This is a genomic window from Streptomyces sp. NPDC059248, assembly GCF_042753905.1.
Classification (GTDB): Bacteria; Actinomycetota; Actinomycetes; order Streptomycetales; family Streptomycetaceae; genus Streptomyces.
Genome location: NZ_JBHYZV010000031.1, coordinates 1 through 84,272 on the forward strand (window position 1 = coordinate 1; position 84,272 = coordinate 84,272).

At 72.5% G+C, this 84,272-nt stretch carries 80 protein-coding genes; 45 read left to right on the top strand and 35 right to left on the bottom strand.

The genetic code is table 11. The features are described 5' to 3' along the window. The first annotated feature begins 199 nt into the window (after positions 1-199). The 5 genes from pnuC to ACFXG1_RS15615 all read left to right on the top strand — a co-directional run bounded on the left by pnuC (position 200) and on the right by ACFXG1_RS15615 (position 4,726). A complete protein-coding gene (gene pnuC / locus ACFXG1_RS15595) occupies positions 200-856 on the top strand; it encodes a nicotinamide riboside transporter PnuC (protein ID WP_384714586.1) in 657 nt (218 codons plus the stop codon). Further along, on the top strand, positions 853-1,989 hold the full coding sequence (locus ACFXG1_RS15600; protein WP_384742872.1) for an AAA family ATPase: 1,137 nt from the start codon (positions 853-855) through the stop codon (positions 1,987-1,989). Before pnuC ends, ACFXG1_RS15600 begins: the two co-directional genes overlap by 4 nt. After that, positions 1,989-2,843, top strand: a complete 855-nt coding sequence (locus tag ACFXG1_RS15605; protein WP_384714592.1) for an NUDIX domain-containing protein — start codon at positions 1,989-1,991, stop codon at positions 2,841-2,843. The genes ACFXG1_RS15600 and ACFXG1_RS15605 overlap by 1 nt, the downstream gene beginning before the upstream one ends. Continuing rightward, positions 2,840-3,898: an ADP-ribosylglycohydrolase family protein gene (locus ACFXG1_RS15610; protein WP_384714595.1), complete on the top strand. Its 1,059-nt coding sequence runs from the start codon at positions 2,840-2,842 to the stop codon at positions 3,896-3,898. The genes ACFXG1_RS15605 and ACFXG1_RS15610 overlap by 4 nt, the downstream gene beginning before the upstream one ends. 63 nt (positions 3,899-3,961) lie before the next feature. After that, complete coding sequence (locus tag ACFXG1_RS15615) at positions 3,962-4,726, top strand: DNA polymerase beta superfamily protein (RefSeq protein WP_384724445.1); 765 nt, start codon at positions 3,962-3,964, stop codon at positions 4,724-4,726. On the opposite strand, the gene ACFXG1_RS15620 is transcribed toward ACFXG1_RS15615, so the two are convergent. Together ACFXG1_RS15620 and ACFXG1_RS15625 are read right to left on the bottom strand one after the other, a co-directional pair. Continuing rightward, positions 4,673-5,407 carry a DNA polymerase beta superfamily protein gene (locus ACFXG1_RS15620; RefSeq protein WP_384742875.1) on the bottom strand — a complete coding sequence of 245 codons (735 nt, stop codon included), beginning with the start codon at positions 5,405-5,407 and terminating at the stop codon, positions 4,673-4,675. The genes ACFXG1_RS15615 and ACFXG1_RS15620 overlap by 54 nt on opposite strands. Positions 5,408-5,482: 75 nt before the next feature. Continuing rightward, the gene (locus tag ACFXG1_RS15625; protein WP_384742878.1) at positions 5,483-5,965 is read right to left on the bottom strand and encodes a Rieske (2Fe-2S) protein; all 483 of its coding nucleotides are present in this window, start codon (positions 5,963-5,965) and stop codon (positions 5,483-5,485) included. Between the two features lie 264 nt (positions 5,966-6,229). Between ACFXG1_RS15625 and ACFXG1_RS15630 the strand changes: the two genes are divergently transcribed. From ACFXG1_RS15630 to der, 5 genes are all read left to right on the top strand, one after another. Continuing rightward, on the top strand, positions 6,230-6,397 hold the full coding sequence (locus ACFXG1_RS15630; RefSeq protein WP_384719214.1) for a hypothetical protein: 168 nt from the start codon (positions 6,230-6,232) through the stop codon (positions 6,395-6,397). Next, entirely contained in the window at positions 6,394-7,479 is a 1,086-nt protein-coding gene (locus ACFXG1_RS15635) for a prephenate dehydrogenase (protein WP_384719216.1), read from the top strand. The genes ACFXG1_RS15630 and ACFXG1_RS15635 overlap by 4 nt, the downstream gene beginning before the upstream one ends. A gap of 198 nt (positions 7,480-7,677) precedes the next feature. Continuing rightward, the gene (cmk, locus tag ACFXG1_RS15640) at positions 7,678-8,367 is read left to right on the top strand and encodes a (d)CMP kinase (protein ID WP_384742883.1); all 690 of its coding nucleotides are present in this window, start codon (positions 7,678-7,680) and stop codon (positions 8,365-8,367) included. A gap of 53 nt (positions 8,368-8,420) precedes the next feature. Next, complete coding sequence (locus ACFXG1_RS15645) at positions 8,421-9,014, top strand: lysophospholipid acyltransferase family protein (protein ID WP_384719222.1); 594 nt, start codon at positions 8,421-8,423, stop codon at positions 9,012-9,014. Positions 9,015-9,078: 64 nt separating this feature from the next. Continuing rightward, the gene (der, locus tag ACFXG1_RS15650; RefSeq protein ID WP_384719220.1) at positions 9,079-10,527 is read left to right on the top strand and encodes a ribosome biogenesis GTPase Der; all 1,449 of its coding nucleotides are present in this window, start codon (positions 9,079-9,081) and stop codon (positions 10,525-10,527) included. Positions 10,528-10,622: 95 nt separating this feature from the next. Here der and ACFXG1_RS15655 read toward each other — a convergent pair whose 3' ends face one another. Both ACFXG1_RS15655 and ACFXG1_RS15660 read right to left on the bottom strand, forming a co-directional pair. Beyond that, positions 10,623-10,877, bottom strand: a complete 255-nt coding sequence (locus tag ACFXG1_RS15655) for a hypothetical protein (RefSeq protein WP_384742887.1) — start codon at positions 10,875-10,877, stop codon at positions 10,623-10,625. A 170-nt stretch (positions 10,878-11,047) separates the two neighbouring features. Continuing rightward, complete coding sequence (locus ACFXG1_RS15660; protein ID WP_384722139.1) at positions 11,048-11,833, bottom strand: hypothetical protein; 786 nt, start codon at positions 11,831-11,833, stop codon at positions 11,048-11,050. A 216-nt stretch (positions 11,834-12,049) separates the two neighbouring features. Between ACFXG1_RS15660 and ACFXG1_RS15665 the strand changes: the two genes are divergently transcribed. The 3 genes from ACFXG1_RS15665 to ACFXG1_RS15675 all read left to right on the top strand — a co-directional run bounded on the left by ACFXG1_RS15665 (position 12,050) and on the right by ACFXG1_RS15675 (position 14,963). Then, positions 12,050-13,339, top strand: coding sequence for a glycosyltransferase (locus ACFXG1_RS15665; RefSeq protein ID WP_384742889.1), 1,290 nt, complete (start codon positions 12,050-12,052; stop codon positions 13,337-13,339). 56 nt (positions 13,340-13,395) lie between these two features. Continuing rightward, on the top strand, positions 13,396-14,352 hold the full coding sequence (locus tag ACFXG1_RS15670) for a helix-turn-helix transcriptional regulator (protein ID WP_384723705.1): 957 nt from the start codon (positions 13,396-13,398) through the stop codon (positions 14,350-14,352). 395 nt (positions 14,353-14,747) lie between these two features. After that, complete coding sequence (locus ACFXG1_RS15675) at positions 14,748-14,963, top strand: I78 family peptidase inhibitor (RefSeq protein ID WP_384723702.1); 216 nt, start codon at positions 14,748-14,750, stop codon at positions 14,961-14,963. Positions 14,964-15,066: 103 nt separating this feature from the next. Here ACFXG1_RS15675 and ACFXG1_RS15680 read toward each other — a convergent pair whose 3' ends face one another. Next, a complete protein-coding gene (locus tag ACFXG1_RS15680) occupies positions 15,067-16,098 on the bottom strand; it encodes a phosphatase PAP2 family protein (RefSeq protein WP_384742893.1) in 1,032 nt (343 codons plus the stop codon). 474 nt (positions 16,099-16,572) lie between these two features. On the opposite strand from ACFXG1_RS15680, the gene ACFXG1_RS15685 reads away from it, so the two are divergent. Both ACFXG1_RS15685 and ACFXG1_RS15690 read left to right on the top strand, forming a co-directional pair. Beyond that, positions 16,573-18,222, top strand: a complete 1,650-nt coding sequence (locus ACFXG1_RS15685) for an MFS transporter (protein WP_384742896.1) — start codon at positions 16,573-16,575, stop codon at positions 18,220-18,222. 139 nt (positions 18,223-18,361) lie between these two features. Next, on the top strand, positions 18,362-19,546 hold the full coding sequence (locus tag ACFXG1_RS15690) for an acyl-CoA dehydrogenase family protein (protein WP_384713247.1): 1,185 nt from the start codon (positions 18,362-18,364) through the stop codon (positions 19,544-19,546). A 54-nt stretch (positions 19,547-19,600) separates the two neighbouring features. On the opposite strand, the gene ACFXG1_RS15695 is transcribed toward ACFXG1_RS15690, so the two are convergent. Beyond that, on the bottom strand, positions 19,601-20,050 hold the full coding sequence (locus tag ACFXG1_RS15695) for a cell division protein SepF (RefSeq protein ID WP_384742899.1): 450 nt from the start codon (positions 20,048-20,050) through the stop codon (positions 19,601-19,603). 306 nt (positions 20,051-20,356) lie between these two features. Here ACFXG1_RS15695 and ACFXG1_RS15700 point away from each other — a divergent pair, with 306 nt between their 5' ends. From ACFXG1_RS15700 to ACFXG1_RS15710, 3 genes are all read left to right on the top strand, one after another. Then, entirely contained in the window at positions 20,357-21,553 is a 1,197-nt protein-coding gene (locus ACFXG1_RS15700) for a DUF5685 family protein (protein ID WP_384742902.1), read from the top strand. A gap of 280 nt (positions 21,554-21,833) precedes the next feature. Then, positions 21,834-22,655: a DUF1684 domain-containing protein gene (locus tag ACFXG1_RS15705; protein ID WP_384742905.1), complete on the top strand. Its 822-nt coding sequence runs from the start codon at positions 21,834-21,836 to the stop codon at positions 22,653-22,655. A gap of 203 nt (positions 22,656-22,858) precedes the next feature. After that, complete coding sequence (locus ACFXG1_RS15710) at positions 22,859-23,335, top strand: hypothetical protein (protein ID WP_384715504.1); 477 nt, start codon at positions 22,859-22,861, stop codon at positions 23,333-23,335. 45 nt (positions 23,336-23,380) lie between these two features. On the opposite strand, the gene ACFXG1_RS15715 is transcribed toward ACFXG1_RS15710, so the two are convergent. Next, entirely contained in the window at positions 23,381-24,328 is a 948-nt protein-coding gene (locus ACFXG1_RS15715; protein WP_384715501.1) for a DUF4231 domain-containing protein, read from the bottom strand. Between the two features lie 241 nt (positions 24,329-24,569). Here ACFXG1_RS15715 and ACFXG1_RS15720 point away from each other — a divergent pair, with 241 nt between their 5' ends. From ACFXG1_RS15720 to fxsT, 5 genes are all read left to right on the top strand, one after another. Beyond that, complete coding sequence (locus ACFXG1_RS15720) at positions 24,570-24,710, top strand: hypothetical protein (RefSeq protein ID WP_384715498.1); 141 nt, start codon at positions 24,570-24,572, stop codon at positions 24,708-24,710. 56 nt (positions 24,711-24,766) lie between these two features. Further along, positions 24,767-27,091 (top strand): radical SAM/SPASM protein FxsBH, inactivated beta-hydroxylase extension form, encoded by a 2,325-nt coding sequence (gene fxsBH, locus ACFXG1_RS15725; protein ID WP_384742910.1) that lies wholly within the window; start codon positions 24,767-24,769, stop codon positions 27,089-27,091. Continuing rightward, positions 27,084-27,848 (top strand): aminoglycoside N(3)-acetyltransferase, encoded by a 765-nt coding sequence (locus ACFXG1_RS15730; protein WP_384715490.1) that lies wholly within the window; start codon positions 27,084-27,086, stop codon positions 27,846-27,848. The genes fxsBH and ACFXG1_RS15730 overlap by 8 nt, the downstream gene beginning before the upstream one ends. Positions 27,849-28,003: 155 nt before the next feature. Further along, positions 28,004-29,341: a TIR-like protein FxsC gene (locus tag ACFXG1_RS15735; RefSeq protein WP_384742913.1), complete on the top strand. Its 1,338-nt coding sequence runs from the start codon at positions 28,004-28,006 to the stop codon at positions 29,339-29,341. Continuing rightward, entirely contained in the window at positions 29,325-33,266 is a 3,942-nt protein-coding gene (gene fxsT, locus ACFXG1_RS15740; RefSeq protein ID WP_384742916.1) for an FxSxx-COOH system tetratricopeptide repeat protein, read from the top strand. Before ACFXG1_RS15735 ends, fxsT begins: the two co-directional genes overlap by 17 nt. A gap of 69 nt (positions 33,267-33,335) precedes the next feature. Here fxsT and ACFXG1_RS15745 read toward each other — a convergent pair whose 3' ends face one another. Together ACFXG1_RS15745 and ACFXG1_RS15750 are read right to left on the bottom strand one after the other, a co-directional pair. Continuing rightward, the gene (locus ACFXG1_RS15745; RefSeq protein ID WP_384716137.1) at positions 33,336-34,205 is read right to left on the bottom strand and encodes an alpha/beta fold hydrolase; all 870 of its coding nucleotides are present in this window, start codon (positions 34,203-34,205) and stop codon (positions 33,336-33,338) included. 172 nt (positions 34,206-34,377) lie between these two features. Then, on the bottom strand, positions 34,378-35,496 hold the full coding sequence (locus tag ACFXG1_RS15750; protein ID WP_384716140.1) for a DUF3533 domain-containing protein: 1,119 nt from the start codon (positions 35,494-35,496) through the stop codon (positions 34,378-34,380). 294 nt (positions 35,497-35,790) lie between these two features. Between ACFXG1_RS15750 and ACFXG1_RS15755 the strand changes: the two genes are divergently transcribed. Then, positions 35,791-36,669, top strand: a complete 879-nt coding sequence (locus tag ACFXG1_RS15755) for an esterase/lipase family protein (protein WP_384716142.1) — start codon at positions 35,791-35,793, stop codon at positions 36,667-36,669. A gap of 65 nt (positions 36,670-36,734) precedes the next feature. Here the strand turns inward: ACFXG1_RS15755 and ACFXG1_RS15760 are convergent, their stop codons facing one another. Beyond that, positions 36,735-37,694 (bottom strand): lytic polysaccharide monooxygenase, encoded by a 960-nt coding sequence (locus ACFXG1_RS15760; RefSeq protein ID WP_384716145.1) that lies wholly within the window; start codon positions 37,692-37,694, stop codon positions 36,735-36,737. A gap of 285 nt (positions 37,695-37,979) precedes the next feature. Between ACFXG1_RS15760 and ACFXG1_RS15765 the strand changes: the two genes are divergently transcribed. Next, complete coding sequence (locus ACFXG1_RS15765; RefSeq protein WP_384716147.1) at positions 37,980-38,441, top strand: pyridoxamine 5'-phosphate oxidase family protein; 462 nt, start codon at positions 37,980-37,982, stop codon at positions 38,439-38,441. A 143-nt stretch (positions 38,442-38,584) separates the two neighbouring features. On the opposite strand, the gene ACFXG1_RS15770 is transcribed toward ACFXG1_RS15765, so the two are convergent. Continuing rightward, positions 38,585-39,274 carry a response regulator gene (locus ACFXG1_RS15770; protein WP_384742972.1) on the bottom strand — a complete coding sequence of 230 codons (690 nt, stop codon included), beginning with the start codon at positions 39,272-39,274 and terminating at the stop codon, positions 38,585-38,587. 127 nt (positions 39,275-39,401) lie between these two features. Between ACFXG1_RS15770 and ACFXG1_RS15775 the strand changes: the two genes are divergently transcribed. The 4 genes from ACFXG1_RS15775 to ACFXG1_RS15790 are packed head-to-tail and all read left to right on the top strand — an operon-like array spanning position 39,402 to position 42,951. Further along, entirely contained in the window at positions 39,402-40,385 is a 984-nt protein-coding gene (locus tag ACFXG1_RS15775) for a Bug family tripartite tricarboxylate transporter substrate binding protein (RefSeq protein ID WP_384713822.1), read from the top strand. Further along, positions 40,382-40,945: a tripartite tricarboxylate transporter TctB family protein gene (locus tag ACFXG1_RS15780; protein WP_384713819.1), complete on the top strand. Its 564-nt coding sequence runs from the start codon at positions 40,382-40,384 to the stop codon at positions 40,943-40,945. The genes ACFXG1_RS15775 and ACFXG1_RS15780 overlap by 4 nt, the downstream gene beginning before the upstream one ends. Before the next feature lie 4 nt (positions 40,946-40,949). Then, a complete protein-coding gene (locus ACFXG1_RS15785) occupies positions 40,950-42,446 on the top strand; it encodes a tripartite tricarboxylate transporter permease (RefSeq protein ID WP_384713816.1) in 1,497 nt (498 codons plus the stop codon). A gap of 19 nt (positions 42,447-42,465) precedes the next feature. Continuing rightward, a complete protein-coding gene (locus ACFXG1_RS15790) occupies positions 42,466-42,951 on the top strand; it encodes a GNAT family N-acetyltransferase (RefSeq protein WP_384713813.1) in 486 nt (161 codons plus the stop codon). On the opposite strand, the gene ACFXG1_RS15795 is transcribed toward ACFXG1_RS15790, so the two are convergent. Beyond that, a complete protein-coding gene (locus ACFXG1_RS15795; RefSeq protein ID WP_384713811.1) occupies positions 42,948-43,670 on the bottom strand; it encodes an NAD(P)-dependent oxidoreductase in 723 nt (240 codons plus the stop codon). The genes ACFXG1_RS15790 and ACFXG1_RS15795 overlap by 4 nt on opposite strands. 106 nt (positions 43,671-43,776) lie before the next feature. Here ACFXG1_RS15795 and ACFXG1_RS15800 point away from each other — a divergent pair, with 106 nt between their 5' ends. Beyond that, a complete protein-coding gene (locus ACFXG1_RS15800; RefSeq protein ID WP_384713808.1) occupies positions 43,777-44,445 on the top strand; it encodes a TetR/AcrR family transcriptional regulator in 669 nt (222 codons plus the stop codon). A gap of 150 nt (positions 44,446-44,595) precedes the next feature. Here the strand turns inward: ACFXG1_RS15800 and ACFXG1_RS15805 are convergent, their stop codons facing one another. Continuing rightward, positions 44,596-45,108 (bottom strand): DUF402 domain-containing protein, encoded by a 513-nt coding sequence (locus tag ACFXG1_RS15805; protein ID WP_384713805.1) that lies wholly within the window; start codon positions 45,106-45,108, stop codon positions 44,596-44,598. A gap of 54 nt (positions 45,109-45,162) precedes the next feature. Between ACFXG1_RS15805 and ACFXG1_RS15810 the strand changes: the two genes are divergently transcribed. Beyond that, entirely contained in the window at positions 45,163-45,543 is a 381-nt protein-coding gene (locus ACFXG1_RS15810) for a GntR family transcriptional regulator (protein ID WP_384713802.1), read from the top strand. Positions 45,544-45,597: 54 nt separating this feature from the next. Here the strand turns inward: ACFXG1_RS15810 and ACFXG1_RS15815 are convergent, their stop codons facing one another. From ACFXG1_RS15815 to ACFXG1_RS15835, 5 genes are all read right to left on the bottom strand, one after another. After that, on the bottom strand, positions 45,598-46,740 hold the full coding sequence (locus ACFXG1_RS15815) for a DUF5925 domain-containing protein (protein WP_384713799.1): 1,143 nt from the start codon (positions 46,738-46,740) through the stop codon (positions 45,598-45,600). Between the two features lie 98 nt (positions 46,741-46,838). After that, positions 46,839-47,651 (bottom strand): polysaccharide deacetylase family protein, encoded by an 813-nt coding sequence (locus tag ACFXG1_RS15820; protein ID WP_384713796.1) that lies wholly within the window; start codon positions 47,649-47,651, stop codon positions 46,839-46,841. Beyond that, positions 47,648-48,649, bottom strand: a complete 1,002-nt coding sequence (locus ACFXG1_RS15825; protein WP_384742975.1) for a glycosyltransferase family 2 protein — start codon at positions 48,647-48,649, stop codon at positions 47,648-47,650. The genes ACFXG1_RS15820 and ACFXG1_RS15825 overlap by 4 nt, the downstream gene beginning before the upstream one ends. Positions 48,650-48,825: 176 nt before the next feature. Then, positions 48,826-49,731: a glycosyltransferase family 2 protein gene (locus ACFXG1_RS15830; protein ID WP_384721717.1), complete on the bottom strand. Its 906-nt coding sequence runs from the start codon at positions 49,729-49,731 to the stop codon at positions 48,826-48,828. Positions 49,732-50,178: 447 nt separating this feature from the next. Next, the gene (locus tag ACFXG1_RS15835) at positions 50,179-50,589 is read right to left on the bottom strand and encodes a hypothetical protein (RefSeq protein ID WP_384721720.1); all 411 of its coding nucleotides are present in this window, start codon (positions 50,587-50,589) and stop codon (positions 50,179-50,181) included. A 166-nt stretch (positions 50,590-50,755) separates the two neighbouring features. Between ACFXG1_RS15835 and ACFXG1_RS15840 the strand changes: the two genes are divergently transcribed. Further along, positions 50,756-51,565 (top strand): SGNH/GDSL hydrolase family protein, encoded by an 810-nt coding sequence (locus ACFXG1_RS15840; RefSeq protein WP_384721723.1) that lies wholly within the window; start codon positions 50,756-50,758, stop codon positions 51,563-51,565. A gap of 96 nt (positions 51,566-51,661) precedes the next feature. Here the strand turns inward: ACFXG1_RS15840 and ACFXG1_RS15845 are convergent, their stop codons facing one another. After that, positions 51,662-53,332 (bottom strand): serine/threonine-protein kinase, encoded by a 1,671-nt coding sequence (locus ACFXG1_RS15845; protein ID WP_384742929.1) that lies wholly within the window; start codon positions 53,330-53,332, stop codon positions 51,662-51,664. 443 nt (positions 53,333-53,775) lie between these two features. On the opposite strand from ACFXG1_RS15845, the gene ACFXG1_RS15850 reads away from it, so the two are divergent. Next, entirely contained in the window at positions 53,776-54,042 is a 267-nt protein-coding gene (locus ACFXG1_RS15850; protein ID WP_384720750.1) for a hypothetical protein, read from the top strand. A 286-nt stretch (positions 54,043-54,328) separates the two neighbouring features. On the opposite strand, the gene ACFXG1_RS15855 is transcribed toward ACFXG1_RS15850, so the two are convergent. The 3 genes from ACFXG1_RS15855 to hmgA form a co-directional block, all read right to left on the bottom strand. Then, a complete protein-coding gene (locus ACFXG1_RS15855; protein ID WP_384742933.1) occupies positions 54,329-55,519 on the bottom strand; it encodes a type ISP restriction/modification enzyme in 1,191 nt (396 codons plus the stop codon). 72 nt (positions 55,520-55,591) lie between these two features. Beyond that, the gene (locus ACFXG1_RS15860) at positions 55,592-56,344 is read right to left on the bottom strand and encodes a GntR family transcriptional regulator (RefSeq protein WP_384742936.1); all 753 of its coding nucleotides are present in this window, start codon (positions 56,342-56,344) and stop codon (positions 55,592-55,594) included. 48 nt (positions 56,345-56,392) lie between these two features. Then, on the bottom strand, positions 56,393-57,838 hold the full coding sequence (gene hmgA / locus ACFXG1_RS15865; RefSeq protein ID WP_384742939.1) for a homogentisate 1,2-dioxygenase: 1,446 nt from the start codon (positions 57,836-57,838) through the stop codon (positions 56,393-56,395). A 143-nt stretch (positions 57,839-57,981) separates the two neighbouring features. On the opposite strand from hmgA, the gene ACFXG1_RS15870 reads away from it, so the two are divergent. The 3 genes from ACFXG1_RS15870 to ACFXG1_RS15880 all read left to right on the top strand — a co-directional run bounded on the left by ACFXG1_RS15870 (position 57,982) and on the right by ACFXG1_RS15880 (position 62,068). Continuing rightward, positions 57,982-58,599, top strand: coding sequence for a TetR family transcriptional regulator (locus tag ACFXG1_RS15870; RefSeq protein WP_384720047.1), 618 nt, complete (start codon positions 57,982-57,984; stop codon positions 58,597-58,599). Between the two features lie 294 nt (positions 58,600-58,893). Beyond that, positions 58,894-60,393: a CitMHS family transporter gene (locus ACFXG1_RS15875; RefSeq protein WP_384720043.1), complete on the top strand. Its 1,500-nt coding sequence runs from the start codon at positions 58,894-58,896 to the stop codon at positions 60,391-60,393. Positions 60,394-60,655: 262 nt separating this feature from the next. Then, positions 60,656-62,068, top strand: coding sequence for an ABC transporter ATP-binding protein (locus ACFXG1_RS15880; protein ID WP_384742943.1), 1,413 nt, complete (start codon positions 60,656-60,658; stop codon positions 62,066-62,068). Positions 62,069-62,134: 66 nt separating this feature from the next. Here ACFXG1_RS15880 and ACFXG1_RS15885 read toward each other — a convergent pair whose 3' ends face one another. Further along, positions 62,135-62,779, bottom strand: coding sequence for a TetR/AcrR family transcriptional regulator (locus ACFXG1_RS15885; RefSeq protein ID WP_384722934.1), 645 nt, complete (start codon positions 62,777-62,779; stop codon positions 62,135-62,137). 82 nt (positions 62,780-62,861) lie between these two features. Between ACFXG1_RS15885 and ACFXG1_RS15890 the strand changes: the two genes are divergently transcribed. Then, positions 62,862-64,013: an acyl-CoA dehydrogenase family protein gene (locus ACFXG1_RS15890; RefSeq protein WP_384742948.1), complete on the top strand. Its 1,152-nt coding sequence runs from the start codon at positions 62,862-62,864 to the stop codon at positions 64,011-64,013. Positions 64,014-64,263: 250 nt separating this feature from the next. Continuing rightward, positions 64,264-64,908, top strand: a complete 645-nt coding sequence (locus ACFXG1_RS15895; RefSeq protein ID WP_384742950.1) for a TetR/AcrR family transcriptional regulator — start codon at positions 64,264-64,266, stop codon at positions 64,906-64,908. Between the two features lie 28 nt (positions 64,909-64,936). Here the strand turns inward: ACFXG1_RS15895 and ACFXG1_RS15900 are convergent, their stop codons facing one another. Continuing rightward, positions 64,937-65,398 (bottom strand): MaoC family dehydratase, encoded by a 462-nt coding sequence (locus ACFXG1_RS15900; protein ID WP_384723229.1) that lies wholly within the window; start codon positions 65,396-65,398, stop codon positions 64,937-64,939. A gap of 202 nt (positions 65,399-65,600) precedes the next feature. Between ACFXG1_RS15900 and soxR the strand changes: the two genes are divergently transcribed. Then, complete coding sequence (soxR, locus tag ACFXG1_RS15905) at positions 65,601-66,161, top strand: redox-sensitive transcriptional activator SoxR (protein ID WP_384723226.1); 561 nt, start codon at positions 65,601-65,603, stop codon at positions 66,159-66,161. A gap of 283 nt (positions 66,162-66,444) precedes the next feature. Here the strand turns inward: soxR and ACFXG1_RS15910 are convergent, their stop codons facing one another. The 4 genes from ACFXG1_RS15910 to ACFXG1_RS15925 all read right to left on the bottom strand — a co-directional run bounded on the left by ACFXG1_RS15910 (position 66,445) and on the right by ACFXG1_RS15925 (position 71,783). Next, positions 66,445-67,059 carry a hypothetical protein gene (locus ACFXG1_RS15910; protein WP_384742978.1) on the bottom strand — a complete coding sequence of 205 codons (615 nt, stop codon included), beginning with the start codon at positions 67,057-67,059 and terminating at the stop codon, positions 66,445-66,447. Positions 67,060-67,364: 305 nt separating this feature from the next. Beyond that, on the bottom strand, positions 67,365-68,768 hold the full coding sequence (locus ACFXG1_RS15915) for a serine-threonine protein kinase (protein ID WP_384712148.1): 1,404 nt from the start codon (positions 68,766-68,768) through the stop codon (positions 67,365-67,367). A gap of 109 nt (positions 68,769-68,877) precedes the next feature. Beyond that, positions 68,878-70,212 (bottom strand): erythromycin esterase family protein, encoded by a 1,335-nt coding sequence (locus tag ACFXG1_RS15920; RefSeq protein WP_384712151.1) that lies wholly within the window; start codon positions 70,210-70,212, stop codon positions 68,878-68,880. Between the two features lie 290 nt (positions 70,213-70,502). Next, entirely contained in the window at positions 70,503-71,783 is a 1,281-nt protein-coding gene (locus tag ACFXG1_RS15925) for an exo-beta-N-acetylmuramidase NamZ domain-containing protein (RefSeq protein ID WP_384712155.1), read from the bottom strand. Positions 71,784-71,951: 168 nt separating this feature from the next. Between ACFXG1_RS15925 and ACFXG1_RS15930 the strand changes: the two genes are divergently transcribed. Genes ACFXG1_RS15930 through ACFXG1_RS15940 form a run of 3 tightly spaced genes read left to right on the top strand, consistent with a single transcriptional unit; the run spans position 71,952 to position 73,500 of the window. Next, a complete protein-coding gene (locus ACFXG1_RS15930) occupies positions 71,952-72,716 on the top strand; it encodes an SDR family oxidoreductase (RefSeq protein WP_384712157.1) in 765 nt (254 codons plus the stop codon). Then, positions 72,713-72,901 (top strand): hypothetical protein, encoded by a 189-nt coding sequence (locus ACFXG1_RS15935; RefSeq protein WP_384712160.1) that lies wholly within the window; start codon positions 72,713-72,715, stop codon positions 72,899-72,901. The genes ACFXG1_RS15930 and ACFXG1_RS15935 overlap by 4 nt, the downstream gene beginning before the upstream one ends. A gap of 5 nt (positions 72,902-72,906) precedes the next feature. Next, positions 72,907-73,500, top strand: a complete 594-nt coding sequence (locus tag ACFXG1_RS15940; RefSeq protein ID WP_384712163.1) for a TetR/AcrR family transcriptional regulator — start codon at positions 72,907-72,909, stop codon at positions 73,498-73,500. Between the two features lie 47 nt (positions 73,501-73,547). On the opposite strand, the gene ACFXG1_RS15945 is transcribed toward ACFXG1_RS15940, so the two are convergent. From ACFXG1_RS15945 to ACFXG1_RS15965, 5 genes are all read right to left on the bottom strand, one after another. Continuing rightward, a complete protein-coding gene (locus ACFXG1_RS15945) occupies positions 73,548-74,762 on the bottom strand; it encodes an acyl-CoA dehydrogenase family protein (protein ID WP_384742956.1) in 1,215 nt (404 codons plus the stop codon). Between the two features lie 5 nt (positions 74,763-74,767). Then, positions 74,768-75,790: a phosphotransferase family protein gene (locus ACFXG1_RS15950; RefSeq protein ID WP_384712173.1), complete on the bottom strand. Its 1,023-nt coding sequence runs from the start codon at positions 75,788-75,790 to the stop codon at positions 74,768-74,770. Between the two features lie 389 nt (positions 75,791-76,179). After that, positions 76,180-76,527: a DUF202 domain-containing protein gene (locus ACFXG1_RS15955; protein WP_384712176.1), complete on the bottom strand. Its 348-nt coding sequence runs from the start codon at positions 76,525-76,527 to the stop codon at positions 76,180-76,182. Continuing rightward, entirely contained in the window at positions 76,524-76,922 is a 399-nt protein-coding gene (locus tag ACFXG1_RS15960) for a YidH family protein (RefSeq protein ID WP_384712179.1), read from the bottom strand. Before ACFXG1_RS15960 ends, ACFXG1_RS15955 begins: the two co-directional genes overlap by 4 nt. An 84-nt stretch (positions 76,923-77,006) precedes the next feature. Beyond that, positions 77,007-77,558 (bottom strand): NUDIX hydrolase, encoded by a 552-nt coding sequence (locus tag ACFXG1_RS15965; protein WP_384712182.1) that lies wholly within the window; start codon positions 77,556-77,558, stop codon positions 77,007-77,009. Between the two features lie 134 nt (positions 77,559-77,692). Here ACFXG1_RS15965 and ACFXG1_RS15970 point away from each other — a divergent pair, with 134 nt between their 5' ends. Then, entirely contained in the window at positions 77,693-79,354 is a 1,662-nt protein-coding gene (locus tag ACFXG1_RS15970; protein WP_384742961.1) for an FAD-binding dehydrogenase, read from the top strand. A gap of 118 nt (positions 79,355-79,472) precedes the next feature. On the opposite strand, the gene ACFXG1_RS15975 is transcribed toward ACFXG1_RS15970, so the two are convergent. Continuing rightward, positions 79,473-80,867, bottom strand: coding sequence for a GntP family permease (locus tag ACFXG1_RS15975; RefSeq protein ID WP_384718790.1), 1,395 nt, complete (start codon positions 80,865-80,867; stop codon positions 79,473-79,475). Positions 80,868-80,972: 105 nt separating this feature from the next. Continuing rightward, on the bottom strand, positions 80,973-81,506 hold the full coding sequence (locus ACFXG1_RS15980) for a gluconokinase (protein ID WP_384718788.1): 534 nt from the start codon (positions 81,504-81,506) through the stop codon (positions 80,973-80,975). 146 nt (positions 81,507-81,652) lie between these two features. Between ACFXG1_RS15980 and ACFXG1_RS15985 the strand changes: the two genes are divergently transcribed. Then, a complete protein-coding gene (locus ACFXG1_RS15985; protein WP_384742965.1) occupies positions 81,653-82,393 on the top strand; it encodes a FadR/GntR family transcriptional regulator in 741 nt (246 codons plus the stop codon). Positions 82,394-82,771: 378 nt separating this feature from the next. Next, complete coding sequence (locus ACFXG1_RS15990; RefSeq protein WP_384742968.1) at positions 82,772-84,238, top strand: amino acid permease; 1,467 nt, start codon at positions 82,772-82,774, stop codon at positions 84,236-84,238. The last annotated feature ends 34 nt before the right edge of the window (positions 84,239-84,272 follow it).

The window sequence follows — 84,272 nt, forward strand, 5'->3', positions numbered from 1 at the left end:
CATTTGTTTATACGAGCCTGGGCTCACCATCCGGGTGGTCGGCTTGCTGTTTAACGTGGTCGGTCTGTTGGGCCGGCCCGACGGATCCGGGGTGCGAGGCCCCGCGGCGCGTATGCGCCGCGGGCCCTCCCTTTTTGCCTTGTGCCGCCCCGCGCCCCCGGTTTATAGTCATGATGACTATTAAAGGAAGGGGGCGAGTGTGGAGCTCGCGGACATTCTCGAACCCTTGCAGCGGCCGCTGTTCACCCTGCTCGGCACACCCGTCAGCTGGACCGAGGTCCTGGGCTTCGGCAGCGGCGCGCTCTGCGTCTGGCTGGTCACCCGCCAGCACCTCGCCAACTGGCCCGTCGGCATCGCCAACAACCTCTTCTTCGTCCTGCTCTTCACCCAGGCCGGGCTCTACGCCGACGCCGGTCTCCAGATCGTCTTCATCGCGCTCGCCGCCTACGGCTGGTGGTCCTGGACCCACGGAGGCGGACCGGGCACCCGGGGACCCCTCGACGTACGCCGCACCGGCCGCGCCGAATGGGCCCTGCTGCTGGCGGCGGGCGCGGCGGGGACGATCCTGATCACGCTGCTCCTCACCCGCCACACCGACTCCACCGTCCCCTTCTGGGACGCGCTGACCACGTCCCTGTCGCTGATGGCGACCTACGGGCAGTGCCGGAAGCGCCTGGAGTCCTGGTGGCTGTGGATCGCCGCCGACGTGGTCTACATCCCCCTCTACGCGCACAAGGGGCTCTATCTGACCTCCGTGCTGTACGCGGGATTCCTGCTGCTCTGTCTGTCCGGACTGCGGAACTGGTCGCGCGCGCTCACCGCGCCCCGCCCGCGGCCCGTGGAGGTGATCGTATGAGGCGCTACCGGCACGGACTGGTCCTCGGCAAGTTCTATCCACCGCACGCCGGGCACCACCATCTCGTCGCGACCGCCGCCGACCGCTGCGATCTGCTGACCGTCCTGGTCTGCGCCGCCACGGTCGAGTCCGTCCCGCTCGCCGACCGGGTGGCCTGGCTGCGCGAGATCCACCAGGACCCCGGGATCCGGGTCGTCGGCACCGTCGACGACATCCCCATGGACGTCCGGGACCCGGCGATCTGGGACGCCCATATGGCCGTCTTCCGCGCCGCCGTCCCCGAACCGGTCGACGCCGTCTTCACCTCGGAGGCGTACGGCGGCGAACTCGCCCGCCGCTTCGGCGCCGAACCCGTCTGCGTCGACCCCGCCCGCAGCCTCTTCCCGGTCTCCGGGACCGCGGTACGCGCCGACCCGGTCGCCCACTGGGACTTCCTGCGGCCCCCGGTGCGCGCCGCGCTCACCCGCCGGGTCGTCGTCGTGGGCGCCGAGTCCACCGGCACCACCACCCTCGCCCGCGACCTCGCCGACCACTACCGGGCCCGCGGCGGCGTCTGGGGCCGCACCCGCTGGGTCCCGGAGTACGGCCGGGAGTTCAGCGAGCGGAAGCTGGCCCGGCTGCGGGCGGCCCGGCCCGGCGCCGACTGGTCCGACGTCGTCTTCGGCTCCGACGAGTTCCCGGTGATCGCCCGCCGCCAGGCCGAACGGGAGACGGAGGCCGCCCGGCTCACCTCACCCGTGCTCTTCTGCGACACCGACGCCTTCGCCACCACCGTCTGGCACGAGCGCTACATCGGCGGCCCGAACGCCGCCGTCGCCGAGATCGCCGCCCGCACCCGCCGGCAGCATCTGTGGCTGCTCACCGACCACACCGGCGTTCCGTTCGAGGACGACGGACTGCGCGACGGCGAGGAGCTGCGCCCCTGGATGACCGGCCGCTTCGCCGCGGAACTCGCCCGTACCGGACGGCGTACGGTACGCGTCACCGGCCCCCGGGACCGCCGGCTCACCACCGCCGTCGCCGCCGTCGACGAACTGCTCGTCGAGGGATGGGACTTCGCCGACCCGCTGGTCGTGCCCGGCGGCGGTGCCGGTGCCGCCGTCCCCGTACCCGACCTCACGGAGCACCGCTGATGCGACCCGACGCCCCCGGCCGCGGACCCGGTCCCGAATCCGGTCGCGAGCCGGGCCCCGAGCCCCGTTCCGGCACCGGCCCCCGCGCCGGCGCCGGCGCCGAGACGGTCCCGGGTTACGACCCGCACGCCTTCCCGCCCTTCGGCGTCACCGTCGACCTGGCCGTCTTCACCGTCCGCGACGCCCGGCTGAACGTCCTGCTCGTGGAGCGCGGAGAGGCGCCCTACCGCGGCTCCTGGGCCCTGCCCGGCGGTTTCGTCCGGCCCGACGAGTCCGCCGGACAGGCCGCCCGGCGGGAGCTGGCCGAGGAGACCGGGCTCTCCCGCGACACCGTCCACGACCTCCACCTCGAACAACTGCGGACCTACACCGACCCGGGCCGCGACCCGAGGATGCGGGTGGTCTCGATCGCGTACGCCGCACTCCTGCCCGACCTGCCCGAACCGCGCGGCGGCGGGGACGCCGCCCACGCCCGCTGGACCGCCTGCGCCGACGTCGGCGCGGGCGTAGGCGCCGCGGCGCCCGGCGGCCTCGCCTTCGACCACGACCGCATCCTCGCCGACGCCTACGACCGGATCTGCGCCAAGCTCGAATACACCGGCCTGGCCACCGGGTTCTGTCCACCCGAGTTCACCCTCGGGGAGCTCCAGCGGATCTACGAGACCGTCTGGGGCGTCCCCCTCGACCGGCCCAACTTCCGGCGCAAGGTCCTCGCCACCCCCGGCTTCGTCGAGCCGGTCGAGGGCCCGCCGCGCCGTACCGGCGGCCGGGGCAAACCCGCCGCCCTCTACCGGGCGGGCACCGCCGCGACCCTGCATCCGCCCCTCCTGCGCCCGGAAGGACGCCAGCCATGACCGTGACCGGCAGCACCACCACCGGAACGACCAAGCCCTTCGGGACCGCCACCAAGCGGGCCGCCACGGGGTCCCTGATCGGACTCGCCCTCGGGGACGCCCTCGGCTTCCCGACCGAGTTCAACGACGTACCGCAGATCCTCGCCAAGTGCGGCCCCTGGCGCGAGATGCGGCTGCCCCGCCCCGCGTACATCACCGACGACACCCAGATGACCCTCGCCGTCGCCCGGGCCGTACGCGCCGCCATGGACCGGGGCGTCCTCGACGCCGGCCGGCTCGTACCGCTCCTGCGGGCCGAGTTCACCGCCTGGTACCACTCGCCGGAGAACAACCGCGCCCCCGGCACCACCTGCCTCGACGCCTGCCGCCGCCTCGACGACCCCGGGCTGCCCTGGCAGCGCGCCGGAGTCGTCGGCTCCAAGGGCTGCGGGGCCAATATGCGGGTCGCGCCCGTCGGACTCGTCCCCGGCCTCAGCGCGACGCAGCGCGCGGGCACAGCCCAGCTCCAGGCCGCGCTCACCCACGCCCACCCCACCGCCCTGGCCGCCGCCGACCTGACCGCCCACGCCGTCCATCTGCTGGCCCGCGGCGCCGAACCCATGGGCCTGGTCGGCCTGCTGCGCTCGTACGCCTTCGAGAACCGGTCCCGCTACCACGACCGCTGGCTCGGCGATCTGTGGACCCGCGCCGGCGACCCCACGCCCCAGGCGTACATCGCCCGCGGCTGGGACGAGTGCCAGGACGCGCTGCGCCGGCTCGCCGAGGCCCTGCCCGGCGCCGACCCCGAGTGCGACCCGTGCCTGACCACCGGGGACGGCTGGATCGCCGAGGAGGCCCTCACCACCGCCCTCCAGTGCTTTCTGCTCTTTCCCGAACAGCCCCTCACCGCCCTGCGCCGCGCCGCCTGCACCCGGGGCGACTCCGACTCGATCGCGGCGCTCGCCGGCGCCTTCGCCGGTGCCCATCTGGGCGCCGCCGCCTGGCCCAGCCGCTGGGCCGACGACGTCGAGCACCGCGGCGACCTGATGACCCTCGGCGCCCTCTGGGACGCCTGACCCGGCGTCATGAACCGGCCCCCGGTGCCCGGCACCGGGGGCACCACCTGCCATCCTCGGCCCGTGGATCTCACAACACTCGACGGACTCGACCTCGCCTCCGTGGTGGCCGACCAGCCCGACCCGCTGATCTTCGCCACCGTCTCCGGCGCCCATCTGTACGGCTTTCCGTCCCGCGACTCGGACGTGGATCTGCGCGGGGCGCATCTGCTGCCGGTTGCGGAGCTGATCGGGCTCGGCGCCCCCGAGGAGACCCGGAGCCGGATCTGGGACCGGGACGGGGTCGAGACCGACCTGGTCACCCACGACCTGCGGAAGTTCGTCCGGCTGCTGCTCCGCCCCAACGGCTACGTCCAGGAACAGCTGCTCTCCCCGCTGGTCGTCCACACCACCGACGTCCACGCCGAGCTGACCGCCCTCGCGCCCGGCGCGCTGACCGGCCGGCACGCCCACCACTACCGGGGCTTCGCGAAGACCCAGTGGGCGCTCTACGAGAAGTCCGGCGAGCTGAAGCCGCTGCTGTACACCTTCCGCGCCCTGCTCACCGGCATCCATCTCATGCGCAGCGGCCGGGTGCTGGCCTCCCTGCCGCTGCTGCTGGACGAGATATCGGACCCCGTCCCCGCCTATCTGCCCGAACTGATCGCCGCCAAGGCGGAGGCCGAGCACGGGACGGGCGCCGGAATCGTCCCCGCGTCGGCCGCCGGGGACGTCGCCGCGCTCCACGCGGTCCTCGACCGCGCGCAGGGCGACACGGATCTGCCGGCCGAGCCGTCAGTCCACGACGCCCTCGGGGACCTGGTGGTACGGGTCCGGCTGGCGCGCTGACGCCCGGCGCGTCCGGACCAGGAAGTCCGTCACCCGGGCCCGGTCCGGCTCGTCGGGCAGCGGCGAACCGGGCAGCGCCGCGTCCGCCTCGTCGGCGAGCCGGGCCGCCCATGCCTCGATCCGGCGCGGATCCGTCTCCCCGCGCCGGACCGCGAGCAGCGCCTCCCGCTCGGCGCCGACGTCGAGCACCAGCTCACCCGTCCGCAGCAGATCGCGGCAGCACAGCAGCAGCCGCAGCAGATGCGCCAGCGGTTTCCAGCGCGGCTCCCGGCCTGCCCGCTGATCCGCCGTGAGCCGCTTGTACTGGCCCTCGGCGTAGCGGACGAAGGTGCGGTGGACCTCCCGGGAGAGGAACGCGTCGCGCAGCGCCACCAGCTCCCGGCCGGTGTCGTCGATCCGCTCCACCAGCGGGGAGTGCAGCACCTCCAGGATGTTCGGATTGGCCCGGAGACCCAGCAGGCAGAAACGCTCCAGCTCCCAGGAGAACTGCTCCGGCAGCGGCCCGTCCACATGCGTCGGCGGCTTGTCGAACCGCCAGAACAGGGGGGTGGGGGCGAGGAAGACGCCCCGCCGGTCCGTATCGCTCTCCCCGGTCGCCAGACCGAAGGCCCTCGACCCCATGACACAGGAGTAGACGGTGTGGTCGTTGACCAGCTGTTCGGGTGTCGGGCCGTTCGCCATGCGGGTCAGGCTACGAGGTCGGGCCGTGACGGCTCTCAGGGGATCAGGCTCTCCGGCTCTCCGGCTCTCCGGAGATCAGGGGAGCAGTACCGCGTCCGCGGTGACCGTGATCGGGGCGGGCGGCAGCGGCCGGGTCGCGGGCCCCTTGGCCACCGAGCCGTCCGCGATCCGGAACCGGCTGTCGTGGCAGGGGCAGTCGATCGTGCCGTCGGCGACCTTGTCCACCAGACAGCCCTGGTGCGGACAGACCGCCGAGTACGCCTTGAACTGCCCGGCCGTCGGCTGCACGACGACCACCTTCTCGGGCTTGAACACCGTCCCGCCGCCGACCGGGACGGCGGAGCGCTTCGCCAGCTCCCGGCCCATCGAGGCGCTCGGGGACGCGCCCGTGGCCGGGGCGCCGGGGGAGGCGGCGTCCGCCTGGGTGCTGGGCTCGGGCGTCGCCGGGTGCTCGGCCGTTCCGCCGCCCCCGTCGCCGTCGCCGTCCGTACAGCCGGTGGCCAGGGCCGCCGCCCCCGCCGCCCCTGCCGCCAGCACTGTCCGCCGCGTTGCGTCCATCGCCGTACTCCCTCGGTCGTGCGGTACCCGTGCGGCGTGCATTGTGCCACCGCGCCAGCCGCCGCCACGGCATCCCGCGCGCGTCCGGCCCGGTGGCCTTCGCCCGTGGCGTCCTCGCGCCGTCGCCCGCGCCGTCCGTGCCGCCGTACCCGCCGGGCGGAATAGGCTGTCCCCCAGGGAACCTGAGGGAACCCGAGGAATCTGGAGTCGGGAGCCGAGGTGGCGGTACGAGCGGTCCACGGGGCCGTGCGGCGGGAGCGGTCCATGGAGTACGCGGAGTATGCCGCGCCCCTGGACGAGCGGCTCGGCACCGCCTCGGGGCGCGAAGCGCTCACCCCCGGCGACCGGACCGGCGTCCGGTCCACCGCCACCCCCGATCCGCGCGCGGCCCACCCGGCCGCCGCCGCCCTGCGCAAGGACATCGCCCAGTGAGAACCGCCGCCGTCATCGGAACCGGACTGATCGGCACCTCCGCCGCCCTCGCCCTCACGGGCCGGGGGATCGGCGTCCACCTCGTCGACCACGACGCCGAACGGGTCCGTACCGCCGCCGCGCTCGGCGCCGGCACCGATGCGCCCCCCGATGGCCCCGTCGACCTGGCGATCGTCGCCGTACCGCCCGCCCTGGTGGCCGGGGTGCTCGCCGACGCCATGAAGGGCGGACTGGCCCGCGGCTACCTGGACGTCGCCAGCGTCAAGGGCGGCCCCCGCCGCGAACTGGAGGCCCTCGGCCTCGACCTCTCCGCCTACATCGGTACGCATCCGATGGCGGGCAAGGAGCGCTCCGGCCCGCTGGCCGCCAGCGCCGACCTCTTCGAGGGCCGCCCCTGGGTGCTCACGCCCACCCCGGCGACCGATACCGAGGTCCTCAACCTCGCCCTCGAACTCGTCGCCCTCTGCCGTGCCGTCCCCGTCGTGATGGACGCCGACGCCCACGACCGGGCCGTCGCCCTGGTCTCCCACACCCCGCAGCTGATCTCCTCGATGGTCGCCGCCCGGCTCCGGGAGGCCGACGAGACCGCCGTACGGCTCTGCGGACAGGGCATCCGAGACGTCACCCGGATCGCCGCGTCCGACCCCCGGATGTGGGTCGACATCCTCTCCGCCAATCCCGGCCCGGTCGCCGAGGTGCTCGCCGGGGTCGCCGCCGACCTCGACGAGACGGTCCGGGCGCTGCGGGCCCTGGAGTCCGCCGACGCGACCGAGCGGGCCGGTGGGGTCGCCGGTATCGAGGGCGTCCTGCGGCGCGGCAACGCGGGCCGGGCCCGGGTCCCGGGCAAGCACGGCGCCGCCCCGGCGGCGTACGAGATCGTCGCGGTCCTCATCAGCGACCGGCCGGGCGAGCTGGCGCGGATCTTCGCGGACGCGGGCCGGGCCGGGGTGAACGTCGAGGACGTCCGGATCGAGCACGCCACGGGCCAGCAGGCGGGTCTGGTCCAGCTGATGGTGGAGCCCGCGGCGGCCACCGTCCTCGCCGCGTCCCTGCGGGAACGCGGCTGGTCGATCCGGCAGTAGGGGAGCGGGCGGACCGCGCGCGGCGGACGGGACGGTGCCCGCCCGGTCCGTTTTCCCGAGGCCCGGCGCACGGTTCACGGGCAGGCCCCGGCAGTCGGTAACCTTGTCCGGGGTCCCGAGAACCCCGGGAGCGCTCGAAAGACCGAGGTCCGCCGCCTCCCGCTCCCCAGAAACCCCGAAAGAAACCCCGAAGGAAAGGTGTCCGACACCGTGGAACCCGCCGTGATCGTTGCCATCGACGGCCCCGCCGGCACCGGCAAGTCGAGCACCTCCAAGGCGGTCGCCGCCGCCCTGGGGCTGAGCTACCTCGACACCGGTGCGCAGTACCGGGCGATCACCTGGTGGATGATCTCCAACGGTGTGGACACCGCGGAGCCCGCGGCGATCGCCGAGGCCGCCGGGAAGGCCGTGATCGTCTCCGGCACCGACCCGGCCGCGCCGACGATCACCGTCGACGGTGCGGACGTCTCCGCCGCGATCCGGACCCAGGAGGTGTCCTCCCACGTCAGCGCCGTGAGCGCGGTGCCGGAGGTCCGGACCCTGATCACCGCCCTCCAGCGGACCATCGCCGCCGACGCGGCGGCCGGGATCGTCGTCGAGGGCCGGGACATCGGGACCACCGTCCTCCCGGACGCCCATCTCAAGATCTTCCTCACCGCCTCGCCGGAGGCCCGCGCCGCCCGCCGCTCCGCCGAGATCGCGGGCTCCGACGTGGAGGCCACCCGGCGGGCGCTGGTCCGGCGGGACGCGGCCGACTCCGGCCGGGCGACGTCCCCGCTGGCGAAGGCGGACGACGCGGTCGAGGTCGACACCACCGAGCTGACCCTCCAGCAGGTCGTCGAGCGGGTGACCGCCCTCGTCGAGGAGCGCCGGGCGGCGGCGCGGTGACCGGCCCCTCCGCCTCGGGCGCGGCCGTCGGCCGCCGTATCGGCATCGGCCTGATGTACGGATTCTGGAAGCCGCGGGTGCTCGGCGCCTGGCGGATGCCGTCCGCCGGACCCGTGATCCTCGCCGTGAACCACTCCCACGCCATCGACGGCCCCATGCTGATGGGGACCGCGCCCCGGCCGGTGCACTTCCTGATCAAGAAGGAGGCGTTCATCGGCCCGCTCGATCCCTTCCTGCTCGGTATCGGCCAGCTCAAGGTCGACCGGTCGGGTACCGACCGCGCCGCCGTCACCGACGCGCTCGGCGTCCTGGAGCGCGGGGACGTCCTCGGGATCTTCCCCGAGGGCACCCGGGGCGAGGGCGACTTCGCGTCGCTCCGCGCCGGTCTCGCCTACTTCGCGGTCCGGTCGGGCGCCCCGGTCGTCCCCGTCGCGGTACTGGGCAGCACCGAACGGCGCAGCCGGGTGATCGGCGCCGTACCGCCGCTGCGCGGCCGGGTGGACGTCGTCTTCGGCGACCCGTTCGACGCGGGCGACGGGTCGGGCCGCCGCACCCGTACGGCGCTGGACGAGGCCACGGTACGCATCCAGGAGCGGCTCACCGGCCATCTGGAAAACGCCAGGCGCCTGACCGGGCGCTCCGGGTAAGACTTGACCATACGGACCACCCGCACCGGGCCCGGTCCGGTCGACACACGAGGAAACGGACTTCATGAACGACCAGCACGACCACGGAGCACTCGGCGACGCCGAGTACGCGGAGTTCATGGAGCTTGCCGCGGTAGAGGGCTTCGACGCCGAGGAGGTGGAGGACGCCATCGACGAGGCCGGACACGGCCCGCTGCCCGTCCTCGCCGTCGTCGGCCGCCCCAATGTCGGCAAATCGACCCTGGTGAACCGGATCATCGGCCGCCGTGAGGCCGTCGTCGAGGACCGGCCCGGTGTCACCCGGGACCGGGTCACCTACGAGGCCGAGTGGGCGGGCCGCCGCTTCAAGGTCGTCGACACCGGCGGCTGGGAGCAGGACGTCCTCGGTATCGACGCCTCCGTCGCCGCCCAGGCCGAGTTCGCCATCGAGGCCGCCGACGCCGTCGTCTTCGTCGTGGACGCCGTCGTCGGCGCCACCGACACCGACGAGGCCGTCGTCAAGCTGCTCCGCCGGGCCGGGAAGCCGGTGGTGCTCTGCGCCAACAAGGTCGACGGCCCCAGCGCCGAGGCGGACGCGGCCGCGCTGTGGTCGCTGGGCCTCGGCGAGCCGCACCCCATCTCCGCGCTCCACGGCCGCGGCACCGGCGACATGCTCGACGCCGTCCTGGAGGCGCTGCCCGAGGCCCCGGCGCAGACCTTCGGCAGCACGGTCGGCGGACCCCGCAGGATCGCCCTCATCGGCCGCCCCAATGTCGGCAAGTCGTCCCTGCTGAACAAGGTGGCGGGCGAGGAGCGGGTGGTCGTCGACTCCCTCGCGGGCACCACCCGCGACCCGGTCGACGAGCTGATCGAGCTCGGCGGCGTGACATGGAAGTTCGTCGACACCGCCGGAATCCGCCGCCGGGTGCACCTCCAGGAAGGCGCGGACTACTACGCGTCCCTGCGCACCGCCGCCGCCGTGGAGAAGGCGGAGGTCGCCGTGGTGCTGATCGACGCCAGCGACTCCATCAGCGTCCAGGACCAGCGGATCATCACCATGGCCGTCGAGGCCGGCCGGGCGATGGTGATCGCGTACAACAAGTGGGACACCCTCGACGAGGAGCGCCGCTACTACCTGGAGCGGGAGATCGACACCGAGCTGGCCCAGATCGCCTGGGCCCCCCGGGTCAATGTCTCCGCCCGTACCGGCCGCCACATGGAGAAGCTGGTCCCGGCGATCGAGACCGCCCTCGCCGGCTGGGAGACCCGGGTCCCCACCGGACGGCTCAACGCCTTCCTCGGCGAGATCGTCTCCGCCCATCCGCACCCCATCCGGGGCGGCAAGCAGCCCAGGATCCTCTTCGGCACCCAGGCGGGCACCAAGCCGCCGCGGTTCGTCCTCTTCTCCTCCGGCTTCCTGGAGCACGGCTACCGCCGCTTCGTGGAGCGCAGGCTGCGGGAGGAGTTCGGCTTCGAAGGGACGCCGCTGCACATCTCGGTCCGGGTCCGCGAGAAGCGCGGCCGGAAGAAGTAGCGCCCGCGGGCCGGCGCGGGACGATTGCGACGAGGGGGCGGCGTACCGGACCGGTACGCCGCCCCCTCGTCGTGCCACCCGACCCCGGCTGTGGGTCAGTGGCTGCGGCGGGGCGCCGGGGGGAGTGCCGGATAGTGCCGTACGGGATACGGCTGCCAGCCCGCGCCCGCGTACGGGAGCCGGCCCCCGCCCCGGCCCGTGGCCTGGGTGGAGAAGGCGAGGAAGCCGAGGTGCTCCTCGCCCGACCGGTCCCCGGGCAGCGCCCGGAACGACCGGCGGTACTCGGCGTACAGCGCGTCGTAGATGGGCGTCTGGGAGAAGTCCGCCGATGCCTCACGCGCGGGGCGCATGCCGGGGATCGGAGTCGGATACGGCTGGCGGATGGGGTCGTAGGTCTGCACGTACCTGCAACGACCCACGCCCCCGCCCGTCACTCCCGGAGCGGAGGGTCCACCCGGACCGCGGCCCTCCCGGGGCGCTTCCCCGCCGCCGCGTCACCCGTACGCGTCATCCGTACGTGTCACGTCCCCGCCAGCGGCATCGCGGCGGCGACCAGCCGCCCGCCCGCCGCGGCCTTCTCCAGGGCGTCCCTCAGCAGGTCCTCGCGCGGCTGCTGCCCGATCGAGCCGACGGGCGCGCAGAACACCAGCACCGTGTGGGACTTGTTGACCGCGGTACGCCAGCCCTCCGTGACCTGGAGCGGCTGGTGGGCCTTCCACCAGGCGACCGCGCCCGGCTGGAGGATCGCGTGCAGCTGCCCCACGGCGAGCAGGACCGACCAGCCGTCGAGGGTGCCGGGGAGCTGGTTGACGTCGTGGACCGGGGAGAAGCCCTGCTCGATCAGGAGGGGCAGGAACTCGTCCCCGCTCACGCCCGGGGTGCCGGGGCGGGCGATGGGCGCGGTCGGCTCCACCACCAGGGCGGGGTGCAGATCCCCGTCCACCAGGATGAGACCGCTGGTGACGCCGAGCACCGCCTGTCCGGGCGCGGTGTCGAGCGACGTGGGATCGGTGGTCATGGGCACAGGGGGCTCCTCGGTACCGGTGATGGATTCCGCGACTCCCCGGAGGTGGTCCTCGGCGAGCCGGACGACCTGCGAGGGGACGCAGGTCGCATGGGCGAAGGCGAGGACGGCCGTCTCCTCGCCGACGAACAGCACAGTGCTGGTCCGCTCCTGCTCGGGGTTGCCCGGGGTGCGGCAGGAGGTACAGGCGTAGACGGCCGGAGTCTCGGAATCACCGGCGACCAGCCGGTCGGCTTCCTCGTTTCCGAGCTCTGCGCGTACGGCCGCGCTGACATCGAGCATGCGGGGCACGGATGGCTCCTCGTACGTGATGGTGCTTTTTCGATGCGTGTTCGCACCGGGCCGGGAGGCTCCCCGGCTCACACTGGTTCAACGGGCGACCCATGCCGGGGTCACGCGCGGCCGGAACCCGGTCGGGAGGGGAGCCCCGCGGCAAGTAGAGTCGGGGCCCGACCACTTGGCGGTACAGACGTGCGAAAACGAGAGACGCCGACACGTATGCGCATTTCGTTCCTGCTCCACAACGCGTACGGCATCGGAGGAACGATCCGTACGACCTTCACCCTCGCGGAGGCACTCGCACAGCGGCACGAGGTCGAGATCGTCTCGGTCTTCCGGCACCGCGAGACGCCCTACATGGGGGCGCCGGCGGGCGTCGCCCTGCGCGCCCTGGTGGATCTGCGCAAGGACAGTCCCCGGTACGCGGGCGACCACCCCGACCACGCCCGCCCCGCCCGGGTCTTTCCGCGCGGCGACGGACGGCACCGCCAGTACAGCAGGCTCACCGACGAACTGATCGGGGCCCATCTCCGGTCGCTCGACGCCGATGTGGTCGTCGGCACCAGGCCCGGGCTCAATGTGCACATCGCCCGGCAGGCCCGCGCCGGCACCGTCCGCGTCGGCCAGGAACACCTGACCCTCGACGGCCACGGCTACCGGCTCCGCCGCGCGCTCGGCTACCGCTACGGGCGGCTGGACGCCATCACCACCGTCACCGAGGCCGACGCCCGCGCCTACCGGACCCGGCTCCGGCTGCCCGGGGTCCGGGTCGACGCCGTGCCCAACGGCGTGCCCGAGCCGTCCGTCCCCCCGGCCGACGGCAGCGGCAAGATCGTCGTCGCAGCCGGCCGGCTGACCCGCGTCAAGCGGTACGACGTCCTGGTCGACGCGTTCGCCAAGGTCGTCGCCGAACGCCCCGACTGGCGCTTGCGGATCTACGGCAGCGGGGACGCCACCGGCGACGAGAACGCCGCCCTGACCGCCCTGATCGACCGCAACGGTCTGCGCGAGCACGTCTCCCTGATGGGCAATGTCCACCCGCTCGACCCGGAGTGGGTGAAGGGCTCCGTCGCGGCCGTCACCTCCACCAAGGAGTCCTTCGGGATGACGATCGTGGAGGCCATGCGCTGCGGCCTCCCGGTGGTCTCCACCGACTGCCCGCACGGGCCCCGCGAGATCATCGAGGACGGGGTGGACGGCCGGCTGGTGCCGGTCGGCGACGTGGACGCGGTCGCGGCCGCCCTGCTGGAACTCATCGGCGACGACGACCGCCGCCGCCGCGCCGGGGCCGCCGCCCGCGCCTCCTCCGCACGGTTCGACGCCCTGGCGATCGCCTCACGCCACGAGGCCGTCTTCACCGAGCTGATCGCCCGCGGCCGGGCCGCCCGGGGCCCGGTACGCGCCGTACGCGAGCCGGTACGCCGGCTCGCGTGCGTCCTGTGGGCCGCCGTACACGATCTGCGGTCCCTGACCGCGGCGGTCCTCCGACGGGTCCGCAGACCCCGCTGACCCACCTCCGGGGATCGCGGACCGTAACGGTCCGCGATCCTTGGCAGACTGCCCGCATGTTGGAGACCTCCGCACGGCTGCTGCGCCTGCTCTCACTGCTCCAGGCCCACCGCGAGTGGACCGGGCCCGAACTCGCCCGCCGGCTGAACGTCACCGCGCGGACCGTCCGCCGCGACGTGCACCGGCTGCGCGAGCTGGGCTATCCCGTCGACGCCGGCCCCGGCACCGGCGGCGGCTACCGGCTGGGCGCGGGCGCCGAGCTGCCACCGCTGCTCCTCGACGACGACGAGGCGGTGGCGGTGGCCGTCGGGCTGCGCACCGCGGCCGGTCAGGGCATCGAGGGCATCGCGGACAGCTCCGTACGCGCGCTGGCCAAACTGGAGCAGGTCCTGCCGTCCCGGCTGCGGCGCCGGGTCGGCGCCCTGAACGCCTTCACGGTGCCGCTGCTGCGCACCCCCGCCGCCCGGCTCGACGCCTCCGTCCTCACCACGATCGCCAACGCGTGCCGGGACGCCGAGCGGCTGCGTTTCGCCTACGAGGACCACAACGGCGCCACCACCCGGCGGACCGTGGAGCCCCACCGGCTGGTCTGCACCGAACGCCGGTGGTACCTCGTCGCCTGGGACGTCGACCGGGCCGACTGGCGCACCTTCCGGGCCGACCGGATCCGGCCCACCCCGCCCCACGGCCCCCGCTTCACCCCCCGCCCCCCGCCCGCCGACGACCTGGCCGCCTATGTGTCCCGGGGGGTGTCGACCGGGGCGTACGCGACCCAGGCGGTGATCCGGCTCCATGTCCCCGCCGCACGGGCGAACGAGATGCTCACCCCGGCGGACGGGACCGTGGAGCCGATCGACGACGGGCACTGTCTGCTGCGGTCCGGGGCGGCAGGCCCGGAGGTGATGGTGATCCACGTGATGCTGATGGGTGTCGACTTCGACATCGTCGAGCCGGTCGAGCTGATCGAGCACATCAGGGTCGTACGGGACCGCTTCACCCGGGCCGTCGGCTGACCCGGGCGGCACCCCGGGCACCGGTCCGGGCGGCCATCGGGACCGGCGCCGGACCACTCCGTACGGCCCTCCGTACATCCCTCCGTACGGCGGCCGTCAATTCGCCCCCGGCGGCGCCCCGGGAATTGGATGCCGGAATTCTCCGTGATCGACCACTCCTGCGGAATTACCGAGCCGTAGGCCGTCGAACGCGACGTTCGACAAGTCCCGGTATCCGCTCGAACGCCCGTCGCGGGGCGGTGCCGGGGGAGTCGGCCGGGAGCTCCCGGGAAGCGGTCGGCGCGACGCGGCTAACCGGGTGCGGAAGGAGCCCGGGAACGCGGCGCGGAACCGCCGGTGATACGGGGCGGGGCCCGGGGTTTCGTCACCGTCCGCTGCCGCCTACGGTGGGGTGCATGGCACCTCAACCGAATCCGTCCGGGGAACCGGACGACGCCACGGGAGCATATGTCGGGCTCGGCGCCGACGCCGCCGAGCGACGGGCGCGGACCCGCGGCTGGACGACCGTACGGACCCTGCCACCGGGCGCGATCATCACCCTGGAGTATCTGCGCGGCCGGATCAACTTCGAGGTCGAACACGACACCGTGATCCGCTGCTGGCGCGGCTGACCGCGCACCGCGCCGTACCGCCGTATCCACGGATCCATGGGAAACGGGGCGGGTGCCCGGCCGATGGCCGGCCCCCGCCCCGGGTCGTGGGAGAGCGGCCCGCTCAGCCGCCGGTCATCGTGCGGGAGCCCCGGGAACCCGACGGGTGTCCGCCGCCCGACGGGGTGACCCGTTCCCGTCCGCCCGGCCGTCCGGCCCCGGCGTGGGTGCCCCCCGCCGTGCCGGACGCCGATCCCGACCCCGCCCGGGGGCGGGGCGGGGACGTGGGCGCGGGCAGGGTGGCCCCCAGCCGCACCATGGAACCGCGGCTCTCGGACGGCACGCCCCGCACCCCCGCCTCACCGGGCAGCGCGTGACCGGGCCGGGGTCCGCCCGCGGCCACCGGCAGCGACGGCAGGGACCTGTTCCGGGCCCGCCAGCGGTCGCGGCGCTCCAGGATCCGGCTCTCGGCGCGGGCGATCAGCGGCTCGCACCAGGGCAGGGCGAGCAGGATCAGCAGCCCGGCCGCCCAGCCGAGGAGGACGTCGCTCAGCCAGTGCGTACCGAGATAGACGGTGGTGAGTCCGACGCCCAGGGACACCGTCGCGGAGAGCGCGGACAGATGGCGCCGGGTGCGCGGAGTGGTGGCCATATAGGCGAGAATTCCCCAGGTCACCACCGCGTTGGCGGTATGTCCGGAAGGGAATATATCCCCGCCCGCGAACATCTCGGCGGAGCCGATCTGTGTCGCGTAGTGGGGGCCGAGCCGGCCCAGACCCAGTTTGACGGACCCGACCGTCACATTGAGCAGCAGCAGGGCGACGCCGAGCGCCAGTATCGGCCGCAGGGTGTGCATGCGCCAGGAACGCCAGCCGAGCCAGGCCGCGACCATCACGGCCGTGGGGCCGCGCTGGCCCAGGACGACGAAGTAGTCGAGCAGGGCGTGCAGCTCCGGCCACTGCTGATAGGGCCGGAACAGCATCACCTTCCAGTCGACGAGCACGAGCCAGGTGGACGCCCATACGGCGACCACGATGGCCACGTAGAACACGGCCGTCCCGCCGAAGAGGGCGAGACGGGTGCGGCTCATCCGCGGGATCTCTATCTTCGGCGGTTCCGGCTCCCGGTCCAGTCGGGCGAAGAGGTCGGTACGCACCCAATCGACGTTACAGGGAGTGAGTGCGCGAACCGGCCGATCCGGCCGCTTCGTGATGACCATGTGATGTGGAGTATGTCTCCTGACGCGGAATTTAAGACGGCCATTCGGGAAATCCCGGAGCAGCCGTGTCGTAATGACGGGAGAGCGCCTGCCGTTTAGTCGCGGTACGGCCCCGGCTTTGCCGGGCCGTACCGGATGGAAAACCCTTTCGGCGCCGGTCCGGGACGCCCCAATTGCCGCTCATCGCATGGCCGTATGAATTTTTTCTCATACGGGAACCAAGGGCCGGGGTGGCGCACGCCACACTCCGTCCCGCCGTGCGGTGAGAGCTGGACCACTCCCGGGGGCCCGGGACTCGCGTACGCTTGCGGCTCACTCGTACACCGATGCCGGAACGCCGCTGGGATCGTCCCCGTCCCTCCTGTCGGCCGGGTCCGCCGGGTGCGAGGGGAACCACTGGAGGTAACAGGCATGGCAGGGACGACCGGTGCCGTGGCGCGGCCGCGCGCCGCGGACGGCGGAGCCAACCGCTGGGTCGTCCTCCTCGTCCTCTGCGTCAGTCTGCTGCTGGTCGCCCTGGACGCCACCGTGCTCCATGTCGCCGTCCCCGCCGTCACCGAGGACCTGCGGCCCGGCGGGGTCGAACTGCTGTGGATCGTCGACGCCTACCCGCTGGTCTGCGCCGCCCTGTTGATCCTCTTCGGCACCCTCGGCGACCGGGTCGGCCGGCGCCGGGTCCTGCTGTACGGCTACGGGATCTTCGGCGCGGCCTCCGCGCTGGCCGCGTTCGCGGACTCCGCCGAAGTGCTGATCGCCGCCCGGGCCCTGCTCGGCGTCGGCGGCGCGATGATCATGCCCGCCACCCTTTCGATCCTCCGCTCCGTCTTTCCGGACCGCCGGGAGCGGGCCACCGCCATCGGCATCTGGACGGCGGTTGCCGCGGTGGGCGCCGCCACCGGACCGGTACTCGGCGGCTTCCTCGTCGAGCACTTCTGGTGGGGTTCGGTCTTCCTGATCAACATCCCGCTGATGGCGGTGATCCTCCCGCTGGGCGCCCGGCTGCTGCCGGAGTCCCGGGGCGGACTCGACGGGCCGTGGGACGTGTGGGGCGCGCTGATGGCCGCGGCCGGCGTGCTCGGTCTGGTCCTCGGCGTCAAGCGGCTCGGGGCGGGCGACGGGATCCTCGACATCGCCACCGCCGTACCGCTGCTGGCGGGTGTGGTCCTGCCGGTGCTCTTCGTCCGTCGGCAGCGCCGCAGGACCCATCCGCTGATCGACGTACGGATGTTCGCCGCCGCCGCGTTCTCCACCTCCGTCGGCTGCATCGTGCTGTGCATGCTGGCCCTGGTCGGGCTCCAGCTGATCGCCGTCCAGTACCTCCAACTCGTCCTCGGGCTGAGCCCGATGGAGACCGGGCTGCGGCTGCTGCCGCTGACCTTCGCCGCGATGGCCGCCGGCGCCACCGGCTCGTACACCCTGCGCCGGATCGGCCCCCGGCGGATGGCGGGCGGCGGATTCACGCTGACCGCGGGCTCGGTCCTGCTGCTCACGGCGATGGGCTCGTACGACCGGCCCCTGCTGCTGACCACCGGCTTCGTCCTGCTCGGTTTCGGACTCCAGACGACGCTGTTCGCGGCGTACGAATCGATGCTGAGCGAGGCACCGCAGGAGTACGCGGGCGGGGCGGCGGCGATCGGGGAGACCTCGTACCAGCTGGGTGCCGGAATGGGCATCGCCGTCCTGGGCAGTGTGATGAACGCCGCCTACGCCCCCGGTCTCACGGCGCTGCCCGGGGTGCCCCGGGACGCGAGCGCCGCCGCCGCGCACTCCCTCGGTGAGGCGTACCAGGTGGCGGAGGACCTCGGCGGGGCCGCCGGTGCCGTGCTGCGGATCGCGGCCCGGGACTCCTTCGTCCACGGCCTCCGGGTGACGCTGCTGGTCAGCGCGGCGCTGCTGATGGCCGGCGCGGTGGCGGCGCTCCGGCTGCCGAGGACCATGGGGACCGACGAGGCGGCGGGGCCCGGCTGTGTCCCGGGCGCCCGGGTGCCGGGCCACCGCACGACCCCGGCGCCCGTACCGCCCGCCCGGGGCCATGGGCACGAGGTGGCCCGGCCGTCGTAGGTCCCGCGCCGGTTCCGGCGGGTGGCGCGGTTCTCACTCCAACGGGGCGGCGCCTCGGCGACTACCGCTGCTAGTTTCCCGGTGGCGGCCGCCACCGGGCGGCCGTGCCGACGAGAGCCGGAGGTCCGCCGCCGTGACCGTGCCCGTGAAGCCCCCGCCCTTCGACCCGGACGACCCGCTCGGCCTCGACGATCTGCTCACGGACGAGGAGCGCGCCGTCCGGAGCGCGATGCGCGCCTGGGCCGCGGACCGGGTGCTGCCGCACATCGCCGAGTGGTACGAGTCGGGAGAGCTGCCGGACATCCGCGGGCTGGCCCGTGAGCTGGGGGCGCTCGGGGCCCTCGGAATGACCCTGACCGGGTACGGCTGCGCGGGCGCGACCGCCGTGCAGTACGGGCTCGCCTGTCTCGAACTGGAAGCCGCCGACTCCGGTATCCGCTCCCTCGTCTCCGTCCAGGGATCGCTCGCCATGTACGCGATCCACCGCTACGGCTCCGACGAGCAGCGGGAGCGCTGGCTGCCGGGGATGGCCGCGGGCGAGACCATCGGCTGCTTCGGGCTCACCGAGCCGGACCACGGCTCCGATCCGGCCGGGATGCGGACCCGGGCCCGGCGGGACGGCTCGGACTGGGTGCTCGACGGCCGCAAGGCGTGGATCACCAACGGCTCGGTCGCCGGGGTCGCCGTCGTGTGGGCCGGGACCGACGAAGGGGTGCGGGGCTTTCTCGTACCGGCCGGGACCCCCGGTTTCGACGCCCCCGAGATCCGCCACAAGTGGTCTCTGCGGGCCAGCGTCACCAGTGAGCTGGTCCTGGACTCGGTCCGGCTGCCCGCGGACGCCGTCCTGCCCGGGGTCACCGGTCTGCGCGGACCGCTGAGCTGCCTCAACCACGCCCGTTACGGCATCGTCTGGGGCGCGATGGGCGCGGCGCGGGCCAGCTTCACCGCGGCGCTCGCGTACGCCGGGACGCGCGAGCAGTTCGGCCGGCCCATCGGCGGCTTCCAGCTGACCCAGGCCAAACTCGCCGATATGGCGGTGGAACTGCACAAGGGGATCCTGCTCGCCCACCATCTGGGGCGCCGGATGGACGCCGGGACGCTCCGCCCCGAGCAGGTCAGCTTCGGGAAGCTCAACAATGTGCGCGAGGCCATCGCGATCTGCCGCACCGCCCGGACGATCCTGGGCGCGAACGGGATCTCGTTGGAGTACCCCGTGATGCGGCACGCGACCAATCTGGAGTCCGTACTCACCTACGAGGGCACCGTGGAGATGCACCAGCTGGTACTGGGCAAGGCGCTCACCGGTCAGGACGCCTTCCGCTGACCGGGCGGGAGGAGCGGGGGCGACGGGCGCGGCCGGTGGCCGGGCGCCCGTCGCTCAGCTCTGGTTGAAGAATCCGTCCCGGGACTGACCGGGACCCTCGCCGTTGACGATCTGGGTGTCGGCGGGGCTCAACAGGAAGACACGCGTGGCGACCCGGTCGATGGAGCCGCGCAGCCCGAACGTCAGCCCGGCCGCGAAGTCCACCACCCGTTTGGCGTCGGCGGGCTCCAGCGCCGTCAGATTGACGATCACCGGCACCCCCTCGCGGAACAGTTCGCCGATTCCCCTGGCGTCCCGGAAGCAGGTGGGGGAGACCGTCGCGATCCGGCGGGCGTCCTCCTGGGCGGGAGAAGCGGAGGGGGCCGCGGCCCGGACGTCGGTGACCCAGGGGTCGCCGTGTTCGGCGCCCTCTGCGTACTCGCCGTCGTAGCCGTCGGCGTAGTAGCGGTCGTCGCTGTCCTCGACGAGCCCAAGCCAGGCACTCGCCTTGCGCACAGATCCCATCGACGCCTCCTTTCTCCGTGGTCCGCCGTCCGGCGGTCTCTTGTCTTCCCTGTCCCTATGGTCGTCCATCATGCGGATCGCGTGCCACGTGGATAGCCGACGTGCAGGGTATTCGTGACGCTACTGGTGCAGAACTTGTGGCGGTTCGTCAGCTTCCTTCCCGAATAAAGCGGATTATCTGCCCAGACGATGAAAGTCGAGCCGGACGGGTGACGGCGGAGCTCCGCAACAGACGTACAGATGTGCGGTTACGATGCCGCGAACGTGCGGCGCGAGCCGCTGAACAGCTGTACGGGGGAGAGTGTCGTGTTCGGAATCGTGAGGCCCTGCGCCCATCGGCTGACCGAGGGTCTCAGAACCGACTGGATGGCGCACCTGTGCGGACTCTGCCTGGCGCTGCGCGCGGACCACGGCCAGTTCGCCCGGGTGGTGACCAACTACGACGGCCTGGTCGTCTCGGTCCTGACGGAGGCTCAGTCCGAACGGCTCCCCGAGTCCCGGCGCACCGCGGGGCCCTGCCCGCTGCGCGGGATGCGGACCGCGCCCGTCGCCCGCGGCGAGGGCGCGCGGCTCGCCGCCGCGGTCTCCCTGGTACTGGCGTCGGCGAAGGTACGCGACCATGTGGCCGACCGGGACGGCGTCCTGGCCCGCCGTCCGCTGGCCGCCGCGGCCCGCCGGGTGGCATCGGGCTGGGACCGCGCGGGCGCCCGTACCGGGGCCGACCTGGGCTTCGACACCGCGGTCCTGCTCGACGCGGTCGACCGGCAGTCCGGCATCGAGGCGCTGGCCGGGCCCGGTACATCCCTGCTGACGGTCACCGAACCCACCGAGACCGCCACGGCGGCGGCCTTCGCCCATACCGCCGTCCTCGCCCGGCGTCCCGGCAATGTCGCGCCCCTGGCCGAGGCGGGACGTCTCTTCGGGCGCCTCGCCCATCTGCTGGACGCCGTCGAGGACCAGGCGGCCGACGCGGCCACCGGCGCCTGGAACCCGCTCACCGGGACCGGCACCTCGCGCGCGGAGGCCCGCCGGCTCGCCGACGACGCGGTCCACGGCGTACGGCTCGCGCTGCGCGACGCCGAGTTCACCGACGACCGGCTCGTCCACGTCCTCCTCACCCATGAACTGCGCCGGGCCGTGGACCGGGCGTTCGGCCCCCACGAGGGCCGCGTCTCGGCGGCCGGGGCCGGCCAGGGCGGCGGGAATCCGTACGCCGGGGGCAACCCCTACGGCGCCGGAGGCACGGGCGCACCGGGCTCGGGCCCCGGCGGGGACGGCGGCGGCGGCTCGGGCTCCCGAGGGGGCGGCCCGTCCGACCCGGGCGACGCGCCCCGCCCCCGCGGCCTGCTCGCCGGCTGCGCCGCGGCCCTCTGGGTCGGCTGCACCTGCCAGCCGTGCTGCCGCAGCCGCTGGGAGGGCCCCTGGTCCCGCAAGCGCCGCCGGGGCGCGAAGGGGGAGGGCGGCGACTGCCTGGAGTGCTGCTGCCCCTGCGACGGCTGCTGACCCGCTCCGCGGTGGTTCGGGGGGCGGGCACCCGTCGCCCCGCGAGCGCCGGGCCCTCGACGCGAGAACCCGCCCGGCCGGGAGAGGTCGTTCGTCGGCCCCGCGCCGCCGGTGGCTTGTCGCGCAGTTCCCCGCGCCCCTGGATACCCGATGTCCCGTCCTGCGGTAGGTGGAGGTTTTTGGGGGCGCGGGGAACTGCGCGAACAGCCACAGATGGCGCGCGGTCGGCATACGGCCTGTTGTGGCCGGGCGCTCTCCTCCTGTGGAAGGGTGAGGCGTCATGGACGCAGAGCTGCAGCCCCCCGTGGACGACGCCGTCAGGCACTGGCGGGCTTGGCACGAGCGGCGGGTCGCGGTGGTCACGGGGCCGTACGGGCCGCTCGCTCTCACCGGGACGTACTGGCTCGACGACCATCCCGACGGCCGGATCCCCGGCCTGCCGGGGCGCTGGACCGGCGACGGGGACGCGGTCCTGCTCACGGCCGCGCCGGAGGACCGGCTCACCCTCGACGGCGCGCCGTTCACCGGCCGGACACGGCTGACCGCCGATCACGGGCCCGTCGACGACGCCCGGGTCGGGTACGGCGGGCGGCGCCTCGTGGTGCTGGCCAGGGAAGGGCTGTGGGCCGTACGCGACTTCGACCCCGACGCGCCCGCGCGCCGAGCCTTCGCGGGGATCGAGGCCACCCCCTACGACCCCCGCTGGGTGCTGCCGGGCCGCTTCCGTCCGTATCCCGAGCGGACCGGTGTACGTGTGGAGAACGCCGACGGCCGGGAGCGCGGGCTCGGGCTCGACGGCGAGATCGTCTTCGGACTCGACGGTACGGAACACACCCTGCGCGCCGCCGTCGAGGCCGACGGCTCCCTGTGGGCAGTGTTCGGCGACACCACGGGCGACCCCACCGGCGGGGGGACCAGCTACCCCTTCCGCTTTCTGCGCCCGCGCCCACCCGCGGCGGACGGCTCCGTGACCGTCGACCTCAACCGGGCACTGCTGCCGCCGTGCGCCTTCGCCGACCACTTCATCTGCCCCCTTCCGCCCCCGGGCAACACCCTTCCGGTGGCGATCGCGGCGGGGGAGCGGAGAGTCTGCGGACGCTGAGGCCGCGCCGAGGCCGCGTGCCGGGGGTCAAACCCGGCCCCCGGGGGCGCCCGAGGCGTTCCAACCCCTACTCTTCGCGCCGCGGCTCAACCGGCGGTACCGTGCGCCCGTCCTCCCTACGGACGCGGTGTCCACGGCACACCGTGTTCTGGGACGATGGCGGAGCGGGCGGGAACACGCGGGACACGGGGGGTCGCACGGCAGTGAAGCGGATCGGAATCACCGGCCACCGGATCATCCCCCCGGAGGGCCACGCCGACATCAGGGCGGCCATGCTGGCGGCGCTGCGAGGTCACGACGGGAGCCTGGAGGCGTTCTCCAGCCTGGCGATCGGCGCGGACCAGTTGTTCGCCGATCTCGCCCTGGAGTGCGGCGCGACCCTGACGGTGGTGGTCCCCAGCGATGACTACGAAGACGGCTTCAGCCCGGGTGAGCTGGTCAGTTACCGGGACTACCGGCGACGGGCCACCCGTGAGGTACGGCTCGGCTTCCGGCACTCCACCGACGAGGCGTACTACGCGGCCGGGGCCTATATCGCCGACAACTGCGACCGGCTGCTGGCCGTCTGGGACGGGGGCCCGTCCCGAGGCCTCGGGGGCACGGCCGACATCGTGCACTACGCCCGTGATCTGGGGAAGCCCGTCACCGTCATCTGGCGGGACGGCATGCGCCGCCCCTGACGCCCGCCGCCCCCGACCCCCGCCGGCCCTGCCGCCCGCCGGAGGTCAACTGCGTTGCCGCACCAGCCAGTCCGTGTGCTGCGGGGACACGATGCGCTCGGTCTCGTACACCGCCGACGGCCACTGCGCCTCCGTCACCGAGGTCTCCATCGCCGAGTGCATCGCCGCCAGATCCTCCTCGACGAGGGAGTGCGCGGCGATCAGCGGCCTGCGGCGGCGGATCTCGCTCCACGCCAGACATCCCGCGGCCGCCGCCGAGAGCGCCCCCAGCACATCGAGGGACTCGGCTACCGAGAAGGTGTGCAGCAGCGAAAGGGTGAGGGCGAACAGGGTGAGGATCCCGATCGTCGCCGACCACACCAGAGTCGCCCGGCGGGAGGTCTCCGCACTGCGGTGGTACCAGTTCCGCTGTTCGATGAGCCGGTCGCGGATGTAGGTCTCCTTGCGCGGCCCGAACGGCCGTTCCCGCAGCCGTCGCATCGGCGTGGTGATCAGCCCGCCCGCCAACACCTCGGGATTGCTCTTCCGGGGATCGGGCCAGCCGACTTTCGTCAGCTCCCGGAGCCCGTCCTCGAGACGCGTGACGAATAACGCGTCGGCGTCGGCGGCACTCTCGTCAAAAGGTGCTCCGTGCACGGAATAGCGCCAGCACATCGATTTGATGTACTCGGCGGCCGAGCGGTTCAGTTGCCAGTGCGACTTCGCCCGGCTGCGGGACGCGCGGGCTCCGACCACGAGCACCCCGGCGTACGCCAACACGCTCAGCGCGCCGCCCAGTTGGAACGTGCCTCCGAGCTTCCACACGGGCAGCGCCGCGGCCACCGCTCCCGCCACCAGCAGGAGGAGTTGACGCCGGGTATGGCTCACCGCCTCGCGCTGCCGGCGGATGGCCAGGGCGTCCGTGTGATGGAAGAGCGCAGGTAGATCGGTATTTCGGAAGACTGTGTCATGTGGACCGTGTGAGCCGTGCGGCGGGCCGGGATTGCCGGACATGCCTCCCCCTCTGCGGTAATGCCGTCACCCTGGGGTCACCCGTGAGATGGAATCGCTTCCTCCACACACTCCTGACAGAATATGAAGCAACTCTAACTGTTAGGGGTTCACGTGCTGAGTTGCTCAGGGTGAACTTGAGAGTAGAGTCGTGCCGCCGGGCACCGCAATGGTGCCTGGTTATCCGTGTTGTACAGCCAGATCGTGCGCGATCATGTACACAGAGCAAAAGGACGGCCCCCTCATGACGATCTCCGCATCCTTCGCCGCGGCGAAGCGCAACCGAGTCTCCCTGCCACAGTCCGGCACGGCGAAGAAGGCGGCCGGGGCCGCTCCCGTCGCCGAACGACCCGTGCGTGTCGCCACGTTCAACTCGTCGCTCTAGTCGCCTTGGTCTGCGTTTCGGCCACTTTGCCGCGACCGGACCACTAGACTGGTGGAATGACAGGACCACTGGTCCCATTCCGCGAGATCGTCCTCAAAGTACACAGTCGGTGCGATCTCGCCTGCGACCACTGCTATATCTACGAACACGCTGATCAGAGCTGGCGTACCCGCCCGAAGGCAATCTCTGACGAGGCGATTACCTGGACAGCTCTGCGACTGGCCGAGCATGCCAAAAATCATGCCCTGCCCTCCGTGTCAGTGATCCTGCACGGAGGGGAGCCACTGCTGGCGGGGCCCGCGCGACTGCGCCGCGTCTGCGAGGAACTCACCCGGGCGCTGGACGGCATCGCCGAACTCGACCTCCGTATCCACACCAACGGCTTACAACTGAGCCCCCGGTATCTCGATCTGTTCGCCGAGTTCGATCTGAGGGTGGGCATCTCCCTCGACGGCGACCGCGACGCCAACGACCGGCATCGCCGCTTCGCCGACGGCCGCACCAGCCACCCGCTCGTCCTGCGCGCCGTCGAACTGCTCCGCCAGGAGCGCTACCGCCACCTCTATCTCGGTCTGCTCTGCACCGTGGACGTGGCCAACGACCCCGTCGCCGTCTACGACGCCCTGGCCGAACTGGAACCGCCGCGTATCGACTTCCTCCTGCCGCACGCGACCTGGGACCAGCCCCCCGCGCGCCCGGACGGCTCACCCACGGCCTACGCCGACTGGCTGCTGACGGTCTTCGACCGCTGGGACTCCCGGGGCAGGACCGTCCCCGTCCGCCTCTTCGAGTCCGTCTTCTCCACCCTCTCCGGCGGCCCGAGCCTCACCGAGTCCCTCGGTCTCGCCCCCACCGACCTCGTCGTCGTGGAGACCGACGGAGCCCTCGAACAGGTCGACTCGCTCAAGAGCGCCTACGAGGGCGCGGCGGCTACTGGATTCGATGTTCTGCGGCACTCCTTCGACGAGGTCGCCTCCCATCCCGGGGTACGCGCCCGCCAGCTCGGCCTCGCCTCCGTCGGCGACACCTGCCGCGACTGCCCCGTCGTCCGCTCCTGCGGCGGTGGCCTCTACACCCACCGCTACCGCTCGCCCGACGGGTTCGACAACACCTCGGTCTACTGCGCCGACCTCGAAGCCCTCGTCCGCGGTATCGAGCACCGGATCGGCGGGGAACTGGTCCCCCTCGCCGTCACCGAGCCCGGCGCGCTCCTCGCCGACGACCAGGACGTCACCCGGATGCTCAGCGGCACCCTCACCGGCGAACTCCCCGACCGGCTCGGGGACGACGCCGTCGCCGTCTGGGAGGACGCCTGGGAGCTGCTGCTCGCGCTCGACGAGAGCGGGGACGTCCTCGACCGGCTGTGGGGGCATCCGTACACCAGGGTCTGGCTGGCGGACACGCTCGCCGCGGTGCGCGAGGAACGCCCGGACGCCCCGGCGCTGCTCCACCGGCTCCCGGCCCGGCTCGCCGCCGCCCTGGTCCGGGACGGCTCGGGGCCCGAGGTCCGGGTGCCCTGCGACGACGGGACGCTCCGGCTGCCCGCCGTGGGCGATCTGACGCTCGGCGCCACCGGTGCCGTATCCGTCCTGCCGGACGGTGACGGCTTCCTCGTCACGGCGCGGGACCGGCCGGCCCTGCGGATCCCCCTGGACCCGGCGGAAGCCGCCCGGGTGCCCGGCTGGCGGGCCGTCCGGACCATCGGCGGCCGGGACGGGGTGCCCGCCCTGCGGCTGGACGACCTCGACCCCTACCGCGACTGCTACGACACCCCCGCCGCCGACCGGCTCGGGGACGACGCCGTCGCCGTCTGGGACCGGCTGCTCGCCGACGCCTGGCCGTTGCTGCTCCGGGCCGCGCCCCGGCAGGCCGCCGAAGCCGCGGGCTGTCTCGGCACCCTCACCCCGCTGGCCGGGCCGCCGGCCGGCCGGGTGCCGGGACCGCGGACCACCGCCGCCGCGGCGGAGCCCGGCTACGGCGGTCTCGGACTGCCGCGGCCGTCGTCGCCCGAAGAGCTCGCCGCCGGACTTCTGCGCGGACTGCGGCACGGCAAACTGCGCGCCCTGACCCGGGTGGGCAACGTGCACGCCCAGGACGGGCAGTGGCGGCACCCGTCGCCCTGGCATCCGGAACCGGTGCCGTTCTCCGTCCTGCTCGCGGAGGCGTACGTCAGGGTCGGGCTCGCCCCCCTCGAACCGGAGGGCGCGCAGGGGGCCGATGAGGCGCTCGACGTACTCGACCGGGCGCCCGAGCCCACCGCCGCCGGGCACCGGCTGCTGGCCGGGCTCCGTGCCGAACTCGACGCGTACCGGCGGGACGGGACGGACCGGAACCGGGAGGAGCGACGGGATCCGGCCACCGGGGAGGAGCGCCGTGGCTGACTCCGCGCTCACGGCCGAACTGGCCGCCCTGGGCGTCGGCCCCGGGCCACCGCTGCTGGTCCACGCGGCCCTCGGCGGTACCGGCCTCGACGCCGACGCGCTGCGGGACGCCCTGCTGACCGTCCTGGGCCCCGGCGGGACGCTGGCCGTCCCCGCCTTCACCCCCGCCAACTCCACGACGTCGCAGGCGCACCTCGACCGGATCCGGGGGATGACACCCGACCAGGTGCGGGCCTTCCGGGCGGCGATGCCCGCCTTCGACCCGGCGAGCACCCCCAGCCAGGGCATGGGCCGGCTGGCCGAATCCGTACGCACCGCCGAAGGGGCCGTGCGCAGCGACCATCCGCAGACGTCGTTCGCCGCCGTCGGCGCCCGGGCGGCCGAACTGCTCGCCGATCATCCGCTCACCTCGCACCTGGGCTGGGAATCCCCGCTCGGAGCCCTCTGCCGTGCCGAGGCCCGGGTATTGATGATCAATGTCGATTTCTCGGTGTGTACGGCGTTCCATCTCGCCGAGTACCACCCCGATGCACCCCGCAGGAGCTACTCCTGTGTGGTTCGGAGCCCCGATGGGGGTAAGAAATGGACAACGTACGAAGATGTCGTCCTCGACGACAGCGAATTTGACACGATCGGTGCTGATTTCCCCGACCGACTGGTACGACTGGGGCAGTTGGTGGGGCGTCGGGCCCGATTGTTCCCGATCAAGGCGGCGATCCGCCATGCGGGTCGCTGGATGTCTGAAAAGCGGCGTTGATTGACTGAACCGCGGGGGGATGGAGTGTCCCGGGCTCCGGAATGATGAATTCGCTCGCACCTTGCCTCGCGATCGGCGTGGCCGGGCTCGGCGGATCCGTCGGGATATCGGGTTGTCGGGCGTGAGGGCGGGCGTTCACACAGGACGGGGGTCGTGTGTCGGAAACAGCGCAACGTGCGGTGGACCATCGGCCGTACTTCTTCTTGAGTTACGCGCATACGCCGCGGTACGGGGCGGGGGGTCCCGACCCGGACATGTGGGTGGAGCGGCTCTTCCGTGATCTCTGCGGTCATGTGATGGCCATGACCGATCTGCCCGCCGGAGCTCCGGCGGGCTTCATGGACCGGGAGATCCGTTCGGGCGAGGGATGGTCGGAGCGGCTGGGCGAGGTGCTGGCCAACTGCCGAGTGTTCGTCCCCTTGTTCTCACCCCGCTATTTCGCCAGTGAGATGTGCGGAAAGGAGTGGTACGCATTCGCCCAGCGGGCGATCTACCACCAGGCGAAGAGCAACCGCCCGGCGGAGGCCATCGTCCCCGCGCTCTGGGTGCCGATGCCGCCCGATCAACTACCCGGCCCGGCCGAGCGGCTCCAGTTCAACCATCAGGCCTTCGGCGACCGCTATGTCACCGACGGTCTCTACGGTCTGATCAAACTCCGGATATTCGCCGAGGAGTACGAGGCGGCGGTCTACGAACTCGCCAAGCGCATCGTCGCCGTCGCCGACACCACCCGGGTCACCCCCGGCAGTCCCGTCGACTACCGTCACGCTCCCAGCGCCTTCGGCAAGTCCGCGGGACCTCGGCCGATGCATCTGACCATCGCCGCGCCCACCCACCACGATCTGCCCGACGGCCGTGCCCCCGACTACTACGGAAAACAGTCCCAGGAATGGAACCCGTACCACCCGGACTCCGCACGGCCGCTGGCCTATGTCGCCAGGGACCTGGTCAGCTCGCTCGACTACCAGCCGACGATCTCCTCCTTCGACCACGAGACCCTTCCCGACCCCGGGCTGCCGCCCACCCGGCCGGAGATCCTCGTCGTCGACCGGTGGGCCCTCGTCGACGACCGGCGCTGCGCCCGGCTGGCCGCCTTCGACGCCCATCCCCGCCCCTGGGCCACGGTCGTCGTCCCGTGGAACCGCGACGACCCCCAGAGCAGACACTCGGAGGCGGAACTCGCCGAACGGCTGGAGCGGACCATGCCCCATCAGATGAACCACGGCCGCCCGGCCTGCCGGGCCGCCGCCCGCGGGGTGTTCAGCATCGAGGCCTTCGGCCAGATCCTGCCCCAGGTCGTGGAGGCGTCGGCGCAGGAGTATCTGCGACACGCCGAGGTCTACCCGCCCGCACCACCCCCGGGCGCCGGCTCCCGGGGCGAACGGCCCAGACTCCGCGGCCCGATGGCCGACTACGGCACCACTCAGTACGTCCCGGACACATTGCGTGGAACTGCCCCCGATGCGGAGGACACGGATGACAGCCAGTCGTGACGGACGCATCGTCACCTTTTACTCCTACAAGGGCGGAACGGGCAGGACGATGGCCCTGGCCAACACCGCCTGGATCCTGGCCGCCAACGGCAAGCGGGTCCTGGCCGTCGACTGGGATCTGGAGGCGCCCGGCCTCCACCGCTTCTTCCATCCCTTTCTCGACCCCTCGACCCTGGGCGCCACCACCGGTGTCATCGATCTGATCACCGAGTACGCCTGGGCCGCGATCACCCCCGACACCGCCCGCCGCGACGACTGGCACATCGACTACGCGCGCATCCAGCCGCACGCGGTCTCCCTCACCCCCGAGATCCTCGGCTGGGAGTTCCCCGACGGCGGGACGCTCGACTTCGTGTCCGCGGGCAAGCAGAACCGGGAGTACTCGGCCACCGTCTCCACCTTCGACTGGGACAACTTCTACGACCGGCTCGGCGGCGGCCTCTTCTTCGACGCGCTCCGCGACGACATGAAGGCCAACTACGACTACGTCCTCATCGACAGCCGGACCGGACTCTCCGACATCGCCGACATCTGCACCGTCCATCTGCCCGACATCCTGGTGGACTGCTTCACCCTCAGCGACCAGTCCATCGACGGCGCGGCCTCGGTCGCCCGCCAGATCGACGAGCGCTACGGCGGCCGGAACATCAAGATCTACCCCGTTCCGATGCGGATCGACGAGGGCGAGAAGGAGAAGGCGGACGCCGGACGCGCGCTGGCCCGGGTCAAGTTCGACCGGCTGCCGAGCGGTCTCGCCGGGGACGAGCTGACCACCTACTGGGGCGCGGTGGAGATTCCGTACCGCCCCTACTACGCCTACGAGGAGACCCTCGCCACCTTCGGCGACGAGGCCGGTCTGACCAACTCCCTGCTCTCCGCCTTCGAGCGGCTCACCTCGGTGATCACCGAGCAGGACGTCACATCCATGCCGAACGTCGGCGAGGAGACCCGGCTGCGGATCAAGGACGCTTTCACCCGCCGCCGTCCCGCCCTGCCCGCCGACCTCTTCCTCAGCTATGTGGCGGAGAACCGGATGTGGGCCGACTGGATCGAGGCGCAGCTGGCCCGGGCCGGATTCCGGGTCGTGCCCCGGGACGTGTCGGTGGAGCGGGACCCGGGGGAGAGCCCGATCACACCCGAGACCGCCGCGCGGACCGTGGTGCTGCTGTCGGCCGCGTATCTGAAATCCGCCCGCGCGGTGGAGGTCTGGTCCCGGGCGGCGGCCGACGACCCCGGCGGCGGACGCCAGCATCTGCTGCCGATCCGGGTCGGTGACGTCCGGCTCACGGCCCCCTATATCGACCGCAACCCCGTCGACCTGTTCCGTCTTGAGGAGGTACAGGCGATCGGCGCGCTGCTGCGGGCGCTCGACCGGCCGGTGCAGCTGCCCGACAGCTCGGCGCCGGGACCCCGCTTCCCGGGGACGGTGCCCAAGATCTGGAACGCGCCGCCGCGCAACCCCGGATTCACCGGCCGGGCCGTCGTGCTGGAGCGGATGCGCGACCAGCTCGGCGGCGGGATGTCGGTCGCCGCCGTCCTGCCGCAGCCGCAGACGATCTACGGTCTCGGCGGTGTCGGCAAGACCCAGGTCGCGATCGAGTACGTGCACCGCTTCATGGCCGACTACGACCTGGTCTGGTGGATCTCCGCCGAGCAGATCGACGATGTGGTCGCCAGCCTCGCCGAACTCGCCGTACGGCTGGGGGCACAGGCGGGCGAGGACATGTCCGCCGCCTCCCGCGAGGCGATCGACCTGCTGCGCCGCGGAGTGCCGTCGACCCGCTGGCTGCTGGTGTTCGACAACGCGGACGACCCCGAACTGCTCAAGCGGTTCTTTCCACCGCAGGGCCCCGGGCACATCCTCGTCACCTCCCGCAACCAGACCTGGTCGCAGTACGGCGACGCGCTCCCCATCGACGTCTTCACCCGTGAGGAGTCCATCGAGCACCTCCAGCGCCGGGCCCGGGGGCTGAGCAACCACGACGCCGACCAGGTCGCGATGGCCGTCGGTGATCTGCCGCTCGCCGTCGAACAGGCCGCGGCGTGGATCGCGGAGACCGCGACGCCCGTCGCGGAGTATCTGGACCAGCTCAAGGAGCAGACCACCAGTGTGCTGGCGCTCAACCAGCCGCCGGGCTATCCGGAGCCGGTCGCCGCGACCTGGAACGTCTCCATCGAGCGGCTCAAGGAGCGGTCACCGGCCGCGGTCCGGCTGCTCCAGCTCTGCGCCTTCTTCGCGCCCGAGCCGATCTCCGCGAACCTGCTGTACAGCAAGGAGATGATCGACGCGCTGAAGCCGTACGACGCGTCCCTCCAGGAGAAGCTGGTGCTGGGCCGGGTGATCCGGGAGATCGGCCGGTTCGCCCTGGCCAAGGTCGACCAGGTCAACAGCAGCATCCAGGTCCACCGGCTGGTGCAGGCCGTGATCCGGGCCCAGCTCAGCGACGAGGAGCAGCAGAAGGCGCGGCACGCGGTCCACCAGGTGCTGGCCGGGTCCAGGCCCGATGACGACGAGCCGATCGACAACCCCTCCACCTGGCCGCAGTTCGCCACCATCTGGCCGCATCTGGCCACCTCGGAGGCGCGCAACTGCCGGGAGCCTGAGACCCGCAGGCTGCTGATCGACCGGGTGCGCTATCTGTGGAAGCGGGGCGACTGGGTCTCCGCCGCGGCCACCGCGAACGAGGTCCGCGAGGTCTGGCGCGAGATGCTGGGCAACAACGACTACCAGTATCTGTATCTGCGCTTCCACCTCTCCAACATCATGCGGTCCCAGGGCCGTTATGTGGAGGCCAAGGAGCTGGACGAGGTCACCCTGGAACGTCAGCGGGAGGTGCTGGGCCCGACGCATCCGCATACGTACATGACCACCAGCGGACTGGCGATGGACCTCGGCACGCTCGGTCAGTACGGGAAGGCGATGGAGCTGGCGACCGAGGCCCACGAGGGCTTCAGCCAGATCTTTCACGAGTCCCATCCGCGGACCCTGGCGGCGGCGAACAACCTGGCGCTGAACCTGCGGATGGTCGGCCAGTACGCCCGCGCCCGCGAGCTGGACCAGGACGTCTTCGACCGTCGTACGGAGGTGCTGGGCCCGCTGCATCCGTACACCCTCTCCTCCGCCACGTCGCTCGCCCGTGATCTGCGCGAGGTCGGCCGGTACGAGGACTCGGTGGTGCTGCTCGCGCGGACCTACGACCTGCTGAAGCAGCAGCTCGGGCGGACCTTCCCGGGGACGCTCGCGGCGGCCAAGAGCCTCGCGGTCTCCCTGCGCAGGGCCGGCCAGCTGGAGGACGCCCGGCGGCTGACCACGGCCACCCGCAACCGCTACCGGGCGCAGTACACCTCGGCCAACCCGGACTCGCTCGCCTGCGACCTCAATCTGGCGGCGGACCTGTTCGCGGCGGGCGAGCCGGTCGCGGCCCGGGACCTGGCGCAGGAGGTGGTCGACCAGTACACGGTGGTGCCGGGCGAGAAGCATCCGTACACCCTCGCCGCCATGAACAACCTGGGCATCTTCCACTGGGGCTGCGGCGATCCGGAGACCGCGGAGCAACTGCTGGTGCAGGTGGTGCGGCGGATGAGCGCCGTACTCGGCGACAGCCATCCGCACTCCCTCTTCAGCACCATCAACCTGGCCAACGCGCTGGCGGACCTGGGCAATCTGGAGGAGACGCTCCAGATCGAGCAGCGGACGGTCAGCAGGCTGCGCGAGGTCCTCGGGCCGCACCATCCCGAGGTGCTGGCGGTCGCCTCCAATCTGGCGGTGACCCTCGGCATGCTGGGCCGCAAGGACGAGGCGACGGCGCTGCGGAACGAGACCGTCGAGGAGCTGACCCGGCAGCTGGGCGAGGAGCACGCGCTGACCCGGATCGCCCGGGACGAGCGCCGGGTGCACCGTGATCTGGAGCCGCTGGCGGTGTGACCCCGCCGCGGGAAGGCGGTCGGGCCGGGACACGAGCACGCGTCCCGGCCCGACCGCCGTCCGCACGCGCTACAGCTCCTCGATGAGCCAGTTCAGCACCCGCGGCAGCGCGTGGAGGGCGTCGAAGTGCGCGGCGGTCGGCTCCAGGACGGCGGTCGCCCCGGGGATGCGTTCGGCCAGCCAGCGGGAGTGCCCGACCGGTGAGAACACATCCTTCTCGCCGTGCCAGAGCATCACGGGACCGTCGATGTCGGCCGGGTCGAAGCCCCAGGGGCCGCAGAAGGCCATGGCGTCGTCGATCCAGCCCCAGGCCGAGGTCCGCAGCGCCTCCTGGTAGTTGCGGAGCAGCATGGTGCGTACCCCGGCGTCCGCGACGACGGCCCGGTCCGAGGCCGGCAGTTCGTGCCGCAGATCGTTGAGGAGCTTGATCGGATCCTTGCGGATCTCGTCGGAGCGCAGGGTGAACAGCTCGGTGAAGGCCGTCGGGTCGTCCAGGGCCGAGGTGTAGGCGTCCACATTGGAGGCGGCCATCCCCTCGAACCAGTCGAGACCGACGGCGTCCCGGGGTGCCAGCGTCACCAGGGCCGCGGTCCGGTCGACCCGGTCCGGCATCAGGGCCGCGCAGGCCAGGGCGTGCGGCGCGCCGCCGGACCGGCCGACGACGGAGAACCGCTCCAGCTCCAGCTCGTCGGCGATGGCCCGGACGTCCTGGACCACGTCGGCGACGCTGCGGCCCGCGAGCCGGTCGGAGCCGCCGTACCCGGGCCGGTCGTAGGCGATGAGCTGCATGCCGCGCTGGTAGAGCACCATGCCGCGCGGAGCCGGGCCGAGTCTGCTGCCGGGGGTGCCGTGGAGCAGGAAGACCGGCTTGCCCTGTGGATCCCCCAGCCGTTCCGTGATCAGATGCCGCCCGTCGTCCGTGCGCACCCGACGTCGCACTCGCGTCCCCCTTCGCCCCGATCGCCCTGATGCGGGCCGACAGCCGGATCCGCGCGTCCCCGGCCCCTTGATGATTACCCATCGGAGGGCCGGGGATCTGCTGGTTTCGCCATCCGTTGGCGGCGGATTCGAGAGTGGGCGGCCGGAACGTCCCCCCGGGCGTGCGCCGGTGCTATGCCGAGGTGGCTTTCCCGGGGTCCTGAGCCGCCGGAGCCGCCGCCCCCGTACGCTCCCCCGCCCGGCGTCGCAGGACGGCGCAGACCATGGTGACCAGCGCCCCGCCGACGGCCCAGGCGGAGATCGTCAGCATCGGGCCGAGGACGCCGTTGCCGCGGAAGTAGGCGATGGACCGGGCCGCGTAGGTCCCGGCGCCGGGTGGCAGGGCCGGGCCGATCGCCTGCCAGAACGGTGGCAGCAGGGGGTACGGATAGGCGCCGCCCGCACTGGGGTTGCCGAGGACGACGACGATCAGGATGGCCAGGCCGATGCCGATGATCCCGGCGAGTCCCTGGAGGGCGAGGGTGAGCGCGCCGACGGCGAAGACCAGCAGGGTGCCCAGGCCCCACAGGGCGGGCACGCTGCCCGGCAGCGCGTCGAGGACCGGCCCGGCGATCACCGTACCGAGCAGCCCCGCGACGACGGAGTACAGCAGCAGGACGCCCAGCCGGATCAGCCCCCTGGCGGGGTTGGCCGGCCGGGCCCCGGCGCTGATGGCGAGCACGGCGGCGCAGAGGTAGCCGCCGACGCACCAGCCGACGACGAGATAGAAGGAGGTCAGGCCGCGGGCGTCGCCGGGGGAGTCGGGGACGGCGTCCACCACGTCGACGGTACGGCCCCGGGCCTTCTCGGCCCGGGTGACGACGGCGGTCAGGCTGTCGGCGAGTGACGCGCCGGACGCGCTGGCCACCAGCAGCCGGTCGGGCCCGGCGGGGGAGAGGATCAGCGCGCCGTCGACGTCCCGGTTCCCGATCTGCCGGCGGGCTGTCGCCTCGTCGGCCACGGCCCGGGGGTCGAGCGGGTCGCCCGGCAGGGCCGCGAGATCCCGTACGGCGCGTTCGGCGGCGGTCGGCGTGGGCGCGGCCACCGCGAGCGGGATATCCGTCGGCTTCGGGTGGTGGAAGGCGCCGATGTAGGAGGTGATGAAGCCCAGCTGGAGCGCCAGCACCCCGATGACCAGCAGGGCGGCCCGGAGGGTGACCGCGTCCCTGACCTCGTCGAGGAAGCCCGGACGCGGGGGCGTCCGGCCCGGGGGGTGGGGGGTGGGCCGGCCGCCGTCCGTTGTCCGCGTCATGGCCCCACGGTCGGTGCGCGGCGCCGGTCCCGCAGGCGGGACGGGGCCGAATGGCGTACGGGGGCGGGTGACCGGCCCCGGCGGGCCTGTCTGACACGCTCTCAGTTTTTACCGTCGCGTAACTTCCCCCGGCGGATTACCCGTGCGTAACTTGTCGTGAGCACCCTGGGCCGAGGGTCTTTCTTTCGGACCCGGCCCGGACCGCCGAGCCGCAACAACCGGTGCTCCGGCCGTCCGGCACTCCCTCCCGGGCGGCCGCCCCCCCCCACCTTCGAGCCGCGAGGAGTCCCCTCGATGCCGCTGCCTGCCCGGACCCGTCTCGTCCGTACCCTCGCCGCCCTCGTGCTGGCCGCCGTCGCGGGGCTCGCGCCCGCTGCCGGGGCCGCCGCCGAGCCCGTCGCGCCCGCAGCCGCGAGCCGCGGCTGGAACGACTGGTCGTGCAAGCCGTCCGCCGCCCACCCCAGGCCCGTGGTGCTGGTCCACGGCACCTTCGGGAACTCCGTCGACAACTGGCTCGGCCTCGCGCCGTACCTCGTCGCCCGCGGCTACTGCGTCTACTCCCTCGACTACGGGCAGCTCCCCGGGGTGCCGTTCGTCCACGGCCTCGGACCCGTCGCCCGCTCCGCCGAACAGCTCGACGCCTTCGTGGACCGGGTGCGGGCCGCCACCGGCGCCGCGAAGGCGGATCTCGTCGGCCACTCGCAGGGCGGCATGATGCCCCGCCACTATCTGAAGTTCCTCGGCGGCGCGGCCGAGGTCAACGCCCTGATCGGTCTCGCGCCGAACAACCACGGCACCGATCTGCTCGGTCTCACCCGGCTGCTGCCGTACTTCCCCGGGGTGGAGGACCTGCTGACCGAGGCGACCCCGGCCCTCGCCGACCAGATCGCCGGATCGCCCTTCCTGACCCGGCTGAACGCGGGCGGCGACACCGTGCCGGGTGTCCGGTACACGGTGATCGCCACCCGGTACGACCAGGTGGTGACCCCGTACCGCAGTCAGTTCCTGACCGGGCCGAACGTCCGCAACGTCGTGGTGCAGGACCTCTGCCCGCTGGATCTCTCCGAGCACGTGGCGGTCGGGACCGTGGACCGGATCGCCTTCCACGAGGTGGCCAACGCGCTCGACCCCGACCGGGCCCGGAAAACGAACTGCGCGTCCGTCATCGGCTGACGGACGCGCAGTCGGGGTGCCGCCGGGGCGGCGTTACTTCGAGGTCACGGCCTCAGGTCCGGCGGTCAGCGACCGCCGGCCGTCGCCTTGCGGCGCGCCGACATGAAGACGACACCCGTACCGATGGCGAGCACCAGACCGCCACCCGCGGCGATGTACGACGTGCTGCTGTCGCCGCCGGTCTCGGCGAGGGCCTTGGACTCGCCCTGCGGGGCGTGTCCACCGTGCGAGTCGGAGCCCTTGGCGGGCTTCTGCCCCGTGTAGGCGGCGTTCGCCTTGGTCTCCGCGTGCGAGTCGCCGCCGTGGCCGCCGTGGTCGACGGAGGACTTGGCGGCGGTCGCCTTCAGCTGCGCGTCGGTCGGCGCGGCGGCCCGCGGGGCCCCGGCCGTACCGCCGCCGAACACCACGTCCGAGCAGGTGTAGAACGCCTCGGGCGAGTCGGAGCGCTGCAGGACCGAGAAGATCAGGTGCTTGCCCTGCCGCTGCGGGACGTTGCCCGAGAACACGAACGAACCGTTCACCAGCTTGGGGTTGGTGACGGAGACGAACGGCTGCGCCTCCAGGTCCGACCACTTCAGCGGCTTCGTGGGGTCGTAGCCGTCCTTGGTGATGTACAGATCCATCGTGCCGACGTGGGGGGCGGTCGCCCGCCACGAGAACGTCTTCGCGCCCGAGGAAATGGGGGAGGACGGCCAGTCGGTGCGCGGGGCGTCGAGGCCCTTGTACTTGTCCCGGCCGACACTGCAGAGCTTGCCGTCCGGGATCTGCGAGCGATGGGCCCCGGCCACCGCGGGCAGGTTGACCTCGTTCCAGTCGTACAGCGGCTGGGTGCCACCCGCGGCGACGAGCGCCTTACAGGCGGCGGAGTCGGGGCTCTCCGGTCCTTCCGCGTGACACGCGGCGATACGGCTGACCGGGTCCGTCATGGAACCGTGGGCAACGGCGGGGGTGGCCGTGAGCCCGGCCAGCGCCAGCGGCGCGAGGCCCAGGGCGGCGGCCATGGTGACCTTGCGGCGAGCGGTCATCTGACGTTCTCCTCAACATTGGGGGGAGCCGGAGCGGTCCGAAGGGGTGCGCAGCCCGTCGTTCACCTCTTGCGCATTGGTCCGGACCAATCTCCGGCACCAGAAAGTTAGCGCCTCGGAGCCCCGAAGTCCCCTGCCGGGAGGGGAACATGGTGATCCTTATCCTTGTTTTAAGGAGGCGCTAAGAGCGGGCTGAGGATCCGGCCGCACGGTTTCCCCGGCTCTTCCCGGCCCGGTCCGGCGTGCCGGATCCATGCCGTCCAGAAAAGCGGAGGATGAACGTCCATGGCAGCAGGTTCTCCTGCCCTCAGCAGGGAAGAGCGCGAGCGGTTCCTTCTCGAACCGCATATCGGAGCCCTCTCGGTGGACTCCGGGGAAGAAGGGCGGGCGCCGCTGACGGTGCCCATCTGGTACCAGTACGAACCCGGCGGCGAGCTATGGGTGACGACCGCGGCCGACTCGCGGAAGGCGAAGCTGCTCACCGCCGCGGGCCGCTTCTCCCTCATGGTGGACCGGGTGGAGCCGACCGTGCGGTACGTCTCCGTCGAGGGGCCGATCGTCGGCGCCGAACCGTGTACCAGGGCACGGTTGAGGGAGATGGCGGCCCGCTATCTGCCGGCCGACCAGGTGGACGCCTATCTCGACTACTCCCAGGCGGAGTTCGGCGACTCGGTGGTCTTCCGGATGCGCCCCCAGCGCTGGCTCAGCGCCGAGCTGGGGGCGTCGCCCGTGCCGGCCGAATCGTAGGCCCCCGCCTGTGAAAGCCCGGTGACCCCCGGCACCATCGGCGCCACGGGTCACATCGGCCCCCTGGGGCGGACCGGGCCGACGGGGGGAAGGGGGTACGGGCACGGGGTGCCGTCGCGGTACGGGGATACGTGCCCGGTGCCTCAGGCCCGCCCGGCGAGCCGGTAGCGCCGCTCGGGCCGGCCCGTACCCCCGTACCGCAGGGTCACCTGCACCCGCCCCGTCTCCACGAAGTACTCCAGATAGCGGCGGGCGCTGACCCGCGACAGGGAGCCCGCCTCCGCGCACTCCGACGCCGAGAGGTCCCCCGGGTGCTCCCGCAGGATCCGCTCCACCAGCTCGGCGGTATGCGGCGCCAGCCCTTTCGGCAGGCCCCGGGCCCCGGGCGGCCGGGTCCCGAAGAGCTGGTCGACGTCCTCCTGCCGGGCCTGGCCGAGCCGGTCGAAACGGGAGCGCAGCGAGGCCACGTGGCGCAGCTGCTCCTGGAGCGCCGACTGGCTGAAGGGCTTGATCAGATAGTGCAGGGCGCCAGCCCTCAGCGCCGCCCGTACCAGCTCCGCGTCCCGGGCCGCCGTAATGAAGAGCGCGTCCACGGTGGCCCTGGTGGGATCCCGTTCCTCCGCCGCCCGTAGCTCACGGAGTACCCCCAAACCGTCCATATCGGGCAAATAGATATCGAGCAGCACCACGTCGGGTCGCAGCCGCTCGGCCGCGCGCAACGCCTCGGCGCCGTTGTGGGCCACGCCGGCGACCCGGAAGCCGTCGGTCGCCGACACATAGCGGCTGTGGAGCTTGGCGACCATGAAGTCGTCGTCCACCACCAGCACATTCATCACGGGCTCACGCTAAGCCGGGACCACAATGACCACAACGTCCGTTGATTCCGGAAGAGAGACACTTTCTTAACGCGACGGCAACATGTGGGCCACCTCACATCAACCCTACCGAGAGGCGGCTCACGTGCGATTGCGCACTCCCCTCGCCCTGCTCGGGGCGGCGTTGCTGGTGCTCGTGGGGCCGCCCCTGCTCAGCACGGGCGACACCTCCGAGACCGGCACGAAGATCCCCGGGCTGCGGTTCATGGTCCCCAACACCCCGGGCGGGGGCTACGACATCACCGCGCGCACCGCGGCGAAGAACGCCGAGGACGCCGATCTGTCCCACGACATCGAAGTCTTCAACCTGCCCGGCGCCGGTGGCACGGTCGGCCTCGCCCGACTGGTCTCCGAGCGGGGCAACGGCAAGCTCGCGATGTCCATGGGACTCGGTGTCGTCGGCGCGGTCCACGCCAACAAGGCCCCGAAGACCCTCGCCGACACCACACCGATCGCCCGGCTCACCGAAGAGCAGGACATCGTCGTCGTCTCCAAGGACTCGCCCTACAAGACGATCCAGGACCTTCTGAAGGCGTGGAAGGAGAACCCGCGCAAGCTGTCGGTCGGCGGCGGCTCGTCCCCCGGCGGGCCCGACCACCTCGCCCCCATGCTGATGGCCCAGGCGGCGGGCATCGCCCCGAAGTCGGTCAACTACATCCCCTTCGACGGCGGCGGCGAGCTGCTTGCCTCCATCCTGGGCAACAAGGTCGCCTTCGGCGTCTCCGGCGTCGGCGAGTACCTCGACCAGATCAAATCCGGTGAGCTGCGGCTGCTGGCCGTGACCGGCCCCAAGCGGGTGCCCGGCCTCGACGCCCCCACCCTGCGCGAGGCGGGACTCGACACGGAGTTCACCAACTGGCGCGGCATCGTGGCGCCCCCCGGTCTGACCGAGAAGGAGCGCGAGAAGCTCGTCAACCTGGTCAAGGAGCTCCACGCGTCGCCCGAGTGGAAGGAATCGCTCAAGAAGCACGGCTGGGACGACGCCTTCCTCCCCGGTGAGGAGTTCGGTGACTTCCTCGACGAGCAGAACAAGCGCGTGGAAACGGTGCTGAAGGAGCTGGGACTGTGACTTCTCCGGAGACTCCCGCCCCCCGGTCGTCGAAGGCCGCCCCGGCCCACGCGGCCCCCGAAGGCCGCCGCCAGTGGCTGCGCGACCACTCCGAGCTGGGCGTCAGCGTGCTGCTGTTCGCCATCGGGGTACTCGTCCTCACCGACGCCCTCACCATGGACGTCGCGATATCCGAGCGGGGCCCGGTCGGCCCCAAGACCGTGCCGATCGTGGTCGGCATCGGACTGCTGGTGGTCGCCGCCCTGCTCGCCGTCGACGTCCTGCGCGGCGGCCGGGGCGAGGCCGAGGGCGGCGAGGACATCGATCTGAGCGAGCCCAGCGACTGGCAGACCGTTCTGCTGCTCGCCGGGGTCTTCCTCGGCTTCGCCGTCCTGATCGGCCCGATCGGCTTCCCCATCGCCGGAGCCCTGCTCTTCTGGGGCGCCGCGTTCGCCCTGGGCAGCCGCCACTTCGATCGCGATCCGCTGATCGCCGCGGGACTCTCGCTCGGCACGTACTTCCTCTTCAACAACCTGCTCGGCGTCCCGCTGCCGGGCGGCCCGCTCATGGGGGTGCTGTAGCTCGATGGATTCGCTCAACTCTCTGATCGACGGCTTCGGCACCGCGCTGACGCCGATGAACCTCCTCTGGGCGGCCATCGGCGTACTGCTCGGCACCGCGATCGGTGTCCTGCCCGGCATCGGCCCCGCCATGGCCGTGGCCCTGCTCCTCCCCGTCACCTACGGCCTCGAGCCGACCGGCGCCTTCATCATGTTCGCCGGTATCTACTACGGAGCCATGTTCGGCGGCTCCACCACCTCGATCCTGCTCAACACGCCCGGTGAGAGCGCGGCGGTGGTCGCCGCGATCGAGGGCAATCCGATGGCGAAATCGGGGCGCGGCTCCCAAGCGCTGGCCGCCGCCGCGATCGGCCACTTCGCCGGCGGCATGATCGGCACCATCCTGCTGGTCGCCCTGGCGCCCAAGGTCGCCGAGCTGGCCGTCGACATCGGCGCCCCCGACTACTTCGCGATCATGGTGCTGGCGTTCATCGCCGTCACCTCGGTCCTCGGCTCCTCCCGGATCCGCGGTCTGGCGTCCCTGCTGATCGGTCTGACCATCGGACTCGTCGGACTCGACTCCATGACCGGCCAGCAGCGCCTCACCTTCGGCTCGCTCCAGCTCGCCGACGGTGTCGACGTGGTCATCGTCGCGGTCGGGCTCTTCGCCATCGGCGAGGCGCTCTGGGTCGCCGCCCATCTGCGGCGCGGCGGTTCCCCGCCGATCCCGGTCGGCCGCCCCTGGCTCGGCAAGGACGACGTCAAGCGGACCTGGAAGCCGTGGCTGCGCGGCCCGTTCATCGGCTTCCCGTTCGGCGCGATCCCGGCCGGCGGCGCGGAGATCCCCACCTTCCTCTCCTACGTCACCGAGAAGCGGCTCTCCAAGAACAAGCACGAGTTCGGCAAGGGCGCCATCGAGGGCGTCGCGGGTCCGGAGTCGGCGGCGTCCGCATCGGCCGCCGGCACGCTGGTCTCGATGCTCACCCTCGGTCTGCCCACGACGGCCGTGGCCGCCGTGATGCTCGCCGCGTTCCAGCAGTACGGCATCCAGCCCGGACCGCTGCTCTTCGAGCGCGAGCCCGACCTGGTGTGGGGCCTGATCGCCTCCCTCTTCGTCGGCATGGTCCTGCTGCTGGCGCTGAACCTGCCGCTGGCCCCGGTCTGGGCGAAGCTTCTGCGGATCCCGCGGCCGTATCTCTACGCGGGCATCCTCTTCTTCGCCGGAGTCGGCGCCTACGCGGTCGGCGGCGAGGCCCTCGACCTGGTCATCCTGCTGATCATCGGTCTGATCGGCCTCGGGATGCGACGGTACGGTCTGCCGATCCTGCCCGCGGTCATCGGTGTCATCCTCGGCCCGGGCGCCGAGCAGCAGCTCCGCCGCGCGCTCCAGCTCAGCGACGGCAGCGTCTCCGGCCTGGTCAACACCGGTTTCTCGGTGACGGTCTACATCGTGATCCTGATCCTGCTGGCGTGGCCGCTGCTGAAGAAGCTCGTCATGCGCCGTCGTAGCATCTCGTCATGACCCCGGATGTGAGCTGACCATGAACACCCGCCTTGCCGTCGCCGCCGATGTGCCGCTGGTGAAGTCCGTGACCGACGCGGCCTACCACCACTACATCGACCGGATCGGAACCGTGCCCGCCCCGATGAAGGCGGACCACGCGGCCGATGTGGCGGCGGGGCGGGTGTTCGTCGTGGGCGATCCGGTCCTGGGCGTGATCGTGCTCGTCCCCCGGGACGGCCATCTCTTCCTGGAGTCGATCGCCGTCCATCCGGACGCCAAGGGCACCGGCCTCGGCCGGGCCCTGCTCCGTTTCGCCGAGGCCCGGGCCCGGGAGCTGGGACTGTACGAGATCCGGCTCTACACCAACGCCCTGATGTGGGAGAACCAGAACCTCTACGCGCGGTACGGGTACGAGATCACCGAGCGCCGCGTCGACGGACCGTACGACCGCATCCACTACCGCAAGCGGCTCCAACCCGACGCCTTCGCCGCGGCCCGCCGGGTCCCCGCCGCGGGTTGCTAGTGCTGTGACCGGCCCGGGGCGTCGCCGTTGTGGGCGAGGGCGCTCGGGGTGCGGCGGCCGACGATCGCCGGGGCCTCCCGGATCAGGGTGTCGTCCGTGAGCGCCGCCACCATGAAGAGGGCGTAGTCGACCCGGCGGGTCCGGTCGCCGGCCAGGACCGGATCGCCGACATGCCGGCTCCATACGGGCAGCCCCTGGCTCTCGCCTTCTTCCAGCGTGCTGCCGCGCACCACGGTCCACCGGGTGTCGCTGGCGAACACCTGCCGGCACGCCTCCACCTGGTCGTCGATCTCGACCGCGCGGACCAGCCTGCCGACGACCGCGGCGATCCGGACGCCCCAGGTGAACAGCCGTGAGTACCGGTCCTTGCCGTCGCGCGAGATATGCCAGCCGCAGGAGAAGACCAGCCGCGCGCCCGGCTCCGCGTGGTCGAGCACGGCCCGCGCCGTCCCCGACGAGTACTGCCGCACCCCCCACGGCACCAGGACCGTGAGCACCCCGTCGCAGCCCCGCACCGCCCGCCGGATCACCTCCGGGTCGTTCGTGTCCCCGGGGACGACGGTGATCCGGCCGTCGAAGCCGGCCAGTTTCGGCACGCTGCGCTCCCGGCAGACGCCGACGACCTCGTAACCCCGGTCCAGCGCGTGCCGGACCATGTACTGCCCGAGCTTCCCCGAAGCTCCGACGATGCAGACCTTCCCGATGCGATCCGTGCCCATGGCGCAGCCCCTCAACCGTGTCGACCTTATGCTGTAAGGCAAGCTAGCCTTATGCCGTAAGGCGGTCAAGGGACGGCAAGAACGGAAGAACGGAAGAGGAGAGCCGATGGACAAGGAGGGCCGGCGCGGTACGGCGCGTACCCCCCTCAGCCGTGAGCGGGTGATCCGTACGGCCATGGCGGTCGCGGACGAGAAGGGCACGGCCGCGCTCACCATGCGGGCCGTCGCCGGACCGCTGGGCGTCGAGGCGATGTCGCTCTACCACCATGTCGCGGGCCGCGAGGACATCCTCGACGGCATGGTGGACGCGGTCTTCGGCGAGATCGACCTGCCGCCGCGCGACACCGACTGGAAGAGCGCGATGCGGTACCGGGCGAACTCCGCCAGGGCCGTGCTGACCCGCCACCCGTGGGCCGTCGCCCTGCTGGACTCCCGGACCCGGCCGGGACCGGCGACCCTGCGCCACCACGACGCGGTCATCGGAGCGCTGCGCGCCGGGGGGTTCTCCGTCGCGATGACGGCACACGCCTTCTCGTTGATCGACAGCTATCTCTACGGCTTTGTCATCCAGGAGGTGAGCCTGCCGTTCCGGGGCGAGGCCGAACGGGACGAGGTCACGGGCGCCATCCTGGCGGATATGCCCGCCGACACCTACCCCCACCTGGTCGAACTCGCCATGGAACACGTCCTGCGGCCGGGCTGGGACCCCGCCGACGAGTTCGCCTTCGGCCTCGGCCTCCTCCTCGACGCCCTCCGGCCCGACGAACGGCCCTGACACCGGGACCGGGCGGTGTCCGTCCCTCGGCCCTTCAGGCCCGGAACGCCTCCGGTGTCGCCGTGTGCCGGGCCGCCCGGGCAACGCGGCGTGCGGGCCCGGGAGCGGTGCCGGGGCGGGCGAGTTCCGGCGGGATCCGAAGGGAGGGCCCTACTCCAGCAACGCCGCCGCGCGATGCGGCCCGGCGGCGATCGCGGCGAGTTCGTCGAGGGCGCCCAGGGCCGCCGCCGCCGCGGCGGGGTCACGGTCCGCGAGACCGCTCGCGGCGAACTCGTCCTCGTCGAGGCGGAGCGGCTCGGCGCCGTCCGGCGGGACCCACAGATCGAGATCGAGGTCCTCCACGGTCAGCACGTCCCCGGAGACCAGGGCGGGGCGGGTGATGTCGCAGTACCAGCCCTTGAGCCCGCCGCCGGGGCCGCGGACCTCCTTCACCGCGTACCAGCGGTCCCGCCAGTAGTACTCGGTGAACACATCGCCCGGCTCGAAGCGGACGAAGCCGAAGTCCCGGACGCCCGGCGCCGCCCAGGGCGCCCTGACGACCACCCGGACCCCGTCGTCCGCGATCCGCTCCGCCGGATAGGTGATCTTGGTGCGGCCCGCTTTCGTCAGCCGCACCTCGACCGTCCCACCGTCAGTCGTCCGGTCCGTCGTCCCGTGAACCATCCCGTTCTCCTCCTGGTCGCTCCCCCGGGCGGTTCCGTGGGAGACAATCGCCCCGTGACCCTCACGATCGACATCGACACCGCATCGGGCGTCGCCCCTTTCGAGCAGCTCCGCGCGCAAGTCGCCGAGCTGGCCAGGTCCGGCGCGCTCCCCGTCGGCCACCGGCTGCCCACCGTGCGCGGGCTCGCCGACGAGCTGGGGCTCGCGCCCAACACCGTCGCCAAGGCGTATCGCGCGCTGGAGACCGACGGCGTCGTCGAGACCCGCGGCCGGAACGGGACCTTCGTCGCCGCCGCGGGCGACGCGGCCGTCCGGGAACTGGCGCATGCCGCCGCCGCCTTCGCCGAGCGCGCCCACCGGCTGGGCGCCGACCCGGACGCGGCGCGGTCCGCCGTACGGGACGCGCTGCGGGCCGCGTACGGCACCGGCGGCTGACCCGCGCCGGTACGGGACACGGCGCGTCCCGCTCCGTACCGCCGGGTCACGGTGTCAGAGGTACAGCCCCGCCGACGGCGCCGACGACTGGCCGGGGACCGACGCGGGGGTACTGCCCCGGCGCAGCGCGTACAGCTCCGCCAGGGTCGAGCCGTCCCGGCCCACACCCTCGTCGGTGCCGAGCCAGGCCACGGACTCCGCGCGGGAGAGCCGGCCGACCTCGATCCGGGCCAGACAGCGGCCGGGGCGGACGACCGCCGGATGCAGCCGTTCGAGGTCCTCGTTGGTGGTGACGCCGACCAGCACATTGCGGCCCTGGCCGAGCAGTCCGTCGGTCAGGTTCAGCAGCCGGGACAGGGCCTGTCCCGTGGCGTGCTTGGCCTCGCCGCGGATGAGTTCGTCGCAGTCCTCCAGCAGGAGCAGCCGCCAGCGGCGGTTCTCCCCGCCGGTCTCGTCGTCGTCATCGTCGTCGACATGGTCGTCGTCCTCGCCGATGGCGATGTCCATCAGATAGCCGACGTCGTTGAAGAGCCGCTCCGGGTCGAGCACGCAGTCGACCTGGCACCACTCCCGCCAGGACCGGGCCAGCGTCCGCAGCGCCGAGGTCTTGCCCGTGCCCGGTGGTCCGTGGAGCAGCAGCAGCCGTCCGGTGATGTCGTCCGGGGTGGTCTTCATCAGCTCGTCGAAGGCGGTACCGACCGGGGCCGCGTAGTTGCCGCGCACCTCCTGCCAGGAGCCCGCGGTGATCTGCCGGGTGGTGCGGCGCGGGCCGCGACCGGGGGAGAAGTACCAGAAACCCATGGTGACGTCGTCGGGCGTCGGCTCGGGCCGGTCCGCCGCGTCCCGCGTCGCCCGCTCCAGCACCTCACGGGCCAGCGCGTCCGAGGTCGCCGTCACGGTGACGTCCGCGTTCTGCTGCCAGCGGGAGGCCAGCAGGGTCCAGCCCTCGCCCTCCGCCAGTACGGAACTGCGGCCGTTGGCGCCGGCGGAGGACCGCAGCACCGTCGCGCCCGGAGGCAGCAGTGGGGCGTCGCGTTTGACGGGGTCGACGTTGACGGTCCTGGCATACGGCTGCTCGCCGGTGGCGAAGCGGCCGATGAACAGGGCGTCGATGACATCCGTCGGGGAGTCGTCGTCGGTGAGGGTGAGACGGATCGGCAGAGCGTCCTGAGGGCGCGGGACTGGCATGCGCCCCATGATCCGTCACCCGTGCGGGCGACGCACCGGCTTTTGCGTCGGCGTGGTGCGGCGGTTCGTACGGAGCGGGGCGCGCCCGGTCCCCGCGGGACAGGGGGTCAGCCGCGGGGCCCGGCCGCCTCGCGGAGCAGGGTCGCCGCCCGGCGGGTGCGGCGCACCGCCGCGTAACCCTTGGTGAGGGCCCGGTCCGCGGCGAAGGTGCGGGCGATCGCGCGGCCCTCCACGATCCGGGTGAACTCCTCGATCCCGGTCCGGCGGCGGACCGTCAGCCGTTCGACGGCGTACGGGCCCTGGGCGGGCCTGGCCAGTCCGTTGCCGACGGCGAACGCCTGGGCGAAGCCCGCCGCGCGGACCGTCTCGCGGACGCGGCGGCTGGAATAGCCGTAGGGGTACGCGAAGGAGCGCGGCACCTCGCCCAGTTCGCCGGCGACGACGTCCCGGCAGTGCTCGGTCTCGAACCGCAGCCGGGCGTCGTCGATCTGGTCCAGCTGCGGATGGCTGTGGGTGTGGCCGCCGATCTCGGTACCGGCGGCGGCCAGCTCCCGCACCTGGTCCCAGTCGAGCATGGTGTCGAGGGCGCCGCCCTCGTCGTGGGCGCCGCGCAGCCAGCCGGTGGAGACGAAGAGCGTGGCGGGGAAGCCGTGCCCGGCCAGGACGGGCAGGGCGTGCCGGTGCACGCCCTCGTATCCGTCGTCGAAGGTGATCAGCACCGGGCGGGCGGGCAGCGGCCGGCGGTCGCCGGACCGCCAGGAGGCCGCGAGATCGGCCGTGGTGACCGGGGTGAAGCCGCGGTCGGCGAGTACCGCCATCTGTTCGGCGAACGCCTCGGGCGAGACGGAGAGTCCGTGGGTCTCCTTCGCCGGGGCGGTGGCCACGGCGTGGTACATCAGGACGGGTACGGGGTTGTTCATCGGGTGCGGGTCTCTCCGGAGGCGTCGGTACGGTCGGGTTCCGCCGCGGGCAGCGGCTCGATCGGGCCCGACGAGAAGGTCACCCCGCCCCGGCGGGCCCGCAGGCTGCCGAGGGCGTAGCCGCCGGCCGCCGCGGCCACACCGGTGACGATGGCCCCGGCGCGGCCCGCGCCGCCCCGGCGGCCCCGGGCCGCGTCCCGCAGACCCCGGACCACCCCGGCGGGCAGTACCCGGGTGGTGTAGCGGCGTTCGGACTCGAGCCCCTTGCCCGCGCCGACGCTCCGCGCGACGAGCGCCTTGGACAGACCCTCGGCATAGGTCCGGGTACGGAAGTAGCCGAACCGCTCCCGGGCGGCGGGGACCTTGTGGTGGATCACCGCCCGGTCGTCGATCAGGAGCACCGCGTCCGGCAGCGCGTTCGACAGCCGGATGCACAGCTCGGTCTCCTCGCAGCCCAGTGGGCGCTTGTCGCCGTCGCGGCCGATGCCGGTGGCGAAACCGCCGGCGGCGTCGAAGGCCGTGCGCCGGAAGGAGGCGTTGCCGCCGAGGACGTTGCGGACCCGTACCTTCCCCGGGGGCAGTCCGCGGTAGGTGCAGCCGACCACCCAGTCGAACTCCTCGGGGAACCAGGCCGGACGGTGCCCGGAGGCCCAGGCCGCCTCGGTCCTGCCGCCGACGGCGACGACCGCCTGGTCGTCGTAGGCGTCGGCGAAGACCCGCAGCCACTCGGGGTCGGCCACGGCGTCGTCGTCGAGGAAGGCGACGAAGTCGCCGCGGGCGGCGGCGATCCCGGTATTGCGACCGGCGGAGAGCCCGCGGGGGCCCGCGTTGGCGAGGACCCGGACCACGGCGCCGGCCGGGAGGGCGGCGGACCCGGGGGCGTACTCCTTGAATTCCCGGGCGAGCCGCTCCAGCAGGGCCGGATTGTGGTCGACGACCAGCAGCGTCTCCAGGGCGGGCAGCGACTGGGCGCGGACCGAGGCGACGGCCGCGAGGATGTCGTTCCAGCGGTCGTCGGTATAGGCGCAGACGACGACGGAGAAGCGTCGGTCCGTCGATTCGGCCGGGTCCGCCGGGGCTGCCGGGGCCGCCGGGTCGGCCGACTCGGCCGGAACCGCCGGGTCCGGCGGCTCGCCCGGATCGCCGGCCGGTCCCGGACCCCCGCCGGCCGCGGTCACGACGACTCCCCGCGGGCGGCCGGGACCCCGAAGCCGCCCGTGGTGCGCCGGCGGGCCGCGCGGGCGACCCCCTTCTCCTTCAGGATGACCCGCAGGACCCGCAGTCCGTCGCGTACGGCGCTGAGGTTGCTGACGCCGTGGATGCGGACGTACTCGTGGCTGGGCACCTCCTGCACCCGCAGCCCGGCCTTGACCACGCGGATGTTCATCAGCGTCTCGATCTCGAAGCCGGTGCAGTCGAGGGTGATGTCGTCCAGGCAGTGCTTCCAGAACGCGTTGTAGCCGTAGCACAGGTCGGTATAGCGGGCGCCGAACTTGGCGTTGACCGCCGCGCACAGCACCCGGTTGCCCAGCTTGCGGATGAAGGTCATGTCGTCGGTGCCGCCGCCGTTGGCGAAGCGGGAGCCCTTGGCGAAGTCGGCGCCGGAGACCAGGGCCGAGACATAGGAGACGATCTCCTTGCCGTCGGCGGAGCCGTCCGCGTCGACCATCACGATGATGTCGCCGGAGCAGGCGGCGAATCCGCTGATCAGCGCGTCGCCCTTGCCCTTGCCCGCCTGGGTGACGACCTTGACGTCGGGGCGCAGGGAGCGGGCGACCTCGACGGTGTCGTCGGTGGAGTTGCCGTCGACCAGGACGACTTCGTGGATCCACTCCGGCAGCGTCCTGAAGACGTGCGGAAGGTTTTCGGCCTCGTTCATCGCGGGTATGACGACGCTGACGGGCGGGGCGATCGCCAGATGCGAGGAGACCGGGCGGTACCGTCTCGCGGGGTCGGACCCGGCGGCCGGTTCGGCACTCGGCTCGCGCTCCGCGCGCGCGACGCCTTCGGGACCGTCGTGGCCGGAAACGGCCGTCGTCGAATCGTGTCCCGGGTCGGCCGGGCGCAGAACAGAACTCATTGGATTTCTTCCCTCTCCACCGGTGGACCGTCCGCGGCCGGACGGCCCGGACGCATGTCCGGTTCGAAAGGGGGGTCTTGCCTCACCCGGCCATGGCGGAGCGACGCTCCGGCACAACGGGCGAGCTGCAGAAACGGCCGCGCGGTCGGCCCTGGTACGGGTTCGGCGACGAGCGGCGTCGACGAACGGACGTGACCGGACCGGGCACGCGGCACCCCCCTACCGCGCCCACTCGCTCCAGGACACCGCGGCGCGCGAGCCCTCCCCTTGAGCCGCTTCGTGGTGTCTCAAAAGCGTGTGGATGTATGACGGTATTGATGTTGATGACTGTATGACAAGCCCAGGAACGTGGACTTGTTCTTTCGGTTTCTTTTGGCGGTGTTTCGGTTTCTTTCGGTTTCCTTCGGTGGAACTTTGCTTCCTGTTCCTCCGCTGGTTCCTCCGCGATCAGCCGGACGGTCGGTGACCCGCCGGTTCCGTTCCGGACCGTTCGTTCCTCCGGTCCGCCGCCGTCCACAGGAACAGCAGTGCGGTGACAGCAACGATAGCCGCCGCCGACGCGCCCGCCGTCAGCACCTCCAGCCACGAGAGTCCCGCGGCGATCGCCAGATCGACCGAGGCCGCCCCCGCGACGGCGGTCGCCGCGCGGGTGCCGGGCTCCAACCGCCACAGCGCCGCGTACAGTCCGGCGGCCGGGCCGAGCAGGAGGAAGAGCAGGGCGAAGGGCGCGCGAAGGGGTGAATCGCTGCCCGCCAGGGCGAGTACGGCACCGATTCCGGCCGCGGCGGTCGCCGCTCCGGCGAGGATCGGGGGCAGATCGGTCCCGATCCGTGACGATGTGTCTGTGTGGTCCCGCATGTCGGGGTGTGCTCCCGGGCAGCCTGGTGTGGAGCCCCTCATGCTGATCCGTCGTTGACTTCGCGTCAAGAAGAGTGACGTGCATCACTTGTCATGTACATTTTCAATCAACCGGGCCGACTGATACCACGGTTGACGCAGCGATCCTGCTTCAAGGGGAGGTTCCATGAAACTGTCCCGTGTTGTGGCGTTCTCGTCCTCGTTCCTGCTCGGTGCCGTACTCGCCCTCACCGGGGCGGCCCCGGCCCAGGCCGCGCCGGACGCCGCCGCCGTCGACTACGTCGCGCTCGGCGACTCCTATTCCTCGGGGGTGGGCTCCGGGAGCTACGAAAGCTCCAGCGGCGCCTGCAAGCGCAGCACCCGCGCGTTCCCCCGCCTCTGGGCGAACGCCAACGCGCCCTCCTCGTTCTCGTTCACGGCCTGCTCCGGCGCCCGGACGAACGACGTCACGGCGAACCAGCTCGGCCCGGTCAACGCCGGCACGGACCTCGTCTCCCTCACCGTCGGCGGCAACGACGCCGGGTTCGCCGATGTGATGACGACCTGTGTCCTCCAGTCCGAATCCGCCTGTATCAACCGCGTCAACCAGGCGAAGGCGTATGTCGACGGCACCCTGCCGGGGCGGCTCGACAGCGTCTACAACGCGATCCGGGCCAAGGCGCCGTCCGCCCGGGTGGTGGTCATCGGCTATCCCCGCTTCTACCAGCTGGGCGGCGGCTGTCTCGCCGGACTGAGCGAGAACGAGCGGGCCGCGATCAACGGCGCGTCCGACCATCTGAACACCGCCGTCGCCAAGCGCGCCGCCGACCACGGCTACACCTTCGCCGGAGTCGCGTCCGCCTTCACCGGACACGAGATCTGCTCCCCGGCGCCCTGGCTGCACAGCGTCAACTGGCTCGACATCGGCGAGTCCTACCACCCGACGGCGGCCGGACAGTCCGGCGGCTACCTGCCGGTCTTCCGCGCCAACGCGTAGGCGGTCGCCGTGCGGGCGGCCGGCGTACGGGCCACCGGAGGGCCCGGGGCGGCCCGGCCGCCCGCGCGGTTCAGGGCGTGACGGTGGCATCGGCCTTCAGGGCGTGACGGTGGCATCGGCGGGCGCGGCCGACGGATCGCCGGAGGGGGACGACGACGCCGCCGGGTCGCACGTCACCCAGAACCCGAGCCATCCCGAGCGGGCCGCGACCGGACTTTGGACGTCGAGGCGGATCCGGCCGGCGAGCGTCTCCCCGTCCCGGTAATCCGTCACGGTGTGCTCCACCGTCCGCTCCCGACCGCCGCCCTGCCCGAAGGTGAGGGTCCGCCAGTCGGAACCGCCCGCTCCGCTCTCGGTGGTCCAGCGGTACGTCACCTCGGCCGGGGTCCGCCCCACCCCGATCCGGCCCCGGAAGGCGGGCGCGTCCGCACCCGGCGCGGGGCAGGCGCCCTGATAGGTGTCCCGTACGGCCTCGGCGTCGACCGCCACACTCTGCCGGACCTCCCGCGACGGCGAGGTGTCGGCCGTCCCGCTCGGCGGTCCGTCGTCGGCCGCCGGGGCTTTCGTGGCGCCCGTCGTCGCGGGCGCGGTGCCCGGGGCCGCGGCCGACCGGGACGCGGGCGGGGCCGCCGCGCCGGACTGTCCTCCGTCGTCGCCCGCCCCCTCCACCAGCGCCCACACCAGTCCGGCCGCGGCGACCACCAGGACCGCGGCGCCCACCGCCAGGGCGACGGCGGGCCGCCCCGGGGGAGCGGGGGACGGCGCCGAAGGGCCGTCCGGCGGCGGCAGCGGCGACGGTACGGTCACCGACTCCGGTCCCGCGGCCGGGCCGTGGAGCGGACCGGGACCCGGGAGCGGCGTCACCGGCGCCACGGGAGCCATGGGCGACATCGAGGTGACGGTGGGGCTGTACGGCCCCGGAGGCGGCGTACCTCCCGCGCCCACCACCCGCAGCAGCCGGGTGGTCTCGGCCGTCGACGGCCGGTCCGCCGGGTCCTTGCGGAGCAGCCCGGCGATCACCGGAGCCAGGTCCCCCGCCCGCCGGGGCGGCGGGAGCTCGTCCTCCACCACGGCCCGCATGGTCGTCAGCGGGGTCTCCCGCCGGAACGGGGAGACCCCCTCCACCGCCGCGTACAGCAGCACTCCCAGCGACCACAGGTCCGACGCGGGCCCCGGGGTGCGCCCCAGGGCGCGTTCGGGCGCGAGGAACTCGGGGGAGCCGATCAGCTCGCCCTCCATGGTGAGCTGGGGGGTGCCCTCCAGCGACGCGATGCCGAAGTCCGAGAGCACGATCCGTCCGTCGTTGCCGACCAGGACGTTGCCCGGTTTCACATCGCGGTGCAGGACCCCCGCGTCATGGGCCGCGGTCAGCGCCGCCAGGACCTCGGCCCCGATATGCGCCGCGCGTTTCGGGGGCAGCGGACCCTCGGCGGCCAGGACATCGGCCAGGGAAAGGCCGCGGATCAGCTCCATCACGATCCACGGCCGGTCCTCGTCGCCGGCCGCGCCGCCGCGGTCGAACACCACGTCGTACACCGTCACCACATTGCGGTGTGTGATCCGGGCGGCCGCGCGCGCCTCGCGTTCCAGACGCGCGTACAGCCGCCGCACCTGGTCGCCGGAGAGCCCGGCCGGGGCCCGGACCTCCTTGACGGCCACCTCGCGGTTGAGCACCTCGTCCCGGGCGCGCCAGACCACGCCCATACCGCCTTCGCCCAGGGCGGCGTCCAGTCGGTACCGGTCGGCGACGAGTCGGTCTCCGTGCATCGGGGCCCCCATCCGTGCCATGACAGGCGGTCGGCAGCGCCACCCCGGAATCCCGGGGGAAACCCTTCCAAGTTAGCCGGAATCCGGCCTTCCGCCGCCCCTTGTGACGGGACTTCGTGACCCCGGCCCCGAGCGGTGGGGCCCGTGCTGTGAGAGCGATCACTCCCCGGTGCGATTCCGCTGCCGAGCCGGCCAGGAGCGGCCCGGGGTGGCTGTGACGGCAGGGGTGTGAGGGGCGCTTGAGAAAGCCGTGGTCAGAACAGAATGATCCGGCGGAATGTCCAACCGGCCCTGAAATCGGGTGAATTGAACAATGGGGCAAGAGGGGCGTCAACTCGCGTACGGGACGCGATGAATCATGGAGACGGGATACACGAGTGTCACCTGGGGGCGATAGGGTTAACCTGCCCGGGCCGGGTGCGTCGTTACGGGTGGGGAGTGTCATGGAACAGATAACAGTGCGGAGCAGGCCGCGAGTGCCTGCCATCACCTGCGGGAACAGCGCGACCAGCTCGCGTCTCGACCGACATCTCTCGGTGCTGGGCGGCCCCGCCGTCCCGCAGCGCGAGACGATCGAGGCGACGTCCCTGATGCTGGAGCTGACCGCGCGCGACCATACGCGCGAGCGGGACCGGGGCCGTCGTGGACGGGTCTCCCTCTTCGCGCCGCTGCGCCGGCTGCGCCGTACGCTCCTCGGCGGCCGCCACTGATATGAGGCCCCGGACGGCCGTCGTCCGGATCGTCCCCGCTCACCACGCGTCACGTGTCACCGCCTGGGCGGCCCCGCGCTCAGGCGACGACCCCCGTTCCCGGTCCCCGTCCTCCCCACGGGTGACCGTGCCGGTGGCACCCTCGCCCGGTGCCCGTCGTCCCCGTACGCGCCCCGCGGTGCCCGGCACCGCATCGCCCCGCCCGCCCCGTTACGCGTCCCGCCCGGCCGGAGGACCGTACCGGGGCGTCGTGCGTGGTCCCCCCGTGACCTGACCGTCCCTCGCCTCAGCCCAGGGGCAGGGCGAACTGGCCCTCCGGACCCTCCTCGTGGTGGTCGAGCACCGACGCCGGGCGCCGGGCCGACTCCGGGGCGGGCAGCACCCCCGGGAGTTCACCGGCCTCCGCGAAGGCGCCCGGGGCGGTCAGCTCCGCCCGCCGGCCCGCGAGTTCCCCGAGCAGCGCCAGTACGGTGATCAGCTCCAGCAGGTCGGAGGTCCACTCCCGGGGCCATCCGGCGGGCCGCAGTGCCGCCAGGGTGCCCGGTTCGGCCGGTGCCGTCCGGGCCGTGAACCAGTGCTCCAGTACCCGTACCCCGCCGCAGCGCAGCTCCCACGCCGCCGCGGGAACGGGGGCGATCCGGCCCGTGCCGAGCAGCAGTGCCTCGTCCGCGGGGTCGTAGGCGATCGTCTCCGGGCGCGGCGGCGGGGCCGCGCGGACATAGGGGCGGCGTCCGCCGGGCAGCCTGGGCCGCTCCCCGCCGTGCGCACCCCTGAGCTGGATCTCCAGCAGCTCCCGGCCCAGCTCCACTCCAGCGGCCCAGACCGCGGACGCGGCGGGCAGCGGGATCTCGCACCCGGCGGGGGAGGGGCGGGCCGCCGCCAGGATCCAGCACAGGACGTCCCGGGCGCCGACGTCGTGCCCGTACCGCCCGGCCAGCGCCCCGGTCAGCCCCGGGGCGAGATTGGGTTCCCGGCCGCCGGGCCTGCGGAACAGCGGCCGGATCCGGCCGGGCCGCCCCGCCGGTGATCCGCCGTCGGGCAGCCAGGGCGAGGCGAGCACCGGCGGCGCCGCGACCCCGGCCGGAGCCCCCGGGACCGTACCGGACTCCACCAGGAAGACCTGGGCCGCGTCCGCCACCCGCCACAGCTCGGGACGGGCCTCGTCGATCAGCCGGTGGTCGGGCAGGAGCCACTGCCGGTCGAAGGGGCCGTGGAGGACCGGCACGGGTTCGGGGCAGCGGCCGGTCTCCCTGGCGAACCGGCCCGTACCGCCCCGCTGTCCGGGCAACTGGGCCGCGGCGGTCCCGGGCGTTCTGGCGCGGGTGGGCACGAAGAGCGCGGCACGTTCGGCCCCCCGGGCCCGTACCAGCGCGTCCCACCGCTCCGTCAGCGTCGCGGCATCCGGGGCCAGCACCCAGGAACGCCCCGTCCGCAGCGGGCGGACGCCCCAGGGCATCAGCGCGTCGAGCATCGGCATGGGCCCATTCTTTCCGACCCGGCGGACGGCGGAACACGACCTCGTGCGAACCGCTTCAGGGCACGTCCCGCCTCAGGACGCGTCGACCGTGACCGAGAAGGAGAAACGGTCGCCGCGGTAGCGGATCCGGGCCACGTCCACCACCCGGCCCGTGGTGTCACGGGTGACCCCGGTGTAGTGCAGGATCGGGCTCAGCAGCGGGACCTGGAGGAGTTCGGCGGTGGGCGGGTCCGCCAGCCGGGCCTCGACCGTGTCCGTGATCCGGCCGATCCTGACCCCCACCGCGTCCCGCAGCACCTTCGTCATCGGCCACCGCTCCAGATCGGCGACGTCGATCCGGGCCGCCAGCTCGGGCCGGACCGCGTTCTCCGCCCAGTTGGTCGGCTCCCCGGTCTCCCCGTCCCGGCGCAGCCTGCGGTACGTCATCACCTCGGACAGGTCCGGGAAGTGCTCGGCCAGCTCGCCGGGGACCGGCCCGGGGCCGTGGCCCAGGACCGTCGTCCGCTCGCCCGACTGCTGGGCCACGATCGCGTCGATCGAGCCCAGCAGCCGCCGGGGGGCGCCCCGGCGGGCTCCCGGCTCGATGAAGGTGCCGCGCCGCCGGTGGCGGCTGATCAGCCCCTCCTCCTCCAGCTCCTTCAGCGCCTGCCGCATGGTCAGCACGCTGACGCCGTAGTGCGCGGCGAGCCGCTCCTCGGTCGGCAGCCGCAGGGACGCCTCCGGCGCCCGGCCCAGTATGGAGGCGCGCAGCGACTGCGAGACCTGGTACCACAGCGGCAGCTTGCGGTTCAGGACGAGCGAGTCCGGGGCGAAGGAGGAGGTCACGGCGGCTCCGTATCTCCGGGTCGGGGGAGTTCCGGGTCCGGAAGGACGTCAGGACGGGAAATGACGTTCCAGACCCTGCCATACGCCGTCGTACTCCTTCTGGCGGTGCCCGGCCTCGACGGCCTGCCGGGTGGTCAGCACGGGCCAGCGGGTCTCGAACATGAAGGCGATACCGTCGTCGAGCTTCCGCGGGCGCAGCTCGGCGGCGCTCGCCCGCTCGAAGGTCTCCCGGTCCGGGCCGTGCGCCGACATCATCGGGTGGAGGGAGCCGCCGCCGGGGACGAAGCCGCCCTCGCCCGCGGTCTTCGCGTCGTACGCCCCCTCGATCAGGCCCATGTACTCGCTCATCACATTGCGGTGGAAGTACGGCGGCCGGAAGGTGTCCTCGCCGACCAGCCAGCGCGGCACGAAGGCGACGAAGTCGACGCCCGCGAGGCCCGGGGTGTCGGTGGGCGAGGTGAGCACGGTGAAGACCGACGGGTCCGGGTGGTCGTACGAGATGGTGCCGATGACATTGAAGCGGCGCAGATCGTAGACGTACGGGGTGTGGGTGCCGTGCCAGGCGACCACGTCCAGCGGCGAGTGGTCGTAGGTCGCGGCCCAGAGGTTGCCGCAGTACTTGGTGACGACCTCCACCGGGCGTTCGACGTCCTCGTACGCGGCCACGGGGGCGAGGAAGTCCCGCGGGTTGGCCAGCCCGTTGGCGCCGATCGGCCCCAGGTCGGGCAGCCGGAACGGCGAGCCGTAGTTCTCGCAGACGTACCCCCGCGCCCGCTCGTCCAGCAGCTCGACCCGGAACCGGACACCGCGCGGAATCAGCGCGATCTCCCCGGGCCTGGCCGCCAGCACCCCCAGCTCCGTCACCAGCAGCAGCCCGCCGTACTCCGGGACGATCAGCAGTTCGCCGTCCGCGTCGCCGAAGACCCGGTCCGTCATCGACGTATCGGCGTGGTAGAGGTGCACGGCCATCCCGGTGCGCTGCGCCGGGTCGCCGTTGCCGCCGAGGGTCCACAGGCCGGCCAGCCAGTCCGTGCCCGGCGCGGGCGCGGGCAGCGGATTCCAGCGCAGCCGGTTGGGGTCGGGGATCGCCTCGGTGAAGGGGCCGCCGCGCACGGTGCCGTTGTCGATCCGGCGCAGCGGCGGATGGGCGGCCGACGGGCGGATCCGGTAGAGCCAGGAGCGCCGGTTGTCGGCCCGGGGCTCGGTGAAGGCGGAGCCGCTGAGCTGCTCCGCGTAGAGGCCGTGCGGGGCCCGCTGGGGGGAGTTGCGGCCGACGGGCAGCGCCCCGGGCAGCGCCTCCGACGCGTGCTCGTTGCCGAATCCGGTGGAGTACTCCAGCGACGCGGCGGTCTTCCGCGCCCGCTCGGCGGCCGCCGCTGCCGTCGATACCGCCGCTGTTCCTGTCGCTGTCGCTGTCGCCGCTGCTGTCGTCGTCGTCGTCGTCGCCGCCCGTCCGCCCGCGCCCGTGTCCTTCGTCTGCCCGTTCCCGCTCATGGCCGCTCCCGGTGCCGGAGGAATGCCCCTCGTGACGATCCTCGTGACTGTCAGGCCGGATCCACGGGTCGGCCCGTGGATCCATTCCTATGGTCAACCGTAGGATTGTGGAGCGGTCCCGTCAACGGCACCGACCGGGCATCATGGACGGCGTGGCCCACCCCCATCTACGCCGGGAACCCCGACAGCGGCGCAGCGCGGAGCGGCTCGCGCGGATTCTCGACGCCTGCGCCGAACTCCTCGACGAGACGGGGTACGACGCGCTGTCCACCCGGTCGGTCGCCGCCCGGGCGGGTGTGCCCATCGGCTCCGTCTACCGCTTCTTCGGCAACAAGCGGGCCCTCGCCGACGCGCTGGCCGTCCGCAATCTCGACCGGTACGTCCGGCGGCTCACGGAACGGGTGGCGTCCCTGCCGCCGGGGGACTGGCACGGACTGCTCGACGCCGTACTCGACGAGTATCTGGCGATGCGGCGCACGGTCCCCGGGTTCTCCCTGGTGGACTTCGGCCACCGGATCCCCCTCTCCGGCCCCCCGGCCGGGCCGGGGCACGCCCTCGCCGACCGGCTCGTGACCGTCGTCGCCGGCCATGTGGGCCGCCCGGTCGACGCCGCGCTGCGGCGGACCGTCCTGGTGGCCGTGGAGGCGGCGGACGCGGTGCTTCAGCTGGCCTTCCGGGTGGACGACGCGGGCGACGAGGCGATCGTCGCGGAGACCCGGGAGCTGCTGCGCGCGTATCTCTCGCGCACGTTCGACGCCTGACCGCCTGACCGCCTGGCGCTCGCGGACAAGAGCCCTGAGGGTCACGATCGCCGCTCCGGTGCCGCCGTATCCGGCGGTTCCCGGTCTCCCGGCCGGTCGGGAACCCGTACGGCGGACCGTTTCGTCACGCCCGGATGCCCGGTTTTCCCGGGCTCGGCGCCCCGTACCCGGTTCACCTGGGGTTTTGCTCGTATTGCTCACACGTCAACATCTTGTTAACGCCATTTGGCGCGACCTAACGTCTTGCGGACCGCCTCTCCGGTGGGAGTTCAAGGATGAACGTTAGGTAGCCCCATGCTGACAATCCTCGGCTTCGCCATGATTGCGACCTTCCTGGTCCTGATCATGATGAAGAAGATGTCGCCCATCGCGGCGCTGGTCCTCATTCCCGCACTCTTCTGTGTCCTCGTCGGACAGGGTGCGAAGCTGGGCGACTACGTCATCGAGGGCGTGGGCAATCTCGCCCCCACCGCGGCGATGCTGATGTTCGCCATCGTCTATTTCGGTGTGATGATCGACGTCGGGCTCTTCGACCCGATCGTCCGCGGCATTCTGCGGTTCTGCAAGGCGGACCCGATGCGCGTCGTGGTCGGTACGGCGCTCCTCGCCGCGGTCGTCTCGCTCGACGGCGACGGCTCCACCACGTTCATGATCACCGTCTCGGCGATGTACCCCCTCTACAAGCGCCTGAAGATGAGCCTGGTCGTGATGACGGGTATCGCCGCCACCGCGAACGGCGTGATGAACACCGTGCCCTGGGGCGGCCCCACCGCCCGGGCCGCGACCGCCCTCAAGCTCGACGCCGCCGACATCTTCGTTCCGATGATCCCGGCCCTCCTCGTGGGCCTGCTCTTCGTCTTCGTCCTCGCCTACTTCCTCGGTCTGCGCGAGCGCAAGCGGCTCGGCTATCTGTCGCTGGACGACGCGCTGGGCGCGGGGAGCGCGAAGGACGTCCCGGGCGAGGCCGGCGGAACCGGCTCCGTCCTGGTGAAGACGGGCAAGGGCGGCAAGGCCGGCCAGGGCGCGTCCGGTTCCTCCGGTTCCTCCGTCTCTTCCGGCGCCGGCTCGTCCGGGTCCGGTACCTCCTCCGCGGTCAGCGGCCCCGGCAGCGACTCCTCCGACTCCGGCGCCGACGACGAGCCCGCGGGAGGCTTCCAGGGGCTCGACCCCGACCGCCCCACCCTGCGCCCCAAGCTCTACTGGTTCAACGCCGGCCTGACCGTCACGCTCCTCGCCGCGATGATCATGGAGCTGCTCCCCATCCCGGTCCTCTTCCTGCTCGGCGCCGCCCTCGCGCTCACCGTCAACTACCCGAACATGGCCGAGCAGAAGGCCCGGATCGGCGCCCACGCCGAGAACGTCCTCAACGTGTCCGGCATGGTCTTCGCCGCGGCCGTCTTCACCGGCGTCCTCACCGGCACCGGCATGGTCAAGAGCATGGCCGACTGGCTGGTCGCCACGGTGCCCGAGGGCATGGGCCCCCACATGGCCATCGTCACCGGTCTGCTGAGCCTGCCGCTGACCTACTTCATGTCCAACGACGGCTTCTACTTCGGCGTCCTGCCCGTCCTCGCCGAGGCGGGCGCCGCCCACGGGGTGTCGCCGCTGGAGATCGCCCGCGCGTCCCTCGTCGGCCAGGCCCTGCACATGTCCAGCCCGCTGGTGCCCGCCGTGTACGTCCTCGTCGGCATGGCGAAGGTGGAGTTCGGCGACCACACCCGGTTCACCGTCAAATGGGCCGCGCTCACATCGCTCGTGGTGCTCGCCGCCGGAATCCTGTTCGGCATCATCTAGAACGCCCGCGCCTCCGCGCCCCGGTCACCCTCCCCGGTCGCCGGGGCGCGGTCCCGTCCCGAGCCGAATTCCCCCTTTCCGTACGGGAATTACCGCTCGGGACGCGCTCGTGCCCGGGGTATCCGCGCGGGCGTCCGCCCGCCGGGCGTCAAGGATCGTCAAAGCGCGGGCGGACGGTCGTCCGACGCATTCCCCGGAATGGGGGCCGTGGGCTATTTTGCCGGTCCATCGTCCACCTCCCCCCACATCACGGCGGACCCCCATGACGCGCGCCATCTCGCTCCAGCACGTCTCCAAGCGCTACGGTCGACGCGGACCGTATGCCGTCGACCGATTCACCCTGGAAATACACCCGGCGGAATTCCTCGTCCTCCTCGGTCCCTCCGGATGCGGCAAATCGACCGTACTCCGGATGATCGCCGGACTGGAGGACCTCACCGAAGGGCGGCTGCTGCTCGACGGCGAACCGGCCGGGCATCTGCCGCCGCGTGACCGGAACATGGCGATGGTCTTCCAGAACTTCGCCCTCTATCCGACCATGACCAACCGGGACAACATCGGCTTCCCGCTCCGGCGGGACGGGGCCCGCCGCGACCGCGGTACCCGGGTCGAGGCCACCGCCAGGGCCCTCGGTATCGAGGACGTCCTCGACCGCTACCCCGGTCAGCTCTCCGGCGGCGAACGCCAGCGGGTCGCGATGGGCCGGGCCATCTCCCGTCGCCCCTCCGCCTTCCTGATGGACGAGCCCCTCGGCCAGCTCGACGTCAAGCTCCGCGACTACCTCAGGGCGGAGCTGTCCCGGCTGACCCGGGACACCGGGGCCACCACCGTCTACGTCACCCACGACCAGGCCGAGGCGATGTCCCTGGGCGACCGGGTCGCCGTGCTGCGCGACGGGGTCCTCCAGCAGGTCGGCACCCCGCGCGAGATCTACGACCGGCCCCGGAACCTCTTCGTCGCCGCCTTCCTCGGCACCCCCGGGATCAATCTGCTCCGGGCCGTCGTCCACGCCCCGCTCGCCGACTGCATGTCCTTCGTCCTCGGCGGGCAGCGTCTGGAGCTGCCCGAACCGCTCGGGCCCGACCACCGGACGCTGCGGGCCTATCAGGGCCGCCGGGTGATCCTCGGGCTGCGGGCCGAGGCCGCGCGGATCGCCGCGCCCGGCCTCGCCCGCCCGGGGGAGGCGCTGCTGTCGGGGACCGTCGAGTACGTGGAGTACCAGGGGCACGAGGCGCTGGTGTACCTGGACACCGGGTCGCGGACCGCCGTGGTGCCCGACCTCGAATCGGCCCGCGCCCCCGGCCGGACCGGTACCGGGTCCCCGGGCCGCCGCCGGACGGCCGGGGCCGCGGGCGCCGGGGCCGGGCCCCGGGTGCTGGCCCGGCTGCGGGACCGGGCGGCCGCCCGGGTGGCGGCGGGTGGCGGGGCCGCGGCCGTCACCGCGCCGTACCCGTACGGCGACTACGGCCCCTACGACCCCCAGAGCCCGCCCCTGCCGAGCTGCGACCTCGTCGTACGCACCGGCCCGGACACCTGGCTGCGGCCGGGCGCGCAGGTGCCGGTCCTGGTCGACGTCGCCCAGGTGTACGTCTTCGACCACCGGGGCCGCAGACTCTGTCCCGCGCCGCCCGGCCCGCCGGGGATGCCCGGGGAGCGGGGGAGCACGCTCGGCTGACGGCGCCGGCGGGCCGCCCGTCCCGCCCGGGGCGGCCCTCCGGGCCGGGCGCTCTCCCCTCCGGGGTCAGCCGTCGGCCAGGGCCGCGTACTGCGTCGAGAGACCGTCCACGATCGCCCGCAGCCCGGTCTCGAACGCGCCCTCGTCGACGCGCTCCTGATGCTCCGCCAGCAGATGCGCCCGGCCGAGATGCGGATAGTCGGCGGTGTCGTACGCCGTCACGTCGTCCACGAACCCGCGGGCGAAGGAGCCCAGCGCCGAGCCGGTGACGAAGTACCGCATCAGCGCACCGATCCGGGTGGCCTGGGCCGGGGGCCAGCCCGCGCGCACCATGGCGCCGAAGACCGCGTCGGCGACGCGCAGCCCGGCGGGACGGCGGCCGGGGCCCCGGGCGAGCACGGGCACGATATGCGGATGGGCCCGCAGCGCCGCGCGGTAGGAGAGCCCCCAGTCGTAGAGGGCGGTGCGCCAGTCCCGGGTGTCCCCGGGGTCGAACATCGACAGATCGACCTGGGCGCTGACCGCGTCCGCGACGGCCTCCAGTATCTCGTCCTTGGTCCGGAAGTGGTTGTAGAGCGACGGGCCGCTGACCCCGAGTTCGGCGGCGAGCCGGCGGGTGGAGACCGCTTCGAGCCCCTCGGCGTCCACCAGGGCGCCCGCCGCGGCGACGATGCGGTCCCGGCTGAGAAGGGGCTTGCGGGGTCTGGCCATGGGGCACATAGTAGAGCCGCCGTATAAAACTAGCAGTGGTAGTTAAAGGCGATGGCCGAGATGGCCGAGAGGGGCGGGCGCGATGGATCTGGGCTTGAGTTCCGAGCAGTCGGCGGTACGGCGGCTCGCCGAGGAGTTCGTCCGGCGCGAGGTCGCCCCGTACGCCACCGCCTGGGACCGGGCGGAGAGCGTCGACCGGGGCATCGTCCGCCACCTGGGCGAACTGGGCTTCCTGGGGCTGACCGTCGACGAGGCGTACGGCGGATCGGGCGGTGACCATCTGACGTACTGCCTGGTCACCGAAGAGCTGGGGCGCGGCGACTCCTCCGTGCGCGGCATCGTCTCGGTCTCCCTCGGCCTGGTCGCCAAGACGATCGCCGCCTGGGGCGACGAGGAGCAGAAGCGCGCCTGGCTGCCGCGGCTCACCTCCGGCGACGCGCTCGGCTGCTTCGGGCTCACCGAGCCGGGCACCGGCTCCGACGCGGGGAATCTGACCACCCGCGCGGTCCGGGACGGCGGCGACTACCTGCTCACCGGCACCAAGATGTTCATCACCAACGGCACCTGGGCGGATCTGGCGCTGGTCTTCGCGAGGGCCGGCGACGTCCCGGGGCACCGGGGCGTCTCCGCCTTCCTGGTGCCCACCGACAGCCCCGGACTGACCAGGACGCCGGTGCACGGCAAGCTCGGGCTGCGCGGCCAGGCCACCGCCGAGCTGGCGCTCGACCGGGTCAGGGTGCCCGCGTCCGCCCTGCTCGGGCCGGAGGGCAAGGGGTTCTCGGTCGCGATGTCCGCACTCACCAAGGGGCGGATGTCGGTCGCCGCGGGCTGTGTCGGCATCGCCCAGGCGGCGCTGGACGCGGCCGTCGGCTACGCCGGGGAGCGGGAGCAGTTCGGCCGCCCCATCGCGGGCCATCAGCTGGTGCAGGAGCTGATCAGCGATATCTCCGTGGACGTGGCCGCGGCCCGGCTGCTGACCTGGCGGGTGGCGGATCTGATCGACCGCGGCGCCGACTTCGCCACCGCCGCGTCCCAGGCCAAGCTGTACGCCTCCGAGGCCGCCGTCCGGGCGGCCAACAACGCGCTCCAGGTCTACGGTGGCTATGGCTATATCGACGAGTACCCGGTCGGAAAGCTGGTCCGGGACGCCCGGGTGATGACACTCTACGAAGGCACGAGCCAGATCCAGAAGCTGATCATCGGCCGGGCGCTGACGGGGGTCTCGGCCTTCTGACGGGAGGCCCGCTCCCAAGGCGGCCCGGGCCCCGACCCGGGTCCCGGTCCCGGCCTCGGTCTCGACCCGGGTTCCGCCCCGGCCTCGGTCCGGGTCCCGGCCTCGGTCCGGGCCCCGATTCCGGTCCCGGTCCAGACCTCGTCCGGGCCCCGGCCCCGCCGAGGCGGCGGCCCGCCCGGTCGCGACGGAGCTAAGCGCTTGCTCACCGTCGGGGTATGGTGATTCCCCCTGATGAGCCGAAGGAGAGCCGATGAGCGCGGCCGACGACACGACGCCCGCCCCCGGGGCCGATGGCCCCGAGGACGTTCCGTGGGGCGACGTGGCGCCCGAGGCGGCGAGGAGACTCCTCGTCGCCGCGGTCGAGGCGTTCGCCGAGCGGGGCTATCACGCCACCACCACCCGCGATATCGCCGGCCGGGCCGGCATGAGCCCGGCCGCGCTCTACATCCACTACAAGACCAAGGAGGAGCTGCTCCACCGGATCAGCAGCCTCGGCCACACCCGGGCGCTCCAGGTCCTGTCCGCCGCCGCCGAGCGCGACGGCACCCCGGGGGAGCGGCTCGCCGACGCCGTCGCCTCCTTCGTCCGCTGGCACGCCCGGCGCCATGACACGGCCCGGGTGGTGCAGTACGAACTGGACGCGCTCGCGCCCGGGCACCGCACCGAGATCGTCGCCCTGCGCCGCCGCAGCGACGCCGTGATCCGCGAGATCATCCGCGAGGGGGTGGAGACGGGCGAGTTCGACGTGCCGGACGTGCCGGGGACGACTCTGGCGGTGCTCTCCCTCTGTATCGACGTCGCCCGCTGGTTCAACGTCAACGGCCGGCGCACCCCCGACGAGGTCGGGGCGCTCTACGCGGACCTGGTGCTGAGGATGGTCTCTGCCGGGCGCTGACCCGCCGGGCCTGTCCGGCCGGGGCGGCTCAGAAGTAGTACCGGGACACCGACTCCGCCACGCACACCGGCTTCTCCCCGCCCTCGCGCTCCACCGTCACCAAGGCGACCACCTGGACCCCGCCGCCCGCCTCCGTGACCTCCTTGAGCGTGACGGCGGCGCGCACCCGGGAGCCGACCGGGACGGGAGCGGGGAAGCGGACCTTGTTCGTCCCGTAGTTCAGGCCCATCCTCATGCCCTCGACCCGCAGCACCTGCGGGACCAGCAGCGGCAGCAGCGACAGCGTCAGATAGCCGTGGGCGATGGTGCTCCCGAACGGCCCGTCGGCCGCCCGCGCGGGATCGACATGGATCCACTGGTGGTCGCCGGTGGCGTCGGCGAAGAGGTCGATCCGCCGCTGGTCGACCTCCAGCCAGTCGCTGGTGCCCAGCGGCTCGCCGACCCCGGCACGCAGCTCGTCCGCTGAGGTGAAGATCCTGGGCGCGGCCATGGGCGTCGGTCCCTGCCTCTGGGGTCTCTGGGTCTCTGGGGTCTCTGGGGAGCTTTCGGGAAATCTCTCGGACGGTCGGTACGGCGCGGTATGGCACGGTAGGGAGCGGTACGGCGCCCGCCCCATCAGATGTCCGAGCGCTTGCTCAGCATGCTCGGGCGGGGGTCCCGTGTCAACGGACCACCCGGGTAGGGTTCGAGAGGTGCCCCCTACAACCGACACCGGCCACGAACTCACGGTCGGCCAGCTCTCACAGCGCAGCGGAGCCGCCGTGTCGGCCCTGCACTTCTACGAGTCGAAAGGGCTGATCCACAGCCGTCGTACGAGTGGGAACCAGCGCCGCTACAGCAGGGACACCCTGCGGCGGGTGGCGTTCGTCCGGGCCGCGCAGCGGGTCGGCATCCCGCTCGCCACCATCCGTCACGCGCTGGCGGAGCTGCCGGAGGAGCGGACACCCGACCGGGACGACTGGGCGCGGCTGTCCCACACCTGGCGCCGGGAACTGGACGAGCGCATCAAGCAGCTGGGACGGCTGCGGGACACCCTCACCGAGTGCATCGGCTGCGGCTGCCTCTCCTTGGAGACCTGCGCGCTCTCCAACCCCGAGGACGCCTTCGGCCGCCGGCGGCCGGGCTCCAGGCTGATGCCGGGCCCGCTGTGGGAGGCCGGGCAGAGCGCGGGCGACGAGGGGACGGCGTCCCCCGCCCGGACGGAGGGCCGGACCGCCCCGGCGTCCGACTGCGCGGGCCCCGACGGCTGCTGACCGACCGGTCCGCGCCCATCGGCCGAGGCGGGCCCGCACCCCCGTGTCAGGCCCGCCCCTCGCGACGCCCCCGCCATCCATCGGCGGCGCGCGCGTGGGGTCCACTGTCCAGGGCCCGAATTGGGTGGGGCCACCCGTTTTCCGTCTGCTACGACTCCGGGCGCTCCGCCACCGGGGCACGACGCCGCGCCCCGTACCCGCCCGGTTGGAGGCGCGCGGGATCCACGGGAAGTTCCGGCGGCGGAAGGGCGCGTGCGCCTCCGGGGCGCACGCGCACCAGAAGTCAGGCGACCGAGGCGAGCACCTCGCGCCGGGCGGCCCGCTGGGCCGCCGCGACCGCGTCGTCCGTCAGCACCGGGCGGGGGACGACGATCCCGCAGTCCGTGCAGACGGGGCCGGTCCAGGGGTCGTTCACCAGATCGTGCCGCCACACGATCGCCGCCGTACCGCAGACCGGGCAGTCGGCGCCGGGCTCCCCCGCCAGCGCGTCGACCAGCCGCCTCAGCACTTCGTCGAGCGGCACCGAGGGGTGCTCCCGGGGACTGTCGCAGCGGGCCACACCGCTGCCGCCCCACACATGCCGGTGCCATTCGTCGGAGGACGCCAGCCGCCGCAGGCCGTCGTGCTTCTCCCGCTTGCGGCGGTCGGCGAACTCCTCCTCGTACGCGAGCCATACCGCCCGCGCCCGTTCCAACTCGTCCAGCGCGGCCACCAGCCGCACCGGGTCGGGAGACCTGTCCTCGGGCCCGAAGCCGTGCCGGGCGCACAAATGGTCCCAGGTCGCGCGGTGCCCGTAAGGGGCGAACCGCTCAAGGCACTTGCGCAGGGAATAGCGCCGCAGTGCCAGGTCGCACCGCGGATCGCGCACCTGTCTCGCAAGACTCCGGAAACCGGCCATCGTCACCGCCACCTCCGTCGCTGCTACTTCGGCGTCGAGGAATGGACGTACGAACGCCCGATCCGGCTCCATCGGAAATCCGATCGAGCCCCGAGCACATGTCCCGGACGTCCCGGGAACCGGCTCGGGCACGGTACGCGCCTCCTCGTACAGTCCGCCTGCCCCAAAAGGCCCACGCCGAACGGCCCTCTGACGAACGAACGATCGTCTTCCGCACTTGGTTCCTGGCATCGGGCCGCGGACTGCCGCCGTGGCGCGATTCCATCGCCTTGCCGGGCCCGGCCGGAGGCCCGCGCCCGCGGCGTTCAGTCGCCCAGGTCGCCCGCCGCCACGATCAGCCGGGCCAGCTCCTCGTGGCAGATGTCACCGTGCGCGCCCGACGGCGGAGCCCCGCGCCGGACCACCGACGAGACGTCGACGCTCACACACCCTTTCCTGGGCAGCGCCCCGGTGAGCGCCTCGTCGAGGGAGAGCCGGACCGCGGACGCGACTCCGTGGATCCCGCCGTGCCCGACGGCCCACCAGCGCCGGTCGCCGACGGCGTCCGGGCCGGGGGAGCGGTCGTCGTGCGCCGGGGCCGACGCCACCGGGTACAGCGCGCCCAGCGCGCCGTCGTACCGGGAGTGGCAGGCCACCACGGGCCCGTCGACCCGCTGCTCCATGGTGCGCAGCGCCCCCGACCTGCCGGGCGCGTGCGGCAGCCGGGAGGCGAACGCGTACTGCGAGAACGCGCCCTGGAGCAGCGTCACCGACTTCACCGTCCGCACCTCGTCGGGCAGCCCGCGCAGGGCGAACGCGACCAGTCTGGCGCCCTGCCCGTGGCCCACCAGATGGACCCGCAGCGCCGGGCGGCTCCGCGCCAGCTGGCCGAGGAGCGGGCCGAGCCCCAGCTCGCCGACGGCGCCCGCACGCCGCTTGAGCGCGTAGTAGGTGGTCTGGCGCAGCAGCTCACGCGCCCCGAGCCAGATCCGCGGCGAACCGCCGTACGGGTCGGGACCGCCGTACGGGTCAGCACCGCCGTACGGGTTGGGACCGCCGTACGGTTCCGGGCTGTACGGTCCCGGGCCGCGCGACCCCTCCGACGCCTCCCACCCCTCCGACCACGCCGGCGCGGGTGGTTCCGCCGTGCCCACCGCCTCCAGCGCCCCGGCGAACCTCCGGCACAGCGACAGCGGATCCTCGAAGAGCACGGCGGGCGGGCCCTGCTCGTCGCCGGGGAGGTCGTCGGTGAAGCAGCGGGACTCCAGACCGCCCGCCGGGGCCCGGGCGATCCGCCGCGCCAGCCGTCCGAACTCGCCGACGGCCGCCGCCGAGTCGGGCCGTACCGCGAGCAGCTCCGCGAGCCGTGCCACGGTCTCCTCGTGCCCGGGGAAGAGCGTGAGCAGCGCCCGGCGGGTCCCGGCGTCCAGACCGCCGCCCACGGGCCCGCCCGGCGGGGGCAGCAGACGGACCGGTGGTTCGTCCGGGAACGTCATCGACGGCCAGCCCACCCCCGCGTACCCCGGCCGCACCCCCCGGCCCACCAGCCCCGGAAAGGCGGCGAAGAACGCCGCGTACAGCTCGTACGCCGCCTTCGGTGACTGATTCCGGCCGTGGGCGAACATCACCAGGTCGGTGACCTCCATGTCCAGCAGCCGGTGCCGCTGCTCCGGGTCGACGTCGCCGTCCCGGTCGAAGCCGATGTCCTGATACGGTCCCACGCCGTCCATCCGCGCCACGACCGTCCCCCTCCCCCGTGGTGCCCCCGCCCCTCGCGCGGGACCCGTCAGCAGGATCCTGCGCAAGGGGCAGTTCGGCCACACCTCGGACGGGACGGGATCAGATCCGGTCGGCCGCCGTGATCCGGGGGAGATGTATCAGTACGTCGTACGTGGACCGCAAACGGACCGGGACGGGCGATTCGGGCCACGCGTTGCCGATGCTGCGGGTGGGGCGGGTGAGATCCAGCCAGCGGCGGGCGGCGGGATCCGCCGTACGCAGATCGAGGTAGTAGTTCCCCGCCATGACGCGTTCCAGCGTCTCCTCGTTGGAGCCGGGCTCCGGCGGCCCCACCTCGAAGCGGCGGAACGGTTCCGCCGGGTCGGCCAGATCCAGTGCGTTGAACGACCCCGCGCCGAAGGTGAAACCGGCCGCGACGTACGCGTCCCCGACCAGGTCCCGGATGAACGCGCCCTGCACCTTCGGATACAGATCCGGCCGCGGCGGTACGTATCCCACATGCTCGTTGTGCGCCGACAGCAGCACCTTGTGTCCGGTCCGCCGATGCCACCACACGGTGTTCTCGGCCATGATCAGGTCCCGGTACCGCATCATCCGCCGGGAATCCTCCGGGTCGTAGTAGTCGTGGGAGTACAACGTCCCCACCTGCGCGATGGCGCGGGCGTGCTGGAGCATCCAGCCCCGTTCCCCGGCCGGAGCCGATGCCCCGTCCCCGGCCTCGGCCGGCGCGGCCGTCAGCAGCTCCAGGGCCTGCCGTACGTCCTCCGCCAGCGCCCGCCGCTCCGCCGCCGGCCGGGCCATCCGCTCGGTGATCGTCTCGTCCACCGACCCCGTCGGCCGGGAGGCCGCGTACAGCTCCCGGATCCGGGGCAGCAGCGCCGGATGCCGGGCCGCGACGTAACGGGTGACCGTGTCGAACAGTTCGGGGCCCGCGTAGGCGCAGTCGTTGCCCACGAACCGCACCGGCTGGTCCGGATGCCGGATGTTGTACTGCCGCATCCAGCGGAACAGATCCAGGAACTCACGGGTGCGCCAGGAGAAGTAGCTGTGCTGGAACTCCTCGCGCATGATTCGCTCGATATCGCCCTCTCCGCGCACGACGTAGGAGTCGATCCGGAGACCGGTACTCCAGGGCGCCTCCAGTGCGAAGGCCCTGAAGCCGCGCCGCTCCACCAGGTGCTGGAAGACGCGGTTCTTCGTCCGGAAGAACTCACCGGAGTTGTGGGTGGCCTCGCCGACCCCGACGATCGCCGCGGAGCCGATCATCCGCTCCAGCGGGCGCAGATCGGCCAGCGGGCGGGCGGCCCGGCGCAGCGCGGGCAGGGGGTCGGCCGGAAGGCGCCGGAGTAAGGGGGCGGCCGAGGCGGGGGCGGCGCCCGTGCCCACCACGAGCGCCGTCGCGGACACCGCGCCCAGCAGGATCCGCCGGGACACACCGCGGGACGTATCGGCCGTCGAAGGACCGGCTGTCGAAGGACCGGCTGTCGAAGGACCGGCTGTCGAAGTATCGGTCGTCGTAGGACCGGTCGTCGTAGGACCGGTCGTCGTAGGACCGGTCGGGATGATCGTCATACGTCCCAGCCTGTCGCCCGCGATCTTGGCGGACCATCCGGCGGGCCCCCGGCCCCGGGGTGGGGATGTCCGCACTCCCCGGGTGGGGGTGCCCACAGTCCCGTGCCCGCCGACCCGGCACGATCGACGGGCCCGGGACAACGGGACACCGGTCAGTACCGCAGATACCGCCGTCGTACGGCACGGAACGCGGTCAGGCCCTCCTGCCACGCGCCCACGATCTCGTCCGTCCCCGCGCCCGCGTCCACCATCGTGCGGACCGTCGCCGAGCCGGTGAGGGTGTCGAGCCAGGTCGGGTTGGACCGCAGCCAGGCGAAGTCGCGCCAGCTCCGTCTCGCGGTGACCAGCAGCCCGATCCCGGTCCGCACGGGGTCGAAGGCGGCCCGGTCGTGGACGTGGAGCTGGACCCCGCCGACCGTCTTCCCCTGGTGTTTGCCGAACGTCGGGGCGAAGTACGCCTCCCGGAACCGGATCCCGGGCAGCCCGAGCGCGTTGGCCGCCTCCGCCCACCGCCCGTCGATGCCCGGGGCGCCCAGCAGTTCGAACGGGCGGGTGGTGCCCCGGCCCTCGGACAGCTCCGTGCCCTCGAAGAGGCAGGTCCCGCCATAGACGAGGGCCGTGTCGGGGGTGGGCATATTGGGGCTCGGCGGCACCCACGGCAGTCCGGTGGTGTCGAAGAAGTCGGAGCGCCGCCAGCCCGACATCCGTACCGTCGCCAGCTCCACCGGGCGGTCCTTCAGGAACTCCCCGTTGAACAGCCGGGCCAGTTCGGCGACGGTCATCCCGTGCGTCTGCGGGATCGGACGGCGGCCGACGAAGGACGAGTACCGCATGTCCAGCACCGGACCGAGCGCCGTCCGGCCCGTCATCGGATTGGGCCGGTCGAGCACGACGAATCGTTTCCCCGCGAGCGCCGCCGACTCCATGCAGTCGAACAGCGTCCAGATATAGGTGTAGAAGCGCGCGCCCACGTCCTGGATGTCGAAGACGACGGTGTCGACGCCCGACGCCGTGAAGACATCGGCGAGCGGCTGTCCCGATTTGCGGTACGTGTCGTAGACCGGCAGCCCGGTCGCCGGGTCGTCGTACCGCCCCTCCGAACCGCCCGCCTGCGCGGTGCCCCGGAAACCGTGCTCCGGGCCGAAGACGGCGACGAGGTCCACCCGGTCGTCGGCGTGCATCACATCGACCACATGGCGTACGTCGGAGGTCACCCCGGTCGGGTTGGTGACCACACCGACGCGCTCCCCGGCGAGCAGCGCGTAGCCGTCGGCCGCGAGCCGGTCGAAGCCGGTACGGACCCGGCCGCGCCGGTCGCGGTCCCGGTGGCCCGCACCGTCCCCCGCCTCGTCCGCCCGTGCCGCGGATCCGGCGGCGGCGAGCGCGCCCGCCGCGCCGCCCGCGCCCAGAAGTCCCCGTCGTGACAAGCTCATACGACTCCTCGGTGTCCAGACTCTCCGATGATCGGACTGTGCGTCCCGCACGCTAGTACGGTCCGCGCGGTCGCGGAACGACCTCGTCCGGGGATCCTCTTCCGTACCGGATACCAACCGCTTAGTCTGTGGCCCCGATCCGGTGGCAGGGATGGTGCGGAGGCTTCCATGGACGCAGTACGGGGCGCGGCGGTGGTCGTCACGGGCGCGGGTGGCGGTATCGGTGCCGCGCTGGCCCGCAGGTTCGCGGCGGAGGGCGCCCGGGTCGTCGTCAACGACGTCGACGCGGCGAAGGCCCGGACGGTGGCGGCGGAGATCGGCGGGATCGCCGTCCCCGGGGACGCCTCCGGGATCGTCCCGGCCGCCCGGGAGGCGCTCGGCGGCACGGTCGACGTCTACTGCGCCAACGCGGGAACGCCCGCGCCGGGTGACGCGTACGCCGGTGAGGACGTCTGGGCCACGGCCTGGGACGTCAATGTCATGGCCCATGTCCGGGCGGTACGGGAGCTGCTGCCGGCCTGGCTGGAGCGGGGTGAAGGACGCTTCGTCGCCACGGTCTCCGCCGCCGGACTGCTCTCCATGATCGGCGCGGCGCCCTACAGCGTCACCAAGCACGCCGCGTACGCCCACGCCGAATGGCTGTCGCTGACCTACCGCCACCGGGGCCTCAAGGTTCACGCGATCTGCCCGTCCGGGGTGCGTACGGACATGCTCACGGCGGCCGGGACCGCGGGTGAGCTGGTCCTCGCACCGGACGCGGTGGAGCCGGAGGCCGTCGCCGACGCCCTCTTCGAGGGGATCGCGGCGAGGCGCTTCCTGATCCTGCCCCATCCCGACGTGGCCCGTTTCTATCAGGGGCGGGCCGCCGAACCCGACCGCTGGCTGTCCGGGATGAACCGGATCCAGCGGAAGTGGGAGGGGGCCGGGGAGTGACCGCGGCCGCCCGCGCGACCTACTCGGACGGTCCTGCCGGGGACGGCCGCGGCGGCGGATGGGAGGATCCCGGGGTGGACGGCCCCGGATCCCGTACGGAAGCCGCCCCCGGACCGGACGACGCGTACGAACAGCACGAACAGCACGAGAAGCACGAACAGCGCGAAGAGGACGAAAGGCGGTAGGCGGCATGGCGAGGACGACCGGCGGCGACGACGCCCCCGTACCGCGGAAGCTGCTCTCGGCCGCCACCCGGCTCTTCGCGGAGCACGGCTACGACGGCACCTCCGTCCAGGAGATCGTCGAGGCGGCCGGCGTCACCAAGGGCGCCCTGTACCACTACTTCGGCTCGAAGGAGGACCTCCTCCAAGAGGTCTACGGGCGGATGCTCCGCCTTCAGCAGGAACGCCTCGACGCCTTCGCCGACGCGGACGAACCCGTGGAGGTCCGGCTGCGTGCCGCCGCCGCCGACGTGGTCGTCACGACGATCGAGAACCTTCAGGACGCGCATATCTTCTTCCGCTCCATGCACCATCTCTCGCCCGAGAGGAACAAGCAGGTACGGGCGGAACGCCGGCGCTACCACGAGCGGTTCCGGGCGCTGGTGGAGGAGGGACAGACGAGCGGCGTGTTCTCCGACGCGACCCCCGCGGACCTGGTGGTGGACTACCACTTCGGCTCGGTCCACCAGCTGTCGACCTGGTACCGCCCGACCGGTCCGCTGACGAAACAGCAGGTCGCGGACCATCTGGCGGATCTGCTGATGAGGGCGCTGCGTCCCTGACGCCGGGCACCGTACGGGCCCGCGCCCCTCACGCGCCTACCGTCCCGTCATCGGTACCGGGCCAGCTCGCGCCGGGCCAGTGACCGCTGATGGACCTCGTCCGGGCCGTCCGCCAGCCGCAGTGTCCGCGCCGCCGCCCACAGCTCGGCCAGGGGAGTGTCCTGCCCGACTCCGCCGCCCCCGTGCAGCTGGACGGCGCGGTCGACGATCTCCGCCACCGCGCGCGGTGTGGCGATCTTGATGGCCTGGATCTCCGTATGGGCGCCGCGGTTGCCGACGGTGTCCATCAGCCAGGCGGTCTTCAGGACCAGCAGCCGGAGCTGCTCGACCGTCACCCGGGCGTCGGCGATCCAGTTCCGTACCACCCCCCGGTCGGACAGCGGCCCGCCGAATGCGGTACGGGACACCGCGCGCTCGCACATCAGCGCGATCGCCCGCTCGGCCATCCCGATCAGCCGCATGCAGTGGTGGATCCGGCCGGGACCCAGCCGGGCCTGGGCGATCGCGAACCCGCCGCCCTCCTCGCCGACCACCTGCGAAACGGGCACCCGGACACCGTCGAAGACCACCTCGGCATGGCCGCCGTGGGCGTGGTCCTCGTATCCGTACACCGTCATGGCCCGGACGATCCGTACCCCGGGGGTGTCGCGCGGCACCAGCACCATGGACTGGCGGCGCCGGACGTCGGGGCCGTCCGGGTCGGTCATGCCCATCACGATGAAGACGGCGCACGCCGGGTTCATCGCGCCGGAGATGTACCACTTGCGGCCGTTGATCACATACTCGTCGCCGTCCCGCTCGATCCGGGTCCTGATGTTGGTCGCGTCGGACGAGGCGACCTCGGGCTCCGTCATCGCGAACGCCGACCGGATCTCGCCCGCGAGCAGGGGACGCAGCCAGCGCTCGCGCTGCTCCTCGGTCCCGAACTGGGCCAGTACCTCCATGTTCCCGGTGTCGGGCGCGGCGCAGTTGACGGCCGTGGGGCCCAGGTGCGGGCTGTGGCCGGTCAGCTCGGCGAGCGGCGCGTACTGGAGATTGGTGAGCCCGGCGCCGTACTCCGCGTCCGGGAGGAAGAGGTTCCACAGGCCCCGGCGGCGGGCCTCGGCCTTCAGCTCGTCGACCACCGGCGGGGTGTCCCACGGGGAGGCCGGCCGGGCCCGCTGCTCCGCCGCGACCGGCTCGGCGGGCAGGACGCGCTCCGTCATAAAGGCCCCGAGCCGGGTCCGCAGCTCCTCGGTGCGTTCGTCGAATGCGAAGTCCACGGGGGTCAGCCCTCCTGAAAGGTGGTCAGTCCCCGCTCGACGAGGACGGGGACGAGTTCACCGATCCGGTCGAAACCGGGTCCCACGGTCCGGCCGAGGGTGAAGCGGTAGTGGATGCCCTCCAGGATCACGGCCAGCTTGAACCAGGCGAAGGCGGTGTACCAGGAGATGGCGGAGGTGTCGCGGCCCGAGCGGGTGGCGTACCGCTCGACCAGCTCGCCGACCGGGGGATGGCCCGGCGCCGACGCGATATCGCCGATGGGGGCGTCGGGCACGTCCAGCGGTTGGCTGTAGACCGCGAGCAGCCCCAGATCGGTCAGCGGATCGCCCAGGGTGGACATCTCCCAGTCCAGGACGGCCGTGATCCGGTCGTCCGGTCCGACCAGGACGTTGTCGAGCCGGAAGTCGCCGTGGACGATCGCGGGCGCGGGGGAGCGGGGGAGGGCGCGGCCGAGCAGGGCGTGGAGTTCGTCGATCCCGTCGAGCGGTCGGCTGCGGGAGGCGGCGAGCTGCTTGCCCCAGCGGCGCACCTGCCGGTCGAGAAAGCCCTCGGGCCGGCCGAAGTCCCCGAGCCCGACGGCCTCGGGGGTCACGGCGTGCAGATCGACGAGGGTGTCCAGCAGTCCGAAGAGCGTGGCGCGGGTGCGGTCGGGGCCGAGGCCGGAGAGCTGCGCCGCGCGGCGGTACGGGGTCCCCTCCACGTACTCCATGACGTAGAACGGCGCCCCGGTCACGGTCTCGTCCGAGCACAGGAGCAACGGCCGGGGCACGGGGACGGGCGTCGGGTACAGGGCGCTGATGACCCGGTACTCGCGGCGCATGTCGTGCGCGGTGGCCAGGACATGACCGAGCGGAGGCCGCCGGACGACCCAGCGGCCCGTGCCGTCGGTGACGTCGTACGTCAGATTGGACCGCCCGCCCTCGATCAGCCGCGCCTCCAGCGGCCCGCTCACCAGCCCGGGCCGCTCACGCTCCAGCAGCTCGCGGAGCTTCCCGGGATCGAGACCCGGTGGGGGTGCGAAGCTCATGACGGTGCCACCTCCGGCTGCGACGGAACGGACCACCCGATAATGACCGACCAGTCGGTATGCAGTCCACCCCCGCGCCTTTTCGGATGGCGGCGCGAGCCCGGGTATCCGGGGGCGCGAGAATCCGCATACGACGCGCGCTCGACGCACGGGCTCAGATATCCAGGGGCGCGGGGAACTGCGCGACAAGCCACCTCCGGCCTGCGGCCGACGTGCGGGCTCAGATATCCAGGGGCGCGGGGAACTGCGCGACAAGCCACCTCCGGCCTGTGGCCGACGTGCGGGCTCAGGTATCCAGGGGCGCGGGGAACTGCGCGACAAGCCACGGACCGGCCGCGGTCGGCGACGGCGCCTCGGGGGCACCACGCACCCCAAAAAAAGAGAAGGCGTTACCGCAGAAGCGACCCCGCCGCCAGCGCGAGCGCCACGGCGCAGCCCGTCGCCAGCGCCGCCGTCCGTCCCGACAGCGCCACCGGTCGCGATGTGGCCCGCAGCGCCCGGGTGCGATGGTGCGCCACCCCCAGGAAGGCCACCCAGACCGCCACCCCCGCCCCCCACCCCGCGATGGCCGTCGTGTCCGTCGCCCCGCTCGCGACCTGACGCGTCGCCAGTACCGCCACCACGGTGAACGCCAGTGCCGTACGCCGCCACGCGAGCCGGGTCCGCTCCGGCTGGAGCCCGGGGTCACGCGCCCCCGCGTCCCGCGCCCCGGCCGTTCCGGGGCCCGGGCCCGTCACCGTCCGCCCTCCCACCCCATCAACACCACGACCACCATCACCACGGCGACCAGCGCCACCACCAGACTCAGCAGCGCGGGCAGCTTGGAGACCGGCAGATCCTCGCCCCGCCGCATCGCCCGTTCGCACCGGATCCAGTGGTTCACTGCCCGCAGCGCGCACAGCACCCCGGCTCCCAGCAGCCCGAGCGCCATCGATGCCCGGACCGCCCATGGCAGATCCGGCAGGAACTGGTCGACCGCGAACCCGCCCGCTATCAACGCGAGCGCCGTCCGCAACCAGGCCAGGAACGTCCGCTCATTGGCGAGTGAGAACCGGTAGTCGGGGGTCTGCCCCTCGTCCCGTACCCGCTCGGGCCTGAACCACAGCCGAAGGCTCCGTACCCTGTCCATCATCTTTCGGACGATACCCGCACCAAGATCACCCGGCTCCGTGGCGAGAATTACGCCCCCACAGTGTTGTATTCCGGCCATCGATCCTCATCCGGCGACATCGCTACCGCTATCACCGCCGATACCGCCACCCCCCCGAAGCCGCAGCCGCTCCCACGCCGCCAGCCCGTCCGGCGCCCACTCCCAGCTCGTCAGCCTGCGCTCCACCTCCTCATCCGGCAGAAAGTCCCACCAGGCGATCTCCTCCTCCTGAGGCCGGACCGGAAGGGTGCAACGAACCTGGTAGACCGCCGACCACCAGGAGCCGAGCCCGGTTCCGGAGTCGTACCGGAAGGTGAAAAGCGGCTCGGGCCGGGGTAGGCCCTCGACCCCCAGCTCCTCCTCCGCCTCGCGCAGCGCCGCGTCGTCGTACGTCTCGCCCGCGCCCACGACCCCGCCCACGAACATGTGGTACCGCGACGGGAAGACCCGCTTGTCCGCCGCCCTGCGGTGGACGAAGACCCGGTCCCGTCCGTCCCGGACCAGGACGAAGGCGACGCGATGGAACAGCCCGCGCGCGTACGCCTCCCCCCGGGTCGCCCGGCCGGTCACCCGGTCGGCGTCGTCCACGATGTCGACCAGCTCCTGTTCGGTACCCATACGCCCATTTCACCAGGGGTCCCCGCCGTGCCCACCGCCCGCGCCCGGCCTGTTGACTTGCCGTCGGCCGGTACCGAAGATCGGAGCCGCGACCGCACCGGGAATCGCGCCGGGCGGGCAGGAGACGGGGAGACATGGCGTACGACGCGGATGTGATCGTGATCGGGGCCGGTCTCGCCGGTCTGGTGGCCACCGCCGAACTCGTCGCCGCCGGACGGACGGTCATCGTCCTCGACCAGGAACCCGAGCAGTCGATCGGCGGCCAGGCGCACTGGTCCTTCGGCGGCCTCTTCCTCGTCGACTCGCCCGAACAGCGCAGGCTGCGGATCCACGACAGCCAGGAACTCGCCTACCAGGACTGGCTCGGCACCGCCGGTTTCGACCGGGAGGACGAGGACCGGTGGCCGCGGCGATGGGCCGCCGCCTATGTCGACTTCGCCGCCGGGGAGAAGCGGTCCTGGCTGCGCGAGCACGGCGTGCGGTTCTTCCCCGTGGTCGGCTGGGCCGAACGCGGCGGCTACACGGCCACCGGCCACGGCAACTCGGTGCCCCGGTTCCATATCGTCTGGGGCACCGGGCCCGGCCTGACCGCCCCCTTCGAGCGGCGGGTCATGGAGGGCGTCGAGCAGGGGCTCGTACGGCTCTGCTTCCGGCACCGCGTCACCGGCCTCGGCACCACCGACGGCGTGCTCGACACCGTCAGCGGCGAGGTGCTGGAGCCCTCGGCCGCCGAACGCGGCACCGCGAGCAGCCGGGAGGTCGCCGGGGCGTTCGAACTCCGGGCCCAGGCCGTCGTCGTCGCCTCCGGCGGCATCGGCGGCAACCACGACCTGGTCCGCGCCCAGTGGCCGGGACGCCTCGGGGCACCGCCGCGAACCATGCTCTCCGGAGTCCCGGCCCATGTCGACGGGCTGATGCTGGGCATCGCCGAGCGCGCCGGGGCGAGCCATGTGAACCGGGACCGGATGTGGCACTACACCGAGGGCGTCGAGAACTGGAACCCGGTCTGGGCCCGGCACGGCATCCGGATCCTGCCCGGCCCCTCGTCGCTCTGGCTCGACGCGCGCGGACGCCGGCTCCCCGTACCCCTCTTCCCCGGCTTCGACACCCTCGGCACGCTGGAACACATCGTGGCCTCGGGGTACGACCACACCTGGTTCGTCCTCGACCAGAAGATCATCGGGAAGGAGTTCGCGCTCTCCGGCTCCGAGCAGAACCCGGATCTGACCGGCCGGTCGGTGCGCGGAGTGCTCCAGCGAGCCCGGGCGGACGTCCCGGGACCGGTCCGGGCGTTCATGGAGCACGGCCCGGACTTCGTGGTGGAGAAGGATCTGGGGGCGCTGGTGCGCGGGATGAACGCGCTCACCGGCGACACCCTGATCGACGAGACGGCGCTGCGCCGCGAGATCGTCGCCCGGGACCGGGAGATCCGCCATCCGTTCACCAAGGACCTCCAGGTGACGGCGGTCCGCGGGGCCCGGAAGTACCTCGGCGACCGGCTGATCCGTACGGCCGCGCCGCACCGGATCCTCGACCCGTCGGCCGGTCCGCTGATCGCGGTACGGCTGCGGGTGCTGACCCGCAAGTCGCTGGGGGGTCTGGAGACGGATCTGTCGTCGCGGGTCCTGGGCTCCGACGGGGAGCCGCTGGCCGGACTGTACGCGGCGGGGGAGGCAGCCGGGTTCGGCGGCGGCGGGGTGCACGGCTACCGCTCCTTGGAGGGCACCTTCCTCGGCGGCTGCCTGTTCTCGGGGCGCGCGGCCGGGCGCGCGGCGGCGGAGGCGGTCCGCGGGTAGCGCCCCCGTACAACGGGCATCGCCTCCGTACGGGAACGTCCCGCGGCGGGGCGGACCCACCACGGGACGTTAGTCGTCGCGTCGTACGACACGGTCCGGCCGGCTGCCGGATACCGGGCTACAACACCAGCGACAGCAGCAGGACGCAGACGATACCGACGACCGAGATGATCGTCTCCATCACCGACCAGGTCTTGAGCGTCTGGCCGACATCCATGCCGAAGTACTCCTTCACCAGCCAGAAGCCGGCGTCGTTGACATGGCTGAAGAAGAGCGAGCCGGCGCCGATCGCCAGCACCAGCAGCGCCGAATCGGTGGTCGACATGCCGACCGCCAGCGGGGCCACCAGACCGGCGGCGGAGATCGTCGCCACGGTCGCCGAACCGGTCGCCAGCCGGATCGCCACCGCGATCAGCCAGGCCAGCAGCAGCGTCGGGATCGACCAGTTCTCGGAGAAGTCCAGGATCATCTGGCCCACACCGACGTCGATGAGGGTCTGCTTGAAACCGCCGCCCGCGCCGACGATCATCAGCACGCCCGCGATCGGGGCGAGCGACTTCTCGACGGTGGAGGAGATCCGGTCCTTGGTGAAGCCCGCCGCGCGGCCCAGCGTGAAGAGGCCCACGAGCACCGCGGCCAGCAGCGCGATCAGCGGCGAACCGATGACGTCCGTGACCTTCTGGACCGGGTTCTCCGGGTCGTCGATCACGATCTCGACCAGGGCGTTCGACAGCATCAGCACCACGGGCAGCAGCACCGTGAAGACGGTCGCGCCGAAGCCGGGCCGCTTGTCGAGGTCCTCGGAAGGACGGGCCGGGATCATGTTCTCCGGCGTCGGAATGTCCACCCAGCGCGCCGCGTACTTCGCGAAGACCGGACCGGCGATGATCACGGTCGGGATGGAGACCAGCACACCGAGGCCGAGCGTGACGCCCAGATTGGCGTCGAGGGCGTCGATCGCGACCAGCGGGCCGGGGTGCGGCGGGATCAGTCCGTGCATCACGGAGAGACCGGCGAGCGCCGGGATACCGATCCGCATCAGGGAGTAGTTGCCGCGCTTGGCCACCATCAGCACGACCGGGATCAGCAGCACGATGCCGACCTCGAAGAAGAGCGGCAGACCGATCACCGAGGCGATCAGCACCATCGCCCACGGCATGGTCGAGCCCTTGGCCCGGGCGAGGATGGTGTCGACTATCTGGTCACCGCCGCCGGAGTCGGCGAGCAGCTTGCCCAGGATGGCGCCGAGCGCGATGAGCACACCGACGCCCGCGACGGTGGAGCCGAGCCCCTTCGAGAAGGACTCGATGGCCTTGCCGAGCGGCGCCCCGGCGAAGGCGCCCAGCGCCAGCGACCCGATGGTCAGCGCCAGGAAGGCGTGCATTTTGTACTTGGTGATGAGCAGCACGATGACGGCGATGCCCGCCAGTACGGCGATACCGAGCTGGGCGTTACCGGCCGAGGTGATCGGCTCCAGGTCCGCTGCCAGCGTCTCGACGCTGAGACTGGTCACGGTGGTTCCTTACGGGAAACGAGGGTGTCGGGGACGAGGTGTGGGGGGTCCGGGGTTCCGGCGCGGCCGGGACCGGGCCCGGAGGCGTACCGGAAGGGCGGCGCCTCAGCCGGCGGGGGACCGGGCCACGAGCGCGGCCAGCGCCCGGGTGGTGATCTCCTCCGGGGAGCCGGAGACATCGACGGCGACGCCCGCCTCGTCCGGCTCCAGCGGCTCCAGCGCGGCGAACTGCGAGTCCAGCAGCGCCGTGGGCATGAAGTGCCCGCGCCGTGCCGTCATCCGGCGCTCGATGAGCGCCCGGTCGCCACTGAGGTGCAGAAAGACGGCGTCGGGCGCGGCGGCCCTGAGCCGGTCCCGGTAGGACCGCTTCAGGGCGGAGCTGGACACCACACCGCCGGCTCCGGCCCGGCCCCGCGCCCACGCGCCGATGGCGTCGAGCCAGGGCAGGCGGTCGCCGTCGTCGAGCGGGGTCCCGGCGGACATCTTCGCGATGTTCGCCGGCGGGTGGAAGTCGTCGCCCTCGGCGTACGGAACGCCCAGGGCGGCCGCGAGCAGGGGACCCACGGTGGTCTTCCCGGTCCCTGCCACGCCCATCACCACGACGACCTGGGGGGTGCGCGGGGTGCGCGAGGTGCTCATGTACGTATGCCTCACTTCTGACGTCGACTCCGGTGTCGACATCGGTCCGTCGCGCTACTGAAACCTATTAGGTACGACTTATTCAAGACGCCGAGACTCAAACGTCATACTTTTCGGGTGTGATCCTCGCCCCTTAGGCTTGCCTCATGACCACCGCGGGCCTTGGCCTCCATACACACGTGCTGGACACCCTTGGCCTCGCCATCACCGCGGGCGAGTATCCGCACGGCAGTGTGCTGCGGACCGACGAGATCGCCCAGGGCTTCGACGTCTCGCGCACCGTCGTCCGCGAAGTCGTCCGGGTCCTCGAATCGATGCGCCTGGTCGAGTCGCGGCGCCGGGTCGGTGTGACCGTGCGCCCCATCGAGGAGTGGAACGTCTACGACCCGAGAGTCATCCGCTGGCGGCTCGCGGGCACCGACCGGCCCCGTCAGCTCCGCTCCCTCACCGTGCTGCGCTCCGCGATCGAACCGGTCGCCGCCGGACTCGCCGCCCTCAACGCCACCCCCGAGCAGTGCGCCGAGCTGACCGGCTGCGCCCTCGGCATGGTGGAGACCTCGCGCGGCCAGCAGCTGGAGGCGTACCTCCGGCACGACATCGCCTTCCACCGGATCGTGCTGACCGCGTCGGGCAACGAGATGTTCGCCAGGCTCGGCGACGTGGTGGGCGCGATCCTCACCGGGCGCACCCATCACCAGGTCATGTTCGACGACCCCGATCCGGCGGCGGTCACCCTCCATGTACAGGTCGCGGAGGCCGTCAGGGAAGGGGACGCGGAGCGCGCCGAGCGGATCACCCGGGAGATCGCGGTCGGGGCGCTGGCGGAGCTGGACGTCCTCGCCCCGGACCGGGCCGAAGCCGGTCCCGCCGCCCCGCACCCGGCCTGACGGACGGCTCCCCCCGGCTGGTCCGCCGCCCCGCGCCCGGCCTGACGGACGGCTCCCCCCGGCTGGTCCGCCGCCCCGCGCCCGGCTCCCCCCGGCCGGCCCGCCGAGCCGCTCCCGGCCGTTTCTCCCGGATGGAAGTGAGAGGCTCCCCTCCGGTTCATGATTTACTGCCACCTTGGTTTACATGTCGGCAACCTCAGAATCACCTCAGATCTCTTTCCGGGTGACCTGGAACACTGCCAACATCACAGGACCGCCCGATGATGCGTCGTCGGTCGCGTTCCGGCTGCCCCGGTGTGGCGACCCCGCCGCAGGGTGCCGGGGCCCGGCGCGCACCCATCACCCCCCACGCACCCTCACGAAGGCGACCATTCCTCCATGAGTGACCGCATCACCGCGCCCGAAAGTTCGGTCGCCGGGGCTCCCGGAACCGCCCCGACCACCCCTCCTGTGGACGCCGGTGACGCCGGTTACAGCAAGGACCTGAAGTCCCGCCATATCAATATGATCGCCATCGGCGGCGCGATCGGCACGGGACTCTTCCTCGGCGCCGGCGGACGCCTCGCGGACGCCGGTCCCTCCCTCGCCTTCGCCTACGCGCTCTGCGGCCTCTTCGCCTTCTTCGTGGTGCGGGCCCTCGGCGAGCTGGTGCTCTACCGCCCCTCCTCCGGCGCCTTCGTCTCCTACGCCCGTGAGTTCATGGGCGAGAAGGGCGCCTTCACGGCCGGGTGGCTGTACTTCCTGAACTGGTCCACCACCACCGTGGCCGACATCACCGCCGCCGCCGTCTTCGCCCACTACTGGTCGCTGTTCAGCGATATCCCCCAGTGGGTCCTGGCGCTGATCGCCCTCGCCGGTGTCCTCGCGGTGAACCTGGTCTCGGTGAAGTACTTCGGCGAGATGGAGTTCTGGTTCGCGATCGTCAAGGTCGCCGCCCTGGTCGCCTTCATGCTCATCGGCATCTTTCTGCTGATCGCCCAGCAGGACGTCGGCGGCCACAACCCGGGCCTCTCGACCATCACGGAGAACGGCGGCGCCTTCCCGCTCGGCCTGCTGCCCATGCTGGTCGTCATCCAGGGCGTCGTCTTCGCCTACGCCTCCGTCGAGCTGTGCGGTGTCGCGGCCGGTGAGACCGAGAACCCCGAGAAGGTCATGCCCCGCGCGATCAACTCGATCATGTGGCGGGTCGGTATCTTCTACGTCGGCTCCGTGGTGCTGCTGGCCCTGCTGCTCCCGTACACCGCCTACTCGGCGGACCAGAGCCCCTTCGTCACGGTCATGGACAAGATCGGCATTCCCGGTGCGGCCGGGGTGATGAACCTCGTGGTGCTCACCGCCGCCCTCTCCAGCCTCAACGCCGGTCTCTACTCCACCGCCCGCATCCTGCGCTCCATGGCGATGGCGGGCTCCGCGCCCCGCTTCACCGCCCGGATGAACAAGGGCCAGGTGCCGTACGGCGGCGTCCTGCTGACCGCCTCCTTCGGCGTCGCGGGCGTCGGCCTGAACTTCGTCGTCCCCGGTCAGGCGTTCGAGATCGTGCTCAACCTGGCCTCCATCGGCATCCTCGGCACCTGGGGCATGATCATGCTCTGCTCCCTGCTCTTCTGGCACCGCGCCAAGGACGGCCGGGTCACCCGCCCCGCTTACCGGCTGCCGTGGGCCCCGTACACCCAGATCGCCACCCTGGTCTTCCTCGTCTGCGTGGTCGTCCTGATGTGGTGGGGCGGCGGAGTCGGCCGGACCACGGTCAATCTGCTGCCGCTGATCGCCGCCGCCCTGGTCGGCGGCTGGTTCGCGGTCCGGCGCCGGGTGACCGCGATCGCGGCGGGTCGCGAGACGCTCTGACGTTCTTCTCGGCGCGTACGGCGCGGGGCCCGGG

Bases quoted from the DNA above. Each gene is read 5' to 3' on its own strand.
- ACFXG1_RS15855 (WP_384742933.1), bottom strand. From the start codon at position 55,519: ATGCCGATGCTCGACGCGCTGATGCCCTGGGGCGTCCGCCCGCTGCGG.
- ACFXG1_RS15755 (WP_384716142.1), top strand. From the start codon at position 35,791: ATGCCGCTGCCTGCCCGGACCCGTCTCGTCCGTACCCTCGCCGCCCTC.
- ACFXG1_RS15960 (WP_384712179.1), bottom strand. From the start codon at position 76,922: ATGATGGACAGGGTACGGAGCCTTCGGCTGTGGTTCAGGCCCGAGCGG.
- ACFXG1_RS15965 (WP_384712182.1), bottom strand. From the start codon at position 77,558: ATGGGTACCGAACAGGAGCTGGTCGACATCGTGGACGACGCCGACCGG.
- ACFXG1_RS15980 (WP_384718788.1), bottom strand. From the start codon at position 81,506: ATGAGCACCTCGCGCACCCCGCGCACCCCCCAGGTCGTCGTGGTGATG.
- ACFXG1_RS15835 (WP_384721720.1), bottom strand. From the start codon at position 50,589: ATGCGGGACCACACAGACACATCGTCACGGATCGGGACCGATCTGCCC.
- ACFXG1_RS15925 (WP_384712155.1), bottom strand. From the start codon at position 71,783: ATGAGCTTGTCACGACGGGGACTTCTGGGCGCGGGCGGCGCGGCGGGC.
- ACFXG1_RS15685 (WP_384742896.1), top strand. From the start codon at position 16,573: ATGGCAGGGACGACCGGTGCCGTGGCGCGGCCGCGCGCCGCGGACGGC.
- ACFXG1_RS15930 (WP_384712157.1), top strand. From the start codon at position 71,952: ATGGACGCAGTACGGGGCGCGGCGGTGGTCGTCACGGGCGCGGGTGGC.
- ACFXG1_RS15840 (WP_384721723.1), top strand. From the start codon at position 50,756: ATGAAACTGTCCCGTGTTGTGGCGTTCTCGTCCTCGTTCCTGCTCGGT.
- ACFXG1_RS15885 (WP_384722934.1), bottom strand. From the start codon at position 62,779: ATGGCCAGACCCCGCAAGCCCCTTCTCAGCCGGGACCGCATCGTCGCC.
- ACFXG1_RS15915 (WP_384712148.1), bottom strand. From the start codon at position 68,768: ATGGACGGCGTGGGACCGTATCAGGACATCGGCTTCGACCGGGACGGC.
- ACFXG1_RS15910 (WP_384742978.1), bottom strand. From the start codon at position 67,059: ATGGCCGGTTTCCGGAGTCTTGCGAGACAGGTGCGCGATCCGCGGTGC.
- ACFXG1_RS15750 (WP_384716140.1), bottom strand. From the start codon at position 35,496: ATGACGCGGACAACGGACGGCGGCCGGCCCACCCCCCACCCCCCGGGC.
- ACFXG1_RS15950 (WP_384712173.1), bottom strand. From the start codon at position 75,790: ATGAGCTTCGCACCCCCACCGGGTCTCGATCCCGGGAAGCTCCGCGAG.
- ACFXG1_RS15785 (WP_384713816.1), top strand. From the start codon at position 40,950: ATGGATTCGCTCAACTCTCTGATCGACGGCTTCGGCACCGCGCTGACG.
- ACFXG1_RS15815 (WP_384713799.1), bottom strand. From the start codon at position 46,740: ATGGGGCGCATGCCAGTCCCGCGCCCTCAGGACGCTCTGCCGATCCGT.
- ACFXG1_RS15695 (WP_384742899.1), bottom strand. From the start codon at position 20,050: ATGGGATCTGTGCGCAAGGCGAGTGCCTGGCTTGGGCTCGTCGAGGAC.
- ACFXG1_RS15880 (WP_384742943.1), top strand. From the start codon at position 60,656: ATGACGCGCGCCATCTCGCTCCAGCACGTCTCCAAGCGCTACGGTCGA.
- fxsT (WP_384742916.1), top strand. From the start codon at position 29,325: ATGACAGCCAGTCGTGACGGACGCATCGTCACCTTTTACTCCTACAAG.
- ACFXG1_RS15820 (WP_384713796.1), bottom strand. From the start codon at position 47,651: ATGAACAACCCCGTACCCGTCCTGATGTACCACGCCGTGGCCACCGCC.
- ACFXG1_RS15970 (WP_384742961.1), top strand. From the start codon at position 77,693: ATGGCGTACGACGCGGATGTGATCGTGATCGGGGCCGGTCTCGCCGGT.
- ACFXG1_RS15800 (WP_384713808.1), top strand. From the start codon at position 43,777: ATGGACAAGGAGGGCCGGCGCGGTACGGCGCGTACCCCCCTCAGCCGT.
- ACFXG1_RS15850 (WP_384720750.1), top strand. From the start codon at position 53,776: ATGGAACAGATAACAGTGCGGAGCAGGCCGCGAGTGCCTGCCATCACC.
- ACFXG1_RS15940 (WP_384712163.1), top strand. From the start codon at position 72,907: ATGGCGAGGACGACCGGCGGCGACGACGCCCCCGTACCGCGGAAGCTG.
- ACFXG1_RS15720 (WP_384715498.1), top strand. From the start codon at position 24,570: ATGACGATCTCCGCATCCTTCGCCGCGGCGAAGCGCAACCGAGTCTCC.
- ACFXG1_RS15715 (WP_384715501.1), bottom strand. From the start codon at position 24,328: ATGTCCGGCAATCCCGGCCCGCCGCACGGCTCACACGGTCCACATGAC.
- ACFXG1_RS15670 (WP_384723705.1), top strand. From the start codon at position 13,396: ATGTTGGAGACCTCCGCACGGCTGCTGCGCCTGCTCTCACTGCTCCAG.
- ACFXG1_RS15845 (WP_384742929.1), bottom strand. From the start codon at position 53,332: ATGCACGGAGACCGACTCGTCGCCGACCGGTACCGACTGGACGCCGCC.
- ACFXG1_RS15895 (WP_384742950.1), top strand. From the start codon at position 64,264: ATGAGCGCGGCCGACGACACGACGCCCGCCCCCGGGGCCGATGGCCCC.
- ACFXG1_RS15805 (WP_384713805.1), bottom strand. From the start codon at position 45,108: ATGGTTCACGGGACGACGGACCGGACGACTGACGGTGGGACGGTCGAG.
- ACFXG1_RS15985 (WP_384742965.1), top strand. From the start codon at position 81,653: ATGACCACCGCGGGCCTTGGCCTCCATACACACGTGCTGGACACCCTT.
- hmgA (WP_384742939.1), bottom strand. From the start codon at position 57,838: ATGAGCGGGAACGGGCAGACGAAGGACACGGGCGCGGGCGGACGGGCG.
- ACFXG1_RS15605 (WP_384714592.1), top strand. From the start codon at position 1,989: ATGCGACCCGACGCCCCCGGCCGCGGACCCGGTCCCGAATCCGGTCGC.
- ACFXG1_RS15870 (WP_384720047.1), top strand. From the start codon at position 57,982: ATGGACGGCGTGGCCCACCCCCATCTACGCCGGGAACCCCGACAGCGG.
- ACFXG1_RS15900 (WP_384723229.1), bottom strand. From the start codon at position 65,398: ATGGCCGCGCCCAGGATCTTCACCTCAGCGGACGAGCTGCGTGCCGGG.
- ACFXG1_RS15620 (WP_384742875.1), bottom strand. From the start codon at position 5,407: ATGGCGAACGGCCCGACACCCGAACAGCTGGTCAACGACCACACCGTC.
- ACFXG1_RS15610 (WP_384714595.1), top strand. From the start codon at position 2,840: ATGACCGTGACCGGCAGCACCACCACCGGAACGACCAAGCCCTTCGGG.
- ACFXG1_RS15890 (WP_384742948.1), top strand. From the start codon at position 62,862: ATGGATCTGGGCTTGAGTTCCGAGCAGTCGGCGGTACGGCGGCTCGCC.
- ACFXG1_RS15655 (WP_384742887.1), bottom strand. From the start codon at position 10,877: ATGCGCCCCGCGCGTGAGGCATCGGCGGACTTCTCCCAGACGCCCATC.
- ACFXG1_RS15790 (WP_384713813.1), top strand. From the start codon at position 42,466: ATGAACACCCGCCTTGCCGTCGCCGCCGATGTGCCGCTGGTGAAGTCC.
- ACFXG1_RS15630 (WP_384719214.1), top strand. From the start codon at position 6,230: ATGGAGTACGCGGAGTATGCCGCGCCCCTGGACGAGCGGCTCGGCACC.
- ACFXG1_RS15760 (WP_384716145.1), bottom strand. From the start codon at position 37,694: ATGACCGCTCGCCGCAAGGTCACCATGGCCGCCGCCCTGGGCCTCGCG.
- der (WP_384719220.1), top strand. From the start codon at position 9,079: ATGAACGACCAGCACGACCACGGAGCACTCGGCGACGCCGAGTACGCG.
- ACFXG1_RS15660 (WP_384722139.1), bottom strand. From the start codon at position 11,833: ATGCTCGATGTCAGCGCGGCCGTACGCGCAGAGCTCGGAAACGAGGAA.
- ACFXG1_RS15705 (WP_384742905.1), top strand. From the start codon at position 21,834: ATGGACGCAGAGCTGCAGCCCCCCGTGGACGACGCCGTCAGGCACTGG.
- ACFXG1_RS15765 (WP_384716147.1), top strand. From the start codon at position 37,980: ATGGCAGCAGGTTCTCCTGCCCTCAGCAGGGAAGAGCGCGAGCGGTTC.
- ACFXG1_RS15795 (WP_384713811.1), bottom strand. From the start codon at position 43,670: ATGGGCACGGATCGCATCGGGAAGGTCTGCATCGTCGGAGCTTCGGGG.
- ACFXG1_RS15990 (WP_384742968.1), top strand. From the start codon at position 82,772: ATGAGTGACCGCATCACCGCGCCCGAAAGTTCGGTCGCCGGGGCTCCC.
- ACFXG1_RS15600 (WP_384742872.1), top strand. From the start codon at position 853: ATGAGGCGCTACCGGCACGGACTGGTCCTCGGCAAGTTCTATCCACCG.
- ACFXG1_RS15875 (WP_384720043.1), top strand. From the start codon at position 58,894: ATGCTGACAATCCTCGGCTTCGCCATGATTGCGACCTTCCTGGTCCTG.
- fxsBH (WP_384742910.1), top strand. From the start codon at position 24,767: ATGACAGGACCACTGGTCCCATTCCGCGAGATCGTCCTCAAAGTACAC.
- ACFXG1_RS15625 (WP_384742878.1), bottom strand. From the start codon at position 5,965: ATGGACGCAACGCGGCGGACAGTGCTGGCGGCAGGGGCGGCGGGGGCG.
- ACFXG1_RS15770 (WP_384742972.1), bottom strand. From the start codon at position 39,274: ATGAATGTGCTGGTGGTGGACGACGACTTCATGGTCGCCAAGCTCCAC.
- ACFXG1_RS15675 (WP_384723702.1), top strand. From the start codon at position 14,748: ATGGCACCTCAACCGAATCCGTCCGGGGAACCGGACGACGCCACGGGA.
- ACFXG1_RS15645 (WP_384719222.1), top strand. From the start codon at position 8,421: ATGTACGGATTCTGGAAGCCGCGGGTGCTCGGCGCCTGGCGGATGCCG.
- ACFXG1_RS15830 (WP_384721717.1), bottom strand. From the start codon at position 49,731: ATGAGTTCTGTTCTGCGCCCGGCCGACCCGGGACACGATTCGACGACG.
- ACFXG1_RS15665 (WP_384742889.1), top strand. From the start codon at position 12,050: ATGCGCATTTCGTTCCTGCTCCACAACGCGTACGGCATCGGAGGAACG.